The sequence below is a fragment of the Burkholderia sp. SJZ089 genome (genome assembly GCF_007828315.1).
In the GTDB taxonomy this organism is placed as follows: Bacteria; Pseudomonadota; Gammaproteobacteria; order Burkholderiales; family Burkholderiaceae; genus Burkholderia; species Burkholderia gladioli.
The window spans coordinates 1-92252 of record NZ_VIUM01000025.1 but is presented as its reverse complement, the minus strand read 5'-3'; the positions used below and the strand labels follow the sequence as shown (position 1 = coordinate 92252).

Below are 92252 nucleotides of genomic sequence, written 5' to 3'. Positions count from 1 at the left end.
AGGCGAAGGGCTTCAGCCTCTACATGCTGAAGGCCGTGCTGAACGCGAAGGGCAACGAGGTGGTGGAGCTGGCGACGACCATGTTCCGCTGAGGCCGGCTCTCACCACTCGGCCCAAGGTCGCGCCGATTCGGGGCCGGCCTTTACGCCGCTGCGCACGATGACCGACGATGTTCGTCGGGCTGGTGGCCAGCGGCGACTATCGGGTTCAAGCAGGCGTCCCTCCTGTGTTTTCGGCGCTTTCGACCCACCGAGCCATCCCGCGGACCAGATAAAAGGCACTCCGAAACGGGTGCCCAGATATCAAACTACACAACGGTGTAGCGAGTCGAAAGATGAAGCAGGGAAAGGCGAACAGCGTAGGAATAGCTTCTTTCGCCCGTCATCCGGCGTGCGGGCCACGTCCCGCTTCGTGAACCGGTGGACACGGTCTTGCCGAAGATGGCGTGTTCCTCTGATACCTTGGGTTCCCCGCCTCGGAACAACGGATGCTGCACGGTCACGCCCCCGCTCTCCTGAACGGCCCGGCTTGTGCCCCTTTGGCAATATTGAGAGCGCTTCCGGACGGTTTCCTCGAGCCGGATGTCCGTCGGGCCCCAGGCGCAAGGTGGTTTGCCCTTCGAGGGAGAATATCCAAAGCCGCGGCGCCGGTAGCGTTGTGCCACATTCCAGCTTGCCGGGGCGCACCAATGGTCGCCGCCGTCAGGCTTGCATGGCGCAGTGCAAGGACGTCTTAATCGGTGACGGCCTGGCCGGTCCATTCGCGCAGTGTGCCGAAAATCGGCGCCGCTCATACAGGCAGCTCGTCACTGGTGCTCGCGAATTCCGCGCGAAGCCGATCCGTGTGTTCTCCGAGGCGAGGCGCGCGAGCAAAGCGCTGCGCATCCCAGGGGGCACGCACGGCTGGCGCGATCATCTGCAGTTCCGCTCCGTCAGTCTGCATTGGCCAGGTGCGCAGCGCCGGATGCTCGATCAGTTCCGCTATATTGCGCAACTGGCCATATGCGATATTTGCCTTGCTCAGGAGCTGGAGCGCCTCATTGAGCGAGCGGCCCGCGAAGGCCTCGCCGATCCGTGCGTCGAGTTCCGCGCGATAGCTGACACGTGCGTTGTTCGAGGCGAAGCGCGGCTCGTCCGCGAGTGCCTCGTCACCCAAAAACACGGTGCAGAATCGATGCCATTCGCGTTCGTTCTGGATGCTGATGACGATCTGGCGTCCGTCGCTCGTGACGTAAGCACCGTATGGCGCGATCGATGGATGCTTGAGGCCTTGCGGTGACGGCGCCCCTCGACCGTAGCGTTCGTGTACATAGGGCACGGTCATCCAATCGGCCGCGCCGTCGAACAGCGATACCGAAACGCCGGAGCCTTTGCCGGTGCGTGCGCGCAACGCCAGCGCCGACAGCACCGCAATCGTCGCGTTCATGCCCGCTCCAATGTCGCAGATTGATACGCCGATGCGCCCGAGGGCTTCTGGCGCACCGCTGATGCCCACCAGGCCGCTTTCGCATTGCACGAGAAAGTCGTATGCCTTGAGTGCGCCCACCGCCTCGCTGTCTCCATAGCCGGTGATATCGCAGGTGATCAGGTGGGAATGTCGTTGGCGAAGTGCCGTGCTGTCGAATCCCGCGCGTGACAGTGCGCCCGGCGCGAGGTTTTGCACGAATATGTCGGCGCGTTCGATCATGCGGTGGAGAAGGGCCGCATCCTCCGGTCGTTTGAAGTCGAGCACCATCGATTCCTTGCCGTGATTGGTCCAGAGGAAGTAGGAAGAGTCACCGTTGGCGGCGTCGTCGTATCCTCGCGCGAAATCGCCTTCGGCTCGCTCGATCTTGATCACTCTGGCGCCCATGTCCGCCAGTCGACTCGTGCATAGCGGTGCGGCAAGCGCCTGTTCGATCGTCACGATGGTGAGGCCGGCGAGTGGCAATGGCTGGCCGGTGCGGGTGTTGCTATCCATGTTCGTCTCCATCCAATCAGTCGATGTGAGGCGAGTATCCGTTTTACTCGACGGACGGACCATCGAGAAGATTCAAACTCGGCATTTGTCAAACACGAATGCAGACAGCACAATTCACGTCGAACCTGGAGAGGGGCAATGCGCTTTGATCTGACAGATCTGGAGGTATTTCTCGCAGTGGCGGAAGAAGGGAGCGTGACGCGCGGGGCGCAACGCTGTCATCTCGCGCCATCGTCGGTCAGCCTGCGGGTCAAGGGCTTGGAGGAAATAGTCGGAGTTGCCTTGCTCCAGCGGTTCGCGCGCGGCGTGGTACCCACCGCTGCGGGCCGCATCGTAATGGAGCACGCCCGGCGCTGTGTTGCCCAAATGGAACAGATGAATGCCGACCTGTTGCCATTCACGAACGGGCTGATCGGCCACGTGACCTTGTTCGCGAACAACAACGCGATCGGCTCTCATCTTCCCGACGACCTTGCGCGGTTTTTCGAGGCATTCCCGAACGTGCGGATCTCGCTGGAGGAAAGGCTCAGCCACGATATCGTGTCGGCCGTTGCTTCGGGGCGCGCGGACCTGGGAATCGTCGCGCTGGAAGCCGTGCATCCTGACCTGGACTTTTTTCCGTATCGTGAGGATGAACTGGTGGTGGTGGCCCCACGAGGAAGCGATATCGGCCGGCGAGAGAAAGTCGCGTTCGCCGACTGTCTCAGTCGTCCCTTTATCAGCCTTCAGCCGGGAGCCGCGTTGCATACTTTCCTGATGAACCATGCTGGCGCGCTAGGGGGAAGGCTTGACGTTCGAGTACAGGTATCCAGCTACGGGGCGATCGTGAAGCTGGTTTCCTCGGGAGCGGGTATCGGAATCGTGGCACGCTCGGCAGTGGCCGGCGACACGCGTTCCGTCGTTTCGGTGATCCGGCTTGCCGAAGCTTGGGCCCGGCGTGATCTTCGTGTGTGTGTCCTGCGAAATGGGGAGGTGGTCAATCCATTCCGTGATCGTTTGCTGGCCAGCTTATGCCAGCCGGATTCGGAGCGCCATGGCACGAGTTCGACAGCGTCGTTACCTATGGCTTCGCCAAGCTAATCAGCCGAGCGGAAAGGTGTCCGCTCGTAACGTAGTGCTACTTGCGTTTCATTCCGTCAGTCCGCAGGGCCTGTCGCGAACGATGGAATTCGGCGCTCCAACGCGACCAGATACATAAAGCCAATAATCCCATCAATGGCAGAATCAAAAGACTGCCTTCGGGGCCCGCGGAGCCACCGCTAAGCAATACCTGTCCTAAAGGTCTAGTGGTGAAGATGGCGTGCTGCACGATGCTGCCGCTATCCGCGGCTCCATACACCGCGGATTCACCCCAGTCCCACGCTGCGTGGAATCCGATTGCCCACCAGAGCGAGCCGGTGTACCGGAGCGTCAGGCAGAGAATCAGACCCAGCACGATTGCATTCAATATTCCGACAAAATTTTCGCTGGAGCTGGTTGCATGTAGTAAACCGAAAATGAGTGAAAGCACGGCTGAAGCCGGCCAGAACCCGATTCTGCGCGTTAGGGTTGCCTGCAGGTAACCGCGCAGGAGCGACTCCTCAAAGACGGCGGCCATGATGAATGCTGCCGCCCACGCGCCAGCATACTTCCATGCTTGTCCTTCAGCCCATTCGACTCGAATGAGGCCGGTTTTCCAGAGCACTAATATCAAAGCGGAAATCGCCGTGAAGCCGCAGACGATGCCTGACAGGAAGCGAGTCGTGCGAGCGGAGCCGGCGAGGCCGTAGTCGAACCAGGACTTTTTTTCCAGGGTGGCTAGGACTGCGGTTGCCGATGCGACGGCTGACAGATTGACTGCTCCTGTTGCGAGGCACGTGGATAGTGCAAGGGTGGCGTCGTTGGATGGTCTTTTCAGGAAGTGGCCGAGGATAATCGTAAGGACAACGTCGATTAGCACGAAGGTGGCGATAAATAAAGCCATCCTCCATGCGACTCCAATTGGCTTTTTTCCTGTACCTGTCAGGCTATCCTCGTCAATTTTTTTGCTTGGCAGTCGCATGATATGAAGAACGTGTGGTCGAATGTTTTTATTCGGCAAGACTGTTTTCTAGTGGAATTTGCTCGAAGGCTCCTGTGCTGTTGGCGATCCGCTATCATCTTTCGGCTTGTGGATCGCTTCGGTGCCCCGGTGCATACGCAAGGATCATTCGCACTCTCTTCGCGTAGCGTCTGAGTACGATGATAGCGAGTCAAAATATTCTCGATGCCTTGTGTAGCTCGGACCTGACCAGTCTACTGGTGACATGGCAGCAGGTTCGGTTCCAGTTCGTGATCGATTCGATACGCGCGGTCTATTTGGCGTGCGCCCACGTCACGATCTCGGCCCGGATCTCCTTCCGGGCGCAACCGGAATTGCCGGGCATGCCGGCCTCGAGCGTTGTGGTTGGTGCGATCGGCTAGAGTTGTCGCGCCGATTTGGGCTGCGTGCCGGCGTGCCGGTGCGACTTTCAGCGAAGTCGGTGATGCTGATGAAACCGTTACTCACTCGGGCGAGCGACGGCTATTGTCGAGATGTCCGGCGATGAGCCACCGGCCGTCCGACTGACGTACCAAGCTCATGATGTTGGTGCCGCGATGATGCAGTCGACCATCGAGGAAAAGCTTGTAAGGCGCCCAAATCGTCGCGATATCGTCGTCGATCCGTACCTCCGGATCGTAGATTGCTCATCTACCTCGCCGGGCGGAAACTCGCGCTCGAACAGCGTCCGAAGAGAATAGTGCAATACGCGTCCATCCCTGATGATGGTTGCGCTGCCATCCGGCATGACCTGGGCGAGCATCGCCTCCCGATCGCGACGGCGCAGGCCGTCGAGCAGCGCCAGTAGGGGGGGCGAGGACGGCCTGCTGTTCTGGAGAGTGCTGGACGGTTTTCATCATCACCTTGCTTGATATGTTTGAGACGAGGTGCCGGGTCAACTGGAAAGTCAGGCGTCTCCTGTACTGCGATGACGCCGATATCCAGCCGGCCTATCGTGTGGCCTTACGCCACGCCCGCCCGAATACACGCCACCCGCGCCGCCGAGCCACCCCGCACTTCCGGCAGCGGCCTGTCCTGCGCGCAAGCCTCGATCGCATCCGGGCATCGCGTTCGAAACGCACAACCCGAAGGCGGATTCATCGGCGAGGGCATCTCGCCGGAAAGCAGCAAGGGCCGCCGCGCGCGCTCGCGTGCCGGATCCGGCGTCGGCGCCGCCGCCAGCAGCGCCTTCGTATAAGGATGCTGAGGCACGCCATACACATCATGCCGAGCCCCGAACTCCATCACGCGCCCGAGGTACATCACCAGCACTCGCTGGCTGATCGCCTTCACCACTGCCAGGTCATGCGCCACGAACAGGTAGGACAGCGAAAGCTCGCGTTGCAGGTCGCGCAGCAGGTTCACGATCTGCGCTTGAATCGACACATCCAGCGCCGACACGGGCTCATCACAGATCACCAGCCGCGGCTCCCCAATCAACGCACGCGCGATCCCGATACGCTGACACTGGCCACCCGAGAACTCGTGCGGATAGCGCATCAGATGATGCGCATTCAAGCCCACGCGCTCGAGCATGGTCCGCACGCGCAGCCGGATCTCCTCCCGCCCGAGCCCCGGCTGATGCGTCACCAGCGGCTCGGCCACTACCTGCTCGATCGTCATGCGCGGGTCCAGCGAGGCGAGCGGATCCTGGAAGATCATCTGCATCTCGCGACGCATGGTGCGCGTATCGCGGCGCGAGCCCGAGACCATCGTCTCGCCGCGCCACTGCACGCTGCCCTCGGTTACCGGCACCAATCCGATCAGCGCACGCGCAAGCGTGGACTTCCCGCAGCCCGATTCCCCGACCAGACCAACCGTCTCCCCGCGGCGAACGTCGAACGACACGCCGTCGACCGCGCGCAGCGTCCCCTTGCCCGACCACGGATAGCCACCCAGCGGCACGCGAAAATGCACCTTGAGATCGCGCACGGCCAGCAGCGTATCGGCCGTCGCGGCATTGGTTGAAGCGAGTTCGGCGGTGCTCATCGCAGGCCTCCCGTGATTTCCGCAATGGGCCGATGGCAGGCGCGCACCGCGCCGGCTTCCGAATAGACCGCCAGCTCGGGGCGATCCTCGTGGCAGTCCGCCGAGGCGTAGCCGCAGCGCTTGGCGAACGCGCAGCCGTCGCTGCCCTGGCCGGGCATCGGCGGGTTGCCGGGGATCGCGACGAGCGGCGCGTCGTCGGGCGCGTCGAGGCGGGGCAGGGCGTTGAGCAGGCCGATCGTGTAGGGATGCGAGGGCGCGGCGAAGATCGCCTCGGCGCTCGCGTACTCGACCGTGCGGCCCGCGTACATCACCATCACGTCATCGGCGAGGCCGGCCACCACGCCCATGTCGTGCGTGATCAGCACGATCGAGGTGCCGCGCTCGCGGTTCAGCTCGCGCAGCAGCTCGATGATCTGCGCCTGCACCGTCACGTCGAGCGCGGTGGTGGGTTCGTCGGCGATCAGGATCTCCGGCTCGGAGAGCAGGGTCATCGCGATCATCACGCGCTGGCGCATGCCGCCCGAGAACTCGTGCGGATACATGCGGATGCGGCGCGCCGCGTCGGGAATGCGCACCGACTCGAGCGCCTCGATCGCGCGGCGCGTGGCGTCCTTGCGCGAGATCTTCCGGTGCAGCTGCAGGGTTTCCGTCATCTGCCGCTCGATCGTCAGGAACGGATTGAGCGAGGTCATCGGGTCCTGGAAGATCATGCCGATCCGGTTGCCGCGGATCTCGTTGAGCTGGCGCGTGTTCATGCCGAGCAGGTCGGCGTCGCGGTAGCGCGCCTCGCCGCTGGTCGAGCCGTTGCCGGCCAGGAGGCCCAGCAGGGCCATCACGGTCTGGCTCTTGCCCGAGCCGGATTCGCCGACGATGCCGAGCGTCTTGCCGGCTTCCAGCGAGAACGACACGCCCGAGACGGCATCCACCGGCGGGCCGTCGCGGCGCGTGAAGCGGACCCCGAGATTGTTGACTTCCAATAGCGCCATGTCAGCGGTCCTTCGGATCGAGTGCGTCGCGCAAACCATCCCCGAGGAAGTTCACGCAGTAGAGCGTCACGCAAAGCAGCACGGCGGGCGCCAGCAGCAGCCAGGGCATGCCGTCGAGCTTCTGCGCGCCGTCCTGGATCAGCATGCCCCAGCTCGTCATCGGTTCCTGCACGCCCAGCCCGAGGAAGGACAGCACCGATTCGGTGAGGATGATGCCGGGCACGCTGACGGTTGCGTACACCACCACCACGCCAAGCAGGTTCGGCACGATATGGCGGCGCACGATGGTGCCGGGCGTCACGCCGATCGCGCGCGAGGCGTCGACGAATTCGCGGGTGCGCAGCGACAGCGTCTGGCCGCGCACCACGCGCGCCATGTCGAGCCAGGAGAAGGCGCTGATGGTCAGCACCACCAGGATGAAGGAGCGGCCGAACAGCGTCATCATCAGGATCGCGATCAGCAGGTAGGGGATCGCGTACATCATGTCGACGATGCGCATCATCACGGAATCGGTGCGGCCGCCCGCGAAGCCGGCGATGGCGCCCCAGGCCACGCCGAACAGGCCGGATACCAGGGTGCCCAGCAGCCCGACCTCGAGCGAGACGCGCCCGCCCACCAGGGTGCGTGCGAGCAGGTCGCGGCCGAGCTCATCGGTGCCCAACCAGTGCATGCCGGCGAGCGTGGGCGGCAGGCTGATCGAGGACCAGTCGCTGGCGGTGGGATCGTTGGGCAGCAGCAGCGGACCGACGAAGCAGGCCAGCGCGATCAGGATCAGCAGCGCCAGGCTGAACATGGCGGCGCGGTTGCGCACGAAGCGCGCGGCCGCCAGTTCGAGCGGCGTGCGCGAGCGCACCGGCGCGTCGGCCGGCTTGGCTTCGGCGGGAGTTGCGGCAGGCGTCATGGTTGCGCCCCTCTCAATAGCGGATGCGCGGGTCGAGCCAGGCATAGGCGAGGTCGACCAGCAGGTTGAACAGCACCGCGCAGACCGTGGTCAGCACCACCAGGCCGAGCACCAGCGTGTAGTCGCGGTTGATCGCGCCGTTCACGACCAGTTGCCCGAGCCCGGGCAGGGCGAACACCGATTCCGTGACCACGGCGGCGGTGATGGAGGAGATGCAGACCGTGCCGAACAGCGACACCACGGGCATCAGCGCCGGCTTGAGTGCGTGGCGCAGCACGATGGTGCGGCCCGGCAGGCCCTTGGCGCGTGCGGTGCGGATGTAGTTGCTCGACAGCGTCTCGATCATCGAGCCGCGCATCACGCGCGCCAGCAGCGAGACGTTGATCAGCGTGAGCAGCAGGATCGGCAGCACGCGATACTGCCAGCCGCCGTCGCCCCAGCCGCCCGCGGGCAGCCAGCCATGGCCCTCGGAGGTCTTCAGGCCGATCGCGAAGATCAGCACCAGCACCGGACCCAGCACGAACGGCGGGATCACGTTGCCGAAGTTGCCGATCAGCATCACGAAACGATCGATCAGGCTGTCGCGGCGCACCGCGGCGACGGTGCCGAGCAGCACGCCGAGCACGATCGCGATCGGGATCGAGACGCCGCCCACCCCGAGGCTGACCGGCAGGGCCTTGCGCACCAGGTCGTTGACGGACCAGTCGACGTAGCGGAACGAAGGCCCGAGATCGCCGTGCAGCAGCGAGTTCAGGTACAGCAGGTACTGCTTCCACAGCGGCGCGTCGAGGTGGTACTTCGCGTTCAGGTTCGCGATGGTGGCCGCCGACAGCTGCTTCTCGCTGTCGAACGGCCCGCCCGGCGTGAAGTGCAGCAGCAGGTAGCAGACGGTGATCACGGCGAGGATCGTCGGGATCGCCCAGAGCGTGCGACGCAGTGCGTAGGCCAGCATGATGCGTTCCGCCTCAGTGCTTGATCAGATACATGTCTTGCGAGGCACGCATGTCGATCACGTTGCTCAGCGAGTAGCCGCCGACATAGGACTTGACGAGGCGGTCCGCCGAATACTGGAACAGCGGCAGCATCGGGTAGTCGTTCATCGCCAGGTCGTGCGCCTGCGTCAGCAGCGCGGTGCGTTCCTTGTCGTCGAGCTTCTGGTTGGCCTGGTCGATCAGCTGGTCGACCTTCGGATTGCAGTAGCCCACCGTGTTCTGCGCGCTGCCGCAGCGGATCAGGTCGAAGAAGGTCATCGCGTCGTTGTAGTCGGCGAACCAGCCGTCGCGCGCCATCTCCACCTTGCCGTCGTGGCGCAGTTTCATCAGCACCTTGAATTCGACGTTCTCGAGCTTGGCGGTCACGCCCAGCTTGGTGCGCCATTCCGAGGCGGCGAACAGGGCCACCTTCTTGTGCAGGTCGCTGGTGTTGTAGGTCAGCGTGAAGCTCAGCGGGTTGGCATCGGAATAACCGGCCTGCTTGAGCAGGTTCTTCGCGTAGTCGACGCGCTTGGCCATCGGCCAGGCGGCCCAGTCGGGCTTGAACGGCTGCACGCCCTTGGTGCCGTTCGGCATCAGGCCGTACATCGGCACTTCGCCGGCCTGCGTGAGTCTGGAGGTGAGGATGTCGCGATCGAGCACCATCGACAGCGCCTGGCGCACGCGCTTGTCCTTGAAGGCCGCGTCGCTGTTCTTCATGTAGAAGTAGTAGGTCGCGAGCTGCAGGCCCGGGCGCAACTCCTTGCCGAACTGCTTGCTGACCTGGTTGAACACGCCGGCGGGGATCGAATAGGTGTAGTCGATCTGGCCGGATTGATACATGCGCATTGCCGTATCGTCGCTTTCGATCGGCAGGTAGGTGACGTTCTTGATCACCACCTTGCCGGTGTTCCAGTACTTGTCGTTCTTGGTCGCGAGGATGCGGTTGTTCGGCTGCCAGTCCACCAGCTTGTAGGCGCCGTTGCTGACGATGTTCTGCGGACGCGTCCAGGCGTCGCCGAACTTGGTCACGTCATCCTTGTTGACCGGCACCAGCGGAGCCATCGCGGTCAGTTCCGGGAAGAAGGCCACCGGGTTCTCGGTCTTCACCTCGAGCGTGTACGGGTCCACGGCGCGCACGGCCAGCGCCGAGGGCGGCTGCTTGCCGGCGATCACGGCCTTCGCGTTCTTGATGAACTCCACCAGGATGGTGTATTTCGAGCCCGTCTTCGGGTCCACCACGCGCTGCCAGGCATAGACGAAATCGGCCGCGGTCACCGGCTGGCCATTGCTCCACTTCGCGTCGTGACGCAGCTTGAACACCCAGGTATCGGGCGACGGGTGCTCCCACGATTGCGCGACGCCCGGCACCAGCTTGCCGTCGGCGTCGATCCGGGCCAGCCCCTCGAACAGGTCCAGGCCGATGGTGTTGCCGGTCCAGGATTCGATGTGCGCGGGATCGAGCGACTCGACCTCGGCCGGCACCTGGCGTGTGATGTCCTGCTGCGCGGCCAGCGTGACGTTCGCCGGGACGTTGACGGCAGACGCGGTGGAGGCCGCGGTGAGGGCGAGCGCGGCCAGCACGGCCGCCATGGCATGCGTATGTTTCATCGTGTGCGATTGACAGAGGGAACGAGGGGAGCGGAGGCGGATTTACCGCGTGCGACGCCGGGGATATTTACGGATGAGACGAAAGAAGGGGCCCATGATGCTTGTCTTTCATATTAGTAATCCTGGTCATTCTCCGGGCGGAAATCCCGTCGATATCAGGGATTACCCGCGCCGAGGCCGCTCTCTATACTCTCTATAGCGTTGCCGGCCACGGCATGGGACGCCGCATGCTTACAGTGGAAGGAACCATAGCAGACCGAAATCAGGGCGTCAAAAAATGTTTGATGAAAAATAACTAAATTAGATTGATATAGAGGGGGACGTCTGTTCCGGCTGCGTTATCGATGTGAATCGGCTGGTTTTCATTTTGATTGCAGCGAGCGTGACAAGGAGCGCCGGGACGGATCATCGGGCTCGGTCCTGCGCCGAATAGCGCGTCGAGAAACTGCGCGCGGCGATCAGCACCGGCAGCAGGGCCTGCCCCATTTCAGTCAGACGATATTCGACCCGCAAGCGTTTTTCTGCGAAATCGATTCGCTCGATCAGGCCGTCGTGCGCCAATTCGCGAAGATGCTGGGTCAGCATCTTTTGCGAAATGCCGGGCAGGTCGCGTTTCATCCGCAAGGTGCGCAGCGCCGCGTCGGCAGCCTGGAGGAGATCGCGAATGCCGTCGCCTTCCTCGCGAGCCCGCTGGCGAGCTATATCACCGGCGTCAACCTGCGTATCGATGGCGGCCTGTCGCCTGGCTTGTGAGCTTGCCGTGGCTTCCGTGCCGGGGCAGCCATGGCGTTCACAGGTCGTCTGTATCGCCTGGCTCGCCGAACCACTGGCCGAGGGCTTGTGAAAGTCCCGCTGCGTCCGACGGCGAGTCGGTTGCCCATGCAACGAACCCGTCAGGCCGCACCAGCACCGCGCGCAGCCCCAGCGAATCCCTTGCCTCGCTCGCGACACAGGCCACGCGTCCTTGCCAGCGACGCACCTCGGCCAGCCGTTGCGGATCGCGTTCGAAATCGAGGAACAAGCCCTTGCCGTCGCGCAGCCGGCTGCCGGCCAGCGTCCCGTCGCCCAGCTCGAATTCCGGCAGGCTGCGCCCCATCAAGGGGTGCCCATCGCCAAGCGCATAGCGCAGCGATAAACCCCATACGCGCTCGGCAAGGTACGCGGCGCCGTCATCCGTCGCCGCCAGGTCGCGCATGATGGCCGCCAGGGCGCGCGTGCTCGCTGTCGGCCGCATCAGGGCCACCTGCGCGCGCGACCAGTCGAGAATGCCGGCGCCCACCGGATGCCGTTCCTCTTGATAGCTATCGAGCATCGCCTCAGGCGTGTCGCCGCGCATCGTCGACGCCAGTTTCCACGCGAGATTCATCGCATCGCCGATGCCGAGATTGAGTCCCTGCCCACCCAGCGGCGAGTGGATATGCGCGGCATCGCCGGCAAGCAGAACGCGCCCCTGGCGGTACGTGCGCGCCTGGTAGGCGCGATCGGTCCAGGTGCTGGCGAGCAGCAGGCGAGTCAGTTCGACGTCCACACCCGATACGCGACGCAGCACGGTTTGCGCATGCTCCTGCGTGATCGGTTGGCCTCGATGGCAAGCGCCGCCATCGAAGTCCACCATCGCGATGGTGCCGGGCGGCGTGAAGGTGTACATGCCATGGGGCGTGTAATGCCGCCCGGGGCGCAGCGCTTGCGGATCGCGTAGCTCGGCTTCGACCGAATAGCCGGTGAACTCGGGATCGGTGCCGGCGAAGGCGATGCCGGCCAGCTTGCGAACCGTGCTGCGCCCGCCATCGCAACCGACCAGCCAGCGCCCGCGAAAACTCTCGCCGCCGGCGCGAACGCTCACGCTGTCCTCGCCGGCGAGCAGGCGATCGACTTCCTGGCCGCGCCGGATCTCGGCGCCCATCGCGATGGCCCGCCGAGCCAGCACGGTCTCCAGCATCTCCAGTTCGACGGCCATGCCTTCGCCGGCCGGGCTCGGCAGCCGATACGGCCAGCGCGAGCCGTCGATCGCGTCGTGATGAAACTGGATGCCGGCGAAGTGGCCGCCGGGCTTGCGCGACTTGCCGGCCCAATGCGGAGCCGGGGCCGGCTTGTCCGACGCGTCGCGCGCCTGTTGCGCGGCCAGCAGCTCGTCGAGCAGGCCACGCCGATGGAAGGCTTCGAGCGTGGCGACCGACAGGCCGCGCAGCCCGAACGGCAGGCGTTTCAGCGGCGCTTGCGGGGCTTGCGCGCGCTCCAGCACCAGCACGGAAAGCTTGAGCAGGCGCAGTTCGCAGGCGAGAAACAGCCCGACGGGGCCCGCGCCCGCGATGACGACATCATGGGAATCGAGGGGGCGATCGTGCATGAACGGCTCCATTGTCGAGATTCGACCGGAGCGTTTCTCAGGCTGAGCGCCACACGGACGAACGGGAGGAAGCCTGGACGGCGTTCCATGTTCGTCGCGGGGATCTCATGCACGAGGCCAAAGACCAGAGCTTTCGTTACCGAAAGGACTTGGGCTTACCAAACCAAGTCTGCCTTTTCCGACACGGCTTTATATCATCGCGGCGGGCACGGCGCAATGGCCTGCCGGCGCGCGATAGTCAGGGAGCCGAAGCGATGGCGCCGGAATTTCAGTTCTTCAGTTCATGTCCCGCGAATGGATCCAGCGGCAACCCGGCTGCGCGGCGAGTACCGCGTCGAGCAACGCGGCGGCGATCGAATCGGCGGGATTCACGCGCCATTTCCTCGGCAGCACGGGCGCCAGGAGTCGGACCAGCTTCAGCGCCGCGCCTTCCGCTTGCCGGCTCTCGTTGCGCGGCCCGTCGATCAGGCTGGGCCGGCAGATCGTCAGCGAGCGAAAGCCGATCGCCTGGATATCGCGTTCCACCTCGCCCTTGGTTCTCGGATAGAAGAATCGGGAGCTCGCCGACGCGCCCATCGCCGTGACGATCGCGAAGGCCGGGACGCCCGCGGCATGCGCGGCGCTGGCGAAGACCAGCGGCAGTTGGTAGTCCACATGAATGAAGGCAGCATTCGAGCCGGCCTTGGCCTGGGTGGTGCCCAGCGCGCAGACGACGGCATCGAACTGCTGCGATGCCAGCGCCGGCACCCAGTCGTCGAGGCGGGCCACGACGGGGTTCAGCAGTTTTGCGTTGGGCGGCAGCGGCGTTCGCGTCGGGGCAACGACTTGGGAGAACGCGCGGCTATCGAGCGCGAGCTTCAAGGCCCGGCTTCCCACCAGGCCGGTGGCACCCAGCAGCAACAGCTTCATCTTCCCGTCTCCTTTCAAGCCAGCATTCGCGCCGGTGGCGATCAGTATCGCCCAATAAAACGGCGACGCCCCCGAGGCGCGTCGCCGTTTCTCCATGAAGCGTGAACGACCAGGCGGTCAGTAAACGGCCTTCCAATGTCCCGGGACCCATTCCCAGTGATTGCCTTCCCAGCGGTAATGCCCCTTCACCCAGTGATAACCGGGTGCCGGCGCGGCCGGTATCACCTCCACGCGCGGTTCCGGCTGGGGCGGCCGAACGGGCTCGACCACGCAGGCCGAAAGCAGGGCCGCGCACAGGCTGGCGGTGAAGGCGGCGACGGTTTTGTATCGGATCGTCATGATGCATGTCCTCCCAGGACTGTTATCGAATCTGTTCTTGAAACGCCGGCTTGCCGGCCGGCACGGCGTGGGCGCTTCAGGCGCGAACCAGGCCCGTCATCGGTCGGCTCGCGGCCGGGCGCTCGAACAGCGCCGCGGTGGCGCGTTGCGGATCGAGGCGCAGCGTCTCGGCGGCGGCGCCGGCGATCAGCGCGTCGAGCGAGGCGGTGGGCTTGAGGTCGCGGCCTTCGTAGAGATCGGCCTGGCGCAGGCCGGGCCAGTCGGCGATCACGCGGCCGCCGGCCACGGCGCCGCCGAGCAGCATCGCCACCGAGCCCTGGCCGTGATCGGTGCCGCCGGTGCCGTTGGCGGCGGCGGTGCGGCCGAACTCGGTGGCCACCAGCACGGTGGTGTCGTTCCAGACCGGGCCCAGCCCGTCGCGCAGCGAGGCCAGCATCGCGTCCAGCCCCTTCAGCACGTTGGCGAGGCGCGCGTTCTGCGCGCTGTGCGTGTCCCAGCCGCCGGTCTCGATCATGGCGATGCGCGGGCCGTCGTCGCGTGCGAGGAAGCTCGCGGCGAGCTTGCCGACGCTGGCCGGGTCCTGCCGCGCGCCGGCATCGTGCGCCAGGCTGCGCGCCTGCATCGCCGAGGTCCACAGAGGCCCGAGCTGCGCGTCCTGCTCGTAGAGCGCGGAGACACGCGTGAGCAGATCGTCCGGCGCGCCGGGCAGGCCCGAGGGCGCATAGGAGGTCACGCGGGCCGGCCCGCGCAGCGCGGCGGGCACGGTGGGCGCCAGCGCGATCGCGTTCTCGCGCGTGGCCGGCAGCATCGCGACGAGCCGGTTCAGCCAGCCGTCCTTGACCTGGTAGGGTGACAGGCCCCCCGTCTCCAGCACGTTCTGGCCGTCGAAATGCGAACGGTCGCGATAGGGCGAGGCGATCGCGTGGACGAACAGCGCCTGGCCGCCCTGGTACATCCGCGCCGTCTGCACCAGCGAGGGATGCAGTGCGAAGCTGCCGTCCAGGCGCGTGGCCTTGGCGGGGTCGATCGCGAGCTCGCCGCGCAGCCGGGCGTAGTCAGGCTCGGCGTAGGGCGCCAGGATATTGAGTCCGTCGGCCGCGCCGCGCTGGATCACGAACACGAAGCGGCGATCGCTGGCGACGTTGGCGAACGCGAGCCGCGGCGCGATCAGCAGGGTGCCGGTACCGGCGGCGACGGTGCCGAGGAATCGGCGGCGGGAAGGCAGCATGTTTACCTCCGTTGGAAGTCGGGCGAGACGAGCAGCAGCGCCAGCGCGGTGGTGGAACTCTCGGCGCGCGACACGGCGGTGGCGGTGGCTTCGCCCAGCGTGCCGGCGAACAGCGTGTTGCCGAGCTGGCGCGCGTCGACGCGATCGCCGGTGCGCGCGGCCAGGCGCTGCGCGACCTCGACGCGCCGCACCAGCGCGTCGGGCGCGGCCCAGCTCGCGGCGATATCGTCGTAGCCGGCGGGCGAGCCGGGGCGCCACACGGGCTGGCCGAGCTGGCTCAGCAGCGGCGCGGCCTTGAGACCGTCGAGCGAGGTCCAGCCGAGCCCGCGCAGCGAGGAGAGCGTCCAGTCCCAGGGCGTCTTGAACTTGGCGGCGCGTGGCGACCAGGCCTCGGGCGACTCGACCAGCGCCCGATAGACGGTCGGCAGGTCGCCGCCGCTGCGCTCGAAGGCTTGCGCGAGCCGCTCGGTCAGCGCGGCGGGCGGATCGTCGGCAACGAAATGACGGGCCAGTTGGAAGGCCAGGTGGCGCCCCGTGGCGGGCGCGCGGGCGAGGTCGCCGAGGATCGCGAGCGCCTGTGCTTCGCCATCCTGATCGTAGCGGCGGCCGAGCACGGTGCGCGTGCCGGGCTCGTGCAGCGCCGGGCGGAACACGAAGCTGCCCGGCGGCGCGTCGTTGGGCTGCGGGCCGCGCACGCCGGCCACGCTCCAGCCGGTCAGCGCGCGCGCGAATTCGGTGACGTCGGTCTGGGTGTAGCCGCTGCGCACGCCGAGCGTGTGCAGCTCCATGATCTCGCGGGCGAGGTTTTCGTTGAGTCCGCGCTTGTGGGCCGGGTCGCGCGCGTCGGCGCGCATGGCGGCGCGGCTGTCGGGGCCGACCGAGCGCGTCTGGTCCAGGAACAGCTGCATGGCGGGATGCTGCTCGGCCGCCACCAGCAGGTCCTCGAAACGGCCGAGCACGTGCGGGCGGATCGCCTCCAGCTCGAAGGCGCCGGCCAGCCCGGCTACCTGCCCCTTGTCCACCGACACCGCGAAATGATTGGCCCAGAAGTGCACCAGCCGTTCGACGAAGGGCGTCGGCGTGCTCAGCGCGCTCTCGACGCGCGCATCGACGGCATCGCGATAGACCGCCACGCTCTCGCGGCGAATCATCTGGTTGAGGGCCTGGCGTGCTGCCTGCGCGGGGTTTTGCGTCGCGCCGGGTGTGGCCGACGAGGCCGCCGCTAGCCTGGCGGCCGGTGATGGCGCGGGCGGCATGGAAGCGGCCTCGGCGGCACTGGCGGCGCGAAATGCGTTGCGCTGCGCGCCGAAGCGCGTGGCGAGCGCGACCGCGCCTGGCGTCTCGACCCAGGCCGCCGGGCGCGCTTCATAACGCGCGAACTGGTCGAGCAGCCAGGCTTTCGGATCAGCGGGGGCGCTGTCGTCGGCGCGCGCGCCGAGGCCGAAGCGGTTCAGCGCGATCGCGGCGGCGGTGAAGCGGGGCGGAACGTTCATACGGAGTCCTGCCGGCGTGGATGGTCTCCGTTAAACGGAGCACGCCGCGAAATCCGTCGCGTCGGGTGAAAATTTTTTCGGGCGGCCTGTGGGAGACCACCCGGTCTACATCAACGGCCGGCGCGCGATGGCCGGCAGGGCGCCGGCGTGGGCAGCTCGCGCGCCGCGGGCGCGGCGATCAGTCCTCGCCCGGCCACCAGGGTTTCGGCGCGCGGTCGATCAGGTAATCGTCGAGTTCCTTGCCTTGCAGCCATTTCGGGCGCGGGCCGCGGCCCGACCACGAATTACCCGAGGACGGGTCGTAGTATTTGGCGGGCGCGGCGCGACGCATTTTCACCGGCTCGCGGAAACCGGCCGCACGCAGCAATTCGTCTTCGGTAATGCCGTATTGCTCTACCTGATCCTTGAGAGTCGAAAGCAGGCCACGCTTGCCTTCGGTCTTGGCCTCGGCGATCTGGCGGTCGAGTTCACGCAGCTGCTCTTCGAGAACGTTGAGGTTATTGCTCATTGTGGGTGGGCGAGTGTCGATAGGGCGCCATATTACTAGGCTCGGGGCACATTTTCACATATACCGGCAATCTGCCTGATTCATTCGAGGCATTTAATTACATGCGATTACCCGAAGCAAGGGATTTATTGCACCCGGCGGGATGGGCCGTTGCACGGCACGAATCCCTTTGCAGCGCGATGAATGCGCCGATAAAAAACGGCGGGGCGGGCCAGAAGGCCCGCCCCGCCGGTATTTCGGGGTCCGGACAGCGTCGCCCGCCGCCGTCCGTCCGGTCCGATCAGCGCTGTTGCAGGCGGATATCGCGTGACGACGCGCCCACATACACGCTGCTGCCCGGCACATAGCGCCACTTGCCCTGCGCCTCGTCCCACACGCTCTGCATGCGCGGCGTGACGATCACATTGACGCGGCGCGACTCGCCCGGATTCAGGCGAACCTTGTCCCAGCCGACCAGGCGGCGTGGCGGCTCGTCCTTGTACGGCACGCCCAGGTAGACCTGCGGAACCTCGGCGCCGGCCACGCGGCCGCTGTTGCGGACCGTGAAGCTCACGTCGAGCAGGTTGCCCGGCAGGCGCAGCACCGACAGGCCCGAGTACGCGAATTGCGTATACGAGAGCCCGAAGCCGAATTCGAACATCGGGTCGATGTTCTTCGCGTCATACCAGCGATAGCCCATGTCGAGCTTCTCGCTGTAGACGGGATTCGGATCGAAGCTGCCGTTGCTGCCCCAGGTCGGCGTGTCCTGGTCGCGCGCCGGGAAGGTCACCGGCAGCTTGCCGGACGGATTGACCTGGCCGAACAGCAGGTTGGCGATCGCCTTGCCGCCGCCGTCGCCCGGGAACCAGGCCTCGACGATCGCCGAGACCTTGTCCTTCCAAGGCATCAGCACCGGGTTGCCGCTCTCGACCACCACCACCGTGCGCGGGTTGGCGGCCGCCACCGCCGAGACCAGCGCATCCTGGTTCGACGGATTGGCGAGCGAGAGACTCTGCAGGTCGCCGAAGTCCTCGCCGGCCGGCTGCGCGACCACCACGATCGCCACGTCGGACCGCTTGGCGAGCGCCGCGGCCGAGTCGATCTCCTGCTGCGTGTAGGCGCGGAACGGTTGTTGCTGGTCGCTGTTGCCGGCGAAGCTGACCTGCGCGCCCGGTGCGAGCTGCTGGATCGCGGCGACGATCGGCGTGTCGAGCTTGAGCCAGGGGTTGTGCCACCAGCCGCAGCCGGTCGAGCTGCCGAACTGCAGGCCGCCGCAGCCGGCGAACGAGCCCGTCACCGGGTCGCGCGTGTTGCCCGAGCCGCCGCCCGAGAGCACCGCCGCGTCGGCATGGCCGCCGATCACGGCGATCCGCTTGAGCGCCGAGGCGACCAGCGGCAACTGGTTGCCCTCGTTCTTCAGCAGCACCATCGACTGCTCGGCGGCCTTCTGCGCGAAGGCGTTGCCGGCCGCGAAATCGACCGTGCCGCTCTTGGCGGGATGATCGACCAGGCCGAGCCGGATCATGGTGTAGAGCTTGCGCCGCACCATGTCGTCGAGCCGCACGGTGGACACCGAGCCGTTCGCGATCGCCTGCTTGACGGCGGCCGGCGTCAGGTAGACGGTGGCGCCGACGTCCTCTTCCTCGTCGAGCCCGGCGTTGATCGACTTCGCCGTGCTGTGCGCCGCGCCCCAGTCGGACTGGACCTGGCCTTCGAAGCCCCAGTCGTTCTTCAGCACGGTGGACAGCAGGTAGGTGTTCTCGCAGGCGTAGTCGCCGTTCAGGCGGTTGTACGAGCACATCACGCTGCCGGGCCGCGCGCGCTTGGCGGCGATCTCGAAGGGCAGCAGGTAGATCTCGCGCAGCGTGCGCTCGTCGATCTGCGTGTTGCCGCCCTGCCGGCCGTGTTCCTGCTCGTTGCCGGCGTAATGCTTGATGGTGGCGATCACTTTTTCGCGCTGCGTGCCGTCGGTGCGCTCGGCCAGCAGGTCGCCGGCGAGCTGCGGATCCTCGCCGAGATACTCGAACAGGCGCCCGCCGCGCGGCTCGCGCGCGAGGTTGGTGCCGCCGCCCAGGCCCATGCCGAATCCTTGCGCGCGCAACTGCTGCGCGACCTGCCGGCCATAGGCATTGGAGAGCTGGCGGTCCCAGCTGGCGGCCACCGCGATGGTGGCCGGGAAGGTGGTGCTGGGTTGCGAGGTGCTGCCCGAGCCGGTCGAGGAATCGGCCATGTTCAGGTCGGGGATGCCCAGGCGCGGCACGCCCTGGATATAACCGGCGCCGCCGCCGGGCACCGCGCTCATCTCGTACTGCGAATGAATCAGCTGCAGTTTTTCATCGAGCGTCATCTTGCGCAGGAGCACGTCGGCCCGGATTTGCGCGGCGATCGAACCGACCACGTCGAGGCTCGACGGCGTGGGCGGGAAGTTGATGATGTCGGGGGCGCCGGCCGCATGGGCACCGGCGAACGCGAACGCCGCCACGGCGGCGGCCGACCAGAGTCTGACCTGCATGTCTCTCTCTCCGTTTGGTTCTGGTTGGGTGTCTCTGATGCAGGAAGCGACAACGGATGCCACGCGGAAAACGCGGTCCGCGTGTGCCGCGACGGTGCGCACCGTCGCGACGGAGTGGAGAATCGACGTGGCCAGTGTGATGTAGGAAACCTCCACCGGCTTCGATAGTAGGAATGTAGTCCGACTACAGCATCGGTGTTTTCCCTCAATCCTCGGATCTTTCTTCGTGGTGCCGATGTCGTCTCTTTTTCGAGCGGAAAAGCTTCCCGAGAGGTATCGAAAAAGAAGTGTAAGAAGTGCCGAAAAACCAGGCGGGGCGCGGGATATGCGCGGAGGGGAAAGTTTCGCGGAGGGGGAAGTGAGAAGGCCCCGCATCGCCATCGACGATGCGGGGCCTTGCCGGTTCATGCCGTCATCACGAGTTCGTCATGCCGATCCCGAACACGTGCATCTTGCCGGCGCTGACCTGGCGCGGCAGCGTGATGCTGGTCACCACCTTGCCCAGCGGCACCGGAATCTTCTGCGCGAAGATGTAGGTCTTCACGTTGTCCTGCTGGCCGCTGGCCGAGTTGCGATAGGCCATCGTGACGGCCACCGTCGAGCGGGGGCTCGCGCCGCCGCCGTTCAGGGTCCAGTCGTCGAAGCTCAGCGTGACCGCCTGGCTCGAGCCGTCCGCGAAGTTCAGCTGCGCCGTGCCGTTGCTCGGGCCGTTGTTGGCCGAGCCGAGCACCACCACGCCGGTGCCCACCGAGCCCGGCGGCAGCATCACGGTCTGCCCGACGGTGACGGTGTTGTCGAGCGTGAGCGGGCCGCCCGCCACCGCCACGCTGGCGCCGGCCACCGCGAACGGCTTGCCCGGCTGCACGCCCGCCGCCGCCAGCGCATTGAGCGAGTAGCTGAACAGGCTGCCGTCGAAGTCCGCCCCCTGGCCGTCGCTGTTGGTCGCGCCGTCAGCGCTGAAGCCGCGGTTGTTGTAGCTGTCGGCCGCGTTGATTGCCACCGGCACGCCGAACGACGGCGGCTGCTTCTGGCTGCCCCATTGCGAGGGCGAGCTGCCCATCGAGAAGTGCAGGGTGGCGCCGTTGGCGATGTCGTCGTAGGCGACCCAGGCGGTGTCGTGGGCACGGCCGTCGATCGACAGCGAACGCACGTAGCTCGAGTTCGGCGCGCCCGCCGCGCGGATCCGCCAGGTGCGACCGTTGCCGAGCCGCACGTCGATCTGCGGGAACTGCGGGCTGCCGATCGCCAGGCCCGCCACGCCCGGGATCTGCGGGTACAGGCCGAGCGCCCCCCACACATACCAGCCCGACACGGCGCCGAGGTCGTCGTTGCCCGGCAGGCCGTCGGGGCCGGTGCCGAACGCGGTGGCCATGATCTGCTGCACCACGCGCTGCGTGCCCGAAGGCTGCGCCGCCCAGTTATAGAGCCAGGGCACCTCGAAGGTCGGCTCGTTGCCCATGTAGAAATTGGGCAGGCTCAGGCCGGCGTTGAGCACCGTGAAGAACTGGTCGAGCCGGGACGTCACCGTGCTGTTGCCGCCGAGCTGCGCGAACAGGCCCGCCGCGTTGTACGGCACCATCCAGGTGTACTGCTCGGCATTACCCTCCACGTAGTTGTCGCCGCTGCTCGGCGTTTCGGGGATCCAGGCGCCGTTCGACTGGCGGCCCGCGATCAGCGGCGGCGTGAGCGAGGTGTCGAGCAGGTTCTGCCAGTAGGCCGAGCGGCCCAGCAGCATGCGCTGCGTGGCGGTGTCGCCCAGTTCGCCGGCGAAGCGCGAGATCGCGAAGTCGCTGCTCGAGTATTCGAGCGTCGACGAAGCCTGCCCCCACTCGCCGCTGGTGATGTAGCCGGTCTGCAGGTAGCTGGCGCGGCCGCCGTTGGTGGTGACGTTGTTGCAGGCGGTGCCGGGGATGTTCGCCATCTTCACCATGTGCTGCAGGGCCGATTGCGTATCGAAGCGCCGCGCGCCGAAGGCATAGGCGCTGGAGACGATCAGCGAACCGGCATCGCCCGGCATCACGCCGTCCTCGACGTTGTCGTTGACCCAATGCGGGATCGCGCCGCACTGGTCCGCGTCGTTGACGAGCGACTGGATCATGTCGCTGGTTTCCGACGGGTTGAGGATCGACTTCAACTGGATCAGCGAGCGGTAGATGTCCCAGCCCGAGAACGACGAATACTGTGCCTGCTGGCCCTTGGCGACCTGGTGCACGGTATTGTCGAAGCCGATGTACTGGCCGTTCACGTCGCTGAAGATGCTGGGCGCCCACAGCGCGTGATAGAGCGCCGTGTAGAACTTCTTCTTCGCGTCGGCGGTGCCGCCCGCCACGCGGATCGCGTTGAGGCGGTCGTTCCAGGTGCTGTCGGCCTGCGCGCGCACGCCGTCGAAGTCCCAGCCGCGATTTTCCGCGTCGAGGTTGGCCTTTGCGTTGGCGACGCTGACGTAGGAGATGCCGATCTTCATCTTCACCGTCAGGCCCGAGCGGAAGCCGAGCTGGGCCACGCCGTGCGAGATCGCGGCCGAGGTGAAGGGCCGGTCGAAGGCCGCATAGAAGTAGACCGGCACCGGCACCGAGTTGCCGCAGAAGCCGCCGCCCACCGTGCTGCCCGAGATCACGCTGTCGGACACCTGCGTGATCGAGCCGGTGGTGGAGGTCTTGGTGTTGGTGCGCGTGGCGTCCAGCACCAGCAGCGCGGGCTTGCCGGCCGGGTAGGTGAACTGGCCGAAGCCGGTGCGCAGGGTGGCGGTCAGCTCCACCTTGATCTGCGAATCGAGCAGCACCGAGTAGTAGCCCGGCTTGGCCGTTTCGTTCGCATGACTGAAGGTGGGTACCAGCTGGGTGAAGTCGGTGGTGGGCATCACCGGGAATTCGCCGTTGTTGCCGCCGCAGCCGGCACCCGGCATGTGCGTCACGCTGAAGCCCTGGATCGAGTTGATGTCGTAGTAGTAGCCGGCCGGCGAGCCCGGCTCCTTGCTGTCGTTCGGCGCCGGCGTGGTGTTGGTGTCGGGCGCCCACTGCACCATGCCCGAGGGCAGGCCGGCAGCCGGCTCGACACTGCCGGCCTGCCCGGCCGGCACGGGGTTCGGCGAATTGCTGGCCAGCGTGCCGATCAGCGGATCGACGTACTGGGTCAGGGACAGGCTGCGGTTGTCGTCGAGGTTGGTCGTGTCGGCCGCGGAGGCTGACGGACGCGCCGCCAGTATCGAGGCGGCGCCACCGCTGCCGCCGTCGTCTCCCCCACACGCGCTCACTGCGCAGGCCACGGCCAGTGTGGCTGCGAGCGTCGTGAATCGATTCATGATCGTCTCTCTCTCCATTCTTCTTTGCTTCTTGCGTATCGACGATTCGAACGATCGAACCGCCGGCTCGTCGCGACTCCTGCTTCGTTACAAGGTCTTACGGTCTTGCTGCGTCGTAAGACTAGGATTCGGACGAATCCGCCGTCAATCGAATAAACACAGTTGTAATATTTTTCTTAGATTTACTAAACGATGCGCAACGTGACGAAACGCGGTGCCGTGGTGCTCAATGCCGGAGACGCGGAAAAACACGGCGAAATTTGCGGCACCGCGTCGTGAGAGTCGTGGATTTGATGGAGGGAAAACGCGTGGCGCGAGCCGTCGCGATCGCCTCAGAACGCGGGTAATTGGCGCGCGATTCGCGTGATGGTCACAGGGCGAAGAGGAGGGATTCGCGCGGCGGCACGAGCGTGCTGCTGCGCATGCACATCGTGCCAGGCGGGAGGACGGAACGGTCCGTCGAGGCGGGATTGCTGGCAGCGGGGCGAAGCGGCTTCGCACGGGATGCGCGGCGTGTCGCGCCGCGCATCCCGTAGCTTCACGTCACTGACGCGGCGGGATCGGCGCGCGTGCCGCTCCCGAGCGCCATTGCCCGCTGTGCCGCAAGCCGTCGACGAAACGCTGGCGTTCGTCGGGCGACAGCGTTTCGGCGAAATCGACCACGTTGCTCTCCACCTGGGCGCGCAGGCGCAGGTCGGCGTCGCGCGTGCGCGCGAGCGCCTCGTCCACGGCCGAGCGATCGAGCTGGGGCATGGCCAGCAGGTCGAGCACGTCGCGGCGGCCCTCGCGGGCCTCGCGCACATAGACGCGGCCGTCGCGACGGGCCGCCTTCAGCGCCTCGGCGAATTGCTGCTGCCGCTCCGGCGGCAGGCCCTCGGCGGCGAAGCGCAGCGCGGTCCTGGCGGCGGGCGCGCCGCCGACATGATGGCGGGAGAACCACTGATAGGCGCCGCCGGCGATCGCGCCGAGCAGGAACACGTTCAGCACCACCGAGACGACCAGTACGATGGTTCCGGTGCGGCCGTTCATTCGCCGCTCCAGTCGTCGGGCGAGCCGCCGAAGGTGGTGGTCAGATAGGTGCTCTCGTGCACATAGGACGGCACGCTCGACGGCAGCGCGGCCGAGGTGGCGAAGGCACCGGCCAGGGCGCCGACCGCGCCGATGCCGAGCACCGCCGCGCCCGACCACCACAGCCGGCCGCGCGTCCAGGGCCGGCGCGCGGCGGGCGCGGTGGCGAGGATCCGCTCGACCAGCGCGTGGCTGGCCGGCGCGACGGCATGGGCGCCGAGCCAGCCGTCGAGTTCGGCGGCCTCGGCCAGCAGCGCGCCGGCCTGCTCGCGATGGGCGGCCGCCCAGTCGCGCGCGGCGTCGCGTTCGGCGTCGGGCCAGCGGCGCGGGTCCGCGCCATAGGCCTCGACGATGTTGCGGAATCGTTCGGGTGTCATCAGATTTCCTCGCTGCGGCCGTCGCCGGCCAGTTGCGCGCGCAGATTGCGCCGGGCGCGCGAGAGCAGGCTCTCCAGCGCGTCCACCGTGATGCCCATCAGGCCGGCCGCCTCGATGTTCGACAATTCCTGATAGTAATGGAGCACGAGCGCTTCCCGCTGCCGGGCCGGCAGCGCGTCCAGCGCCCGGCGCACGCGTGCGTCGCGCTCGAGCGCCTCGAGCCGTTGCTCGCCGCGCGGTTGCGGGTCCATCTGCTCGGGCAGTTCCTCGGCCGGTTCCTCGCGACGTCCGCGCAGCCGGTCATAACAAAGGTTGAGCGCCACGCGGTGCAGCCAGGTATCGAAGCGCGCCTCGCCGGACTTCCAGCGCGGCGCCTGCTTCCAGATCCGGATGAAGGCTTCCTGCGCCACGTCCTCGGCTTCCATGCGGTCGCCCAGCAGGCGCGTGGCGAGCGCGAGCAGGCGCGGCAGCTTGCGTGCCACCAGGGCGCGCGCGGCGCCGGGGTCGCGCCGGCCGACCCGCTCGACGAGTTCCGCGTCGGGATCGCGTTCGCTCACGTCGCGCGCTCCCGGTTCGGCGGCCGTTCGCGTGGCCGCGGTGGCGGAGGGGCGCACCGCGGGGCACGCCGGAATGGCTTCAAGGGCATCGACTCCCTGCAGGACGGCGACAGGTTCGGACCGCGTCGGCGCGGCACGCGTCGCATCGGCCGTGCCGCGCGCGGCCGGCGAGGGCGACGGGCGGCGGGGCGGGCGCGGCAGCGCGGGCATCGTGACGGCGGGTCCGCTCATGACGAACGGGCGGCACCGCGCCGGCCCCGGCGAAGGGGCCGCGCGCGGCACGCGCGATCAATATACGACGACGGCGGCCGGGCGCACATGGACCGGCCGCGCCGGCACCACCACGCAGGCGGACAGCAGGCTGGCGGCGAGCGCGAGAACGACGAGCAGTTTCATTGGCTAGGACTCCCTGACGATTGGATGGACAGGGACGCTCAGGCCCAATGGCCCGGCACCCAGTGCCAGTTCGGGCCGTGCGCGATCCAGTGGCCGGGCACCCAGTGATAGCCGACGCGTACCGGTTGCCAGTGGCCCGGCACCCAGACGTAGGCGCCGTGATCCCAGCGCCAGCGGCCGTGATCCCAGACGTAGCCGGTGCGCGGGGCCGGCACTACCTCGACGCGCGGCGGCGGCGGGGCGATCGGCGCGACGATCACGGCCTGCGCGAAGGCGCTGGTGGCGAGCGCGAGGCAGAGGGCGGCGGCGAGGCGCGCCGGATGGAACAGACGTGTCATTTGGTTTTCTCCCTGGGTTGCGAGGCGCAGATTCGCGCCGTCCAGGGTTAAACGGGGCAGCGGGGAAAATCCGTCGCTGCCGGTGGGCGCAAGCGTCGGCGCCGGCGCGAAATCGTCGGGAGATGGTGCGCCGAGTCGCTGGCCGGCGTGCCCGGCGGCCCCGTGACGGCGCGCTGCCTATGCCGCGTAAAGCCTTGATACACAAGCGTTTCCCGACGATCCGCGGCGGTCTTGCCAGCGCGCAAGCGAGCCGCCAATTGGTCGGACCGGTCCGAAATATCTGGTAACATCCGCGCGCTGTGCGAGCCCTCCCGGCGGCGCCTCGAAGCGCCTTGCCTCGACCTGTCCACCCATCTGCCCCGCCCATGATCGCCGCTTGCCCGACTCGCCCGAACCGCCCGTTTGCGTCCACGCCGGCCATGCCGCCGCGGGCCGTTTCGCGCCCGGCCCGCCTGGCGGCCTGGGCCACGGCGGCGCGCCGCGCGGCTTCGTACGCGCTGCTCGGCATGGCCTCGCTGCTGCTGGGCGCCTGCAACCGGCACGACGCGGACCAGGCGCCAGCCTCGGGCGCATCGAGTGCGTCGTCGGCCGTGCCGGCCGCGGCGTCGATGCCGGCTTCGGCCGCCGCGCTCGCTTCGGGCGCGCTGGCCGCTTCGGATTCGTCGGGCACCACGGCCTCGTTCTCGCAGGGCCTCAAGCGCGGCGACCTGATGCGCGTGGTATTCCCCAACTGGCATGAAGGCAACGATCCCGCCGCGCAGGCGGTCGAGGTCCCGCTGCCCGAGCGCGACGATTCGGGGCGGATCCGGCGTACCGCCGGCAGCGCGTCGGCGAAGACGGTAGCGAGCCGCATCGAGATCACGCCGCGCGAGGTGATCCGGCTCGACGACACGCATGCGGTGATGCTGACCGAAGGCGTGGGCATCGACGACACCGGCGTGCGCGACGACGGCTACGCGGCCGGCGCCTGGCTCGGCGCCTATTTCTTCCGGCGCGATGCCTCGGGCTGGATGCTGTACAAGCGCGTGGACGGCGTCGACTATCTCGGCGTGGCCGGCTCCCTGGGCGACACCAGCGTGACGCGGATCGGCGCCGGCGAGTTCGGCCTGATCGTCACGGGCGGCGGATGCTGGCAGGGTTTCTGCGGGACCTGGGCTTCGGTTTACGGCGTCGCGCCGGGCCGCATCGCGACCTACGCGAGCACGGTGCCGGTGGACGGCAACAACCTCGGCGCGAGCGGCGATTGCGAGGCCACGCTGAAGGCGGCGAGCCCGGCGCACGGCACGGCCGCCAGCGAAACCGACGTGGTGGTGTCGAACGATGCGGGTTCGCCGCCGGCCTGCTTCGAGGTCGACGGCAAGCTCTCGCTGGTCACCGCCGAGGATGGCACGAGCGAGATGCGGATCCACTTCGACGGCGCCGAGACCATCGCCTCGGGCGACGACGGCGGCCTGCGCCTGATCCACCAGACCGCCGTCTACCGGCTGCGCGACGGCAAGTACGTGCTGTCCTCGGGCCACAACCCGGTGCCGGCGTTCTGAACCCGGCGCCCGTCACGCCTCGCGCGTGGCGGGCGCGCACGGCATGGCTCAGCTGTGCGTGAGCGTCAGCGCGTAGAACTTCACCACCGTGCCCGGCGTGGTCAGCGGCGTGCCCGAGGTGGCCGACTGATCGTAGTTGCCCGCCTTGAAGTAGAAGCTCTCGCCGTTGAAGCTCGAGTCCATCGTGAAGGACTTCGAAGTACCGTTCACCTTCACGCCCACCGTGGTGCCCGACAGGCTCATCTCGTAGGTGAAGGACTGGCCGATCGTCACGGTCGCGATCGGGTAGGTATGCGATTGGCCGCCCTGGTTGGTGTCCTCGAGCAGCAACTGCACCTTGCCGGCGGAGGTCACCTGCAGCTCGCAGAGCGGCTTGCTCGGCCCGGTGCCCTGGAAGATCTGCGCCACGGCGGTGGTCTTCGGCACCTGCACCACGGTTAGCGTTGCGTTGAGCCGGTTGGTGCCCGAGGTCGGCCAGATCTTCGCCTCGCGCAGCTCGGTGCGCGGGTGCTGCGAGCCCGAGGTGGTCCAGCCGCGCGTCGGGTCCATCATCACCATCGCGCCGTCCGACTTGTCCGTATAGAAATAGAACTGGTTGGTGAAGCCGGCCGCGAGGCTGTCGCCGTTCACCTGGGTGACGCTGCCCGAGGCGCCGATCGGCAACTGCAGGGTCCAGGGCTTGAGGTTGAAGTTCGATCCGGGCGGCACCGAGGGATTCAGCTTGGCCGCCGCGACGACGGCCGCGTCGTCGGCGAGGATCTCGGTCGAGGCGGCGAGGGCATACGCGGAACCCAGGCTGGCGCCCAGCGCCAGTACCGCGCCGATCACGATGTTCTTTTGCATCTCCGTATCTCCTTTGCTCATCTTCGATGGAATTGAAATGGCGGCGGGCAAAATGATCTATTTCGGAATGGTTGTTGTATTTTGATTTTGTTATCGGTGCGCATTGCGATTTTCGGCAATGCGTGCCGTGATGCCGGTTTGCAGAGTTGATGTTATTGGGTGATTCGATAAATAAGGAACGGCTTGCTGCGAACTGCGGGGAACGACGCGAACACGGCTCCCGAAACGCCTTGCTGCACCGCGCAACGCGGGCGGCGCGGCCGGAATGGCTAATGAAAATGTCTGATTTTTATAATCGGGGTTTTCACGGAATCCGATCCTGTATATCAACCGGTTAAACCGCGTCGCCGATCTGAATCGCAGCCTACCGCTATCGATATTCAATGTAAAACGATAGAATTCTATGGGTCATATGGACGGAATCGATACCCGGCGATGCTGCGCGAATTGAAGACATTCCTGGCGGTGGCCAAGCACGGTACCTTCTCGGCGGCGGCGGCGCGCATCGGCATCACGCAGTCGGCGGTCAGCTCGCAGATCCAGCGAGTCGAGGAGCAGCTCGGCGTGGCGCTGTTCGATCGTTCCGGGCGCACGCCGCATCTGACCAAGGCCGGGCAGGAGGCGCTGGTGCTGGCCGCCGAGATGATGGCCCTGCATGCGCGTCTGTTGCGCGAGCCCAGCGTAGCCGAGAACACCGGCACGCTGCGCATCGGCGCGGTGGCCTCGGCGCAGGGGCGCCTGATCGCGGGGCCGGTCACGCTGTTTCGCGAGGCCTTCCCGGCCTGGCGCGTGGAGATCGTCACCGGCGGCGGCCTGGCCCTGGTCAGCCAGATCGATGCGGGCGAGATCGACCTCGCCGTGATGAGCCGCCCCAACTTCACCCTGCCCGAGGCGATCGAATGGCGGCGCATCGCGCTCGAGCCCTTCGTGCTGCTGGCGCCCGAACGCATCGAGGCCGATTCGTGGCGCGAGGCGATCGGGCAGGCGCCCTTCATTCGCTGCGCGCGTCATACCTTCGCCGGGCAGCTCGTCGACCAGTTCCTCGCGCGCGAGGGCATTCGTGTCGACGACGCGATCGAGGTCGTCGATTTCCACTGCATCGCCCAGCTCGTGTCGAGCGGCGCCGGCCTCGCGCTGGTGCCGCGCAATGTCGACGAGCGGCTGTGGCCGGGCGGCGTGAAGGCCTTCGGCCTGGGCGATCGCACCTTCCACCGTGAGCTCGGCATCGTGCAGAAGCCGCGTCATGGCCGGCACCCGGTGATCCAGAAGTTCGTCGACGAGATCGACCGCGCGCTGGCGGCCGCCTGCGATCCCGATGCCGGCTCGCCGCCGCCGATGGCCCGGTCGTCTTGACGATTCATGGCTCTATGGCGGGCGCGCGCGCGGCGCTATCGTGGCGCATGACTGATCGATGGAGCCCACATGAGCCCTGATATTGCATTCCGGCATCTCGAGACGCCGGCCGAACTGAGCACGGCCTTCACGCTGATGCGCGTGCTGCGCCCGCACCTGGCCGACGCGGATGCCTTCGTCGCGCAACTCGAACGGCAGCGCGGCGAGGCCTATCGCCTGCTGGCCGCCTTCGACGGCGAACGACTGCTGGGCCTGGCCGGCTATCGTCACCAGACCAACCTGCTGTATGGACGCTTCGTCTATGTCGACGACCTGGTGGTCGATCCCGAGCGGCAGGGCCATCGCGTCGGCGCGCGCCTGCTCGATGCCGTGCGCGGCATCGCGCGCGACAGCGGCTGCGCGCGTCTGGTGCTCGATACCGGCCTGCACATGGCGCTCGCGCAGCGCTTCTATTTCCGCAACGGCCTGCTCGCGCGCGGCCTGCATTTCGTCGAACCGTTGAACCTGGCCGGGGAGGCTGCCTGATGAACGTGCTGCTGCTGAATGCGAGCCCGCATCGCGAGGCCAGCCATGGTTATCGGCTCGCGCGCGAGGCGGTCGACGTGTTGCGTTATCGCGAGACGGCCGCGGGCCGCGAATTCCTGCTGATCGAGCGCGACCTGATGGCGGCGCCCTTGCCGCCGGTCGGCAGCGCCTATGCGAAGGCGGTCACTTCGCGCGACGCCGATTCCGCGGCCTTCGCGCTGTCGGAAACGCTGATCGGCGAGATCGAGGCCACCGATTGCCTGCTCATCAACACGCCGATGCACAACTTCACGGTGCCGGCCGCGCTGAAGCTGTGGATCGACTACGTGCTGCGCATCAACCGCACGTTCCGTTCGACGCCCGAAGGCAAGGTCGGCCTGATGCGCGATCGGCCGAGCTTTGTGATCGTCGGTTCGGGCGGCGTGCATAGCGGGCCGAATGCACGGCAGGCCGATTTCCTCACGCCTTACCTGCGCTATGCCCTGGGCTCGATCGGCCTGCACGACCTGCGTTTCTTCCTGCTGCAAGGGCTGGTGATGGGCGACGCGGTGGTGCAGGCGGAGCTGGCGCGAGAACGCGCCGCGCTGCGCCGCTGCGTGCCCTTCTGCGCGGCGCCGCCGGCCGAGGCGGCCAGGCCCGCGAGCCTCGGCGAGGCGACGGACGCCTGAGCGGAGCGCGCCGTGCGCGCGTTCGTTCAGCGCTCGTAGATCGCCAGCAGCAATCGCGCCAGGCCGCGTGCCTCGTCGCGGCTCGCCACGTTGGCGAAGCCGAGCACGAAGCCGCGTCGGGCCGGCTTGGCGCGTCCATTCGCATACCACTCCGACAGCGCGCTGATGCCGAGCCCGGCTTCGCGCGCCTGCGCCGCGAAGGCGAGATCGTCGAGCTCGGCCGACGCCTCGAAGCCCACCGCGAGGTGCATGCCGCCGGCCGGCAGCTCGACCCGCAGGCGCGCGCCGAAGGCCTCGCGCAGCGCCTCGGCCATGATCTCGCGCCGCTCGGCATACAGCGCGCGCATGCGCTTCAGGTGGCGCGCGAAATGCCCTTGCGCGATGAAGTCGGCCACGCCCGCCTGCAATAGATAGGGCGAGCCCGCATTCATGCTCTGGCAGATCCGCCGCATGCGCGCGATGGCGCGCTCGGGCACCACCACGTAGGCGAGCCGCAGGCCCGGCACCATCACCTTGCTGAAGGTGCCGCAATAGATCACGCGATCGTGGCGGTCGAGGCTCTTCAGCGCCGGCAGCGGGCGGCCCGTGTAGCGGAATTCGCTGTCGTAGTCGTCCTCGATGATCCAGCTTCCCGAGCGCGAGGCCCAGTCGAGCAGGGCGATGCGGCGCGCCAGCGAGAGCGTCACGCCGAGCGGGCTCTGGTGCGAGGGCGTGACCACCGCGAAGCGCGCTTGCGGATCGAGCGCGATGCCGCGCTCCACGTCGAGCCCTTGCGCATCCACCGGCACCGGCACCAGCGAGACGCCCGCATCCACCAGGAAGCGCCGCGCCAGCAGGTAGCCGGGATCCTCGTACCAGACGCGATCGCCCGGCGAGGCGAGCGCGCGCAGCACCAGCTCGAGCGTGGCGCGATAGCCGCTGGTGACGAACACCTGCTCGGGCGTGCAGGCCACCCCGCGCGACACGCCGAGATAGCTGGCGATCTTCTCGCGCAGCGGCGCATGGCCGAGCGGCGGCGGGTAGGCGAGCGCGGCCGGCTCGGCGCGCCGCAGGCGATAGGCGACCAGGCGATTCCAGACCTTGCGCGGGAAGGCGTCGAGCGCAGGCAGGCCCGGCTGCAGCGGCAGCGGGGCGCCGCCATGCTCGCGGAACGCATCGGTTGCGGCCGGTGCCGCCGCCGGCTTGTCCCTGGCCGGCGCCTTCGCGCCGCGCGCGGCCTGGCGCAAAGCGGCCGGCGGCAGCGAGGGCGACACATAGGTGCCGGCCGCGCCGCGCACCTGCAGATAACCCTCGTCGACCAGGATCCGGTAGGCCATCTCGACCGTGCCGCGCGCCGTGTTCAGCTCGGTGGCCAGGCCGCGCACGGCCGGCACACGATCGCCGGGCCGCAGATGGCCGGCACCGATCGCGTGCTTGAAGCGCTCGCAGATCTGCAGATAGACCGGCAGGCGCAGGCCGCGGTCGATGTCGAGTTTCAGGTCGCGGTCGCGTTGGCTCATCGGCGGCGGGAAGGCATGGGTCTGGTTTTCGAGGGCGCCGGCTGATCAGGAAAACTGAGCGTCCGGCGCTGGAGGACGGGTTTCAAGCATGAAACTTGGATAAATCTAGTCGCACATAAGATACGAGATCGATCGCTATCGCGCAAGCTGGAAATCGAGACGATTTGTTGCGGATTCCACACTTGTATCTACGAACTACGACAAATAAAATCCGAGTTATTCGACGTGCGGCTAGCGTGCCGCCCGAAACCGTGACCTGTCCAGGAGAGAGAAAAGTGTCGAAACGCATTCTTGTCATCGGCGCCGGCTTTGCCGGCATGTGGAGCGCGCTGGCGTCGGCGCGCTTGCTCGAGCAGCTCGGCCGCGACGACGTCGAGATCGCCCTGGTGGCGCCGGCGCCCGAGCTGCATGTGCGCCCGCGCCTCTACGAGGCGGACCCGGGCGCGATGAAGGCGCCGCTGCAGGCCTTGTTCGATGCCGTTGGCGTGCGCTTCGTTGCCGGCTACGTGGACACCATCGACGTGGTGAACCGCAAGGTCGCGGTGATCGGCGCCCAGGCCGGCGCGGCGCGCCAGGAGATCGGCTACGACCGCCTGGTGCTGGCGGCTGGCAGCCGGCTGTTCCGGCCCGCGATCGAGGGGCTCGACGCGCACGCGTTCAACGTCGACCAGCTCGAGGAGGCCGTGAAGCTGGACGCGCACCTGAAGACGCTCGGCCAGTTGCCGGCTGGCGCCGCGCGCGCCACGGTGGTGATCGCGGGCGCCGGTTTCACCGGCATCGAGACTGCCGCCGAAATGCCGGCACGCCTGCGCGAGACGCTGGGTGCCGATGCCGAGGTGCGGGTGATCCTGGTCGATCGCAACGACGAACTCGGCCCCGACCTGGGCCCGGGCCCGCGCCCCGTCATCGCGCAGGCACTGAGCGAACTCGGCGTGAGCTGGCGGCTCGGCTCGGGCGTGGCCGCGGTGGATGCCGGCGGCGTGACGCTGGCCAACGGCGAGCGGATCGAGGCCGCCACCGTGATCTGGACCGCCGGCGCGCGGGCCAGCGCGTTGACCGCGCAGATTCCCGGCGAGCGCGATGGCTTTGGCCGCCTGTTCGTCGATCGCAACCTGAAGGTGATCGGCGTGGAGGACGTGTTCGCGACGGGCGATTGCGCCTATGCCGCGACCGACGATGCCGGCAATCACGCCAAGATGTCCTGCCAGCACGCCATGAACCTGGGCCGCTCGGCCGGCCACAACGCGGCCGCCGACCTGCTCGGCCAGGCGCCGCTGCCCTACAGCCAGCCGAAGTACGTGACCTGCCTCGACCTCGGGCCCTGGGGCGCCGTCTATACGGAAGGCTGGGACCGCGTGGTGAAGCTGGAGGGCGCGCAGGCGAAGACGCTCAAGCGGCAGATCAACTCGGCGTGGATCTATCCGCCCGCGGCCAATCGTGCCGAGGCGCTGGCGGCGGCCGATCCGCTGCGTATCGTGGTGGCCTGAGGTGGTGGCCTGAGGTGGTCGCCTGAGCGAGCGCGGCATCAACGAGAAGGGGCGGCCCGGTGGGCCGCCCCTCTTGTCATGTCGACAGCCGGCGATGCCGGCTGCGTTCGGCTTGCCTCGTTCAGCCCGCCGCGCCGCGTTCGCGGCGCCGGCTCGCGGCGCGATCCTCGAACCATTTCACCACCTGCGGCCCGAAACTGCGCGGTGCCTTCGATGAGAAGCGCTCAGCAATATCGGCCAGCGATTGAGAGGCCAGCGACTCGCGCATCTTCTTCTCCGCCTGCTGCATCACCGAATGGATCGCGCAGACACCGCTGGTCGCCCAGGCCGGCTTGGTCCCTTCGAACACGGCGCAACGCTCGCGCACCTCGCGACATTCGAACAGGGACTTGTCGCCGTCGATCGCGCTGACCACGTCGAGCACCGAGATCTGGTCGGCCGGCCGCGCCAGCGCGAAGCCGCCCTTCGCGCCTTCGGTGGCGATCACCAGCCCCGCCTTGTGCAGCTTGGTGAACAGCTTGGCGAGAAAATCGAGCGGCACGCCCTGCAGCTCGGCGAGGTCGCGCACGCTCGCCTCGCGCATGCCGGAGGCCGGTTCGGCCAGATAGAGCAGGCAATGCAGCCCGTATTCGACGCCTGTACTGATGTGTGCCATCGCCACTCCGACTTGAATAATCGGAGTTAGGGTAGCGTGCTTCGGGAGCCTGTGCAACCGGTGCACTGCACGGCGTGCCATGCATCGGACGAGCGCGGTGCGCAAGTGAAAGATTGATAAAGTTTTCAAGCTCGATACATTTCGGCGCGAATCCCCCCCTACAATCACAGCGAGTCGGTCGTCTTCATGGCGACGCGGTATCGGGCAGGCAGGCGAGCGGCACCAGGCCTGGCTGTCCATGCCCGACCGAGCGGGCGCGCGATGCCAGTCGTGCCGCCCGGTGCGGCGGCTCCGGATCGATCTGTACCTATGCATCTCGCATGCGGACGATCCGTCGACAACAGAGTGAGAGATTGACATGGATGTCCGGGGCGCTTTAACCATCCTGCCGGCCGTTGGCCGGCTCGAGCATCGAAGTTCGTATCGAGGGCGGCGAACCGCCTTCAGGCATGACGGCCAGTCTGCCGACCTTCACCGCCGGGCAGGACCGCTGACCCGCGCATGACCGAATCCTCTCCCTGCCTCATCATGCTCGGCGCCTCGATCGCGCTGGCTGCACTCGTCCTGCTGGTCTCCTTGCTGCGCGCCGCCTTGCCCGGCCTGCGCGAATGGAGCGCCGCCGCCGCGCTGGCTGCGATCGCATCCTGGCTGTCCTGGCCGGGCGCGCTGGCCGGTGCGCCGGCCAGCTTCGTCGCGGCCGCCTCGCTGGCCTGTTTCCTGGCCGGTTGCCTGCGCTTCGGCGGGCGGCGGCCGTCCTGGGCCTTGCTCGGCGGTGCGCTGGCGGTGCTCGGCCTGGTCTTGGCGGCCAGCCAGCTCATGCGCCACGGCGGCATGCTCGGCACCTTGGCGGCGGGCATCTATGCCCTTGCGTTCGGTGTCCTGATCGCGCTTGGCATGGTGCGTCGGCCGGCATCGCGCACCGCCGCCTGGCCGTCGCGCGGGGTGGCGGCGCTGGCCTTGCTGGTCGGCTTCGGCTCCTGCGCCCAGGCGGCCGTGCCGGTGTTTCCCCTGCTGGCCGCGGCGTCGCCGCTGGGCGGCATCGCGCTGGCACTGCTGCCGCTGGCCGCCGTGCTGCTGGCGCAGGATGCGCTGCTGGCGCGTCCCGCCAGCCCGGCTCACGGCGATCCGCTGACGGGCCTGCCGGAGCGCGACCGCTTCGAGACGCTGGTGCGCGAGCGGCTGGCGCGTCAGCGCGGCGGCCGCCCCATCGCGCTGCTGCTGATCGAACTCGATCATCTCGAACGGGCCAACCAGGTCGCCGGCCGCGACGGCGGCGATGCCTTGCTGCGCGACTTCGCCCAACTCGTCTCGGCGCAACTGCGTGCCGAGACCGTGCTCGGCCGGCTGGGCGGCGAAACCTTCGGGGTGTTGCTGCCGGGTACCTCGGCACGCGACGCCTGGCAGGCCGGCGAGCGCCTGCGCGTCGCGGCGGCCGCGCGCGTGGTGATGACGCCGGGCGGCGAATACCGCTACACGATCAGCGGCGGCATCGCCTCGGCCGAGGGCGGCGACACCTTCGAGCGTCTCTACGTGCGGGCCGATCTCGCGCTCTACGAGGCCAAGCAGGCAGGCCGCGACGCGATTCGCGTCGCGCATTCGGCGCTGGCCGGCCTTGGCGCGAGCGCCGCGCCGGGCGAGGGCGGGCGTCGCTGAGTCCAGGCGCGCCAGGTTCCGGCCGTCCGGTCGGTCGGCGAATGACGCGGGCGAACGGGGCGTGGCAGCGGCGGGAATGGAGTGCGAGGCGGGGAGGGAGCCGGACCTTCTCGCGCGACGCTGCCGCGTCGGGAGCCGAACCGGTGATGCGCGACGCGGGACACGTCGCGCGGAACTTCATGACCGTCGAGGACCGCGGCGGCTTCCGGCTCCGGCGAGCCGGCCGGGATGCGAGCGGCGCGCGCCGGCTCACTGCTTCTTGTGCCACTCCTCGATCATGTCCTTGGCGAGCTGCTCGACCATGCTCATCACCATCAGCACGTCGATCTTCAACCGCGATACCGTGCCCTCGACGGGCGGCAGCTTCGCGTCGCGATAGCTGTCGTCGACGGGATCGATCTTCGCGCTGTAGCGCCACTGCATGCCGGTATCGTCCGGCGAGACGTCCGTGGTCACGCGAAACCCACGATAGTCGATAGACATAACTCCTCCTGGTTCCCTGCGATGTGCAAGCGTATCGAAAGCCCGCGGCGCAAGCCGGCAGCGGCTTGCGCCATGCTAGCACCTTCGCGGTGCGCCCGCCGTCCCGCGCGGGCGGCCCGCCGCCGGCCGCGCCTTGCACCCACGCACGGCCGGACTTGCCTACACTGGCGCTGAGCGGCGCGTGCCGTCCCGGCCGTGCCGCCCTCGTTCGCGACAGCCACAGGAGACTTCAGGATGGAATCGACAGCAAGCACCGCGGCCGCGCCGCGCATCGCACTCGTGACGGGTGCCGGCAGCGGGATCGGCCGCGCCGCGGCCAGGCGGCTGCTGGCCGACGGCTTCACGGTGGTGGCCGCGGGGCGGCGCGCCGAGCCGCTGGCCGCCTTCGTGGACGAGGCCAGGGCCGACGGCCGCGAAGCGCTCGCGGTGACGGTCGACGTGCGCGACGCGGCCAGCGTCGACGCGCTCTACGCGACCGTCGAGCGGACCTACGGCCGCCTCGACCTGCTGTTCAACAATGCCGGCGTGAACGCCCCGGCGGTGCCGATGGACGAGCTGAGCGTCGAGCAGTGGCGCGACGTGATCGATACCAACGTGACCGGCGTATTCCTCTGCGCGCGCGGCGCCTTCGCACTGATGCGCCGACAGACGCCGCGCGGCGGCCGCATCATCAACAACGGCTCGATCTCGGCGCACACGCCGCGCCCCTTCACCTCGCCCTACACGGCCAGCAAGCACGCGGTGCTCGGCCTGACCAAGAGCATCGCGCTGGACGGCCGCCAGTTCGGCATCGTCGGCTGCCAGATCGACATCGGCAACGCGCTGACCGAACTCTCCGAGCGGATGCAGCGCGGCGTGCTGCAGGCCAACGGCAGCATCGCCACCGAGCCGATGTTCGACGTCGCGCACGTGGCCGACGCGGTCGGCTACATGGCGAGCCTGCCGCTCACGGCGAACGTGCTGAACATGACGGTGATGGCCAGCCAGATGCCCTTCGTCGGCCGCGGCTAATCCCGTCCGATATCACCTGCCTCGGCGAGGCCGTTCCGGCCTCGCCAAAACCTCGCCGATTCCACGTAATGCCGGAATAATCGCCTGATTGTCTCCTGAAAGGAATCAAATAATGAGAAATAGTCGCGAATGCGGCGGTATCGATTTGCGATTAATCCCGATTCCGAATTTATGATTTAGAATCGCCGGCGCGCGCGATGCGAACGACGCCATTCGGCATTTCACGGGGATATGAGCTCACTCGCTGGCGCTAAACCGAGCATTTTGTCGGGCACAATTAGAACATCGAGGCCAACGTGAAATTCATCAAATGGCTGATCGTCGATACGATCAGGGATCTTCGCTTGAAAAGATTGAAGGCGGATTTCGACCGGCATTGTCCGAACGAGCGGATGACCGGCAGCATCGACGGTTATTGCGGGATCGGCATGATGATCGGCCGCAGCGTCGGCAGCGAGGTGGGGGCGGCCGACGGCAGCGCCAGGCTACTCGACGTTTACACCAGCAGCCTGGTAGCCGAGCTGGCCCGGCATCGCGAGTACGCGCGGCGTGCCTATCGGATCGGCGTCGACAGTGTGCAGGACGGTGGGCGGCGCCATCGTTTCGCGAGCGCGCGGCAACTGCGCCGCTGAGCGGAAAAAGATCCGCGCCGTGCGGCGCGGATCGTCAAGGCACTGGATAATGCCGCCGGATTACGGGCCAGCGGTATTTCCGTGCGACGTATGGATAACGTCGCCGCGGAATAATCGCATGAACGGTCTGAAAAAACCATCGCCGATCGTAAATTCCCGTGCCCGGCCATTAATGAATGTCGACTCCCTGCCGTTAATGCGAGATGCCGGGCTTGATTATTTTTCGGCAAGCGTTTGCGCAAACGCTTGCGCTGGTTTTAGTGGAGCCCATCCTCGAACTGTCAAAGATGGATAATTCGGTGCGATGCGCCCGGCGCATGTCGAGGCGCTTGTTTGCGCATGCAACCGGATGATGGTGATCGTGCCGGGGCGCCTCGACTGTTGCGAGCGAAGAAGCAATCGGCCGGCGCGCCTTGGCGCGGCCGTTCAGGGCGCCGACGGCGGGCGCGGCACCGGCAGGTTGGCGCTGCGCCTGGCCAGCGCGTCGGTCTGGATCGAGATCAGCAGCCAGTCGCGCTGCGGCTGCGGAATGCTCAGCACCGCGTGCTCCATGGTGCGCATGTTGCTGCACCAGATTTCCGGCGTGACGGCGGCCGGGTCGGCCACCGCGGCAGCCAGCGAGCGCGCCGCATCCGGGTCGCCCTTGAGCCGTTCGGCGATCGCCGCCGACAGCGCGTTGCGCCCCTGCTCGCGTTGCGGCTCGTTGACGGTGGCCAGCGGCGTCTGCTGCGCCGAGCGCTTCAGCGATTCGTAGGTGATCCGGAAGTAGTCGTCGATGTCCTGGTCGGACAGCCTGGCCAGCGACAGGTAGCGCACGATCACGGCGCTCATGCTCTTCTCGCCGCCGCAATCGGGCGGTGCCGCGTCCAGTACGCGCGCGCCGATCGAGATGAAGGTCGAGCGGTCCGACTGCGAGACGCGCAGCGACCCCTCGCTGAAGAACTCGGGGCGCCGCTCGGCGAGCGAGCGCCCGGCCTGGCCGCCGTCGCCCATGCCGAAGGCGCGCACGATGTCGGGATCGGTCAGCATCTTCTCGCGCCAGCGCGCGACGATGGCCGCCTTCGGCGAATCGGGCTCGATGCCGTATTGCGCGACGAAGGCGTCGGACTTGGCGCGTTCGAGCGTGAGCGGGGCAGCGCCCGACAGCGGCGTGGCGGGCATGGACGCGGCCGCGCCGGGCGGCTGCGACGGCGCGCAGGCCGCCAGCGTCAGCAGCAGGGTGGCGAGGGCGGCAACAGTGGCGCGGCGCGGGCGGCGGCGGGCGGCGAACCGGTCGGGAATCGGCATGGCGATGTCGTGAGAGGCGGTGCCTGCCAATCTAGCATGCCGGCCCCCGTCACGACGGTTCGCGGGTTGGCGCGAGGCGCCATGGCGGGCATGCAGGCGAAGCGTCATCCCGGGCCCGTTTCGCCTCAGGGCATCATCCGGACCGTGACGGGCTCGCCGGGGCAGGTCTCGGCGTTGGCCGCGGCGATCGTCTTGGGCAGCCGCTGCTTGTCGGCGGCGACATTGGTGTAGTAGCGCAGTTGCGCCGGCGCCGAGACCGCGCCCGCTTCCCAGACGCCCGCCCAGAGGTGCCCGTGAGCGTCGCTCATCAATACGGACTTGGTATCGCAGGCGACGCCCTGCACGAACATCCCGACCACGCGCGCGCCATTGCCGTCGAGATTGTCGGCCTGCGTGTCGACCACGCTGGCCGTCGCCACCATGGTCCGGTAGTCGCGTCCGAGCAGCTTGCGCAGCGCCGCGTCCTGCGCAGGCGTGCTCGCCACGCCGAGCGAGAGCAGGCTCGGCTCGGCGTTCGGGTCGCGCGCGGCAGCGACGTAATCGCCGCCGTAGGAGACGCCCACGCCGGCGCCGCAGGCGAAGGCCCCGCCCTGCTGTTCGACCTCGAGCCGGTTCAGCACGCGCCGGAAGGTCAGCACGCAGCCCTGGGTATCCATCTTCGCGTCGCCGACATAGCTGGCCGTGTCGGGCGCGGAAAAGCGCGCCGTCTCGGATAGCGCGCCGGAATTCACGCCGGCCACCGCATCGAAGCTGAACGAGAACTGCCGCTCGTTGACCTGCGTGATGTCGAGCTGCGCGCCGTCGTGGCCGCCCGCGTCGACGCGCTGCCAGCGCGTGCCCCAGTGGAACGGCGTGCGCGCATGGCGCAGCACCACGATGCGGTCGGCGTAGAGGTTGCGCAGGCAGGCGTCGTCGCCACAGGCGTCGCGCCGGGCCAGCCAGGCGCGCTGGTCCGCGCGCCAGTCGGGCGAGGCCGGCACTTGCGCATAGAGCGCCTGCAGCGTCTCGTCCTGCTTCGACAACTGCGCGTCGGCGCAGATGCGTTGCTCGGTCGGCGAACTCGCCTTCGCGCAGTCGAAGCCCGCCGCCTGGGCGGCGCTGGAGAGGATGGCGAGCGTGGCGATCAGCAGCTTGCCGATCGAGGCGGCCCGGTCAGTCGAGGTGTTCATACGGTCTCCATGATGTCGGCGGCGCAGGCCGGCGCCGCGGATCCGCGCGCGGACCGCCGGATATCCTACGCGAAGCGGCGCGCGCGGGGGAGACGGATCGGGACGATCGTTTCCTTAAAACGACGTACCGATCTGGAACTGGAACTTCTGGTACTGGTCGCCGGTGTGCTTGACGACCGGGAAGCCGAGGTCGATCTTGAGCGGGCCGATCGGCGAGATCCATTCGAGGCCGGCGCCGTAGCTGTAGCGCAGCCCGTTGGCGCCGATGCTGTTGCCTTCCGAGCCCCACACGTTGCCGCCGTCGACGAAGGTGAACACGCGCAGCGTGCGGTCGTAGCCGGTGCCGGGCAGCGGCACGGTCAGCTCGATATTGCCGACCACCATTTTCGAGCCGCCGATCGGGTCGTTGGTGGTGGCGTCGCGCGGGCCCAGCGAACTCGATTCGTAGCCGCGCACCGAGCCGATCCCGCCCGCGTAGTAGTTCTTGAAGATCGGGTAGGGCTTGCCTTCCAGGCCCTTGCCGTAGCCGCCCTGGAAGTTCAGGCCGAGGATGAAGCCGCGCGCGAACGAGTAGTAGTACTGCGCTTGCAGGTCGCTCTTCACGTAGGTGGTGGCCGCGATCGGCGTGCCGTACTCGGCGTTCGCCTGCAGGAAGTAGCCGCGGCTCGGGATCAGCGTGCTGTCGCGGTTGTCGCGCGACCAGCCCACCGTGGCCGGCACGTTGTTCGAGACGCGGCCGAACGAGTTCACGTAGTCGATATAGCTCTGCGGCGTGGTCGAGTCCACGTCGAGCCGATTCTGCTCGAGGCCGATGCCGAAGAACACCGTGTCGGTTTCCGAGAACGGGATGCCGAACTTCATCGAGGCGCCGTAGGTGATCACGCGGAAGCTGGTGTCGGTGGTGCTCGAGTAGTAGAGCGGCTCGCTGGTGCGGTAGTAGACGTCGGTGATGCGCCGGATGCCGTCGATCGTGAAGTACGGGTCCACCTGCTCGACCGCCAGCGTGCGATAGGTGGTGGCCGTGTTGACCGTCACCGAGAGGCTGGTGCCCGAGCCGAACACGTTGTCCTGCGAGACGCTGGCCGAGATGATCGGGCCTTCGCCGGAGCCGTAGCCCACGCCCAGCGAGATCGAGCCGGTCGGCTTCTCGGTCACCTTCACGTTGACGTCGACCTGGTCGGTGGTGCCTTCCACCGGCACCGTCGAGATGTCGACGTCGGTGAAATAGCCGAGCCGGTTAATGCGGTCCTTCGACAGCGCGAGGCGCCCCGAATCGAACCAGGCGCTTTCCATCTGGCGCATCTCGCGGCGCACCACCTCGTCTCGCGTGCGCGAGTTGCCGGTGATGTTGATGTGCCGCACGTAGACGCGATGGCCCGGATCGACCACCAGCGTTAGGCCCACCTTGTGCGTGACCTGGTCGATTTCGGGCTGGGCATTGACTGTCGCGAACGCGTAGCCGTATTCGCCGAGCTTGTCGACCACCGCCTTGGTGGTGGCCTGCAGCTTGGCGGCCGAGAAGCGCTCGCCGGCCTTGATCTTCACCAGCTTCTGCAGCTCGGCCTGGCGATCCAGCAGGTTGCCCGCGAGCTGCACCTTGGAGATCGTGTAGGGCTGGCCCTCATGCACCGTGATGGTCAGGTACATGTCCTTCTTGTCGGGCGAGATCGACACCTGGGTCGAGTCGAAATTGAACTCGAGGTAGCCGCGGTCGAGGTAGTACGAGCGCACGTTCTCCAGGTCGCCCGTGAGCTTCTCCTTCGAGTAGAGGTCGTTCTTGGTGTACCAGGAGAACCAGTTCGGCGTCGACAGCTGCATCTCGTCGAGCAGGGTGCTGGTCTTGAAGGTGTGGTTGCCGATGAAGTTGACCTGGCGGATCTTCGCGCTCGGGCCCTCGGCCACCGAGAACAGGATCGACACGCGGTTGGCGTCCACCGGCGTGATGTTGGTGGTGACCTCGGCCGCGTAGTAGCCGCGCGTGAGGTACTGGCGCTTGAGCTCCTGCTCGGCCTTGTCCACCAGCGACTTGTCGTAGTACCGGCCGCGCGCCAGGCCGACCGAGCTCAGCGCCTTGGTCAGGTTGTCCTTGTCGAATTCCTTGATGCCGCTGAAGTCGATCGACGAGATCGCCGGGCGCTCCTGTACCTGCACGATCACCACCGTGCCCTCGGTGGCCACCTTCACGTCGTTGAAGAAGCCCGTCGCGTAGAGCTTGCGGATCGCTTCGGAGGCCAGGTCGTCGTTGTAGGTGTCGCCCTGCTTCATCGGCAGGTAGGCGAACACCGAGCCGGGCTCGATGCGTTGCAGGCCCTCGATCCGGATGTCGGAGATGGTGAACGGATCGGCCGCGCAGGCGGTGACGGACGTCACGCCAAGGCCGGCGAACGTCAGGTAGCGCAGGCGGCGTGACGACAGGGAGCGTGCATTCATGCGGATGAGGAAGAGGCGGAGGAGCCGGGAATAGCGGGTTCGCGACCGAGGACGCGGGCTTGTCGAGGACGCAGGTTTATTGCAGCGAGCCGGCCGTGCGCGGCAGGGCCGCGGCGGGGCCGCTCGCCAGTGCCAGCACGTCGGCCATCTGGCCGGCCAGCGCGCGGCCGACCTGGAACGACAGCTCGGCGCCGCCGGGCAGGCGGAACGACAGGATCAGGTCCGGCGCGCCACCGGCGTCGCGTCCCACCGTCCAGGCCTCGCAGGGCATCACGAACTTGACGCCGCGCTGCTTGTGGCGGATGCGCTCGGACGAGCCGATCGCGTTCGACAGCGCCGCCAGCAGTTCATGCATCACCGAGCAGTGCAGGGCGATGCGATCGGGCTGGTTGCTGTTGAGCATCAGATACTGCCCGTCTTCGGTCAGCTCGAAGCCGTGCAGCGCATCGATCGAATAGGAAGCCTGGGGCGGTGCCATCGTCGCGATCCGGTGGGAAAACGGAAGCGAGTATCGCGTTGCGCGTGAGTCGACGGGTTACCTGCCGTTTACTGCATGTTTCTTTCCGGCTGCTGACGGGATCGAGGCAGAGGGAGGAGGGCGCGGCGTCGGCATGGAATGCTCGCGCCGGGCTCGTCGCGCAAGGGATGGGGCGCTCGCGCGGAAGCGGCGCGAGCCGGCTGGTGGAGGATCGGCGCGCACCGCATTTCGGCTCGCTGCATGGGCGAGCAGGAAGCGGAGCGCGTCGTTCGCGAAGGCCAATCGTTCGGAAGGCGAAAGGATCGTCGGCCTTCTCGAAACGGCATGTTTCCCGATTCTTGCGGCGCGTTACCGCTGGCGGGGCGAGGGCCGCGACGCGCGTGGGGAATCAGCCGCTTTCCGGCGGCAGCGCGTGCAGGGCACCCTGGTGGCGCTTCACGATCCGCACCGTCTCGGCCGCGAAGGCGCGCAGGCCGGGATCGCCGCCGTCGCGTGCCTCCTTGGCGAAGGCCGCGCCGTCGGCCGCGTGGATGGTCTTCATCTCGGCGATGAAGGCATCGTCGAAGGCGGGGCCCGACAGGCCGCGCAGCTTGTCGAGGCGCTGCGTGAAGGCCGCGTTCAGCTGCGTATCGACCTCGATGCCGGCCGCGCTCGCGGCGGCCAGCAGCTTGGCGCCCACCAGTTGGTGATCGTGCGCCTCGGTGCTGCCGAGATCGACGATGTCCTGCCGCGCGCCTTGCCGGGCCGCGACCTTGCCGGCCTCGACCTCGAACATGCCGCCTTGCGAGACCATCGCGACGAAGGCGCGGTCGGCGTCGGACGTCGCGCCGCCGGCCGCGTGCGCGGCGAGCGGGGCGAGACCGGAAGTCAGCAGCGCGACGGCGGCGCTGCAACACAGGGAAACCAGGGAACGACGATGCATGGATGACCTCTACTCGTGACGGTTCGGGGAGCGTCGGCGCCCGGGCGAGGGCCGGGGCCGTCACGAGACAACACGGCTTTCGTCTGTTTTATCCCCGCCCTCAACGCGGCGGATAAGCGGCATCCCCCAGGCAGGCCGCCAGCCAGCCCTGGTCGATCTCACCGACATCCGCGTCGAGCAGGGGCGCGGGCGGCACCGGCGGCGCTTCGTTGCGGGTCGCCTCGGCGTCGAGCTGCGCCGGCCAGCGCGCCGCCGTGCCCTTGGCATCGTCGTCGGGGCAGGCCTGCCCGGCTTCGCCGCCGCCGATCGAGCAACTCGCCACGGCCGTCAGCCTGCCGTTGACCACGCGCCCGACCTCGCGCCGTTCGGAAACGCTGCCGCTGGCCCAATCCTGGTTGACCGAGCAGACGCGGTCGTGATGCTGGAAACGCTGCGTGCCGAAGCAGCCATAGCTGTAGCTGCCCGCTTGCGGGAGGAAATCGCAGGATGTCTGGTAGCCGGCGAACGGGCCGCCCGTGTAGCGTGCCTCGAAGGTGCGCTGCGCCAGCGCGACCTCGACCAGGCGTCGCTGATAGGGGTTGTGTATGCCGCCCTGCGAGAGCACGCGCGTGCGATCCCGGATCGCCTTCAGCACGATCTCGCGCCGCGCGGCTTCGTCGGGCGGGCCCTGGCCGTCGTCGACGGCATCGAGATGACCGGGCTGCGCATCGCGGCGCAGCAACCAGCGCCGCTGGCTGGCCACCAGCATCGCGCGGATCCCTTCGTCGCCGGCGGCCTTCAGCGTGGCCGCGTAGGCGGCGCCCATCGCCGCGTCGGCAGCCTGCAGCCGCGGGTCAGCGCAGATCATCCGCTCGATCGGGCTGGCCGCCTTGCGGCAGTCGATGGCCTGCGCGACCGGCGCCGCGAGCAGCGCGGCGGCGAGCAGGGCGAGGGCGCGCGGGGAAGGCCATGGCATGACGTGATCTCCTGGTTGTCTGTTTCTTGTTTCATCCGAGGTCGCATCGGCACTGCACGACATCGACATCAACCTGCACGGCGCCGCGCAGGCTGCGCCTTGCCGCCCGCGGCTGGCTTGCCGGCATCGCGATCGAGCAGCGCCGCGAAGCGATCGGCCAGCGTCGGCCGCGAGCGGTTCGGCCAGACCGCGCTCAGCTCGAAGAAGGGCAGCGCATCGCCGTCGCGCACCTCGCAGACGCGCACGCCCGAGAAGCGCAGTGCCTGCACCGAAGCCGGCAGCAGCGAGGCGCCGCAACCGGCCGCGACGCAGGCGAGCACCGTCAGCGAACGGTTCGCGTCCTGCACGATATTGGCCTCGCAGCCGGCCTTGCGGAACGCGCTGAGGATGCCGGCGCGCACCACCGGCAACTGCCCTTGCGGGAACCACACCAGGCCGATGCGCGCCAGGTCGGCCAGCGCGAGCCGGCCGTCCGCGCCGAGCGCGTGCGTCTCGTGCACCACCGCGTGCAGCCGCTCGCGCGCGATCAGCTTCTCGTGCATGCGCCCGCGCACCACCACCGGCGTATGCAGCAGGCCGATGTCGATCTCGCCCGACTCCAGCGCGGCGGCCTGCTCGGCATTGCTCATCTCGCGCAGCGCCAGCTCCACGTTCGGCACCTCGGCGCGCAGCGCCGCGATCGCGCGCGGCAGCACCTCGAACAGCGCCGCCGAGACGAAGCCGACCGCGAGCCGCCCGCCGCGCTGCGCGCCGATATCGCGTGCGCGCGTCTCGGCGGCCTCGATGCGCGCCACGCTCAGGCGGATGTCGTCGACGATCGCCTCGCCGGCGGCGGTCAGCGCCGCGCCGCGCCGCGTGCGCGAGAACAGCTTGACGCCGAGTTCGCGCTCGAGCCGCGTGATGGCCTGGCTCAGCGCCGGCTGCGCCAGGCCCAGCCGCTCGGCCGCGCCGGTCACGCTGCCGGCGTCGGCCACGGCCAGGAAATACTTGAGGATGCGGGCGGATTCCATAACACGATGCAATGAAAGATCAACGTTTCCATAGTATGCGAGCCAGGCGCATCCCGCCAGAATGCGTGCTATCAATCAATTGCCGCCGGCGCATCAGCCGGCGCGCCGCGCGCCAGGCTGCGCGCAAGAGGAGACGATCATGCGCTGGTACCGGGACATCACCCCCGTCGAGAAACGAACCCTGTGGGGCTGCTTCGCGGGCTGGGCGATCGACGCCGCCGATACGCAGATCTTCTCGCTGGTGATCCCCACCTTGCTGACGGTCTGGGGCATCTCCAAGGCGCAGGCCGGGCTGATCGGCGGCGCCACGCTGGTGGCGGGCGCGCTGGGCGGGCTGCTGGCCGGCGTGTTGTCGGATCGCGTCGGCCGCGTGCGTGCGCTGCAGATCACCGTGATCTGGTTCTCGCTGTTCACCTTCCTGAGCGCCTTCACGCAGAACTTCGAGCAGTTGCTGGCGCTGAAGGCGCTGCAGGGCATCGGCTTCGGCGGCGAATGGACGGCCGGCGCGGTGCTGCTCAGCGAGACCATCAACGCGAAGCATCGCGGCAAGGCGATGGGCATCGTGCAGAGCGCCTGGGGCTTCGGCTGGGGCGGCGCGGTGCTGGTCTACACGGCGATCTTCTCGCTGGTGCCGCAGGATTGGGCCTGGCGCCTGCTGTTCGCGGTCGGCCTGCTGCCGGCGCTGCTGGTGCTCTACCTGCGCCGCAACGTGGTGGAGCCGCCGCGCGAGCCGCTGCCGGTCGACGCGAACGGCGAGCGCCAGGGCGTGCTGGCGATGGCCGCCGGCATCTTCGCGCCCTCGGTGCTGCGCACCACGGCGGTCGGCGGCCTGATCGGCCTGGGCGCGCACGGCGGCTACTACGCGATCACCACCTGGCTGCCCACCTACCTGAAGATCGAGCGCCACCTGTCGGTGCTGGGCACCGGCGGCTACCTGGCCGTGGTGATCGTCGCCTTCATCGTCGGCTGCTTCGTCAGCGCCTGGCTGCAGGACCGCATCGGCCGGCGCTGGACCGTGATCGTGTTCGCGATCGGCTGCGCGGTGATGGTCAATCTCTACACCTTCCTGCCCATCGGCGACACCACCATGCTGGTGCTGAGCTTCCCGCTCGGGCTGGTCTCGGCCGGCATCCCGGCCACCCTCGGCGCGCTGTTCAACGAGCTCTACCCGCAAGGCGTGCGGGGCACCGGCGTGGGCTTCTGCTACAACTTCGGGCGCATCGTCTCGGCCGGCTTCCCGGTGCTGATCGGCCATATGAGCAGCTCGATGTCGCTGGGCACGGCGCTCGGCATCGACGCCGGCATCGCCTACGGGCTGGTGGTGATCGCCGCGCTGATGCTGCCCGAGACGCGCGGCCGCCGGATCGCGGCGCCGCTCGCCGCGAACCAGCCGGGCCGCGCCGACGACGGCCGCGCGCCGAGCGCGTCGCGCGGCTGAGCGGCATGGTCGAAGCGCGCCGCCGGTTCTTCCTTCTTCCTCGATGTCTCCCGTCCCTCCCATCATGAGCACCACGCTTGACGATCGCGCGATGCATGCCGAGTCGGGCCTGAGCGCCGCCGGCGCGGCCTGGCTGGCGGCCGCCGCGCCCGCCGTGGCCGGCATCGACAGCCATGCCCATCTGTTCGTGCGCGGCCTGCCGCTGGCCGCGCAGAGGCGCCACGCGCCCGACTACGACGCGACGCTCGATGCCTATGTGGCGCATCTGTCGGCGCATGGGCTCTCGCAAGGCGTGCTGGTGCAGCCGAGCTTCCTCGGCACCGACAACGGCTGGCTGGCCGCCGTCGCGCGTCGTTATCCGCAACGCTTTCGCGGCGTGGCCGTGGTCGATCCCGCGATCGACGAGGCGCAACTGGCGGCGCTCGCGGCCAGCGGCATCGTCGGCGCGCGGCTGAACCTGATCGGGCTGCCGCTGCCCGACCTGGAGCAGGGGCCGTGGCCGCGTTTGCTCGCGAGGCTGAACGCGCTGGGCTGGCATATCGAGATCCATCGCGGCGCGGCCGAGCTGCCGGTGCTGCTCGATGCGCTGCTGGCGCAGCGCTGCACCGTGGTGGTCGATCATTTCGGCCGGCCCGATCCGGCCGCCGGCGCGCGCGACCCGGGTTTCCGCGCGCTGCTCCGGCGCGCCGACAGCGGCCGTGTCTGGGTCAAGCTGTCGGCGGCCTATCGCAGCGTGGAGACGAAGGCGAGCGCGAATGCCGGCGCGGCGGCCGGCGACGGCGCGGCAGCGGGCACGGTGCTGGCCGCCCACCTGCTGGCCGCCTTCAGCCCGCAGCGGCTGGTCTGGGGCAGCGACTGGCCGCACACGGAGCATCGCCACCTGGTCGACTATCCGTCGGCCGCGCGCGCCTTGCGGCAGTGGGTGCCCGACGAGGCGCAGCGGCGCGTCATCCTGGTCGATTCCGCGCGCGAGCTGTTCCGCTTCTGACCCTGCCGGGCCGGCGATTGTCCGCGCTTCGCGGATTCTGAATCGCCGGCTTCCCGGCTTACCCGCGCATCGACCCCGGCACACAATCGCCCCTCATCGAAGCAGGATGCCTTTCGTGGGGAGCGAGCCAGCATGAGCACCATCCAGTCGCAATCACAGTCGCCATCCGCCGGGCCGCGAGGCACGGCGCGCGCGGCCGGCGCGGTCGCCTTCACGGTGCTCTCGTGGGCGTCCGCGTTTCCGTTCATCCGCATCGGCCTGCACGAACTCTCGCCGATGCAACTGGCGGCGGCGCGTTTCGCGACCGCCACGGTGCTGGTGCTCGGCTGGCTGGCCTGGCGCCGCCCGCGCCGGCCGACCGCGCGCGATGCGATGGCCTTCGCGCTGTCGGGGCTGCTCGGCATCGCCGGCTACAACGCCTTGCTGAACACCGCCGAGCTGAGCGTCGCGCCCGGCGCGGCCGCCTTCATCATGAGCACCTCGCCGATCGTCACCGCGATCCTCTCGACGCTGTTCCTGCGCGAGAAGCTCAATCGCTGGGGCTGGGCCGGCTCGCTGTTCAGCTTCGCCGGCATCGGCCTGATCGCGAGCGGCCAGCCCGGCGGCCTGGCGCTGGGCAGCGGCACCACGCTGATCCTGCTGGCCGCCGCCGGCTCGGCCGTCTACTTTGTGCTGCAGCGCCGCCTGATTCCCGTGTATGGCCCGCTCGCCTGCACGGCCTACACGCTGCTGGCCGGCGCGGTGCTGCTGCTGCCCTGGCTGCCGGGCGCGCTGCGCTCGCTGGCGGCGCCCGGCGCGCTGCACGCGGCCCTGCCGGCGGTGCTGGTGCTGGGCATCTTCCCGGCCGCGCTCGGTTACGCGAGCTGGACCTTCGCGCTGAGCCATTTCGGGCCGGCGCGCGCCACCCATTTCCTCTACCTGGTGCCGGCCGCGGCGATGGGCCTGTCGATCTTCATGACGGGCGAGCAGCCGGGGCTGGCGACCATCGTCGGCGGGCTGATGGCGATCGCCGGCGTGGCCTTCGTCGCCTGGCGCGGGCGCGGTGCCTGAGCGGGCCGGCGCGCGCCTACCGGGGCGCCGTCTCGCGCCAGCCGGCAAGCCTGCGCCATAGCGAGGGTTCGCCGTGCTCGCGCGCGGGCATCTCGACCAGGTAGGTGGTGCCGCGCACGCTGACCAGCACGCCCGCGTCGGGCAGCGCGAGCGGCGGGCTGCCGTCGCGGGGGTTCAGGTAGGGGCGCGCGGCGGCGCCGCTATCGGCATGCATCGGATTCGGAAGACTGTGCATGGGGCGGATGTCCTGTCGATGAGAAGGCGCGGCTCGCGCTCAGTAGCGCACCCGTCCGAGCAGCCGGAGCGGGTCGAGGGCGCGCTGGACGGTGCCGGCCAGCGCTTGCAGCGGGGCCGGCACGTGCTTGCGATACCAGGCGAGATTGACCGGGCCCACGCCGTGTTCGGCGCTGAAGCAGCCGCCCAGGCGCGCGACGCGTTCGTACAGCGCGCCGCGCAGGGCGATCTGCTGCATCGGCCCGTAGCGCGCGCTCTGCGCCGGCGGAATGGTCACCACCAGATGGCAGCCGCCGTCGCCGAAATGGCCGAAGGCATAGGCATGCAGGTCGGGATGGGCCTCGGCCAGCCAGCCCATCGCCTCGTCCACGAAGGGCGCGAGCTCGCCGCGCGCGAACGAGACGTCGAACGACAGCGGCAGGCCGTCGGCGGCCACCGCCAGCGGCAGCGCGTCGCGCAGCTTCCAGAAGCGCTCGCTGGCCGCGCAGGCCGCGTCGAGCGCGATGCCGTCGCGGCTCAGCGCCTCGAGCGTGTCCAGCGCGCGCGTCTCGAGCAGCGCGTCGAGCCCCGGCATCGCGCTGGCCACCTCGAACAGCGCGAAGCAGGCGGCGCCCTCGGCCGGCAGCGGCGCGCCGATCTGCGGGAAGGCCTCGGTCACGCGCGCCACCGCGCCGGCCGACATGAACTCGAAGGCCGAGAGCAGTTCGCCGAAGGCCTGTTCGAAGGCCAGCAGCGCCCGCGTGGCCGCCTGGTAGGAGGCGAACGCGACGAAGCCGGCGTAGGACGAGCGCTCGAGCGGCGCGAGCGCGAACGAGACCGCGGTGATCAGCCCGTTCGCGCCGCCCGCGCCGACGAACAGCGCGGTCGGGTCGACGCCGGCATTGCGCTTGCGCAGCGGGGCGAGCGTATCCACCACGCTGGCCTGCGCGTCGGCCAGCACGGCCTCGATGCCGAGCACGTTGCGGCGCACGTCGCCGTACTTGATCAGGCGGCTGCCGCCGGCGTTCGCGCCCACCAGGCCGCCGGCCGACGGGTCGCTGCCGAGGTCGATCGGCAGCGTGAGCCCGTGCTCGCGCGCGGCGCGATTGATCTCTGAGAGCCGCGCGCCGGCCTCGACGGTGATGCTGCGATTGACCGGGTCGAGCGAGCGGATCCGGCGCAGGCGGTCGAGGGCGACCACGCATTGCGCGCCGCTGCGATCGGGCACGGCCGCGCCCACCAGCCCGCTGCGCTCGCCCTGCGGGATCAGCACCACGCCTTGCGCGACGGCCGCCCGCACCAGGGCGCGGGCCTGTTCGGTCGAGGCCGGGCGCGCGATGCCGAGCGCCCGGCCGGCGTGATGCGACAGGTCGGCCAGGTAGGGCGCGCCGGCCTCGCCGTCGAGCCAGCCCTGGCCGCTGCCGTCCGCCAGCGCCGCGGCGAGCGCGCCGGCCTGGATGCGCCGATCGGCGACGGGCGCGTCCATGCTCAGCTCGCCTGCGCGAGCTGGCGGCGCAGCCGGCCGCGCACCACCACCAGCGCCACCAGCGGTACCACGCCGCCCCACAGCGGGCTGTGGCGCATGGCGACCGAAACCGCCAGCGCCACCACCGTGACGGCCAGCATCACCAGCGACAGGGAGCGCACGCGCGCGCGATCGGCCGGGGCGATGTCGACGAAGCCGCCCGCCGACCAGGCGGTATGGACGATGCCCACCACCAGCACGCAGACCAGCATCGCGGCCGGCCCCAGTTGCTCGCCCCACAGCTCGCTGCCGCGCGGCGAGGCGAGGGCCAGCGCGCCGCCGATCAGCAGGTAGAGATCGACGCCGATCGCGATGCTGTTGCGCTGCGCGCGGCGCAGCAGCCAGGCGCCGTGGAACACGGCCAGCGCGCCGCCGATCACGAAGGCGGTGGTCCAGCGCAGGTCGGCCGTGCCGGGTCCGAAACGGCCGTAGAACAGGAACACGATGGCGGGCAGGAAGTTGCTCGCGTGCATCAGGTAATCGACGAGGGGGGTGGTGCGGGACGTCATGGGGCATTCTCCATCGGATGACTGCGGTGAAACGGACAGGGCCGGCGCCGGCCCGCGAGCGGGCGCGCCGGCGCGGGGCTCGGCGCGCTCGCGTTCATGCGTCGTGCCAGCGGAAGGTGCGCGCGGCCACGCCGAGGAACAGCAGGGTGGCCAGCGCCATGCCCGCGAGCTGGGGCAGGAACGGGCCGTAGGACGCGCCGTCGATCAGCACGCCGCGCAGCGCCACGGCGAACTGGTTGGTCGGCAGGAAGGCCAGCGAGGCCTTGATCCAGTGCGGCGCGTCGTGCATCGGGATCGTCAGGTCGCTGAAGAACAGCAGCGGGTAGTAGGTGACGTTGCAGGCCAGCTCGGCGGCGGCCAGCGATTTCGCGCGGCTCGCCAGCAGCACCCCGAAACTGAGCACCATGGCCGCGCCGAGCAGCACGATCGGCAGCGCGCGCAGCCCGGCCGGGGTCACGATCGGCAGCGCGATGCCGAACGCGAAGCGCGCCACCGCCAGCAGCACCAGCGCCGAGAGCGCCATCATCGCCATCCGCGCGACGATCAGCGCCGCCACGAACATCCCGCGCGAGACCGGGAAGCACACATAGAGCTTGAAGGTGTTGCGCTCGCGCAGCGCGGCGATCGCGGTGGCGGTCGAGTTGAGCCCGATCGCCATGAAGGACATCACCAGGATGCCGGTGGCGAAGAAGCTGCCGTAGTCGAACGGCCGGCGTGCCGGCGCGCTGTTCTCGAAGTGCACCGGGGCGATGGCCGGCAGCCCGAGCCGCGTCGCCGCGCAGCGCGCCAGCGCGATCTCGACGATGCGCGAGGCGGCGCGCACGCCCAGCGAGCCGTTGAAGTCGTAGCGCACCGTGGCGCCCTGCTGCGGCGTGGCGCCGAGCGTCACGGCCAGGCGATCGGCGGGCGCGGCGCCGGGCGCGCCGAAGCTCGCGCGCACCGTGTCGCTGCGCGACAGGCTCTCGGTGACGGCGGCCTGGCAGGCGGCGCGATAGGGCGTGGCGCCGCCCGGCGCGAGGAACACCACGTCGACCGCGCCGAGCGAGCCGGAGCCGCCGAACGCGAACAGCATCACGCTGAGCAGGAACACCGGGAACACCAGGGTCCAGAACAGCGAGGCGCGGCTGCGCAAGAAGCCGAGCAGCTCGTTGCGCACCAGCATGGCGAATACCTTAGTCATCGCGCGGGCCCTCCGTGCAGACGCGCAGCAGGTCGGCCGCCGTGCTGGGCGCGAGTTCGAGATGCTGGATGCGCTGCTCGCCGACCAGCGCGTGCACGGCGGGATGCAGCGAGGCGTCGCCGAACACCTCGATCGCCAGCTCGCCGCGCGCGCGCTGGTTGACCACCCCCGGCAGGGTCGCGAGCCGTGCCTGCAACTGCTCGCTCTCGAGGCGGTTGCCGCAATGCAGGACCGCGCGCGCCTCGCCCACCAGGGAGGCCTTCAGCGCGGCCTGCGTGCCCTGGTAGCGGATCCCGCCGTCGCGCACCCAGACCAGGTCGTCGACGATCGCGAGCTCCTCGGCCGAATGGCAGATCATCACCACGCTGGCGGGCGCGCCGTTGCCGGCCGGCGCGCGCAGCAGCTCGATCACCTCGCCCGTGTAGCGGCGATCCAGCCCGGTGAAGGGCTCGTCGAGCACCACCAGCTCGGGCCGGTGGGCGAGCGCCACATGCAGGTCGACGCGCTGGCGCTGCCCCTTGGAGAGCGCGCGGCAGGGCTTGGCGAGCAGCTCGGGGATGCCGAGCGCGGCGCTCACCGTCTCGTCGACGCGCCGGTACATCGCGCGATGCAGGGCGACGATCTCGCCGACCCGCATGTGATCGGGATAGTCGACCTTCTGCAGTTGCGCGCCGAGCCGGCGCAGCGCGGCCGTATCGCCCATGAAGCGGCGTGCCGGCGCGCCCAGCACCCGCATCTGCCGGCCACCGCGCCGGAAGCCCAGCAGCGCCTCCAGCAGGGTGCTCTTGCCGGCGCCGTTGGGCCCGACGATGGCGGTCACCGCGCCGCGCCGGAACGCGACGTCGCGCGCCGAGAAGCGGAAATCGCCGGCCGCGATCTCGATCGAGGCGGCGGCCAGCGCCGCTTCCTCGGGCCCCGGGGCGGGCGGCTCGTCGCGCGGCGGCCGCGAGCGGCGCGTGCCGGCGGGCGCCGCCCGCTCGGGCGCGGGCGACGGGCTCAGCACGGCGCGCAGGGTGGTCAGTAGCGGAACGCTCATCGGGCTTCCTCAGTCGAGCAGCATCACCTGCGTGTCGCGCGTGCCCCGGAACGGGTTGCGGCCGTGCGCGACCAGCATGTTGTCGACGATCATCAGGTCGCCGGTGCGCCAGGCGAAGGCGACTTCCTCGGCGTCGAAGGCGTCGTAGACGGCATCGAGATCGGCGGCCGGCATCGGCGCCCCGTCGCCGTAGCGGATCTCGTAGGGGAAGGCGGCGCGGCCCGCGTAGCGCCGCTGCAGGTGCCGGAAGCTGAAGTCGCCCATCGAGCGCGGATTCGGGTGCTGGGCGCTGGCCTGGTTGAACCAGACCGTCTCGCCGGTGCGCGGATGCCGGCGCAGCGCCGGACCGACGTGCGAGACCGTCAGGCTGCCGTCCCCGAGCCAGCGCCAGCCGAGCCCGCGCGCCTCGCACAGCGCCTGCGCCTGCTCGCGCTCGGCGGTGCCGAAGGCCTCGTCCCAGGGCCGGTGGTATTCGGCGAACGGCAGGTTCGGGTTGGCGGCCAGCCGCTCGGCGCGGTCGCCCGGCGCCGCGAAGTTGCGCAGGTACATCACGCCGCGCGCGGCGAAGCGCTCGCGCAGCCCGGCCGGCAGCCGCGCGGTCAGGCGCCGCATGTCGCAGATCGGCGTCTCGCCGCCCGAGTCGGCCGGCTTGCGGCAGTAGAACGCCAGCAGGCGCGGGAACGACGGCATGTAGGCCATTTCCTGGTGCAGGCCGATCTTGAACGGCGGCGGCATGCGCGTCGATTCGTAGACGTCGCCGGCCACCTGCCGGCGCGGTGCGGCGCCCGCGGTATAGCCATTGGCGTACGGCGCGAACAGCGCCCCCAGGCGGCCGAAGGCGGCCGTGTCGGGCAGCGCGAAACCGCGCAGCAGCAGGGCGCCGTATTCGGCGAGCAGCGTGTCGATGTCGGCGCGCCGCTCGCGGAACCAGGCCACGAAGGCATCGGTGGCGCCGCTCGAACCGGTCGAGTCGTAGAGCTCGGCGAGCGCCGGGTCCACCGGTTCGATCAACAGCGGCACGCTGCGGCCGGCCACCGCCGGCGCGCAGCGCACCGTGTCGGCGCCGAGCCGCGCGGCGGCCGGATGGAGGGCGGGAGGGGCGAGCGCGCTCATCGCGTCAGGCCAGCGCGGGCTTGCTGAGCAGGATCTCGAAGCCGAGCGCGCCGAGCCCCGCGCTCGGGCTGTGGATGCTCGCGTAGGGCGCCAGCCCTGCCTCGGCCACCAGCTCGTGCGCCTCGGCCAGCGTGATCTTCTCCTCGACGTGGGTGGGCGGGTAGTCGGCCGCCGCGCGCATCGCCGTGAAGCGGTCGAGCAGGTGCTGCGGCGCGTCGCGGCGCATGTCGTGCACCAGGGCCACGCCGCCCGGGTGCAGCACGCGGAACATCTCGGTCAGGCTCTTCGCCTTGTCCGGCAGATGGTGCAGGGTGGCGCGGCCGACCGCCATGGTCAGCTCGCCGTCGGCGAACGGCAGCTCGAGCGCGTCGCCCACCCGCAGCTCGACGCGCTGCTCGATGCCGAGCGTCTTCAGGCGCGGGCGGCCCTCGTCGAGCATGGCCGGATCGAGGTCGACGCCGATGAAGCGCCAGCCCTCCATCGCCGGATCGGCGGCCAGGCGGACCGGCACCACGCCGGTGGCGGTGCCGATGTCGGCGATGGTGCCGGCCGCCATGCCGCGGGCGAGCTGGCGGATCCGGCTGATGAACAGCAGGTCCCAGGGTTCGAGCGTCTCGGTGGCGAAGCGGTCGTAGTCGTTGGCCGGGCGGAGATTCTTCAGCAGCATGGCGTTCCTCGATTCGGTCGGGGCGTTGCGTGGAAGGGAGTGGCGAATGGCGGGTTCATGGCCGGGCGCGCTCATAGCCAGCCGACCGGCACGGCGGCCAGCAGGCGCCGCGCGGTTGCGCTGTTGACGCCGAACGCGGGGCGCTGCCGGCGCTCGACCGCGTGCGCGACCATCGCGGCGATGCGTGCCGACAGGCCCAGCCCGACGCCCCAGGAGGGCGAGGCGACGCCGAGGTCGAGCAGCGTCGCGGCGCTCAGGAAGTCGATGTTCGGGTTGAGCCCCTTGCGCTGGCCGGCGCGCGCGCAGCTGGCATCGGCCAGCGTCGAGGCCGGCCCGCCGAAGCCGCGCGCCGTGAGCAGCGCGCGCAGGTGCGGCGGCCGTGGATCGGCGACGAACAGCGGATGGCCGAAGCCGAACAGCAGCGAGCCTTCGGCGTCGAGCGTGCGGTCCACCGCCTCCCGGCCGGCGGCTTCCAGTCGAGCGGCGAGGCTCGCGTCGGGCCGGCGGGCCGGGTCGCGCGCCTCGACGGGCAGCGTGTCGAGGATCGCACCGAGCCATTGCATCGCCTCGAGCGCGGCGCCCACGTGCGAGGGGCCGCTGGCGAGGAAGCCCGAGGCCACCGCCTGGGTCAGCGTCACGCCGGTGCCGATCGCCACGCGCGGTGCCAGCACGGTCGGCGTGATGTAGCCGAAGCCGGCATGCCAGGCCACCAGCAGCGCGTCCATCGCGGCGAGCGCGGCCGGATCGCGGCGCGTCGCGCCGGTCAGCACCAGCATGCGCCGCGCGTGGCTCGATGCGTCGGCGGCGGCGGGGTCCTCGCAGGGGCGTCCGGCGATCGCCGCGTGCAGCAGGAACGGCGCGGCCGCCGCGCAGGCCAGCAGCGCCTCGAGATCGGCATCGGCCAGCGGCGTGCCCGCGGCGCGCGCGAGCGCGTCGTCGAGCCCGCGCAGCAGCCCGGCGGCGGCCGCGAAGACCGGCGCCACGCCGGCCGCGCCCATCGAGGCGGCAACCGTCTGCGCGGCCGAGCCGCCGGCGAAACCGGCCGACAAGGCCGCCAGCCGCGCGCGGATCTCGGCCTCGCGCGCCTCGTGAGCCGCGTCGCCGGGCGCGAGGTCGAACCACAGATGCGCGATCGCGCCTTCGAACGAGGTGGCGCCGATCAGCGCATTGAGGTCGAGGCCGCGCACGCGCAGCGCCTCCTGCGGAGCGAGCGTCGCGCCGTCGAGGTCGGTGCCGCGGTGGCGCGTGGCCGGGCGGCCCAGCAGGTTGCGCGGCGCCTCGGCGGGCGCGGCTTCGCCGACGTGCGCGGCGGCGGGCGAGTCGGGCGTGTCGAGCGGGGTGGCCATTTCAGTCCGCCTGTACCAGTTCGTCGCTGCTGACCGCGATCGCCGCGTGGTCCATCGTCGCCAGCACGGCCGCGTGCTGGTGCACCACCGGCAGCACGTTGGCGAAGTAGTAGCGCGCGCTCTTGAGCTTGCCGCGATAGAAGGCCGCCTCGGCCGGCTCCATGCCGGCGTCGATCGCGGCCAGCCGGCGCGCGGCGATGCCGGCCGATTCGAGCAGCACCCAGGCCGAGGTCACCACCCCGAACATCTCCAGGAAGCGCGTGTAGAACTGGCTGCTGCGATGCGTGTGGCCGTCCTGCACGTCGCGCGCGATCTCGTCGAGCGAGGCGGCGATCGCGTCGGCGCCGGCACGCAGCGCGTCGAACAGCGGGCGCAGCTCGGCCGGCGTGTCGGGGCCGTGCTGCTGCACCAGGAACACGTCGAGGTCGTCGCGGTAGTACTGGATCAGCCGCGAATGGCGGCCGAAGCCGAGCTTGTCGCGCACCAGGTCCTGCGCCTGGATGTAGTTGGTGCCTTCCCAGATCGACAGGATCTTCACGTCGCGCGCGTTCTGCTCGACCGGGCTCGCGTCGGTATAGCCGAGCCCGCCGTGCACCTGGATCGCGGTCTCGCAGATGCGCCAGGCCTGGTCCGAGATGAAGGCCTTGCAGACCGGCGTGAGCAGCAGTTGCAGCTTGCGGTGCCGTTCGATCTCGTCGGGATCGGCGCCCGGGGTGGCTTCCAGCATCGCGGCGCGGGTCGCGGTGGCGGCCAGCTTGCCGAGCAGGCCGCGGCAGCCGTCGACGCGGCTCTTCATGTCGATCAGCATGCGCTGCACGTCGGCGTGCTCGATGATCGCCACGCGCGCGGCGCTGGTGTTCGAGGCCCGCTCGATCGGGCGCCCCTGCAGGCGGCGGCCCGCGTAGTCGACGGCGTGCAGGTAGGCGCTGGAGGCCACGCCCACGCCGAACATGCCGGTGCTCATGCGCGCCTGGTTCATCAGCGGCATCAGCTGCAGCAGCCCGACGTTGCGGCGTCCGCCGAGCAGCCAGCCGCGCGTGGTGCCGCCGCTGCCGAACACCAGGTGCGTGTTGGCGCAGCCCTTCAGGCCCATCTTGCGCGGCAGGCCGATGCATTCGACGTGGTTCGGCAGCAGCTCGCCGCTGTCCTCGTCGGGCCAGAAGCGCGGCACCACCAGGCAGGACAGCGAGAAGGAATCGGGCGAGGCGGTATCGATGCGGCCCAGCACGAAGTACAGCGTGTTCTCGGTCAGCTCGTGCATGCCGGCCGAGATATAGACCTTCTCGCCCTCGAGCGCGTACAGGTCGCCCTCGAGCGGCCGGGCGCGCAGCGCCACCGCGGTCAGGTCGGTGCCGGCCTGCGGCTCGGTCGCGCAGAAGCAGGCATCCCAGCGGTAGGCCTCGAGCGGCGCGATCAGGGTCTTCTGGTGCGGCGTGCCGTGCATCTGCAGCAGCTTGACGGCCGGCCGCGTGAAGCCGCCGTAGGTCATGAACGAGGGGTTCGCGCCCATGAACATCTCGTAGATCATCTGCGTGACGATCGGCGGCAGCCCCTGGGCGGAGCCGAACAGGGTGCCGGCCCACTCGTCGCGAAAGCGCGCCCACAGCGCGTGGAAATGCGAGGGGATGCGCACCTGGCCGTCCTCCAGCGTGCAGCCCTCGACATCCGAGGGCTGGTAGCTGCGGCCCAGGTCGAGCGCGAAATCGCGCGCGCGTGCCAGCAGCGCGTCGACGTCGGCGCGGCTATGCGAGGCATAGGGGCCGGTTTCCAGGAAGCGGCGATCGGCCTCGAACAACTCCCAGAGGAAGAAGCGCAGCTCGCGCAGGCTCACCTTGTAGGCGCTCGTCATTGCAGGTCCCCCTCGATATCGAGGGCGGCCTCGAAGCCGCCCTTTACGTCACAGACGGCCGCGGCGGCCGCGCCGTGCAGCGCCGCGTCCCAGACCAGCACGCTGCGCCGCTCGTCCTCGTCGAGCGAGGCGGCCAGCCGGATCAGCGCGGCCGCCGATTCGGCCGAGGACAGGTGGCCCGTCACCTCGTGCTGCACGCGCCGCGCGCAGGGCACGCCCACCGCGTCGGCCACCCGCATCGCGAAGGCCGGCCCGAAGCCGGGCGGCACGCACCAGTCGATGCTGGCCGGCTCGCGCCCGGCCGCGTTCAGCGCGCCGCGGATGGCGCGCGCCGCGATCGGCACCAGCGCATCGCCGAGCGCCTCGGGCGTGGTGTTCCAGGGATCGGCGATGGCCTCGCCGAATTCGAGCGCGAGGCCGCCGATGCTGCCCCAGGCGGTGAGCTCGGCATGCTCCGGCACGTGGGTGCCGCGTCGCACCAGCAGGGCCGCGGCCGCGTCGCTGTAGCCCACCAGCTCGCCGAACTGGCGGAAGAACGGATAGAGCCACTTGTCGCCGAGGATCACCAGGGCCTGGTCGTCCGGGCCGAGCAGCCCGCCCAGCAGCGACAGCGCGCCGTACCAGCCGAGCGTGCCGTTCTGGCCGAGCGCGAGCGGCATCACGCCTTGCAGGCCGAGGTCGTATTGCAGGCGGCCGACCACCGAGTCGCCGATCGTCTCGTTGAGCGCGCTGCTGGCCAGGATCAGGTGGGTGGTGCGGGTCAGCAGTTCCGAGCCGAGCTGGTCGCGCAGGTCGAGCGCGGCATCGGCGGCCAGTTCGGACAGGCTGCGCCCGGCCGGCGCGATGCGCAGCGCGGGGCGGCCGCCCGGCGCGAGGCGTTCGCTCTCGTCGGCCGTCAGCGCGCCGTGTCCGCGCGGCCGCGCGAAACGCGCCTGAGGCAGCAGCAGGTGGCGGTAGCCGGGATGGCGTTCCTGCGCCTGGATCGCGTTGAACGGCGTGGCCGGCGGCAGCACCACCACGCCGCCGTAGAGCGCGAGCGTGTTGGTGTCGGCGGCCAGCGCCGCCGGCGCGGCCTGGCGGGTTGCTTCGAGCGTCGGCAGGGTCATGCGGGTGACTCCTCCAGATTCCGGGGATTGAATGCGTCGCGGTGCCGGGCCTTCAGGGTCGGCCGGTCGATCTTGCCGTTCGGGTTGCGCGGCAGCTCGGCCTGCTGCTCGATGGCGAGCGGCACCATGTAGGTGGGCAGCGCGTCGCGGCAGGCGCGCAGGATGTCGGCGCGGCAGTCGTCGGGCTCGAGCGTGGAGACCACCGAGGCCATGATCGCCTCGCCCAGGGTGGGGTGCGGCACGCCGTAGACGGCCGCCTCGCGCACGTGCGGCAGCGCGAACAGCAGGTCCTCGACCTCGGTGGGGCTGACGCGATAGCCCGAGGTCTTGATCATGTCGTCGCCGCGCGCCACGAAGTACAGGTAGCCCTCGGCGTCGCGCCGCACGATGTCGCCCGACCAGACCGCCACGCCGGGGCGCGGCACCTGGCCGTGGCGCTGGGGCAGCGGCCGGAAGCGCTGCGCGGTCAGCTCGGGCTGGTTCCAGTAGCCGAGCGTGACGAAGGCGCCGCGGTGCACCAGCTCGCCGGGCTCGTCGGCCTGGCATTCGCTGCCGTCGGGGCGCAGCACCAGGATCTCGGCGTTCGGCACCGCCTTGCCGATCGAGGCCGGCCGCGCGGCCACCTCGGACGGCGGCAGGTAGGTCGAGCGGAAGGCCTCGGTGAGGCCGTACATCAGGTAGGGCCGGGCGTTCGGGAACAGCGCCTGCAGCCGGTGCAGCAGCGGCGTGGCGAGATGGCCGCCGGTATTGGCGAAGCGGCGGATCCGCCGGCGCGCCGAATCGCTCCAGGCGGCGGGCTCGAGCTGCATCCAGAGCGGCGGCACGCCGGTGATCGAGGTCACGCCGCGCGCGTCGCAGTAGCGCGGCACCTCGGCCGGCTGCAGGAAGTCCAGCGGCGTGTAGCAGGCGCCCGCGGCCAGCGCGCTGCCGAGCTGCGAGAGGCCCGCGTCGAAGCTCAGCGGCAGCACGCCGAGGATCACGTCGCTGGTGTCGAGCTGCTGGTAGGCGGCCACGCTGGTGGCGCCCGACACGAGGTTGCGCTGCGAGACCACCACGCCCTTGGGCTTGCCGGTCGAGCCCGAGGTGTAGAGCAGGGCGGCCGGGTCGTCGTCGATCGCGTTCGGCGCGCGTTCGGCGGGGGCTTCGGCGAGCGCGTCGTCGGGCGCGGCCGCCAGCGCCTCGGCCAGCGTTTCCATCAGCAGCACGCGTGCGGCGCCCACCCGCGCGGCGATCACCGGCAGGCGGCGGATGCGCTGCGCGCCGGTCACGAACAGGCTCGCGCCGCTGTCGGCCACGATGTGCTCGACCTGCGCCTCCTTCAGTTGCGGATTGACGGGCACGAAGATCGCGCCGAGCGCGTTGACGGCGAGGATCGCCACCACCGTCTCGTACTGCTTGGGCGCGTAGATCGCGACGCGCTCGCCCGCCGCGACGCCGAGCGAGGCCAGCACGGCCGCCGCGCGATCGACCGCGCGCAGCAGCTGGACATAGCTGACGTCGCGCGTGCCGTCGGCGTAGGCGAGATGGCCGGGCCAGCGGCGGGCGCCGTCGTCGAGCAGGTCGACCAGGCGGATCATGGCATTCATGGGCGGTCCTCTCAGTCTCGGGTTCGGGGTTCAGGCCGCGCGCACGTAGACGTGCGCCGCGTCGTGCGACAGGAAATGCGCCATCGAATAGCTGCGGTGATAGGCGCCGCAGCGCGGGAACACCGCCAGGTCGCCCGGCACCGGCGGCGCGCCGTGGTCGTCGCGGCCGATCACGTCGGCGCGGCTGCAGGTGCTGCCGACATAGAAGGTCGGCACGCCGCGCGGCTTGCCGCCGCTGCCGCCGTTGCCGTCACCGCCGCGGCCCTGGCGCACCAGCACCGGCGCGGCCAGCCTCTTCATCACGGCCTCGGTCTGCGCGAGCAGGAAGGCATGGCTGAGGCCGCCGTCGCAGACCGCGATGCTGCGATCGGCCCAGTGCTTGACGGCCACCACGCGCGTCACGAACAGGCCGCAGTCGGCGAAGATCGCGCGGCCCGATTCGTGGGCCAGCGACCAGTTGCCGGCCAGCGGCGCGATCGCCTCGCGATAGCGCGCGAAGGCCTCGGCGTGGCGATCCTCGCCCGCGCCGGATGCCGGCCGGGCAGTTCCGTCGGCTGGGTTTGCGTCGTCTGCCTCGCTTGCCTCGTGGCTGGCCGCGTCCTCGGCGAACCCGCCGCCCAGGCTCAGCGATTCGAGCGCCGCGCCGTTCGCGCCGGCCAGGTCGCGCGCCAGCGCCGCCAGCGCGTCCGGCAGCCCGAGCGTGTCCGGCGCGGCGGCGCCGGCGCGCGCGAAGCTGTGCGGGCCGGAGAACACATGCAGCCCGGCCACCGGCAAGCCGGCCGCCTTCAGCGCGAGCACCGCCTGGTGGGCCTCGTTCGGCGTCATGCCGAAATGGTCGTGCCAGTTGGCGCGCGAGTGCGCGCCGGCCAGCGCGCCCGCGTTCAGGCGCAGCAGCAGGCGCCCCACCTCGGCGCCGCCGGCGCGGGCCTCCCTGGCCAGCGGCACGAAGCGCGCCACCGCGTCGAGGTTGTCGAGCACGAAGTGGCAGCGCGAGGCGAGCCCGGCGCGCATCAGGGTCTCGTCCATCGAGGGGTTGTTGAGGTAGCGCGGTGCCTTGATGCGGCCGATCACGATGTCGAGCTCGCCGCGGCTGGCCAGCTCGACGCCGTCCTCGTAGGCATGCGCGCTGCGCGCCAGCAGGTCCTGGTTCGGGTTCGCCTTCAGCGACACGATCAGCCGCGTGCCGAGCCGCGCCTTCAGTTGCCGGTAGCGCGCGATCGCCACTTCCGGGTCGTAGACGTAGCAGGGCGTGCGCAGCTCGGCGACGAAGCCGTAGTCGTCGGCCGGGGCGGCGCCCGGCGAGCGTTCAGGCGTCATGGCGGCCCACCGGGTGGAGCGTGACGGCCGCGTAGGCGCCACAGTTCGACTGCATCGCGCCGAGCACGCGCTCGCCGCGCGCCAGCGCGTCGAGTCCGGCGTCGGCCAGGTTGATCGCGAAATCCGAGCAGCAGGCATGGCCGTGCGCCAGGATGTTGGCCGCGTGCAGCCGCTCCGGCGCGATGCGCATCGCGCGGCACAGCGAATACCAGCCCGCCATGTCGGCGTTGTGCGGCAGCAGCAGGCCATAGGCCTCCAGCGGATGCGCCTCGAGCGCCACGGCCGCGTCGAGCACGCGCCGCGTGTAGGGCCATTCCAGCGCGATCATGTCGGCCTCGTTCTTGCTCACCGTGTCGGAGCCGCGCCACCACTTGGCATTGGTCTCCATCGCGATGCCGCCGAGCCGGTTGCGCCGGCAGTTGCGGGTGAGCAGCATCGCGGCGGCGCCGTCGCATTGCACGCCGCTGACCTGGCGCATGCGGTAATCCTCGCCGTAGACGCGGTCCGAGGAGACGATCACCGCCGCGTCGAGCGTCGCATGCTTGCGCATCAGCGCACGCACCACCTCGACGCCGGCGGCCACCGACACGCAGGCGAGCTGCGCCACCGAGCCGAGCCACAGCGGCGCGATGCCGTGATGCGAGGCCACCTCGTGCGGCAGGCTGCGCGGCGCTGGCGGCACGCTGAAGGGCTGGGTATGCACGTGCACGATCGCGCCGATGTCGGCGGCGGCGATGCCGGCCGTCTCGATCAGCTTGCCGACCGCCGCGATGGCCAGCTCGGTCTCGCCGATGTCGAGCGCCATGTGGAAGTAGCGGCTGCCCGAGCGCGCGATCGTGGCGGCCCGCTGCGCCGGGTAGTCGCGCTCGGCGGCCCATTGCTCGATGTCGACGGGCTCGCCCGGCAGCTCGTAGGCGCAGGCCTCGATGCCGGTCCAGAAATCGGCCGCGCCGGAAACGGAAGTCAGGGACGTCGTCATGGTCAGTTGTTGAGCGGCATGGCCGCATAGTCGAGGACGTTGAGCTTGGCGAAGGTATCCTGCACGGCCGGCGAGAGCAGGCCCATCTCGCGGATGGTCGGCACCAGGCGCCGGAAGATCGAGCGGCGGATCGAGCTCGATACCGGCGACTCGCGCACCATCGCGCTGCATTCGCGCTTGGACAGGCCCATCGGTTCCCAGATGTCGTCGGCGCACAGGTGCTCGTAGAGCACCGAGGCACCCTCGCAGACGAACTGCTCGCGCTCGCGCCGCTCGGTGCCGTCCATCTCGGCATAGACGCGGCACAGGGTGATGCGGCCCACCGCGAAGTGGCGCGACTCGTCGCGCTGGATGCGCTGGAACAGGTCCTTGATGAACGGATCGGCGCTGTAGGCCACCACGCTCTGGAAGATCGACAGCGCGATGCCCTCCACCAGCACCTGCATGCCGAGGTTGGTCATGTCGAGCTGGTTGCTGGTGATGGTGTCCTGCAGCAGCGCGTGCAGCGAGCGGCTCATCGGGTAGCGCACGTCGAGCTTCTCGACCAGCTTCGCGTAGGCCTCCACGTGGCGCGCCTCGTCCATCACCTGGGCGGCCGCGCACAGGCGCGCCGACAGGCCGTCCTCGGCCGAGGCCAGCTTCGAGGCGCAGATCAGCGCGGCCTGTTCGCCGTGCAGGATCTGCGAGAGCAGCCAGCCCTGCGCGTGATGCCGGACCTCGCGCTTGTCGCGGTCCGACAGCTTGGCCCACAGCTCGGAGCCGTAGATCAGCAGCGTCGGGTCGGGCATGCCGAGCGGGTTGGCCGGCTCGAGCGCATGGCGCCAGTCGACGTCGCTGGCGACGTCCCACTGGGAGGCCTTGGCCTTCTCGTAGAGGCGGTTCAGCGCCTCCTCGCGCAGCGCGTAGTCGTTCGACATCAGCGCATCGACCGGCATCGGCCAGCGGATGTCGTTGTCGGTATCGGGCAGGACGGCAAGCGTGTCGGTCATGTCGTTTCCTTGGCGGCCGGATGGGCGCCGGGATCAGCGGGGTCGGGAATCGGGAAATCGCTGGCGAGTGGCGCGGGCAGGGCCTCGATCCGGATCGCGTGGGCGGGCCAGGCGCGCCGCAGCAGCGCATCGAGCGGGGCGGCCAGGTCCGCCTGCCAGAGCGCGCAGCGCAGCGTGTTGTCGCCGGCGAAATCGACGTCGCGGCGGATCCGGTCGCCGATCCACAGCGTCGGCCAGCCGCGCGCGGCGTCGCGCGCCGCCTCGTGGTACAGGTCCGCGCCGAGCAGCACCCAGGGCGCGAGCAGGGCGGCGGGCAGCACGCCCATGTAGGAGGCGCGCACCTCGACATACAGGCGCAGCTCGTCGTGCACGGCCTCGCGCGCCTGCACGGCGAGCTCGGCGAGGAAGGCGAAGTGGCGCTCGTGGTCGAGCAGCACGCGGCGCGCGTCGTCGTCGTCGGGGCAGCCGGCCAGGCGCGCCGTGTCGGCGAAGGCGGCGGCCTCGGCCGCGGCGGCGCGCGCGTAATCGGCGGCACTGCCCCCGGGCATGCCGAGCGGCATCCGGTAGGCGTTGGCCGGCACCAGCACGGGCCGCGAGGCGTCACGGCGCAGCCGGTAGGCGAGCAGCACGGGCGGGTTCATGAGCCGGCCTCCTCGCGCGCCGCCGGCGGCTCGGCCGCGAGCGTGAAGCGCGCGTCGGGCGCGAAGGCGACGTCGCCGATCGCGTAATAGCCGTTCAGCGCCAGCGAGCAGACCACCGCGCGCGCCGGCGCGCCTTCCTGCTCGGCGGCGAGCAGCAGCGAGATCCACGGGTCGCTGCCGAAGGCATGGCCGAAGCGCGCATGGCCGTCCGGCATCAGCGGCGTCTTGCCGAGCGTGGCCAGCATCGCGCGGCGCGACTGGGCGGGGAAGAAGGGGATCGCCGCGCGCAGCCCGGGCCGCTCGGCGCAGAAGCCGCGCAGGGTCCGGCCCAGTTGGACCACCGCGTTGGCCGGCGGCGCGGCGCCGGCGATCAGCGATTGGTGGGGGCCGGGCCGGTCGACCTCGATCAGCAGGGTGGCCAGGCCGAAGCCCGAGGCGCCCCAGGCGGGGTTGCCGTGCCAGTAGGCATAGCCGTGCAGGTCCACGTCGAGCAGTTGCAGCAGCAGCGTGTGCGGGCCCGACACGGCGGCCTTGTCGAGCGCGCGGCGCAGCACGTAGCCCCAGCCGGCGCACTCGTAGGAGCAGGTGATCCAGTCGGGGCGGCGCGGGTGGGCCCCGGCCGCCGCCTCGACGAAGGCGCGATGCGGCGCCGAGCCGTTCATCAGCAGCATCGACAGGATGGTCGAGCTGATCACGTAGTCGTCGGCACGCGCGGCACCGGCGACCCGTTCACGCTCGGCCGCCGCCAACGCGCCGAGTTCGCGCGCGGTCCGTGCCAGCGGCCAGGCGCCGAAGGCGGGGCCGGGCGCGGCGGCCACGCGGCGATAGCCGAGCGCGCGCACGCGCAGCGCGGTGGCGGGCAGCGCCGCGGCCACGGCCACGGCGGCCGGAGCGGCTGCCGCGACCTCGGCCGGGCGGGTGGGCGCGCTGATCGGCATGGCGGCCTCAGGCGGCGTGCTGCTGGCTGCGCAACTGCGCGTCGAGCTGCTGCAGCGTGGTGTACTGCGTGATGTTCAGCGCTTCCGGGTCGATCGAGCCGTAGAGCTGCTCGCAGAACACGATCAGCTCGACGATGTTGAGCGAATCGATGCCGAGTTCGCCGATGCCGGCGCCGGTGTCGACGGTCTCGACGTTGAGGATCTTGGCGACTTCGCGGGACAGGATCTCGAGGGCGTCGGCCGGGACGTTGGGGTTGCTCATGGTCTGGCTCCTTCGTGCAAGTGGTCGGGTAGAGGGGAACGGCTTGGGACTACAGGGGCCGGCTCAATGGCCGGCTTCACTGCGCAGGCTCTTGCGAAGCTCGTGGTAACAACGGTAGGAACTGCCTTCCATCTTCGTGAACGCCAGCAGGTCGCGCTGGTCGTCGAAGCTCGCGACGGCCCGGCCGCGCACCAGCGCGCCGAGGAATTCGTTGGACAGCAGCTTGATGGCCAGCACGCGCTGGACCTTGCCGAAGCTGTAGTGCGCGATCTCGGTCTGGCTGCGCGCGGCCTCGGCGATGAAGTGATGCACGCCGCGCAGCTCGGGGCCCAGCGCGAGGCGGCCGGTCTTCTCCAGCCAGGCGACGTGCGCCATCAGCGCGCGCACGAAGTAGGGGCGCACCACCGTCAGGTACTTGTTGAACACGGTCGGGCCGCCGATGCGCAGGCGGTCGCCGGCACCCACCCGCACCTCGCCGGCGACATTGGCCAACTGCAGGTTGCCGGCCAGGAACGGCGCGCCGAAGGTGTCGCGCCGCAGCTTGCGGTACTCGTCTGGCCACACCAGGTAGGCGGCCGGGAACATCACGCCGGGCAGGCGCGCGGCGATCACCGCCATGCAGTCGCGATGGGCCTCGATGCCCCACACCTTGTCCACGTGCAGGCCGATGCCCTGTTCGTCGCTGCGCGCCAGGGTCTTCCAGCCGGCCAGGCTCGGGCCGCCGCCGTCGCTCATCAGGAAGGCGAAGTTGTGGCCGGCATCGATGCATTCGCAGGCGCGGCGGTTCTGGTCTTCGGTGAAGAACAGCCCGAACATGATGCGGATGAAGGCGCGCATGAAGGGCTTGAAATGGCCGTGCAGGCCCTCGTCGGCGATCTGCAACAGCAACTGCTCGGTGAGCGGCGCCTCGTCGTGAGCGAGCGGCGTGGAGGCCGGCGATTCGGGCAAGGGCTCGGGCCGCGTGTCGCGCAGCGCGATCACCATCTCGCTGTCGAGCAGGCGCAGCGCGGCGTCCTCCACCAGCGCCACGGCCGCGGCGGGTGGGCCGCCCGCCAGTTCGAGATGGCGCAGCACCGGGAAGGCCGCCGGCGAGGCGGCCTGCGGGCCGGCCGGTGCCGCGCGCGGCGGCGCCGTGTCCGGCGCGGCGGGCAGCAGGATCGGATCGACGGTGTCGGGCGGGGACAGGAAGGAGACGGTGGACATGGTGGGGTTCCGGGTCAGAAACGCACGCGCAGCGCGGCGTCGATCTGGGTGCTGAGGCCGACTGCGCGATATTCCGAGCCGCTGCCGGCGAACGCGTGGGTCAGGGCGAAATCGAGGCTGGTGCGCTTGCCGATGTCGGCCACCACCTGCGCGATGGTCAGCAGCCCCTTGTCCTGCGGCGAGTAGATGCCGCGGATCGAATACTCGACGTGGCCGATCTTCTTGCCGGCGCGCACGAACAGGTAGTCGCGCAGGCTGCCGTCCACGCTGACCGCGTCGGCGGTGGCGCCCAGTCCCGCCAGCGCGAGGTTCGGCGCGGCCGCCAGCAGCGCGTGATTGGCGTTGATCGAGTTGACGATGCGGCGCCACTGGCTCGCGTCGTAGCGCGCCTCGTCGTGCGACCACTCGACGATCAGCGAGACGTTGCCGGGCAGCGCGCTTTGCAGGCCGAGCGCGCTGCGCCACATGTACTGGCGGTCGTTGCGGCGGTCGACGAGGTCATAGGCGTCGGCCTGGTCGAGCGGCGTGCCGTCGGCCAGGAAGCGCGGCACCGCGCGGGTGGTGCCGCGCTCGATCCAGCCGCTCGCATAGACCGTGCTCGACTTGCCGACGTCGAGCGAGAGCGTGCCGCCGGTGCCGCCGTGCTCGGCGTGGCGGCCGGCCAGCAGCGAGGCGGAGCCGCCGTCCCAGTTGGTGGCCACGCGCAGCAGTTGGGTCGCGCCCTCGACGTCGCGGTTGTCGACGTCGCCGCGCAGGCTGCGGTTCCAGCCCGCGATGGCCTGCACCGTGGTGGTCTCGCCCGCCCACTTCAGGTCGACCAGCGGCGTGCCCTCGACGTCGCCGTAGCGATCGTAGATGTCGGCCGAGGCCGCGCGCTTCTGGAAGAAGCCGAGCGGGAAGAAGGCCTGCGAGGTGTCGAGCGCGTCGATGCGCTTGCCGGCCGTGACGCTCAGGCCGTTGTCGAAGGCGTAGCGCAGGCCGGCTTCGTTGAAGCGGCTGGCCTGCGCGCCGAGCGAGTGGTCGGCGGCCACCAGGCGCGCGTTGGCGAACAGGTTCTCGCCGTCGAGCCGGAACAGCGCGGCGGCCTCCTGGTGGTCGCGCGGTTCGCTGCCGATCAGGTCGGCGAGCAGCGCGTGGCCGTCGAAGGCATCGACGCTGCGCACGTAGCCGACCCCGCTGACGCTGCCGAGCTGGTCCATCAGCGATTCCCCCCTTGCCGCGACGGCATGGCAGGCGAGCGCCAGCGCGGCGCCGAGGCAGGCACCGGCGCGCGCGGCGCGCGGCGTGCCGGCGATGGCGGCCGGGCTGGCCAGGCGCATGGGGCGGCGGGGGCACGGAGCATGGCGGTCGGCCTCACTGCGCATCGGCGAGCGTGTCGGGATTGAACCAGCCCGACGGAATCCGGTGCGGCTTGCCGTCGAGGATGTCGACGACGCTGGCGCGCTGTTTCTCGACCTCGTTGCGGTACGTGATCTGGCGGATCACCTTGCGGCCGTCCACCTCGACCGGCGTGGCGAAGTCGGCGCTGCGGAACAGCAGGCCGCTGGCGAGGAAGAACTGCGCGCGAATCGGCACGTCGGTGCCGGTGGCCACCCACAGCTTGATGCTCGGGTAGACGTTGTCGGGATCGGTGGCGGCGAGGTCCAGCTCGGTGGCCGCGCGGCCGTCGATGGTGGCGGCCGCGCCGGTCGTGGCGCGATAGCTGTCGGCCCAGTGGGTGCGCGTGATGTCGCTGATCACCACCTCGCCCTGCAGCCGCTGCATGCCGTTGATGCGCACCGCGCTGCGCGTGTTGGGCACGTAGAACCAGTGGCCGCGCGTGGTGGCCAGGTACTTCTGGCCGTCGTTCTCGCCGCTGCGGGTGAGCGCCAGCGTGTCGCCGTTGGCGCGCGTGTAGACCAGGTAGCGCGTCGCGTCGTCCTGCTGCTGGCCTACCAGGTTGGTGATGCGGATGTCGGTCTGCGTGTCCGAGCTGGTGCTGCGATAGGCGTCGGCGCGTGCCAGCATGGTCTGCGCGGCGGGCTGGTCGGCGGCCAGCGCGCGGGGCGCGGACAGCAGCGCCAGCGTGCCCGCGCAGAGCGTCAGGGCGGTGCCGAAGGCGGCGAGCAGCGTGCGCGGCGGCGGGAGGCGAAGCATCATGATGCGAGACCCTCGATGATGTTGCGTTTGGCGAGCCCGAGCGTGGCGAAGCCGGCGGCGGCGATACCGAGCACCACGAAGGCGGCCTCGACGGCGGCCACCGCGGCCGGCGTCACGGCGAATTCGAGCAGGATCGGCTTGACGCGCCCCGGGGGCGGCGGGAGATGGATCTGGGCGTGATTGAGCGCGAGCATCGCGAGCACCGCGCAGGCGATGCCGAGCGCCGCGCCGATCAGGCCCAGCAGCGCGGTTTCCTGGACCAGCACCCAGCGCACCGTGGCGGTCGGCACGCCGATCGCGCGCAGCGTGGAGATTTCGCGGCGCCGCTCGACGATGCTCATCAGGATCCAGTTGCTCATCGACAGCAGGATGGTCAGCGAGAGGATCGCGCCGAACACCGAGAACTGGTTGCGATAGAGCGAGACGATCTGGTGGTAGAGCGAGACCAGCTGGTCCCAGCTGCGCACGTCGAGCGCGGGCAGGGCGGCGCGCAGCGCGGCGACCGCGGCCGGGGTGGCGCCGGTGTGCGTCAGGAAGATCGCCAGGCGCGAGACGCGGTCGGTGCGCAGCAGCGCCTGCGCGGCCGGCAGCGTGATGTTGACGATGCGCTCGTCGACATCCTTGGTGCCGGTGCTCATCACGCCGACGATCTGCGCGTCGGTGGCGTTGATGCCGCCGTGCGCGGTCGACACCATCAGCTGCACCACCGAGCCGGTGTGCACGCCGAGCTTGCGGGCCAGCTCGGCGCCGACCACCACCTCGGTGCCCGGCGCCGACGGCGACAGGTAGCGTCCCGACAGCACCGCGTGATAGTCGAAGTAGCCCGGCGGCTCGCGGGCCGGCTCGACGCCCACGCCGACGAAGCCGTAGCTGAGGTCGCCGTTCGAGATCAGGCCGTCGAAGTCGATCTCGCGAGCGGTGGTGGCCACGCCCGGCAGCGCGGCCACGGCGCGTTGCGCATCGGCCTGCTCGGCGGCGCTCAGGCCGTATTGCAGGGGCTTCTCGCCGATCAGGTCGAGGTAGCCGCGGTGCATCACCTGCAGGTGGCCGACGCCGCTGTCGATCGAGCCCTCGCGCACCGCGTCGAAGGTCGCCGCCACGTAGCCGAGCGCGATGCTGGCGGCGAACGCGGCCACGCCGATCATCGCCATGGTCAGGAGGGTTCGGCGCCGGTTGCGCCAGAGGTTACGCCACGCGTACGTCAGCCAGTTCACCTTGAGCTCCCAGAATGCCGTCGCGCATCTCGATGCGGCGGGGCAGGCGCGCGCACAGACGTTCGTCGTGCGAAGCGATCAGAAAGGCCGTGCCGAGCGTGCGGTTGGTGTTCAGCACCAGTTCGGCGACGGCTTGTGCATTGGCGCTGTCGAGGCTGGCGGTCGGCTCGTCGGCGATTACCAGCGCCGGCTCCTTGGCCAGCGCCCGCGCCAGCGCCACGCGCTGCTGCTCGCCGCCCGAGAGCTGGCCGGGCCGGTGCCGCTCGCGCGCGGACAGGCCCACCGCGTCCAGCATCGCGCGCGCCTGTTCGCGACGCGTGCGCGGCGTGCCCCAGGCGAAGCAGCCCAGTTCGACGTTCTCCAGTGCCGACAGCACCGGAATCAGGTTGAAGTGCTGGAACACGAAGCCGATCCGCTCGCGGCGCACGCGCTCGAGCGCGGCCGGCGAGTCGTCGATCTCGCGGCCCTCCAGCCGGCGCGTGCCCGAGCTCGGCACGTCGAGGAAGCCGGCCAGGTTGAGCAGGGTGCTCTTGCCGCTGCCCGAGGGGCCGACCAGCGCGACCACGTCGCCGCGCCGGATCACCAGGTCCGCGTCGCGCACCGCCACCAGTTTCTCGGCGCCCGCGTAGCGGCGCGTGACGCCGAGCAGCTCGAGGACGATCGGCGCCGCGTCGAGCGGCGGCTGGCTCAGGTCGGTCATGCCAGTGCTCCCTGCAGCGCCGGCTTGCCGGCCGCCGTGGCGGGCGCTGCCACCAGGGACAGCGCGCCCTGCGTGTACAGCTCGCGGCACTTCAGGCGCTGCAGCTTGCCGCTGGTGGTGCGCGGCAGCGAGCCGGGTTCGACGAAGCAGAGGTCCTGCGCCGCGAAGCCGATGCGTGCGCCCAGCAGTTGCTGGCATTCCAGGCGGGTCTGCGCGCTGGCGTCCACCGGGCGCGTCTCGATCGCCACCACCAGGCGCTCGGTGCCGCTGGCCGTATCGGGGCAGCCGAAGGCGATGCAGGTGCTCTTGCGCAGCAGCGGATGCGCGCTCAGCGCGTCCTCGATCTCGTGGGGGAAGTAGTTGCTGCCGCGAATGATGATCACTTCCTTCTTGCGGCCGAGGATGTAGAGCTGCTCGTCGGCGACATAGCCAATGTCGCCGGTCAGGAAGGCGCCGTTCGGCGTCAGCGGCGCGACGATCTCGCCGCTGCCGGCGTCGAGGTAGCCGAGCATCAGCGAGCTGCCGCGAATCGCGATCTCGCCGGCCTGCCGCTCGGCGAGCGTCGCGCCGTGCTCGTCGACGATCTCGTAGCGCATGCCGGGAATCGGCTTGCCCATCGCCAGCACGAGCTCGCGCTCCGGCGCCGGCGCGTCGGCCGCGGCCGGCGCCACCGCCTCGGCCGCGCGCCGCTCGATCAGGGCGCGCTTGTCGATGGCGTCGGCGATCACGTAGGGCGCGCCCTCGATCCGGCCCGCGTGCCAGGCGCGATGCATCGAGACCGCCAGCGTCGATTCGGCCATGCCGTAGCACGGCTGCAAGGCCGAGGCATCGAGGCCATGCGGCGCGAAGGTGGTGGCGAAGTCGCGCAGCGTATCGGCGTCGACGCGTTCGCCGCCGATGAAGATGTTCCGGCAGGCCGACAGGTCGATGCCTTCCATGGCGGCGGCATTGAAGCGGCGCACGCAGTAGCGCAGTGCGAAGGTCGGCACCGAGGTGGTGGTGGCGCGCGTCGCGGCGATGCGCTTGAGCCAGCCGAGCGGGTTGCGGATGAAGCTGTTGGGCTGCATGAACAGCAGCGGCGCGCGATAGTGCAGGTTCGACAGCAGCGTGAGCAGCCCCATGTCGTGGTAGAGCGGCAGCCACGAGACGGTGCCGTCGCCCTGCTCGATATCGAACAGCACCGCGCCGCCGATGCCGAGCACGTTTGCGATCACGTTGGCGTGGCTCAGCACGGCTGCCTTCGGATGCGAGGTCGAGCCCGAGGTCAGTTGCACGTGATGCGGATCGTTGCCGGACTTGGCGCTGATGACGGGCTGCGCGCCGGCCTCGGCGGCGGCCGCGAAGCTGGCGGCGTCGATCACCCGGGTGCCGGCCGAGACGACGGGCGCGGCCTGCCAGACCGGCGCGAGCGCGTCGAGGCCGATGGCCAGGCGCGGGCGGTACAGCTCGCAGGCCACCTCGGCCACCTGCCGGCCCTCGCCGCTGCGTTTCGCCGGGACCGGCACCGTGCACGGCAGCGCGCCCGCCATCACGCAGGCCATCATCGCGACCGCGTGCTCGACCGAGGCGGGCAGGGCCAGCATCACGATGTCGTTCTCGCGGATGCCGAGCTCGCGCAGCGCGCCGGCATGGCGCAGCACCGCTTCGGCGAAGCCGCGGTAGTCGATCGAGGTCTCTTGCCCGGCGTCGTCGACGAAACGCATGCGATGCGCGGCACCGGGGCCGCCCTCGAGCGCATCGAGCAGACGATGGGTTGTGGAAGCGCAATGTGTCACGGCTGGCCCTCCTGGATGAGCGGGGCGCAGGCCCCGTCGAACGGAGTCGATTCTTGTCGCAACTGGCGAGGCGCGACAAACGCAATCTCGGCAGGCTATGCATGCGTGCCATGCATCCACGCCGCGCGCGGCGCCGCGGGCCTGCCTCGGCGGGCGGTTCATGCCTGGGCCTCATGCATCGCGTTCGGAAAAGTCGCTTGTCCGTGCCGCGTGTCGTACCAACAATGGGGGACGACGCAGGGGCCATCGCACGCGCGGCCGCGGCGCGTGATCCACGCGTATCAGAATGACGTTCCGATCCTCGCCGTCGATGGGTTCGCGGCGGGTGCGTGCCGCGCGCAAGGCGCCCGCGTGCGCATGCCGTGTCCGGCGCCGCCCGGGATTCGACGACGATGCTTTATCCGGAACTGTATCAATCGCTCGAGGCAGTACGCTGGAACATGCATGCCGACATCGACTGGCACGCCTTCGATGCGGCGCGGCTCAGCGACGAGCAGGCCATCACGATTCGCATGAACGCGATCACCGAGTGGTCGGCGCTGCCGGCCACCGAGATGTTCCTGCGCGACAACCGGCACGACAGCGATTTCTCCGCCTTCATGAGCATCTGGTTCTTCGAGGAGCAGAAGCACTCGCTGGTGCTGATGGAGTACCTGCGCCGCTTCCGGCCCGAGCTGGTGCCGACCGAGGCCGAACTGCACGCGGTGCGCTTCGAGTTCGATCCGGCGCCCCCGCTGGAAACGCTGATGCTGCATTTCTGCGGCGAGATCCGCCTGAACCACTGGTATCGCCGCGCGGCCGAGTGGCATACCGAGCCGGTGATCCGCCAGGTCTACGAGATCATTTCGCGCGACGAGGCCCGCCACGGCGGCGCCTACCTGCGCTATATGAAGCAGGCGCTGGCGCGCCAGGGCGATGTCGCGCGCGCCGCGTTCGCCAAGCTCGGCGTGCTGATGGCCTCGGCGCGCCGCACCGAGAAGCCCCTGCATCCCACCAACCTGCACGTGAACCAGTCGCTGTTCCCGCGCGATACCGTGCAGTCGCGCCTGCCCGATCCGGCGTGGCTCGAGCGCTGGCTCGACGAGCAGATCCGCTTCGACGGCGAATGGGAGAAAAAAGTGGTCGACCGGATCCTGCACAACCTGTCGATCCTGTTCGAGCGTCCGATTGCGTCGGTGCAGGAATTGAACCGCTATCGCAAGGAGGTGGTCGCGCGCCTGCCCGCCCGCGACGCCATGCACGGCGGCGACGGGCAGGCGGAACCTGCTTGCGGCGTGACCATGCCGGCCTGAGGGCGGGCCGGGCACGCGCAGGCCCGGACGCGCGCGCGAATCCATAGCCCGTGCATCGCCCGTGGTGAACCGGTTCCGGTTGCCGCGCGGCGATTTTTCGTTTACCTCCCCGGTGTGAACAATTGGATTGGCGATTAATCGGCTATTTCTTTATGGACGATTCATTGAGTTATGGGTTTATGGATTTTTCGATGTGGCAGTATTGATTCATTGAACGATTTGCCGGATTGATGCCATGCGGGTGGCGCGGATAACCGGATTTGTTTGTTGTTGGAAATGAAATCGTCGGGAAAATGTATGGTTAAGAAATTTGAGAGTTGACGGGTGATTCTATGACTTCTCTTGCCGGGCAAGCGATTCCATGGAGTGGAATAATATCCGGAGAGGATTGCCTGGCAGGCTTCGGCGGAAGATTCGTCAATCTTCGGAGTGAATCCAATTCGATTTGCGATTTCATTTTCATATATTTCAAATATATAACATCAATTGTATTCGAGAATTTACTCGTTCGATTTTGGAAATGCTGGTAGATTGCATTCTGGAAATGATGGCGTCATGATTCGGCATGACGATGAGGTTTTTGAGTTGACGGGCGGAGTTGGCGTATCGCACTCCGAAATAACATCCGCGTCGCATCGCCGACGGCGGAAACAATGAGGGCATGGCCCACCGCGGGCCTGGCGCCGAGGACCACATGCGGCGCATCGATGTGAGAGGTCGCAGTATGGCAAGTGCAAAACGTTTGAAGAACCTGCCGTCGCTCGATTTTCTGAGAGGTTTCGAATGCGCGGCACGTCATCTGAGCTTTACCAAGGCCGGCCAGGAGTTGAACGTCACGCAGTCGGCCGTGAGCCGCCAGGTCAAGGCGCTCGAGGAGCGGCTGCGGATCGAGCTGTTCCACCGGCACATCCGCGCGCTGACGCTCACCGACGAGGGGCGCGCCTTGTATGGCGCGATCTCGGGCGCGCTGTCGGATATCGAGCACGCGATCGATGCGCTTTCCGAGTGCGTCGCGCAGCGCGCCGTCTCCTTGTCCACCACGGCCTCGTTTGCGGCCTTGTGGCTGATTCCGCGCCTCAGTTCGTTTCGCGTGAAGCACCCCGATATCGACGTGCGCGTGTCCGCCACCAATGAAATCGAGGATATCAGGCGCAAGCGCTTGAACTTCGCAGTCCGATATATCGCGCCGGACATGCTGGCGCCGGGCATGCGCGTGTTGTTCCGCGAGCGCGTGGTGGCGGTCTGCAGCCCGAGCCTGGCCAGCGCGCACGGCATGCCGATCCGCACGCCCGCCGATCTCGAGCGCCACGTGCTGCTGCACATGGGCGACGCGCGCGGCCAGGCGCCGTGGTATTCCTGGAGCACCTTGCAGAAGGCGCTGGGCGTGCCGCGCATGAAGCAGGCCGGCGGCCTGACTTTCAGCCAGTACGACCAGCTGGTGCAGGCGGCGGTGGATGGACATGGCATCGCGATCGGCCGTCGGCCGCTGGTGGACGGGCTGATCCGCCAGGGGCGCCTGGTCGAGCTGTTCGGCGATTGCTCGGTGCCGTCGGGCAGCTACGTGCTGCTCAACAACGACGAGATGTCGGGCAGCGCCGACGCGGCGGTGCTGGTCGACTGGCTGCTCGGCGAGGCGGGGCGGCACGGTGCGCCGCGCATCGCCAGGGCCGAACCGATCGCGATCGGCGAGGGCGCCGCGCCGCGGCTGCACAGCGTCGGTTGAGGCGCTGGCGCGCCCCCTGCCGGCTGGCGGCGGCTCCTCAGTTCGCGTTCACCAGCGACGGGTCGATATAAGTCGGCACATCCTGCGCCTGCTTGTAGACCGCGTTGCGCACGTTGAAGCGATCGGCATTGACGGTCGAGCCGTAGATCGAATCCAGCCCCGTGCCCTTGTGGAAGGCCTGCTTCGCGGCGGCCGCGTCCAGCAGGTGGGTACCCTTCAGGAGCGGCAGGTACTGCTCCGGCGTGAGTCCGACGCGCGCGGCCATGATCTTCACCGCATCGGCCTGGGTCTTCGGATCGGCGATATAGGCCACGCAGCGATACCAGACCCGGATCACCTTGGCCCAGTCGGCGCGGCGCGCCGCGAGGCTGGTGGGCGAGACCGACAGCGCATCGTAGATCAGGCCCGGCGCATCGGCCGAGGTGAAGATCGGCCGCGCGCCCGGCACGCGCTTGAGCGCCTCGCCCGCGTTCGGCTGCCAGGCCGCCACCGCCGCGATATCGGGCGCCGAGCCCAGCACCTGCGGCAGCTCGTTGGTCTTGGCGTTGACCAGGGTGACGTCGCCGTCCTTCATGCCGTGCTTCTGCAGCGCGGTCTCGACCAGCAGGTGGTCCACCAGGCCCAGCTCGACGCCGATCTTTCTGCCTTTCAACTGCTCGACGCTGCGCAGCGGCGGCTTGGCGATGATCATGTCGTTGCCGGCCGAGTAATCGGTCAGCAGGATCATGGTGTTCTTCGCGCCCGAGGCGCCGGTCACCAGCGCGTCGCCGTTGGTGACCGTCACCGCGTCGAGCTTGCCGGCCGAGAAGGCGTCGAGCGAGGCCGAATAGTCGAACCACTCGAAGTCGACGTCCACTCCCGCGTCCTTGAACCAGCCCTTGTCGAGCGCGACCTGGAACGCGACCCAGCCCGGCCAGTCGCTATAGCCGATCTTCAGCGGCGGCGCCGCGTGCGCGAGCGGCGCGGCGCAGAGGGCGGACAGCGCGCCGGCCAGCGCGACGGCATGCAGCGCGCGGCGCGCGGGAGCGGCGGACCGGACGGGTGGGACGAGCGGGGCGGGACGGGAGGAGCAGGCGGCCAGCAGGCGGCGCAGGGCAGAGGCAAAGCGGTTCATCGTGAACTCCGGCGTATCTGGGATGGCGTGACGTCGAACCGGCCCGCGCATCGCGCGGGCCGCTGGCGTGGCCGGATCTCCGGAATCGGTGCGGAACGAAAAAACGGCCACGGAGAGGCGCGGTAGCGATCGCTACGCTGCTCTCCCGGGCTTTTGTCCCGCCGTGTAGCACGTGTCCCGCGCATCGCGCGCCGGCCCGTGCCGGGCTGCTCTCGGACCAGGCATCGCGCTCGCGCGCGACCGGAACCCTAGCACCCCTAAGATGCGACTTCGCCGCACCTCTCGATCGCTGGTCGAGCGAAAAGCATGCCAGCGACGTGCGGCCCGATTCAGCGGGCGCCGTCCTCGCGAGCGGCGCGGGCCAGCGTGTCGCGGCGCGCGGCGCGCTGCAATTCGATGAAGCGCGCGGCAAACAGCAGGGCCAGCGCGTTGCGCAAGCTCAGCATGGTCTTCATTCCGGTCTCCTCGGGGATGGCGATGCGAGAGGCCGTGCAATGGCCGTGCCATCCCGCGATTCGCGGCTTGCGCAGGCAGGTGCAAGGCGCTTGAAAGCAGGCTGGGCGCGGTGCTGCGCCGGCTTGTGTGTGCCGTCTCGCGCGGCCCTCGCGATGCGCGTCGACGGTGCGCGCCGCGCATGGCCGTGGTGCGCGGGCCCGGGCGCATGCACGATGCGAGGGCGTGGCGCCGCTCGCGCCGATGCCGTCCAGGCCTTGGCACGCAAGCCGCGCGAAAACCCCCGCGCGCCAGCGCCGCCGCCCCTCGCTGCCCCTCGCCGCCGCTCCAACCCGCCGCGCCGCCATCGCTTCCCCGTCACTGGCACGCAAATCGCTTGATAGCGAACCGAGAGGTGCGAAGCGATTTGCATCATCTTCAGGATCGCTAGGGTTCCGGTCGCGTGCGAGCGCGATGCCTGGTCCGAGAGCGTTCCGGTCTTGCCGACGGCCTCGTCCGAGGTCGCGGCGAGGCTCCACGGAGGGATAAAAGCCCGGGAGGTCGCGATGACGTCATCGTCCTCTCATGCCATCCCATCCGATCCCAGGAGCCTCGATGACTTCCCAATCCCTCCCGCCGATCCCGCACGTGCTGTGGGAAACGCTGATCCCGGCCGGCACCCACTGGTCGGGCTGCCTGCGGCGCGGCCTGGCGCTGCGCATTGTCGATCTCGAAGGCGGCGCGAACCTGGCTGCCGTGTTCCATCGCCAGGAAGACCTGCTCGAGCGCTACAACATGGCCGACACGCTCAAGGCGCAGCACACCGCCCATCTGACTGCCGGCCATGCGCTGCATACCGACATGGGCCGCGTGATCGCCTCGATCACGGCCGACACGCTCGGCTGGCACGATCCGCTCGGCGGGGTGGGCGATGCCGCGCTGTTCGCCGCCAAGTACGGCAGCACGCAATACCAGCAGCAGCGCAACGCGATGATCCGCAACGGCCGCGACAGCCTGGTGCTCGAACTCGCCAAGCACGGGCTCGGCCTGCGCGACCTGGCCGCCAACGTGAATTTCTTCAGCCGGCTGGCCAGCGGCGCCGACGGCGAGCTCGAGTTCGTGGCCGCTCACTCGGCGCCCGGCAGCGCCTTCGACCTGCGCTTCGAGATGAACACGCTGGCCGCCTTCTCGAGCGCTCCGCATCCGCTCGACCCGTCTTCCACCTACGCGCCCCGCCCGGTGAAGCTGATCGCCTACCGCGCCTATCCGGCCGACGGCGCGGCCGGCGCCGACGACATCTGCCGCAACTCGCGCCCGGAGAACGGCCGCGCCTTCATCAACACCGACCGCCTGTTCGCCTGAGGAGCGCCGCCATGACGATCATCGAAAGCCGTCTCGATCCGCGCGACGCGAGCTACGACCACACGCTGCCCTCGGGCGAGCCCTGGCTGCACGAGCTCAAGCAGGGGCAGGTGCTGCGCATCCTCGACCTGGAAGGCAACCAGGCTGTCGACACGCTGTTCTACAGCAGCCACGATCCGGCCGAGCGCTACAGCGCGCAGGACACGATCCGCGCGCAGCGACGGATCTACCTCGGCGCCGGCAGCGTGCTGATGTCGAACCTCGGCCGCCCGCTGGCCACCATCGTGGCCGATACCTGCGGGCGCCACGACACGCTGGGCGGCGCCTGCGCGGCCGAGAGCAATACCGTGCGCTACGCGCTGGAGAAGCGCCACATGCACAACTGCCGCGACTCCTTCCTGAAGGCCATCACGCATTGCAGTTGCGGCGTCGGTACGCGCCTGTCCAAGCGCGACCTGGTGGGCAACGTCAACTTCTTCATGAACGTGCCGGTGACGCCCGAGGGCGGCCTGAGCTTCGAGGACGGCATCTCCGCGCCCGGCAAGTACGTGGAGATGCGTGCCGAGCAGGACCTCACGGTGCTGATCTCGAACTGCCCACAGCTCAACAATCCCTGCAACGGCTACAACCCCACGCCGGTGCGGCTGACGATTTGGGAGGCGCGATGAGATTCGCCAAGGTGCTGGTCGCCAATCGCGGCGAGATCGCCTGTCGCGTGATCCGCACGCTCAGGCGGCTGGGCATCGCCTCGGTGGCGGTCTATTCCGAAGCGGATCGGCACGCGCCGCATGTCGGCCTGGCCGACCAGGCGGTCTGCATCGGCCCCGCCGGCGCCGCCGACAGCTACCTGAGGATGGAGGCGATCCTGGCCGCCGCGCGCGAGACCGGCGCGCAGGCGATCCATCCCGGCTACGGCTTCCTGTCCGAGAACCCGGCCTTCGCCGAGGCCTGCGAGGCGGCCGGGCTGCGCTTCATCGGGCCGCGCGCCGCGCAGATGCGCGCCTTCGGGCTCAAGCACAGTGCCCGCGAGATCGCGCGCGAGCAGGGCGTGCCGCTGCTGCCGGGCACCGGCTTGCTGGCCGACGCGGCGGCCGCGCTGGAAGCCGCCGGGCGGATCGGTTATCCGGTGATGCTCAAGAGCACGGCCGGCGGCGGCGGGATCGGCATGTCGCTGTGCCGCGATGCCGGGCAACTGGCCGCTGCCTTCGAGACCGTCGCGCGGCTGGGCGCGGCGAACTTCGCGAACGCCGGCGTGTTCGTCGAGAAGTACGTCGAGGCCGCGCGCCATATCGAGGTGCAGATCTTCGGCGACGGGCGCGGCGAGGTGATCGCGCTCGGCGAACGCGACTGCTCGGTGCAGCGGCGCAACCAGAAGGTGATCGAGGAGACGCCGGCGCCGGGCCTGAGCGAGGCCGAGCGCGCCGAGCTGCATGCCGGCGCGGTGCGGCTCGCGAAGGCGGTCAGTTACGCTTCGGCGGGCACCGTCGAATACGTGTTCGACGCCGAGGCGCGCCGCTTCTATTTCCTGGAGGTGAATACGCGCCTGCAGGTCGAGCACTGCGTGACCGAGGAGGTGACCGGCACCGACCTGGTGGAATGGATGATCCTCGAGGCCGAGGGCGACCTGCCGCCGCTCGCCGCGCTGGCAGCCAATGCCTTGCCGCGCGGCGCGAGCATCCAGGTGCGGCTCTACGCCGAGGATCCGAACAAGCGCTTCCAGCCCAGCGCGGGCCTGCTCACGCATGTCGAGTTCCCGGCCGGGGCGCGCGTGGAGAGCTGGGTCGAGGCCGGCACCGAGGTCAGCGCCCATTACGATCCGCTGCTGGCCAAGCTGATCGTGGCGGGCGACACGCGCGAGGCCGCGCTCGCGAAGCTGCGCGATGCGCTGGCGCGTACCACGCTGTATGGCATCGAGACCAATCTCGACTACCTGCGCGCGATCGTCGGCTCGGACACCTTCGCGCGCGCCGCGCAGACCACCGCCTTCCTGTCGCGCTTCGTGTTCGCGCCGCATACCGTCGACGTGCTCGACGGCGGCATCCAGACCACCGTGCAGCAGACGCCGGGCCGCATCGGCTACTGGAATATCGGCGTGCCGCCCTCGGGCCCGATGGACGACCGTTCCTTCGACCTGGCCAACCGCCTGCTCGGCAACCCCGCCGAGGCGGCCGGGCTCGAATTCACCATGGTCGGCGCGACGCTGCGCTTCAACTGCGCGACGCTGTTCGTGCTCGGCGGCGCCGCGTTCGCGGCCACCCTCGACGGCGAGCCGGTGCCGGCCTGGCAGGTCCGGCGCGCCGCGCCCGGCGCCGTGCTCAAGCTCGGCGGCGTGACGGGGCCCGGCGTGCGCGCCTGCCTGGCCGTGAAGGGCGGCCTGCAGGTGCCCGACTACCTGGGCAGCAAGGCCACCTTCACGCTGGGCCAGTTCGGCGGCCATGCGGGGCGCGCGCTGCGCAAGGGCGACGTGCTGCATCTCGACGCCGGCGCCGGGCGCGGCGAGGCCGGCGCGGTGCTGGCCGAGCACGAGCGGCCGCAACTGACCCAGGCCTGGACGCTGGGCGTGCTCGACGGGCCGCACGGCGCGCCCGACTTCTTCACGCCCGACGATATCGCGATGCTCTACGACACGGCCTGGGTGGTGCACTACAACTCGAGCCGCACGGGCGTGCGCCTGGTCGGGCCGAAGCCGTGCTGGGCCCGCAGCGACGGCGGCGAGGCCGGGCTGCATCCCTCCAACATCCACGACAACGCCTATGCGATCGGCGCGGTCGATTTCACCGGCGACATGCCGGTGATCCTCGGCCCGGACGGTCCGAGCCTGGGCGGCTTCGTGTGCCCGGTGACGGTGGTGCGCGACGAGCTGTGGAAGCTCGGGCAACTGCGGCCCGGCGATACGGTGCGCTTCGCGCCGGCCGCGCGCGATACCGTTCCCGTCGCGGAGGAAACCGCCGCCGCCGAGATCGATGCACGCGCAACCAAGCCGCTTACGGCGCTCGATTGCGTGCTGCTGCGCGATCCGGATGCCGGGCGCGGCATCGGCGTGGTCTACCGCCGCTCCGGCGACAGCAACGTGCTGATCGAATACGGCCCGCCCGTGCTCGACCTCGAACTGCGTTTTCGCGTGCATGCGCTGATGGGCTGGCTGCAAGCGCATCCGCTGCCCGGCATCGTCGATCTCACGCCGGGGATCCGCTCGCTGCAGGTCCATGTCGATCCCGATCGGCTGCCGATCGCGCGGCTGCTCGAGCACCTGCGCCGCGCCGAGCACGAGCTGCCCGACGATGCCGAGGCGCGCGTGCCGAACCGCATCGTGCACCTGCCGCTGTCCTGGGACGATCCCTCGACGCGGATCGCGATCGAGCGCTACATGCAGTCGGTGCGCCCCGACGCGCCCTGGTGCCCCAGCAATATCGAATTCATCCGCCGCATCAACGGACTCGATTCGATCGAGGACGTCAAGCGCATCGTGTTCGACGCGCGCTATCTCGTGATGGGGCTCGGCGACGTCTACCTCGGCGCGCCGGTGGCCACGCCGCTCGATCCGCGCCACCGGCTGGTGACCACCAAGTACAACCCGGCGCGCACCTGGACGCCGGAAAACGCGGTCGGCATCGGCGGGGCGTATCTGTGCGTCTACGGCATGGAAGGGCCGGGCGGCTACCAGTTCGTCGGCCGCACCGTGCAGATGTGGAACCGCTATCGCAGCACGCGCGAGTTCGAGCCCGGCAAGCCCTGGCTGCTGCGCTTCTTCGACGAGATCCGCTTTTACGAGGTCAGCGAGGCCGAGCTGGCCGCCTTGCGCGAGGACTTCACCGCGGGCCGCGCGAGCCTGCGCATCGAGCCATCGAGCTTCGACCTCGGCGAATACCGGCGCTTCCTGTGCGACCAGGCCGATTCGATCGCCGCCTTCAAGACGCGCCAGCAGGCCGCCTTCGATGCCGAGCGCGAACGCTGGCGGCTGACGGGCCAGGCCGATTACGTCGACGAAACCTCGGCCGGCGGCGGGGAGGGGAGCGCGAACCCGGCGGCGGCCGACGCGCTGGACCCGGCCCGCCGCGCGGTGACGGCCGACGTCTCGGGCTCGGTCTGGAAGCTGCTGGTGGAGGTGGGCGCGACGGTGGCCGAGGGCGAGCCGATCGCGATCCTCGAATCGATGAAGATGGAGGTGACGGTGCAGGCCGCCGAGGCGGGCGTGATCGACGCGATCGATTGCGCGGTGGGCGCGCCGGTGGCGGCGGGGCAGCGCCTGATGGTGATCCGCACCGGCGAGGCGGTGAGCGCCTGAAGGCGCTGGCCGCCGTGCCCGAATCCGCAGCCCGATCAACGTACCGCGCCGCCTGGGAAGGTGGCGCGGTCAACCTGGAGAACGGAATGAACACCGTCCCCCGACGTACCGACCGCAGCAATCGCGCCCCTCGCACCGACTGGCTCTCGGTGCGTCGCGAGCTGTCCCCCCGCGCCCGCTGGACGCTAGGCCTGGGCTCCTTCCTGCTGCCGCTGCTGGTGTGGTGCGTGATCAGCTACGTGCCCTTCGTCTGGCATCCGCAGATGCTGATCACCAATCCCGGCAGCGTCGATTATTTCCAGCCCGGCATGCGCGTCGATCGCGCCGTGTTCGACGACGAACTCGCCCACGCGCGCGAGGCGCATGCCGCGCCGCCGGCCGGCATTCGCGCGAACCCGGTCTACCTGCCGGCGCCGCACGAGGTGCTGCGCGCCTTCTACACGGCCTTCACGACGCCGCCGGCCTCGCGCGAGGGCGTGTGGCTGCACCAGAGCCTCTGGCACAGCATCCAGGTGATCTTCTGGGGCTTCGTGATCTCCTCGGCGCTGGGCGTGCCGATCGGCATCCTGTGCGGCGTGTTCGGCGCGGTGGCGCGCCTGAACGAGCCCTTCCTCGAGTTCTTCCGCTACCTGCCCGCGCCCGCCTTCGGCGCGCTGATGGTGGCCGTGCTCGGCATCTACGACGCGCCGAAGATCGCCATCATCGTGATCGGCACCTTCTTCCAGCAGGTGTTGATCGTCGCCAACACCACGCGCAAACTCGACTACGCGCTGTTCGAGGCGGCCATGACGCTGGGTGCGAAGAAGCCGGGGCTGGTCGCGCACGTGGCGATCCCCGGCATCCTGCCCGACCTCTATCGCGACCAGCGCATCCTGCTGGGCTGGGCCTGGACCTATCTGATCGTCGCGGAGCTGGTGGGCACCAGCTCGGGCATCACCTGGTACATCAGCCAGCAGGCGCGCTACCAGCATTTCGACAATGTCTACGCGGCGATCCTGATGATCGGGATCATCGGCCTGGGCACCGACATCGTGCTCGGCCTGCTGGGCCGCAAGCTGTTTCCATGGGACCGCGCGCAGCGCGCCTGAGGCGAGCGCGTGCCTTGCCCGATGAATCCGATCGACCGACCCTGCCAGATGCCGAGGCGACCATGCAGAACCCCCAAGCCGTTCCGTCCTACCTGATCCAGTCCGATGCCGTGCGCGAGCGTTTCGACAAGCTCAAGGCGCGCGAGGTGATCCTCGAGGTCAACGACCTCGGCAAGCGCTACCGCAGCCCGCAGGGCGAGTGCGTCGCGCTCGACGGCATCCGCTTTCGCACGCACCGGCGCGAGTTCGTCTGCGTGATCGGGCCGTCGGGCTGCGGCAAGTCCACCCTGATCCGGATCCTGGCCGGGCTCGATACCCAGACCAGCGGCGAGGTGCTGCTCGACGGCAAGCCGGTGCATGGCCCCGGCGCGGATCGCGGCATGGTGTTCCAGGGCTATACGCTGTTTCCCTGGCTGAGCGTGAAGAAGAACGTGATGTTCGGACTGCGCATGAACGGCAGCAGCCGCGGCGAGGCCGAGCGCGAGGCGCTGCAATGGCTCGACCTGGTGGGACTGACGAAGTTCGCCGAGGTCTATCCGCACCAGCTCTCGGGCGGCATGAAGCAGCGCGTGGCGATCGCGCGGGCGCTGGCGAACCGGCCGCGCATCCTGCTGATGGACGAGCCCTTCGGCGCGCTGGACGCGCAGACGCGCGCGAAGATGCAGTCGCACCTGCTCGACATCTGGCGCAACATCGACATCACGATCCTGTTCATCACCCACGATCTGGACGAGGCGATCCTGCTGGCGGACCGGATCCTGGTGCTCAAGGCGAACCCGGGCGCGGTGCAGGAGCTGATCGAGGTGCCGGTGCCGCGCCCGCGCGGCGCGGGGCAGATGAATACGCCCGAGTTCCTCGCCACCAAGGCGCGGCTCGAGGCGCTGATCCATCCGCCCGAGCCGGCCGGCGAGGCGGCGGCCGAGGACGAGGTCCGGCCGCATCTGATCCGGCTGACCGACGTGGCCGACAATGTCGAATGAGCGTGGAATGAGCGTCGAACGAGCGTCGCGTGCCTGGTTCGACGTATCGGCCGGCGCCGGCTCGCCGGTGCCGCGCTCAGCGCGCCGGCTGCGGCTGCGCCACCGCCTTGGTGTAGTCGGCGGCCGGGCCCGAGGGCGGCGCCAGCGACGCATCGCTGGCCCAGTCGGTCGGCGTCGACGACAGCGTGTAGCGCAGCGTGCCGCCGTCGGCGATCGCCGCGATCGGCAGCCACGAGCCCTGGTAGGTCTTGCCGTTCAGCTCCACCGACTTGATGTAGGGCTTGTTGTTGACCAGCGCCTCGTCGTCGGCCTCGATGCGCAGCTTCTTGCGGCCGTCGTCGAGCCAGACCGTCATGCCCTTGAACTGCGGCGTGGACATCGCCAGCCCCGGCGCGGACGGCACCACCGGATAGAGGCCCAGGCTCGCCCACAGATAGAAGCCCGAGGTCGCGCCGAGGTCGTCGTTGCCGGGCAGCCCGCCGGGCGTGTTGAAGAAGGTCTTGTTCATCACCAGCGGGATCACGAACTGCGTGAGCTGCGGCTTGCCGGTCCAGTTGTAGGCCCAGGGCGTCTGCAGCGAGGGCTCGTTGCCGATGTAGAGCGTGGTGCCGTCCTGGCCGCTGTTGAGCGTGGCGGCGCTCGGCAGCGGGCCGTTGAACGGGTCGCTCTGGCTCAGGCCGAACAAGGTGTTCAGGCGCGCGATGGCGGCCTGCTTGCCGCCCAGGCGATTGATCAGCTCCGTGTAGTCGTGGCCGATGGTCCAGGTGTAGTTGGGCTCGGTCGATTCGTGGAAGCCGCCGTTGTCCAGGCCGCTGTAGACCCAGTTGCCGCTCGCGTCCTTCGGCACCAGCCCGCTGGTTTCGCCGCCGTTGTAGTTCTGGCCCGGCGGGATGCTGGCGTTGAAGATGTGGGTCCAGTTGCGCGCGCGGCCATGCAGGGTGGCCACGCTGCTGGCGTCCTCGGCGCGGCCCAGCGCGGCCAGGAAGTTGGCCACCGATTCGTCGGTGGCGGTCAGCTCCAGCGTCATCGAGCCCGCGTGATGGCTGGCCGCCGCGTTGGTCGAGACATAGCCGTTCTTCTGGTAGAAGCTGCCGATGCTACTCACGCCCACCGTGTCGTCCACCGCCGCCATGTTGTTGCAGGCGCCCTCGACGAAGGCGCTGCCGGGCCCGCCGGTGCCGAAGGCCGATTGCAGCATGTAGCCGCGCGCCGTGCCGATATCGAAACCGCGCGCGCCGAAGGCGTAGGCGGCCGCGATCACGTTGGGCGCGTGGTCGCCTTCCATCGGCTTGGTGTCGTCCGAGCCGTCCACCCAGTGCGGGAAGGCTCCGCATTGCTTCGCGTCGGCCACCAGCGACTGCATCATGTCGCTGGTTTCACCAGGGAACAGCAGCGCCTGCAACTGCGTTTCCGAGCGATAGGTGTCCCACAGCGAGAAGCCCGAATAATGCGTGCGATAGGCGTTCGGATTTCCCGGCACCGGATATTGCGCGACGTTGGCCACGTCGCGCGCCGGCGCCGTGTTGCCCGGCGCGTTGAGATTGCCCTGGCGCATGCTGCGGTATTCGCCGTTCACGTCGCTGTAGACGGTCGGCCCGGCCATGGTGTGGTAGAGCGCCGTGTAGAACTGCGTGACGTAGTTGCGCGCCGCGCTCGCCTTGCTGCCCAGCGCATCGATCGCGCCGCCTTGCGCGAGGTCGAGCTGGATGGTGTTGAGCCGGTGGTTCCAGACGGCATCCTGGTCGGACCTGACCGTGTCGAAGGACCAGCCCGGGTTTTCCGTCTGCAGGTTCAGCTTGGCGTTCGCGACGCTGACCGAGGAGATGCCGATCTTCACCTGCACCACCGTCGCGCTGCCCGGCTTCGCCGCGAAGCCGGCGGTGGTCACGCCGTTGACGGTGCTGGTGGTCCTGGCGTCGAGCGGCGCGTCGAAGGCCATGTAGAAATACACGGGCTTGTACCAGGTGCCGCCGCAGAACGCGCCCACCACGGTCTGGCCCGAGACGGTATTGGCCTGCGTGTCCGCCGCGATGTTGACGAGCGAGGGCGAGACGCCGGACTTCATGCCGTTGCTGAGCCGTGCGTTGACCACCAGCTTGGGCGTGGTGCCAGCCGGGAAGGTGAGGCGCGCCATGCCGGTGCGCGTGGTGGCGGTGAATTCGTTGACGATGCCGTTGCCGGTCTTGACGCGGTAGTAGCCGGGCGAGGCGCTTTCGTCGCTGTGCGAGAAGTTCAGCGTGCCGCCGCCCGGGATCATCGCCACCGCGCCCTGGCCGCGACAGCCGGGGCCGTTCAGGTGCGTGAGGCTGAAGAAGTTGATGGTCTTGTCCTGGTAGTAGTAGCCGCCCGAGCCGTTGCCCCAGGGTTGCCCGCTGCCCGGCGTGTCGGGGCCGAAGCTGACCATGCCGAACGGCGTCTGCGCGGCCGGATTCAGGTTGCCGGGATAGAGGCCGCCGGCATCGGGCGCGCCGGTGCCGATGAAGACGTTGACGAATTTCGTCAGGCCGGGGATGTCGGTGCGCGCGACCTGCTGCGCGCCGTTGCCGGCCGGCGTGGTGGCGCCGGCTTCGCCGGACGGGCCGCCGATGCCGGTCGGCCGGCTCTGGCTGGCCACCGAGGCGGGTGAGGAATCGAGGTCGCCGTTGCAGCCGGCGAGCAGGGCGATGCCTATCGCCGCCGCGAGTGTCAGGGTCTTGCGCATGCTTTGCCTCCAGGTGTTATCGATTCTTGTGCGTGTCGAGGCGCGATGCGACGCGTGACGCTCGCGCTCTTTGGAATCACGTGGAGTGTGCCTCGGGAGCGGCTTTAGCGGCTAATTGGAAAATTCCCTGATTTTTTCGAAATTTAGGTAAACAAAACGGCTGTTTATAAAATCTCGATCGATGCGGTGGATAAGCTGTAATTCTGACCCGCGATTGAATTGGAAATGGAAATAATTTCGCTGCCGCTCGCCGGGGAAGGCTTCCTGCAGTCGATCCCGTCGTGATCATGATGCAATGCAATATCCCGGTTTTCGGAATCGATGGGAAATGCCGTTTCCCGTCGGACGACATTCATTTCCGGAAATGCGGTGGAAATTGCCTGGGGAAATTGAATCGGAAATGGAAAGGGGCGGCATCGAACGATGCCGCATTGATGAGCGAGGGGAGTCAGTGGCCGGGCCCGGGCGGGCCCGGCGCGATCAGAACGACACGGTGGTGGTCAGCGTGACGAGGCGCGGCTCGCCCACGGCGATGATCAGGTTGCTGTTGCTCGACGGGTAGTAGACCTTGTTGAACAGGTTGTTGACGTTGAGCTGGACCTTGGTCGGGAACTTGCCGATCCTGGTCTCGTAGGCGGCGAACGCGTCCACCAGCGCATAACCGGGCAGCGTGAAGCTGTTGGCGGTATCGCCCGCGCGGCGGCCGACGAAGTGCGCGCCGGCGCCGAAGCGCCATTGGCCCGGCAGCGAGGCGATGCTGGTGTCGTAGACCGCGAACAGGCTGCCGGTATGGCGCGCCGCGTTGACCAGCGGCACGTTGGCCTGGCGGTCGATCGCGTCGGTGTAGGCGTAGCTGCCGATCACGCTCCAGTGGCGCGTGATCTGGCCGGCCAGGTCGAGCTCGACACCGCGCGAGCGCGCCGCGCCGATCGTCTGCGAGACGCCGTTGACGGTCACCGCCACGTTGCGCTTGTCGATCTGGTAGAGCGCCAGCGTGCCCGTCAAGCTGTGGTTCAGCTCGAACTTCAGGCCCGTCTCCACCGAGCGGCCGGTGGTGGGCGGCAGCGGCGCGAGGCCGTCCACCGAGGAGTTCGGCACGAAGGAGCGGCTGGTGTTCACATAGGCCGACAGGCCCGGCGTGAGCGCGTAGACCAGGCCCAGCGTGGGCAGCCAGACATGGCCGTGCGAATCGTCGGCTACCACGAAGGGGCGGCCCTGTCCCGCGAACTGCTGCCAGTTCTCCAGGCGGATCCCGGCCACCGCGGTGAGCCGCCCGGTCAGGTGCACGTTGTCCTGCGCCATGAACGAGTAGGTGTGGGTCTTCCACAGGTTGTCGCTCTGCGTGGCGCTCGGCACCACGCCCGGCGGCAGCAGGCCATAGACCGGATCGAAGATCGTGAAGCCCTTGGTGGCGGTACCCCGGATCGTGTCGCCGCGGAATTCGCGGCGACGTTCGTACTCCGTACCGAAGTAGAGATCGTTGCGGATGCCGCCCAGCGTCAGGTTGCCGAGCAGGCCGATCGAGGCGATCTGGTTCGAATCGTTGCGGCCGAGGTTGGCATCGGCGGTGCGCGTGAGCGCGCCGGTGGCGCTGTTGAAGGCGGTGGCGCGCGTGATGTACTGGCCGTAGCGATCGCGGCCCCAGCTGTAGGCGGCGCGCACGCGCCAGTTGTCGCTGAGCTGGTGCTCGACCTTGGCCTGGAACATCTCCTGGATGCCGCTGCTCTGCGCCCAGGCTTCCTCGTAGCGGCGCGAGGCCAGCGCATCGTCGAGCCGGCCGTTGACCAGCACCGTGCCGCGATCGAAGGGCGTGGTGTAGTCGGCGTACTGGTAGCGGATCTCGATCGAGGTGCGCGCGTCGTGCCAGGACAGCGCCGGCGCGATCAGCGAGTCGCGTTCGCGGCCGAAGGTGCGCCAGTACTGGCTGGTGTTGTCCTCGCCGGTCAGGCGGAAGGCCAGCGTGCCGCCCGCCACCTGGCCCACGCCGCCGATCGGGCCGGTCAGGTCGAAGCTGCCGCCGGCGCCGCCGTGGTTGGTCTTCGAGGCCGAGATCGAGCCGCTGTATTCGTCCTCCGGCTTGCGCGTGATCAGGTTGATCACGCCGCCCGGCTCCTGCACGCCGTACAGCAGCGAGGTCGGCCCCTTCAGCACCTCGACGCGGTCGATCGCGGCCAGGTAGTTGTGCAGCACCGGCGAGCGCATGCCGTCCACCAGGATCGAGCCGTCGTCGTTGTTGCCGAAGCCGCGCTTGATGAAGGCGTCGCGCGTGCCGCCCAGCGTATTGGTCTGCACGATGCCGCTGACGTTGGAGAGCACGTCGTCGAGCGAGCGCGCGTGCTGGTCCTCGATCACCGTGCTGCTGACCACCGCCACCGCCTGCGGCACCTTCATCACCGACTGGTTCGGGAAGCCGGTGACCGAGGTGGTGCGCGGCTGGTAGCCGACGGTCGGCTCGGCGGCGGCCGCGCCGCGCACGCTGACGGTCGGCAGCGTGTGCGCCGCCGCGGCTTCGGTGGCCGGCGCGGCGCCGCTCGCGGCAATCGCCGGCGCGGCGGGCGCGGCCGTGCCGCTGGCGTCGGCGGCCGAGGCGGCCGACGTGTGGGCGGCGCCCGCGAGCGCGAGCGTCAGGGCGGTCGCGTGCAGCGGCCGGCGCGCCGCCATGCGGCGCCGGGATGGTCTGTTGGTTGGCATCGTGTCGAAATCGCGGTGGTTCGGTCGGCATGGTGCGATCGCACGCATGACCGGATGCGGATAGTAACGTTAATGAGAATGGTTATCAATATTGAAATAATGACGGTCGGCGTGCGCGGGGCTGCAACGAAATCGGGGGAAGCGAGTGCGCGGGCCCGTGCGACGAGGCTGGGCGGGCCGCGAGGAGATTCGGGACGGCGGGGGGAAAAGCGTGGGTGGGGAGGTTCGTGGCGCCCGACAGGGCCGGTCCAGCCTGGTGCCGGCGCGGGCGCCCGGGGGGGGGGGGGGGGCCCGCCCCCCCCCCCCCCCCGCCCCCCCCCCCCCCCCGGCGAGGGGGGAAACCCGACCACCCCCGGAAGGGGGGGGGGGGTGCGAGACTGCCAGGAAAAAAC

Annotated in this window: 79 protein-coding genes and 2 riboswitches; of the genes, 21 read left to right on the top strand and 58 right to left on the bottom strand. The window is 69.3% G+C overall.

Going from position 1 to position 92252, the window contains the following annotated elements; translation table 11 throughout:
- Window positions 1-789: 789 nt before the first annotated feature.
- The gene (locus FB600_RS33030) at window positions 790-1959 is read right to left on the bottom strand and encodes a CaiB/BaiF CoA transferase family protein (protein ID WP_046575551.1); all 1170 of its coding nucleotides are present in this window, start codon (window positions 1957-1959) and stop codon (window positions 790-792) included.
- Window positions 1960-2097: 138 nt separating this feature from the next.
- Between FB600_RS33030 and FB600_RS33025 the strand changes: the two genes are divergently transcribed.
- Window positions 2098-3039 (top strand): LysR family transcriptional regulator, encoded by a 942-nt coding sequence (locus FB600_RS33025; RefSeq protein ID WP_080959480.1) that lies wholly within the window; start codon window positions 2098-2100, stop codon window positions 3037-3039.
- A gap of 37 nt (window positions 3040-3076) precedes the next feature.
- On the opposite strand, the gene FB600_RS33020 is transcribed toward FB600_RS33025, so the two are convergent.
- Complete coding sequence (locus FB600_RS33020) at window positions 3077-4039, bottom strand: CPBP family intramembrane glutamic endopeptidase (RefSeq protein WP_127837710.1); 963 nt, start codon at window positions 4037-4039, stop codon at window positions 3077-3079.
- A gap of 622 nt (window positions 4040-4661) precedes the next feature.
- Between FB600_RS33020 and FB600_RS37400 the strand changes: the two genes are divergently transcribed.
- Window positions 4662-4826 (top strand): hypothetical protein, encoded by a 165-nt coding sequence (locus FB600_RS37400; RefSeq protein ID WP_164467630.1) that lies wholly within the window; start codon window positions 4662-4664, stop codon window positions 4824-4826.
- 155 nt (window positions 4827-4981) lie between these two features.
- Here FB600_RS37400 and FB600_RS33015 read toward each other — a convergent pair whose 3' ends face one another.
- The 6 genes from FB600_RS33015 to FB600_RS32990 form a co-directional block, all read right to left on the bottom strand.
- Window positions 4982-6007: an ABC transporter ATP-binding protein gene (locus tag FB600_RS33015; protein WP_013691356.1), complete on the bottom strand. Its 1026-nt coding sequence runs from the start codon at window positions 6005-6007 to the stop codon at window positions 4982-4984.
- Window positions 6004-6993, bottom strand: a complete 990-nt coding sequence (locus FB600_RS33010; RefSeq protein ID WP_096751875.1) for an ABC transporter ATP-binding protein — start codon at window positions 6991-6993, stop codon at window positions 6004-6006. Before FB600_RS33010 ends, FB600_RS33015 begins: the two co-directional genes overlap by 4 nt.
- 1 nt (window position 6994) lies before the next feature.
- Window positions 6995-7894 (bottom strand): ABC transporter permease, encoded by a 900-nt coding sequence (locus FB600_RS33005; protein ID WP_013691354.1) that lies wholly within the window; start codon window positions 7892-7894, stop codon window positions 6995-6997.
- A 13-nt stretch (window positions 7895-7907) separates the two neighbouring features.
- Window positions 7908-8846 carry an ABC transporter permease subunit gene (locus FB600_RS33000; protein ID WP_046575218.1) on the bottom strand — a complete coding sequence of 313 codons (939 nt, stop codon included), beginning with the start codon at window positions 8844-8846 and terminating at the stop codon, window positions 7908-7910.
- A gap of 13 nt (window positions 8847-8859) precedes the next feature.
- Entirely contained in the window at window positions 8860-10476 is a 1617-nt protein-coding gene (locus FB600_RS32995; protein ID WP_098151268.1) for a peptide ABC transporter substrate-binding protein, read from the bottom strand.
- A gap of 405 nt (window positions 10477-10881) precedes the next feature.
- Window positions 10882-11094, bottom strand: coding sequence for a winged helix-turn-helix transcriptional regulator (locus FB600_RS32990; protein WP_098153117.1), 213 nt, complete (start codon window positions 11092-11094; stop codon window positions 10882-10884).
- On the opposite strand from FB600_RS32990, the gene FB600_RS38250 reads away from it, so the two are divergent.
- Window positions 11047-11229, top strand: a complete 183-nt coding sequence (locus FB600_RS38250) for an SDR family oxidoreductase (protein WP_200055695.1) — start codon at window positions 11047-11049, stop codon at window positions 11227-11229. The two genes, FB600_RS32990 and FB600_RS38250, sit on opposite strands and share 48 nt — an antisense overlap.
- A gap of 37 nt (window positions 11230-11266) precedes the next feature.
- Here FB600_RS38250 and FB600_RS32980 read toward each other — a convergent pair whose 3' ends face one another.
- From FB600_RS32980 to FB600_RS32925, 12 genes are all read right to left on the bottom strand, one after another.
- Window positions 11267-12823, bottom strand: a complete 1557-nt coding sequence (locus FB600_RS32980; RefSeq protein WP_098153116.1) for an FAD-dependent monooxygenase — start codon at window positions 12821-12823, stop codon at window positions 11267-11269.
- A gap of 276 nt (window positions 12824-13099) precedes the next feature.
- Window positions 13100-13732, bottom strand: coding sequence for an NAD(P)H-binding protein (locus FB600_RS32975; RefSeq protein ID WP_096751873.1), 633 nt, complete (start codon window positions 13730-13732; stop codon window positions 13100-13102).
- A 117-nt stretch (window positions 13733-13849) separates the two neighbouring features.
- A complete protein-coding gene (locus tag FB600_RS32970; protein ID WP_096751872.1) occupies window positions 13850-14071 on the bottom strand; it encodes a YXWGXW repeat-containing protein in 222 nt (73 codons plus the stop codon).
- A 76-nt stretch (window positions 14072-14147) separates the two neighbouring features.
- Window positions 14148-15299: a DUF1501 domain-containing protein gene (locus FB600_RS32965; protein WP_098151267.1), complete on the bottom strand. Its 1152-nt coding sequence runs from the start codon at window positions 15297-15299 to the stop codon at window positions 14148-14150.
- A 2-nt stretch (window positions 15300-15301) separates the two neighbouring features.
- Complete coding sequence (locus FB600_RS32960; RefSeq protein WP_098151266.1) at window positions 15302-16792, bottom strand: DUF1800 family protein; 1491 nt, start codon at window positions 16790-16792, stop codon at window positions 15302-15304.
- Window positions 16793-16970: 178 nt separating this feature from the next.
- Window positions 16971-17300, bottom strand: coding sequence for an H-NS family nucleoid-associated regulatory protein (locus FB600_RS32955; RefSeq protein ID WP_096751869.1), 330 nt, complete (start codon window positions 17298-17300; stop codon window positions 16971-16973).
- A 280-nt stretch (window positions 17301-17580) separates the two neighbouring features.
- On the bottom strand, window positions 17581-19791 hold the full coding sequence (locus tag FB600_RS32950; RefSeq protein WP_098151265.1) for a glycoside hydrolase family 3 C-terminal domain-containing protein: 2211 nt from the start codon (window positions 19789-19791) through the stop codon (window positions 17581-17583).
- Between the two features lie 415 nt (window positions 19792-20206).
- Window positions 20207-23092, bottom strand: a complete 2886-nt coding sequence (locus tag FB600_RS32945; RefSeq protein WP_145757604.1) for a GH92 family glycosyl hydrolase — start codon at window positions 23090-23092, stop codon at window positions 20207-20209.
- A gap of 543 nt (window positions 23093-23635) precedes the next feature.
- Window positions 23636-24121: a periplasmic heavy metal sensor gene (locus tag FB600_RS32940; protein WP_096751867.1), complete on the bottom strand. Its 486-nt coding sequence runs from the start codon at window positions 24119-24121 to the stop codon at window positions 23636-23638.
- A complete protein-coding gene (locus tag FB600_RS32935) occupies window positions 24118-24537 on the bottom strand; it encodes a hypothetical protein (protein WP_145757605.1) in 420 nt (139 codons plus the stop codon). The genes FB600_RS32940 and FB600_RS32935 overlap by 4 nt, the downstream gene beginning before the upstream one ends.
- Window positions 24537-25325 carry an RNA polymerase sigma factor gene (locus FB600_RS32930; protein ID WP_233630556.1) on the bottom strand — a complete coding sequence of 263 codons (789 nt, stop codon included), beginning with the start codon at window positions 25323-25325 and terminating at the stop codon, window positions 24537-24539. The genes FB600_RS32935 and FB600_RS32930 overlap by 1 nt, the downstream gene beginning before the upstream one ends.
- A gap of 203 nt (window positions 25326-25528) precedes the next feature.
- Complete coding sequence (locus tag FB600_RS32925) at window positions 25529-25828, bottom strand: YXWGXW repeat-containing protein (protein WP_096751865.1); 300 nt, start codon at window positions 25826-25828, stop codon at window positions 25529-25531.
- A 419-nt stretch (window positions 25829-26247) separates the two neighbouring features.
- Between FB600_RS32925 and FB600_RS32920 the strand changes: the two genes are divergently transcribed.
- Window positions 26248-27369 carry a hypothetical protein gene (locus tag FB600_RS32920; RefSeq protein WP_145757606.1) on the top strand — a complete coding sequence of 374 codons (1122 nt, stop codon included), beginning with the start codon at window positions 26248-26250 and terminating at the stop codon, window positions 27367-27369.
- Window positions 27370-27417: 48 nt separating this feature from the next.
- Here the strand turns inward: FB600_RS32920 and FB600_RS32915 are convergent, their stop codons facing one another.
- Window positions 27418-28212 (bottom strand): polysaccharide lyase family 7 protein, encoded by a 795-nt coding sequence (locus FB600_RS32915; protein WP_098151262.1) that lies wholly within the window; start codon window positions 28210-28212, stop codon window positions 27418-27420.
- Between the two features lie 435 nt (window positions 28213-28647).
- Here FB600_RS32915 and FB600_RS32910 point away from each other — a divergent pair, with 435 nt between their 5' ends.
- The 3 genes from FB600_RS32910 (at window position 28648) to FB600_RS32900 (ending at window position 30758) form a co-directional block, all read left to right on the top strand.
- A complete protein-coding gene (locus tag FB600_RS32910) occupies window positions 28648-29565 on the top strand; it encodes a LysR family transcriptional regulator (protein WP_096751862.1) in 918 nt (305 codons plus the stop codon).
- A 69-nt stretch (window positions 29566-29634) separates the two neighbouring features.
- Window positions 29635-30090: a GNAT family N-acetyltransferase gene (locus FB600_RS32905; RefSeq protein WP_096751861.1), complete on the top strand. Its 456-nt coding sequence runs from the start codon at window positions 29635-29637 to the stop codon at window positions 30088-30090.
- Window positions 30090-30758, top strand: coding sequence for an FMN-dependent NADH-azoreductase (locus tag FB600_RS32900; RefSeq protein WP_096751860.1), 669 nt, complete (start codon window positions 30090-30092; stop codon window positions 30756-30758). The genes FB600_RS32905 and FB600_RS32900 overlap by 1 nt, the downstream gene beginning before the upstream one ends.
- A gap of 26 nt (window positions 30759-30784) precedes the next feature.
- Here the strand turns inward: FB600_RS32900 and FB600_RS32895 are convergent, their stop codons facing one another.
- A complete protein-coding gene (locus FB600_RS32895; RefSeq protein WP_096751859.1) occupies window positions 30785-32257 on the bottom strand; it encodes a PLP-dependent aminotransferase family protein in 1473 nt (490 codons plus the stop codon).
- Window positions 32258-32532: 275 nt separating this feature from the next.
- On the opposite strand from FB600_RS32895, the gene FB600_RS32890 reads away from it, so the two are divergent.
- Window positions 32533-33744, top strand: coding sequence for an NAD(P)/FAD-dependent oxidoreductase (locus tag FB600_RS32890; RefSeq protein WP_096751858.1), 1212 nt, complete (start codon window positions 32533-32535; stop codon window positions 33742-33744).
- A 121-nt stretch (window positions 33745-33865) separates the two neighbouring features.
- Here FB600_RS32890 and FB600_RS32885 read toward each other — a convergent pair whose 3' ends face one another.
- A complete protein-coding gene (locus tag FB600_RS32885; RefSeq protein WP_013691333.1) occupies window positions 33866-34399 on the bottom strand; it encodes an RrF2 family transcriptional regulator in 534 nt (177 codons plus the stop codon).
- Window positions 34400-34900: 501 nt separating this feature from the next.
- Between FB600_RS32885 and FB600_RS32880 the strand changes: the two genes are divergently transcribed.
- Window positions 34901-36052 (top strand): GGDEF domain-containing protein, encoded by a 1152-nt coding sequence (locus tag FB600_RS32880; RefSeq protein WP_098151260.1) that lies wholly within the window; start codon window positions 34901-34903, stop codon window positions 36050-36052.
- Between the two features lie 249 nt (window positions 36053-36301).
- Here the strand turns inward: FB600_RS32880 and FB600_RS32875 are convergent, their stop codons facing one another.
- A complete protein-coding gene (locus FB600_RS32875) occupies window positions 36302-36535 on the bottom strand; it encodes a hypothetical protein (RefSeq protein WP_025101610.1) in 234 nt (77 codons plus the stop codon).
- A gap of 234 nt (window positions 36536-36769) precedes the next feature.
- Here FB600_RS32875 and FB600_RS32870 point away from each other — a divergent pair, with 234 nt between their 5' ends.
- Together FB600_RS32870 and FB600_RS32865 are read left to right on the top strand one after the other, a co-directional pair.
- Window positions 36770-37546 (top strand): SDR family oxidoreductase, encoded by a 777-nt coding sequence (locus tag FB600_RS32870; RefSeq protein WP_096751856.1) that lies wholly within the window; start codon window positions 36770-36772, stop codon window positions 37544-37546.
- A 296-nt stretch (window positions 37547-37842) separates the two neighbouring features.
- Window positions 37843-38178: a hypothetical protein gene (locus FB600_RS32865; RefSeq protein ID WP_098151259.1), complete on the top strand. Its 336-nt coding sequence runs from the start codon at window positions 37843-37845 to the stop codon at window positions 38176-38178.
- A 426-nt stretch (window positions 38179-38604) separates the two neighbouring features.
- Here the strand turns inward: FB600_RS32865 and FB600_RS32860 are convergent, their stop codons facing one another.
- The 7 genes from FB600_RS32860 to FB600_RS32830 form a co-directional block, all read right to left on the bottom strand.
- Window positions 38605-39465 carry an energy transducer TonB gene (locus FB600_RS32860; protein ID WP_098151258.1) on the bottom strand — a complete coding sequence of 287 codons (861 nt, stop codon included), beginning with the start codon at window positions 39463-39465 and terminating at the stop codon, window positions 38605-38607.
- A gap of 125 nt (window positions 39466-39590) precedes the next feature.
- Window positions 39591-40634, bottom strand: coding sequence for a lysozyme inhibitor LprI family protein (locus FB600_RS32855; protein ID WP_145757607.1), 1044 nt, complete (start codon window positions 40632-40634; stop codon window positions 39591-39593).
- Between the two features lie 114 nt (window positions 40635-40748).
- Window positions 40749-43064 (bottom strand): outer membrane protein assembly factor BamA, encoded by a 2316-nt coding sequence (gene bamA / locus FB600_RS32850; protein ID WP_172535058.1) that lies wholly within the window; start codon window positions 43062-43064, stop codon window positions 40749-40751.
- A gap of 76 nt (window positions 43065-43140) precedes the next feature.
- Window positions 43141-43542 carry a hypothetical protein gene (locus tag FB600_RS32845; protein WP_047839426.1) on the bottom strand — a complete coding sequence of 134 codons (402 nt, stop codon included), beginning with the start codon at window positions 43540-43542 and terminating at the stop codon, window positions 43141-43143.
- Window positions 43543-43930: 388 nt separating this feature from the next.
- The gene (locus FB600_RS32840) at window positions 43931-44464 is read right to left on the bottom strand and encodes a DUF4142 domain-containing protein (RefSeq protein ID WP_145757608.1); all 534 of its coding nucleotides are present in this window, start codon (window positions 44462-44464) and stop codon (window positions 43931-43933) included.
- A gap of 100 nt (window positions 44465-44564) precedes the next feature.
- Window positions 44565-45419 carry a lysozyme inhibitor LprI family protein gene (locus FB600_RS32835; RefSeq protein WP_164467632.1) on the bottom strand — a complete coding sequence of 285 codons (855 nt, stop codon included), beginning with the start codon at window positions 45417-45419 and terminating at the stop codon, window positions 44565-44567.
- Window positions 45420-45487: 68 nt separating this feature from the next.
- The gene (locus FB600_RS32830; RefSeq protein WP_096751851.1) at window positions 45488-46429 is read right to left on the bottom strand and encodes a LysR family transcriptional regulator; all 942 of its coding nucleotides are present in this window, start codon (window positions 46427-46429) and stop codon (window positions 45488-45490) included.
- Between the two features lie 139 nt (window positions 46430-46568).
- On the opposite strand from FB600_RS32830, the gene FB600_RS32825 reads away from it, so the two are divergent.
- From FB600_RS32825 to FB600_RS32815, 3 genes are all read left to right on the top strand, one after another.
- Complete coding sequence (locus tag FB600_RS32825) at window positions 46569-47867, top strand: MFS transporter (RefSeq protein WP_145757609.1); 1299 nt, start codon at window positions 46569-46571, stop codon at window positions 47865-47867.
- Window positions 47868-47931: 64 nt separating this feature from the next.
- Window positions 47932-48855 (top strand): amidohydrolase family protein, encoded by a 924-nt coding sequence (locus tag FB600_RS32820; RefSeq protein ID WP_096751850.1) that lies wholly within the window; start codon window positions 47932-47934, stop codon window positions 48853-48855.
- A gap of 132 nt (window positions 48856-48987) precedes the next feature.
- On the top strand, window positions 48988-49905 hold the full coding sequence (locus FB600_RS32815) for a DMT family transporter (RefSeq protein WP_145757610.1): 918 nt from the start codon (window positions 48988-48990) through the stop codon (window positions 49903-49905).
- 16 nt (window positions 49906-49921) lie between these two features.
- Here FB600_RS32815 and FB600_RS32810 read toward each other — a convergent pair whose 3' ends face one another.
- The 23 genes from FB600_RS32810 to FB600_RS32700 all read right to left on the bottom strand — a co-directional run bounded on the left by FB600_RS32810 (window position 49922) and on the right by FB600_RS32700 (window position 74192).
- Complete coding sequence (locus FB600_RS32810; RefSeq protein WP_145757611.1) at window positions 49922-50140, bottom strand: hypothetical protein; 219 nt, start codon at window positions 50138-50140, stop codon at window positions 49922-49924.
- A gap of 39 nt (window positions 50141-50179) precedes the next feature.
- Window positions 50180-51604, bottom strand: coding sequence for an FAD-binding oxidoreductase (locus tag FB600_RS32805; RefSeq protein ID WP_145757612.1), 1425 nt, complete (start codon window positions 51602-51604; stop codon window positions 50180-50182).
- Window positions 51605-51606: 2 nt separating this feature from the next.
- Window positions 51607-52152: a permease gene (locus FB600_RS32800; RefSeq protein WP_145757613.1), complete on the bottom strand. Its 546-nt coding sequence runs from the start codon at window positions 52150-52152 to the stop codon at window positions 51607-51609.
- A 94-nt stretch (window positions 52153-52246) separates the two neighbouring features.
- Window positions 52247-53332, bottom strand: a complete 1086-nt coding sequence (locus FB600_RS32795) for an ABC transporter permease (RefSeq protein WP_096751845.1) — start codon at window positions 53330-53332, stop codon at window positions 52247-52249.
- Window positions 53325-54368: an ATP-binding cassette domain-containing protein gene (locus FB600_RS32790; RefSeq protein ID WP_096751844.1), complete on the bottom strand. Its 1044-nt coding sequence runs from the start codon at window positions 54366-54368 to the stop codon at window positions 53325-53327. The genes FB600_RS32795 and FB600_RS32790 overlap by 8 nt, the downstream gene beginning before the upstream one ends.
- Window positions 54369-54377: 9 nt before the next feature.
- Window positions 54378-55481 (bottom strand): TauD/TfdA family dioxygenase, encoded by a 1104-nt coding sequence (locus FB600_RS32785; protein ID WP_096751843.1) that lies wholly within the window; start codon window positions 55479-55481, stop codon window positions 54378-54380.
- A 4-nt stretch (window positions 55482-55485) separates the two neighbouring features.
- On the bottom strand, window positions 55486-56148 hold the full coding sequence (locus FB600_RS32780; RefSeq protein WP_025101068.1) for a class I SAM-dependent methyltransferase: 663 nt from the start codon (window positions 56146-56148) through the stop codon (window positions 55486-55488).
- A gap of 71 nt (window positions 56149-56219) precedes the next feature.
- A complete protein-coding gene (locus FB600_RS32775; RefSeq protein WP_145757614.1) occupies window positions 56220-57494 on the bottom strand; it encodes a citrate/2-methylcitrate synthase in 1275 nt (424 codons plus the stop codon).
- 1 nt (window position 57495) lies between these two features.
- Window positions 57496-59343 (bottom strand): acyl-CoA dehydrogenase, encoded by a 1848-nt coding sequence (locus FB600_RS32770; protein WP_124076631.1) that lies wholly within the window; start codon window positions 59341-59343, stop codon window positions 57496-57498.
- A complete protein-coding gene (locus tag FB600_RS32765; RefSeq protein WP_145757615.1) occupies window positions 59340-60449 on the bottom strand; it encodes a hypothetical protein in 1110 nt (369 codons plus the stop codon). The genes FB600_RS32770 and FB600_RS32765 overlap by 4 nt, the downstream gene beginning before the upstream one ends.
- On the bottom strand, window positions 60446-62035 hold the full coding sequence (locus FB600_RS32760; RefSeq protein ID WP_145757616.1) for an acyl-CoA ligase (AMP-forming), exosortase A system-associated: 1590 nt from the start codon (window positions 62033-62035) through the stop codon (window positions 60446-60448). Before FB600_RS32760 ends, FB600_RS32765 begins: the two co-directional genes overlap by 4 nt.
- A gap of 30 nt (window positions 62036-62065) precedes the next feature.
- Complete coding sequence (locus FB600_RS32755) at window positions 62066-63352, bottom strand: pyridoxal-dependent decarboxylase (protein ID WP_105820613.1); 1287 nt, start codon at window positions 63350-63352, stop codon at window positions 62066-62068.
- Window positions 63342-64331 (bottom strand): 3-oxoacyl-ACP synthase, encoded by a 990-nt coding sequence (locus tag FB600_RS32750; RefSeq protein ID WP_175427820.1) that lies wholly within the window; start codon window positions 64329-64331, stop codon window positions 63342-63344. Before FB600_RS32750 ends, FB600_RS32755 begins: the two co-directional genes overlap by 11 nt.
- Window positions 64332-64333: 2 nt before the next feature.
- Window positions 64334-65320, bottom strand: coding sequence for a ferritin-like domain-containing protein (locus FB600_RS32745; protein ID WP_105820612.1), 987 nt, complete (start codon window positions 65318-65320; stop codon window positions 64334-64336).
- Complete coding sequence (locus tag FB600_RS32740) at window positions 65317-65961, bottom strand: hypothetical protein (RefSeq protein WP_096751837.1); 645 nt, start codon at window positions 65959-65961, stop codon at window positions 65317-65319. The genes FB600_RS32745 and FB600_RS32740 overlap by 4 nt, the downstream gene beginning before the upstream one ends.
- Window positions 65958-66899 (bottom strand): hypothetical protein, encoded by a 942-nt coding sequence (locus tag FB600_RS32735; protein WP_244102744.1) that lies wholly within the window; start codon window positions 66897-66899, stop codon window positions 65958-65960. Before FB600_RS32735 ends, FB600_RS32740 begins: the two co-directional genes overlap by 4 nt.
- A gap of 7 nt (window positions 66900-66906) precedes the next feature.
- The gene (locus FB600_RS32730; RefSeq protein WP_025102325.1) at window positions 66907-67161 is read right to left on the bottom strand and encodes an acyl carrier protein; all 255 of its coding nucleotides are present in this window, start codon (window positions 67159-67161) and stop codon (window positions 66907-66909) included.
- Between the two features lie 63 nt (window positions 67162-67224).
- The gene (locus tag FB600_RS32725) at window positions 67225-68364 is read right to left on the bottom strand and encodes a hypothetical protein (protein WP_096751836.1); all 1140 of its coding nucleotides are present in this window, start codon (window positions 68362-68364) and stop codon (window positions 67225-67227) included.
- Window positions 68365-68378: 14 nt separating this feature from the next.
- The gene (locus FB600_RS32720) at window positions 68379-69728 is read right to left on the bottom strand and encodes a hypothetical protein (protein ID WP_409995243.1); all 1350 of its coding nucleotides are present in this window, start codon (window positions 69726-69728) and stop codon (window positions 68379-68381) included.
- On the bottom strand, window positions 69718-70503 hold the full coding sequence (locus FB600_RS32715; RefSeq protein ID WP_227742686.1) for an outer membrane lipoprotein-sorting protein: 786 nt from the start codon (window positions 70501-70503) through the stop codon (window positions 69718-69720). The genes FB600_RS32720 and FB600_RS32715 overlap by 11 nt, the downstream gene beginning before the upstream one ends.
- The gene (locus FB600_RS32710; RefSeq protein WP_096751835.1) at window positions 70500-71717 is read right to left on the bottom strand and encodes an ABC transporter permease; all 1218 of its coding nucleotides are present in this window, start codon (window positions 71715-71717) and stop codon (window positions 70500-70502) included. The genes FB600_RS32715 and FB600_RS32710 overlap by 4 nt, the downstream gene beginning before the upstream one ends.
- A complete protein-coding gene (locus tag FB600_RS32705) occupies window positions 71689-72417 on the bottom strand; it encodes an ABC transporter ATP-binding protein (protein WP_025099951.1) in 729 nt (242 codons plus the stop codon). The genes FB600_RS32710 and FB600_RS32705 overlap by 29 nt, the downstream gene beginning before the upstream one ends.
- A complete protein-coding gene (locus FB600_RS32700; RefSeq protein WP_186467882.1) occupies window positions 72414-74192 on the bottom strand; it encodes an AMP-binding protein in 1779 nt (592 codons plus the stop codon). The genes FB600_RS32705 and FB600_RS32700 overlap by 4 nt, the downstream gene beginning before the upstream one ends.
- A gap of 392 nt (window positions 74193-74584) precedes the next feature.
- Between FB600_RS32700 and FB600_RS32695 the strand changes: the two genes are divergently transcribed.
- The gene (locus tag FB600_RS32695) at window positions 74585-75484 is read left to right on the top strand and encodes a diiron oxygenase (RefSeq protein ID WP_096751833.1); all 900 of its coding nucleotides are present in this window, start codon (window positions 74585-74587) and stop codon (window positions 75482-75484) included.
- A 742-nt stretch (window positions 75485-76226) separates the two neighbouring features.
- Window positions 76227-77207, top strand: coding sequence for a LysR substrate-binding domain-containing protein (locus tag FB600_RS32690; protein ID WP_227742685.1), 981 nt, complete (start codon window positions 76227-76229; stop codon window positions 77205-77207).
- Between the two features lie 37 nt (window positions 77208-77244).
- Here the strand turns inward: FB600_RS32690 and FB600_RS32685 are convergent, their stop codons facing one another.
- Entirely contained in the window at window positions 77245-78321 is a 1077-nt protein-coding gene (locus FB600_RS32685) for an ABC transporter substrate-binding protein (RefSeq protein ID WP_145757618.1), read from the bottom strand.
- 140 nt (window positions 78322-78461) lie between these two features.
- Window positions 78462-78584: riboswitch (guanidine-I (ykkC/yxkD leader) on the bottom strand.
- A 66-nt stretch (window positions 78585-78650) separates the two neighbouring features.
- On the bottom strand, window positions 78651-78776 hold the full coding sequence (locus FB600_RS37945; RefSeq protein WP_258182171.1) for a hypothetical protein: 126 nt from the start codon (window positions 78774-78776) through the stop codon (window positions 78651-78653).
- Between the two features lie 413 nt (window positions 78777-79189).
- A riboswitch (guanidine-I (ykkC/yxkD leader) is annotated at window positions 79190-79315 on the top strand.
- A gap of 53 nt (window positions 79316-79368) precedes the next feature.
- Here FB600_RS37945 and FB600_RS32680 point away from each other — a divergent pair.
- From FB600_RS32680 to FB600_RS32660, 5 genes are all read left to right on the top strand, one after another.
- Window positions 79369-80115, top strand: coding sequence for an urea amidolyase associated protein UAAP1 (locus FB600_RS32680; RefSeq protein WP_017919768.1), 747 nt, complete (start codon window positions 79369-79371; stop codon window positions 80113-80115).
- Between the two features lie 11 nt (window positions 80116-80126).
- Window positions 80127-80783, top strand: a complete 657-nt coding sequence (locus FB600_RS32675) for an urea amidolyase associated protein UAAP2 (RefSeq protein ID WP_013691315.1) — start codon at window positions 80127-80129, stop codon at window positions 80781-80783.
- A complete protein-coding gene (gene uca / locus FB600_RS32670) occupies window positions 80780-84400 on the top strand; it encodes an urea carboxylase (protein WP_145757619.1) in 3621 nt (1206 codons plus the stop codon). Before FB600_RS32675 ends, uca begins: the two co-directional genes overlap by 4 nt.
- An 86-nt stretch (window positions 84401-84486) precedes the next feature.
- Complete coding sequence (locus tag FB600_RS32665) at window positions 84487-85488, top strand: ABC transporter permease (protein WP_013691313.1); 1002 nt, start codon at window positions 84487-84489, stop codon at window positions 85486-85488.
- A 62-nt stretch (window positions 85489-85550) separates the two neighbouring features.
- On the top strand, window positions 85551-86468 hold the full coding sequence (locus FB600_RS32660) for an ABC transporter ATP-binding protein (protein ID WP_036057126.1): 918 nt from the start codon (window positions 85551-85553) through the stop codon (window positions 86466-86468).
- A 76-nt stretch (window positions 86469-86544) separates the two neighbouring features.
- Here the strand turns inward: FB600_RS32660 and FB600_RS32655 are convergent, their stop codons facing one another.
- Both FB600_RS32655 and FB600_RS32650 read right to left on the bottom strand, forming a co-directional pair.
- Entirely contained in the window at window positions 86545-89169 is a 2625-nt protein-coding gene (locus FB600_RS32655; protein ID WP_145757620.1) for a GH92 family glycosyl hydrolase, read from the bottom strand.
- A gap of 480 nt (window positions 89170-89649) precedes the next feature.
- A complete protein-coding gene (locus FB600_RS32650; RefSeq protein WP_409995244.1) occupies window positions 89650-91860 on the bottom strand; it encodes a TonB-dependent siderophore receptor in 2211 nt (736 codons plus the stop codon).
- Window positions 91861-92252: the final 392 nt, after the last annotated feature.

What these genes read in the sequence shown, in the direction of transcription:
- FB600_RS33030 (WP_046575551.1), bottom strand. Translation starts at nt 1,959, where the DNA reads ATGGATAGCAACACCCGCACCGGCCAGCCATTGCCACTCGCCGGCCTC.
- FB600_RS33025 (WP_080959480.1), top strand. Translation starts at nt 2,098, where the DNA reads ATGCGCTTTGATCTGACAGATCTGGAGGTATTTCTCGCAGTGGCGGAA.
- FB600_RS33015 (WP_013691356.1), bottom strand. Translation starts at nt 6,007, where the DNA reads ATGAGCACCGCCGAACTCGCTTCAACCAATGCCGCGACGGCCGATACG.
- FB600_RS33010 (WP_096751875.1), bottom strand. Translation starts at nt 6,993, where the DNA reads ATGGCGCTATTGGAAGTCAACAATCTCGGGGTCCGCTTCACGCGCCGC.
- FB600_RS33005 (WP_013691354.1), bottom strand. Translation starts at nt 7,894, where the DNA reads ATGACGCCTGCCGCAACTCCCGCCGAAGCCAAGCCGGCCGACGCGCCG.
- FB600_RS33000 (WP_046575218.1), bottom strand. Translation starts at nt 8,846, where the DNA reads ATGCTGGCCTACGCACTGCGTCGCACGCTCTGGGCGATCCCGACGATC.
- FB600_RS32995 (WP_098151268.1), bottom strand. Translation starts at nt 10,476, where the DNA reads ATGAAACATACGCATGCCATGGCGGCCGTGCTGGCCGCGCTCGCCCTC.
- FB600_RS38250 (WP_200055695.1), top strand. Translation starts at nt 11,047, where the DNA reads ATGCTGGGTCAGCATCTTTTGCGAAATGCCGGGCAGGTCGCGTTTCAT.
- FB600_RS32990 (WP_098153117.1), bottom strand. Translation starts at nt 11,094, where the DNA reads ATGAAACGCGACCTGCCCGGCATTTCGCAAAAGATGCTGACCCAGCAT.
- FB600_RS32980 (WP_098153116.1), bottom strand. Translation starts at nt 12,823, where the DNA reads ATGCACGATCGCCCCCTCGATTCCCATGATGTCGTCATCGCGGGCGCG.
- FB600_RS32975 (WP_096751873.1), bottom strand. Translation starts at nt 13,732, where the DNA reads ATGAAGCTGTTGCTGCTGGGTGCCACCGGCCTGGTGGGAAGCCGGGCC.
- FB600_RS32970 (WP_096751872.1), bottom strand. Translation starts at nt 14,071, where the DNA reads ATGACGATCCGATACAAAACCGTCGCCGCCTTCACCGCCAGCCTGTGC.
- FB600_RS32965 (WP_098151267.1), bottom strand. Translation starts at nt 15,299, where the DNA reads ATGCTGCCTTCCCGCCGCCGATTCCTCGGCACCGTCGCCGCCGGTACC.
- FB600_RS32960 (WP_098151266.1), bottom strand. Translation starts at nt 16,792, where the DNA reads ATGAACGTTCCGCCCCGCTTCACCGCCGCCGCGATCGCGCTGAACCGC.
- FB600_RS32955 (WP_096751869.1), bottom strand. Translation starts at nt 17,300, where the DNA reads ATGAGCAATAACCTCAACGTTCTCGAAGAGCAGCTGCGTGAACTCGAC.
- FB600_RS32950 (WP_098151265.1), bottom strand. Translation starts at nt 19,791, where the DNA reads ATGCAGGTCAGACTCTGGTCGGCCGCCGCCGTGGCGGCGTTCGCGTTC.
- FB600_RS32945 (WP_145757604.1), bottom strand. Translation starts at nt 23,092, where the DNA reads ATGAATCGATTCACGACGCTCGCAGCCACACTGGCCGTGGCCTGCGCA.
- FB600_RS32940 (WP_096751867.1), bottom strand. Translation starts at nt 24,121, where the DNA reads ATGAACGGCCGCACCGGAACCATCGTACTGGTCGTCTCGGTGGTGCTG.
- FB600_RS32935 (WP_145757605.1), bottom strand. Translation starts at nt 24,537, where the DNA reads ATGACACCCGAACGATTCCGCAACATCGTCGAGGCCTATGGCGCGGAC.
- FB600_RS32930 (WP_233630556.1), bottom strand. Translation starts at nt 25,325, where the DNA reads ATGAGCGGACCCGCCGTCACGATGCCCGCGCTGCCGCGCCCGCCCCGC.
- FB600_RS32925 (WP_096751865.1), bottom strand. Translation starts at nt 25,828, where the DNA reads ATGACACGTCTGTTCCATCCGGCGCGCCTCGCCGCCGCCCTCTGCCTC.
- FB600_RS32920 (WP_145757606.1), top strand. Translation starts at nt 26,248, where the DNA reads ATGCCGCCGCGGGCCGTTTCGCGCCCGGCCCGCCTGGCGGCCTGGGCC.
- FB600_RS32915 (WP_098151262.1), bottom strand. Translation starts at nt 28,212, where the DNA reads ATGCAAAAGAACATCGTGATCGGCGCGGTACTGGCGCTGGGCGCCAGC.
- FB600_RS32910 (WP_096751862.1), top strand. Translation starts at nt 28,648, where the DNA reads ATGCTGCGCGAATTGAAGACATTCCTGGCGGTGGCCAAGCACGGTACC.
- FB600_RS32905 (WP_096751861.1), top strand. Translation starts at nt 29,635, where the DNA reads ATGAGCCCTGATATTGCATTCCGGCATCTCGAGACGCCGGCCGAACTG.
- FB600_RS32900 (WP_096751860.1), top strand. Translation starts at nt 30,090, where the DNA reads ATGAACGTGCTGCTGCTGAATGCGAGCCCGCATCGCGAGGCCAGCCAT.
- FB600_RS32895 (WP_096751859.1), bottom strand. Translation starts at nt 32,257, where the DNA reads ATGAGCCAACGCGACCGCGACCTGAAACTCGACATCGACCGCGGCCTG.
- FB600_RS32885 (WP_013691333.1), bottom strand. Translation starts at nt 34,399, where the DNA reads ATGGCACACATCAGTACAGGCGTCGAATACGGGCTGCATTGCCTGCTC.
- FB600_RS32880 (WP_098151260.1), top strand. Translation starts at nt 34,901, where the DNA reads ATGACCGAATCCTCTCCCTGCCTCATCATGCTCGGCGCCTCGATCGCG.
- FB600_RS32875 (WP_025101610.1), bottom strand. Translation starts at nt 36,535, where the DNA reads ATGTCTATCGACTATCGTGGGTTTCGCGTGACCACGGACGTCTCGCCG.
- FB600_RS32870 (WP_096751856.1), top strand. Translation starts at nt 36,770, where the DNA reads ATGGAATCGACAGCAAGCACCGCGGCCGCGCCGCGCATCGCACTCGTG.
- FB600_RS32860 (WP_098151258.1), bottom strand. Translation starts at nt 39,465, where the DNA reads ATGCCGATTCCCGACCGGTTCGCCGCCCGCCGCCGCCCGCGCCGCGCC.
- FB600_RS32855 (WP_145757607.1), bottom strand. Translation starts at nt 40,634, where the DNA reads ATGAACACCTCGACTGACCGGGCCGCCTCGATCGGCAAGCTGCTGATC.
- bamA (WP_172535058.1), bottom strand. Translation starts at nt 43,064, where the DNA reads ATGAATGCACGCTCCCTGTCGTCACGCCGCCTGCGCTACCTGACGTTC.
- FB600_RS32845 (WP_047839426.1), bottom strand. Translation starts at nt 43,542, where the DNA reads ATGGCACCGCCCCAGGCTTCCTATTCGATCGATGCGCTGCACGGCTTC.
- FB600_RS32840 (WP_145757608.1), bottom strand. Translation starts at nt 44,464, where the DNA reads ATGCATCGTCGTTCCCTGGTTTCCCTGTGTTGCAGCGCCGCCGTCGCG.
- FB600_RS32835 (WP_164467632.1), bottom strand. Translation starts at nt 45,419, where the DNA reads ATGCCATGGCCTTCCCCGCGCGCCCTCGCCCTGCTCGCCGCCGCGCTG.
- FB600_RS32830 (WP_096751851.1), bottom strand. Translation starts at nt 46,429, where the DNA reads ATGGAATCCGCCCGCATCCTCAAGTATTTCCTGGCCGTGGCCGACGCC.
- FB600_RS32825 (WP_145757609.1), top strand. Translation starts at nt 46,569, where the DNA reads ATGCGCTGGTACCGGGACATCACCCCCGTCGAGAAACGAACCCTGTGG.
- FB600_RS32820 (WP_096751850.1), top strand. Translation starts at nt 47,932, where the DNA reads ATGAGCACCACGCTTGACGATCGCGCGATGCATGCCGAGTCGGGCCTG.
- FB600_RS32815 (WP_145757610.1), top strand. Translation starts at nt 48,988, where the DNA reads ATGAGCACCATCCAGTCGCAATCACAGTCGCCATCCGCCGGGCCGCGA.
- FB600_RS32810 (WP_145757611.1), bottom strand. Translation starts at nt 50,140, where the DNA reads ATGCACAGTCTTCCGAATCCGATGCATGCCGATAGCGGCGCCGCCGCG.
- FB600_RS32805 (WP_145757612.1), bottom strand. Translation starts at nt 51,604, where the DNA reads ATGGACGCGCCCGTCGCCGATCGGCGCATCCAGGCCGGCGCGCTCGCC.
- FB600_RS32800 (WP_145757613.1), bottom strand. Translation starts at nt 52,152, where the DNA reads ATGACGTCCCGCACCACCCCCCTCGTCGATTACCTGATGCACGCGAGC.
- FB600_RS32795 (WP_096751845.1), bottom strand. Translation starts at nt 53,332, where the DNA reads ATGACTAAGGTATTCGCCATGCTGGTGCGCAACGAGCTGCTCGGCTTC.
- FB600_RS32790 (WP_096751844.1), bottom strand. Translation starts at nt 54,368, where the DNA reads ATGAGCGTTCCGCTACTGACCACCCTGCGCGCCGTGCTGAGCCCGTCG.
- FB600_RS32785 (WP_096751843.1), bottom strand. Translation starts at nt 55,481, where the DNA reads ATGAGCGCGCTCGCCCCTCCCGCCCTCCATCCGGCCGCCGCGCGGCTC.
- FB600_RS32780 (WP_025101068.1), bottom strand. Translation starts at nt 56,148, where the DNA reads ATGCTGCTGAAGAATCTCCGCCCGGCCAACGACTACGACCGCTTCGCC.
- FB600_RS32775 (WP_145757614.1), bottom strand. Translation starts at nt 57,494, where the DNA reads ATGGCCACCCCGCTCGACACGCCCGACTCGCCCGCCGCCGCGCACGTC.
- FB600_RS32770 (WP_124076631.1), bottom strand. Translation starts at nt 59,343, where the DNA reads ATGACGAGCGCCTACAAGGTGAGCCTGCGCGAGCTGCGCTTCTTCCTC.
- FB600_RS32765 (WP_145757615.1), bottom strand. Translation starts at nt 60,449, where the DNA reads ATGACCCTGCCGACGCTCGAAGCAACCCGCCAGGCCGCGCCGGCGGCG.
- FB600_RS32760 (WP_145757616.1), bottom strand. Translation starts at nt 62,035, where the DNA reads ATGAATGCCATGATCCGCCTGGTCGACCTGCTCGACGACGGCGCCCGC.
- FB600_RS32755 (WP_105820613.1), bottom strand. Translation starts at nt 63,352, where the DNA reads ATGACGCCTGAACGCTCGCCGGGCGCCGCCCCGGCCGACGACTACGGC.
- FB600_RS32750 (WP_175427820.1), bottom strand. Translation starts at nt 64,331, where the DNA reads ATGACGACGTCCCTGACTTCCGTTTCCGGCGCGGCCGATTTCTGGACC.
- FB600_RS32745 (WP_105820612.1), bottom strand. Translation starts at nt 65,320, where the DNA reads ATGACCGACACGCTTGCCGTCCTGCCCGATACCGACAACGACATCCGC.
- FB600_RS32740 (WP_096751837.1), bottom strand. Translation starts at nt 65,961, where the DNA reads ATGAACCCGCCCGTGCTGCTCGCCTACCGGCTGCGCCGTGACGCCTCG.
- FB600_RS32735 (WP_244102744.1), bottom strand. Translation starts at nt 66,899, where the DNA reads ATGCCGATCAGCGCGCCCACCCGCCCGGCCGAGGTCGCGGCAGCCGCT.
- FB600_RS32730 (WP_025102325.1), bottom strand. Translation starts at nt 67,161, where the DNA reads ATGAGCAACCCCAACGTCCCGGCCGACGCCCTCGAGATCCTGTCCCGC.
- FB600_RS32725 (WP_096751836.1), bottom strand. Translation starts at nt 68,364, where the DNA reads ATGTCCACCGTCTCCTTCCTGTCCCCGCCCGACACCGTCGATCCGATC.
- FB600_RS32720 (WP_409995243.1), bottom strand. Translation starts at nt 69,728, where the DNA reads ATGCGCAGTGAGGCCGACCGCCATGCTCCGTGCCCCCGCCGCCCCATG.
- FB600_RS32715 (WP_227742686.1), bottom strand. Translation starts at nt 70,503, where the DNA reads ATGATGCTTCGCCTCCCGCCGCCGCGCACGCTGCTCGCCGCCTTCGGC.
- FB600_RS32705 (WP_025099951.1), bottom strand. Translation starts at nt 72,417, where the DNA reads ATGACCGACCTGAGCCAGCCGCCGCTCGACGCGGCGCCGATCGTCCTC.
- FB600_RS32695 (WP_096751833.1), top strand. Translation starts at nt 74,585, where the DNA reads ATGCTTTATCCGGAACTGTATCAATCGCTCGAGGCAGTACGCTGGAAC.
- FB600_RS32685 (WP_145757618.1), bottom strand. Translation starts at nt 78,321, where the DNA reads ATGAACCGCTTTGCCTCTGCCCTGCGCCGCCTGCTGGCCGCCTGCTCC.
- FB600_RS37945 (WP_258182171.1), bottom strand. Translation starts at nt 78,776, where the DNA reads ATGAAGACCATGCTGAGCTTGCGCAACGCGCTGGCCCTGCTGTTTGCC.
- FB600_RS32680 (WP_017919768.1), top strand. Translation starts at nt 79,369, where the DNA reads ATGACTTCCCAATCCCTCCCGCCGATCCCGCACGTGCTGTGGGAAACG.
- FB600_RS32675 (WP_013691315.1), top strand. Translation starts at nt 80,127, where the DNA reads ATGACGATCATCGAAAGCCGTCTCGATCCGCGCGACGCGAGCTACGAC.
- uca (WP_145757619.1), top strand. Translation starts at nt 80,780, where the DNA reads ATGAGATTCGCCAAGGTGCTGGTCGCCAATCGCGGCGAGATCGCCTGT.
- FB600_RS32665 (WP_013691313.1), top strand. Translation starts at nt 84,487, where the DNA reads ATGAACACCGTCCCCCGACGTACCGACCGCAGCAATCGCGCCCCTCGC.
- FB600_RS32660 (WP_036057126.1), top strand. Translation starts at nt 85,551, where the DNA reads ATGCAGAACCCCCAAGCCGTTCCGTCCTACCTGATCCAGTCCGATGCC.
- FB600_RS32655 (WP_145757620.1), bottom strand. Translation starts at nt 89,169, where the DNA reads ATGCGCAAGACCCTGACACTCGCGGCGGCGATAGGCATCGCCCTGCTC.
- FB600_RS32650 (WP_409995244.1), bottom strand. Translation starts at nt 91,860, where the DNA reads ATGCCAACCAACAGACCATCCCGGCGCCGCATGGCGGCGCGCCGGCCG.